Annotated in this window: 108 protein-coding genes and 1 pseudogene (2 of these 109 only partly in view); 58 read left to right on the top strand and 51 right to left on the bottom strand. The window is 72.5% G+C overall.

What is annotated here, in order from left to right; genetic code table 11:
- The 8 genes from ABD340_RS42825 to ABD340_RS42860 all read left to right on the top strand — a co-directional run.
- A protein-coding gene (locus ABD340_RS42825; RefSeq protein WP_344597270.1) for an ROK family transcriptional regulator crosses the window boundary here: on the top strand, positions 1-629 show its 3' end. 688 nt of this gene lie to the left of the window's left edge; the window shows 629 of its 1,317 coding nt (coding positions 689-1,317); its start codon lies beyond the left edge, outside the window; the stop codon is at positions 627-629.
- Positions 630-676: 47 nt separating this feature from the next.
- Positions 677-2,014 carry an ABC transporter substrate-binding protein gene (locus ABD340_RS42830; protein ID WP_344597271.1) on the top strand — a complete coding sequence of 446 codons (1,338 nt, stop codon included), beginning with the start codon at positions 677-679 and terminating at the stop codon, positions 2,012-2,014.
- Positions 2,004-2,960, top strand: a complete 957-nt coding sequence (locus tag ABD340_RS42835; protein WP_425547525.1) for a carbohydrate ABC transporter permease — start codon at positions 2,004-2,006, stop codon at positions 2,958-2,960. Before ABD340_RS42830 ends, ABD340_RS42835 begins: the two co-directional genes overlap by 11 nt.
- A 2-nt stretch (positions 2,961-2,962) precedes the next feature.
- Positions 2,963-3,778, top strand: a complete 816-nt coding sequence (locus ABD340_RS42840; RefSeq protein WP_344597273.1) for a carbohydrate ABC transporter permease — start codon at positions 2,963-2,965, stop codon at positions 3,776-3,778.
- Positions 3,779-3,840: 62 nt separating this feature from the next.
- Positions 3,841-4,458: a TetR/AcrR family transcriptional regulator gene (locus ABD340_RS42845; protein ID WP_344597274.1), complete on the top strand. Its 618-nt coding sequence runs from the start codon at positions 3,841-3,843 to the stop codon at positions 4,456-4,458.
- Entirely contained in the window at positions 4,455-4,655 is a 201-nt protein-coding gene (locus ABD340_RS42850; RefSeq protein WP_344597276.1) for a ferredoxin, read from the top strand. Before ABD340_RS42845 ends, ABD340_RS42850 begins: the two co-directional genes overlap by 4 nt.
- A gap of 1 nt (position 4,656) precedes the next feature.
- On the top strand, positions 4,657-5,922 hold the full coding sequence (locus tag ABD340_RS42855) for a cytochrome P450 (protein WP_344597278.1): 1,266 nt from the start codon (positions 4,657-4,659) through the stop codon (positions 5,920-5,922).
- A 120-nt stretch (positions 5,923-6,042) separates the two neighbouring features.
- Complete coding sequence (locus tag ABD340_RS42860) at positions 6,043-6,990, top strand: aminoglycoside phosphotransferase family protein (RefSeq protein WP_344597280.1); 948 nt, start codon at positions 6,043-6,045, stop codon at positions 6,988-6,990.
- On the opposite strand, the gene ABD340_RS42865 is transcribed toward ABD340_RS42860, so the two are convergent.
- Together ABD340_RS42865 and ABD340_RS42870 are read right to left on the bottom strand one after the other, a co-directional pair.
- Positions 6,972-7,655 (bottom strand): response regulator, encoded by a 684-nt coding sequence (locus ABD340_RS42865; protein WP_344597281.1) that lies wholly within the window; start codon positions 7,653-7,655, stop codon positions 6,972-6,974. The genes ABD340_RS42860 and ABD340_RS42865 overlap by 19 nt on opposite strands.
- Positions 7,652-9,238 carry a sensor histidine kinase gene (locus ABD340_RS42870; protein WP_344597283.1) on the bottom strand — a complete coding sequence of 529 codons (1,587 nt, stop codon included), beginning with the start codon at positions 9,236-9,238 and terminating at the stop codon, positions 7,652-7,654. Before ABD340_RS42870 ends, ABD340_RS42865 begins: the two co-directional genes overlap by 4 nt.
- Before the next feature lie 276 nt (positions 9,239-9,514).
- Here ABD340_RS42870 and ABD340_RS42875 point away from each other — a divergent pair, with 276 nt between their 5' ends.
- The 4 genes from ABD340_RS42875 (at position 9,515) to ABD340_RS42890 (ending at position 13,181) form a co-directional block, all read left to right on the top strand.
- Positions 9,515-10,501, top strand: a complete 987-nt coding sequence (locus ABD340_RS42875; RefSeq protein WP_344597284.1) for a Bug family tripartite tricarboxylate transporter substrate binding protein — start codon at positions 9,515-9,517, stop codon at positions 10,499-10,501.
- Complete coding sequence (locus tag ABD340_RS42880) at positions 10,498-10,983, top strand: tripartite tricarboxylate transporter TctB family protein (RefSeq protein WP_344597285.1); 486 nt, start codon at positions 10,498-10,500, stop codon at positions 10,981-10,983. The genes ABD340_RS42875 and ABD340_RS42880 overlap by 4 nt, the downstream gene beginning before the upstream one ends.
- Positions 10,984-10,986: 3 nt before the next feature.
- Complete coding sequence (locus ABD340_RS42885) at positions 10,987-12,489, top strand: tripartite tricarboxylate transporter permease (protein ID WP_344597287.1); 1,503 nt, start codon at positions 10,987-10,989, stop codon at positions 12,487-12,489.
- Between the two features lie 236 nt (positions 12,490-12,725).
- Positions 12,726-13,181: a hypothetical protein gene (locus tag ABD340_RS42890; protein WP_344597289.1), complete on the top strand. Its 456-nt coding sequence runs from the start codon at positions 12,726-12,728 to the stop codon at positions 13,179-13,181.
- A gap of 48 nt (positions 13,182-13,229) precedes the next feature.
- Here the strand turns inward: ABD340_RS42890 and ABD340_RS42895 are convergent, their stop codons facing one another.
- On the bottom strand, positions 13,230-14,135 hold the full coding sequence (locus ABD340_RS42895) for a TauD/TfdA dioxygenase family protein (protein WP_344597290.1): 906 nt from the start codon (positions 14,133-14,135) through the stop codon (positions 13,230-13,232).
- A gap of 133 nt (positions 14,136-14,268) precedes the next feature.
- Complete coding sequence (locus ABD340_RS48225; protein WP_425547531.1) at positions 14,269-14,346, bottom strand: putative leader peptide; 78 nt, start codon at positions 14,344-14,346, stop codon at positions 14,269-14,271.
- Positions 14,347-14,578: 232 nt separating this feature from the next.
- Between ABD340_RS48225 and ABD340_RS42900 the strand changes: the two genes are divergently transcribed.
- From ABD340_RS42900 to ABD340_RS42910, 3 genes are read left to right on the top strand one after another with little or no spacing between them, the layout of a single operon-like run.
- Positions 14,579-15,649, top strand: coding sequence for an ABC transporter substrate-binding protein (locus tag ABD340_RS42900; RefSeq protein WP_344597291.1), 1,071 nt, complete (start codon positions 14,579-14,581; stop codon positions 15,647-15,649).
- Positions 15,646-16,470, top strand: a complete 825-nt coding sequence (locus tag ABD340_RS42905; RefSeq protein ID WP_344597293.1) for an ABC transporter ATP-binding protein — start codon at positions 15,646-15,648, stop codon at positions 16,468-16,470. The genes ABD340_RS42900 and ABD340_RS42905 overlap by 4 nt, the downstream gene beginning before the upstream one ends.
- Positions 16,463-17,311 (top strand): ABC transporter permease, encoded by an 849-nt coding sequence (locus tag ABD340_RS42910; protein WP_344597295.1) that lies wholly within the window; start codon positions 16,463-16,465, stop codon positions 17,309-17,311. The genes ABD340_RS42905 and ABD340_RS42910 overlap by 8 nt, the downstream gene beginning before the upstream one ends.
- Before the next feature lie 98 nt (positions 17,312-17,409).
- Here ABD340_RS42910 and ABD340_RS42915 read toward each other — a convergent pair whose 3' ends face one another.
- Positions 17,410-18,363 carry a DUF6777 domain-containing protein gene (locus ABD340_RS42915; protein WP_344597297.1) on the bottom strand — a complete coding sequence of 318 codons (954 nt, stop codon included), beginning with the start codon at positions 18,361-18,363 and terminating at the stop codon, positions 17,410-17,412.
- Between the two features lie 195 nt (positions 18,364-18,558).
- Positions 18,559-20,391 carry a glycoside hydrolase family 3 protein gene (locus ABD340_RS42920; protein ID WP_344597298.1) on the bottom strand — a complete coding sequence of 611 codons (1,833 nt, stop codon included), beginning with the start codon at positions 20,389-20,391 and terminating at the stop codon, positions 18,559-18,561.
- Between the two features lie 211 nt (positions 20,392-20,602).
- Between ABD340_RS42920 and ABD340_RS42925 the strand changes: the two genes are divergently transcribed.
- Positions 20,603-21,391, top strand: a complete 789-nt coding sequence (locus ABD340_RS42925; RefSeq protein WP_344597300.1) for an alpha/beta fold hydrolase — start codon at positions 20,603-20,605, stop codon at positions 21,389-21,391.
- Here the strand turns inward: ABD340_RS42925 and ABD340_RS42930 are convergent.
- Positions 21,378-21,731: a hypothetical protein gene (locus ABD340_RS42930; RefSeq protein WP_344597301.1), complete on the bottom strand. Its 354-nt coding sequence runs from the start codon at positions 21,729-21,731 to the stop codon at positions 21,378-21,380. The two genes, ABD340_RS42925 and ABD340_RS42930, sit on opposite strands and share 14 nt — an antisense overlap.
- Positions 21,732-21,733: 2 nt before the next feature.
- Entirely contained in the window at positions 21,734-22,258 is a 525-nt protein-coding gene (locus ABD340_RS42935; RefSeq protein ID WP_344597303.1) for a DUF6232 family protein, read from the bottom strand.
- A 393-nt stretch (positions 22,259-22,651) separates the two neighbouring features.
- On the opposite strand from ABD340_RS42935, the gene ABD340_RS42940 reads away from it, so the two are divergent.
- Complete coding sequence (locus tag ABD340_RS42940; protein ID WP_344597305.1) at positions 22,652-23,911, top strand: acyl-CoA dehydrogenase family protein; 1,260 nt, start codon at positions 22,652-22,654, stop codon at positions 23,909-23,911.
- Positions 23,912-23,923: 12 nt separating this feature from the next.
- Here ABD340_RS42940 and ABD340_RS48230 read toward each other — a convergent pair.
- The 5 genes and pseudogenes from ABD340_RS48230 to ABD340_RS42960 form a co-directional block, all read right to left on the bottom strand.
- Positions 23,924-24,322 (bottom strand): annotated as a pseudogene (locus ABD340_RS48230) (TIGR04222 domain-containing membrane protein); the annotation flags it as partial.
- Positions 24,323-24,416: 94 nt separating this feature from the next.
- Positions 24,417-24,695 carry a DUF6295 family protein gene (locus ABD340_RS42945; RefSeq protein ID WP_344597306.1) on the bottom strand — a complete coding sequence of 93 codons (279 nt, stop codon included), beginning with the start codon at positions 24,693-24,695 and terminating at the stop codon, positions 24,417-24,419.
- Between the two features lie 15 nt (positions 24,696-24,710).
- The gene (locus ABD340_RS42950) at positions 24,711-25,457 is read right to left on the bottom strand and encodes a dienelactone hydrolase family protein (RefSeq protein WP_344597308.1); all 747 of its coding nucleotides are present in this window, start codon (positions 25,455-25,457) and stop codon (positions 24,711-24,713) included.
- A gap of 124 nt (positions 25,458-25,581) precedes the next feature.
- On the bottom strand, positions 25,582-26,979 hold the full coding sequence (locus ABD340_RS42955) for a tetratricopeptide repeat protein (RefSeq protein ID WP_344597310.1): 1,398 nt from the start codon (positions 26,977-26,979) through the stop codon (positions 25,582-25,584).
- A gap of 48 nt (positions 26,980-27,027) precedes the next feature.
- Positions 27,028-28,332 carry a cryptochrome/photolyase family protein gene (locus ABD340_RS42960; RefSeq protein WP_344597312.1) on the bottom strand — a complete coding sequence of 435 codons (1,305 nt, stop codon included), beginning with the start codon at positions 28,330-28,332 and terminating at the stop codon, positions 27,028-27,030.
- 119 nt (positions 28,333-28,451) lie between these two features.
- Here ABD340_RS42960 and ABD340_RS42965 point away from each other — a divergent pair, with 119 nt between their 5' ends.
- The 4 genes from ABD340_RS42965 to ABD340_RS42980 all read left to right on the top strand — a co-directional run bounded on the left by ABD340_RS42965 (position 28,452) and on the right by ABD340_RS42980 (position 31,441).
- A complete protein-coding gene (locus ABD340_RS42965; protein WP_344597313.1) occupies positions 28,452-29,381 on the top strand; it encodes a MerR family transcriptional regulator in 930 nt (309 codons plus the stop codon).
- A gap of 117 nt (positions 29,382-29,498) precedes the next feature.
- Entirely contained in the window at positions 29,499-29,996 is a 498-nt protein-coding gene (locus ABD340_RS42970) for an RNA polymerase sigma factor (protein ID WP_344597314.1), read from the top strand.
- Positions 29,993-30,814: a YbgA family protein gene (locus ABD340_RS42975; protein ID WP_344597315.1), complete on the top strand. Its 822-nt coding sequence runs from the start codon at positions 29,993-29,995 to the stop codon at positions 30,812-30,814. Before ABD340_RS42970 ends, ABD340_RS42975 begins: the two co-directional genes overlap by 4 nt.
- 18 nt (positions 30,815-30,832) lie before the next feature.
- A complete protein-coding gene (locus ABD340_RS42980) occupies positions 30,833-31,441 on the top strand; it encodes a TMEM175 family protein (protein ID WP_344597316.1) in 609 nt (202 codons plus the stop codon).
- 16 nt (positions 31,442-31,457) lie between these two features.
- Here ABD340_RS42980 and ABD340_RS42985 read toward each other — a convergent pair whose 3' ends face one another.
- Both ABD340_RS42985 and ABD340_RS42990 read right to left on the bottom strand, forming a co-directional pair.
- Complete coding sequence (locus tag ABD340_RS42985; RefSeq protein ID WP_344597317.1) at positions 31,458-32,042, bottom strand: anthrone oxygenase family protein; 585 nt, start codon at positions 32,040-32,042, stop codon at positions 31,458-31,460.
- Entirely contained in the window at positions 32,039-32,875 is an 837-nt protein-coding gene (locus ABD340_RS42990) for a Rossmann-fold NAD(P)-binding domain-containing protein (RefSeq protein ID WP_344597318.1), read from the bottom strand. Before ABD340_RS42990 ends, ABD340_RS42985 begins: the two co-directional genes overlap by 4 nt.
- A 115-nt stretch (positions 32,876-32,990) precedes the next feature.
- Between ABD340_RS42990 and ABD340_RS42995 the strand changes: the two genes are divergently transcribed.
- Complete coding sequence (locus ABD340_RS42995) at positions 32,991-33,902, top strand: LysR family transcriptional regulator (RefSeq protein ID WP_344597319.1); 912 nt, start codon at positions 32,991-32,993, stop codon at positions 33,900-33,902.
- 4 nt (positions 33,903-33,906) lie between these two features.
- On the opposite strand, the gene ABD340_RS43000 is transcribed toward ABD340_RS42995, so the two are convergent.
- Complete coding sequence (locus tag ABD340_RS43000) at positions 33,907-36,642, bottom strand: DUF4132 domain-containing protein (protein ID WP_344597321.1); 2,736 nt, start codon at positions 36,640-36,642, stop codon at positions 33,907-33,909.
- Between the two features lie 49 nt (positions 36,643-36,691).
- The gene (locus ABD340_RS43005) at positions 36,692-37,150 is read right to left on the bottom strand and encodes a MarR family winged helix-turn-helix transcriptional regulator (RefSeq protein WP_344597323.1); all 459 of its coding nucleotides are present in this window, start codon (positions 37,148-37,150) and stop codon (positions 36,692-36,694) included.
- A gap of 147 nt (positions 37,151-37,297) precedes the next feature.
- Here ABD340_RS43005 and ABD340_RS43010 point away from each other — a divergent pair, with 147 nt between their 5' ends.
- A complete protein-coding gene (locus ABD340_RS43010) occupies positions 37,298-38,194 on the top strand; it encodes an amidohydrolase family protein (RefSeq protein WP_344597553.1) in 897 nt (298 codons plus the stop codon).
- A gap of 231 nt (positions 38,195-38,425) precedes the next feature.
- Positions 38,426-39,190: an enoyl-CoA hydratase/isomerase family protein gene (locus ABD340_RS43015; RefSeq protein WP_344597325.1), complete on the top strand. Its 765-nt coding sequence runs from the start codon at positions 38,426-38,428 to the stop codon at positions 39,188-39,190.
- On the opposite strand, the gene ABD340_RS43020 is transcribed toward ABD340_RS43015, so the two are convergent.
- The 3 genes from ABD340_RS43020 to ABD340_RS43030 form a co-directional block, all read right to left on the bottom strand.
- Positions 39,191-39,631 carry a helix-turn-helix domain-containing protein gene (locus ABD340_RS43020; RefSeq protein ID WP_425547526.1) on the bottom strand — a complete coding sequence of 147 codons (441 nt, stop codon included), beginning with the start codon at positions 39,629-39,631 and terminating at the stop codon, positions 39,191-39,193.
- A 52-nt stretch (positions 39,632-39,683) separates the two neighbouring features.
- Positions 39,684-40,196: a lamin tail domain-containing protein gene (locus ABD340_RS43025; RefSeq protein ID WP_344597327.1), complete on the bottom strand. Its 513-nt coding sequence runs from the start codon at positions 40,194-40,196 to the stop codon at positions 39,684-39,686.
- A gap of 172 nt (positions 40,197-40,368) precedes the next feature.
- A complete protein-coding gene (locus ABD340_RS43030; protein ID WP_344597329.1) occupies positions 40,369-40,965 on the bottom strand; it encodes a SecDF P1 head subdomain-containing protein in 597 nt (198 codons plus the stop codon).
- A gap of 104 nt (positions 40,966-41,069) precedes the next feature.
- Between ABD340_RS43030 and ABD340_RS43035 the strand changes: the two genes are divergently transcribed.
- From ABD340_RS43035 to ABD340_RS43050, 4 genes are read left to right on the top strand one after another with little or no spacing between them, the layout of a single operon-like run.
- Entirely contained in the window at positions 41,070-42,440 is a 1,371-nt protein-coding gene (locus tag ABD340_RS43035; protein WP_344597331.1) for a protein kinase domain-containing protein, read from the top strand.
- A gap of 51 nt (positions 42,441-42,491) precedes the next feature.
- Positions 42,492-45,218 (top strand): DUF4132 domain-containing protein, encoded by a 2,727-nt coding sequence (locus ABD340_RS43040; RefSeq protein ID WP_344597332.1) that lies wholly within the window; start codon positions 42,492-42,494, stop codon positions 45,216-45,218.
- The gene (locus tag ABD340_RS43045; RefSeq protein WP_344597334.1) at positions 45,215-47,788 is read left to right on the top strand and encodes a hypothetical protein; all 2,574 of its coding nucleotides are present in this window, start codon (positions 45,215-45,217) and stop codon (positions 47,786-47,788) included. The genes ABD340_RS43040 and ABD340_RS43045 overlap by 4 nt, the downstream gene beginning before the upstream one ends.
- 41 nt (positions 47,789-47,829) lie before the next feature.
- Positions 47,830-48,474, top strand: a complete 645-nt coding sequence (locus ABD340_RS43050; protein ID WP_344597556.1) for a DUF4132 domain-containing protein — start codon at positions 47,830-47,832, stop codon at positions 48,472-48,474.
- Here ABD340_RS43050 and ABD340_RS43055 read toward each other — a convergent pair.
- The 3 genes from ABD340_RS43055 to ABD340_RS43065 are packed head-to-tail and all read right to left on the bottom strand — an operon-like array spanning position 48,427 to position 51,031.
- The gene (locus tag ABD340_RS43055; RefSeq protein ID WP_344597336.1) at positions 48,427-49,131 is read right to left on the bottom strand and encodes a FadR/GntR family transcriptional regulator; all 705 of its coding nucleotides are present in this window, start codon (positions 49,129-49,131) and stop codon (positions 48,427-48,429) included. The genes ABD340_RS43050 and ABD340_RS43055 overlap by 48 nt on opposite strands.
- The gene (locus ABD340_RS43060; protein WP_344597337.1) at positions 49,128-50,252 is read right to left on the bottom strand and encodes an L-talarate/galactarate dehydratase; all 1,125 of its coding nucleotides are present in this window, start codon (positions 50,250-50,252) and stop codon (positions 49,128-49,130) included. The genes ABD340_RS43055 and ABD340_RS43060 overlap by 4 nt, the downstream gene beginning before the upstream one ends.
- A 17-nt stretch (positions 50,253-50,269) precedes the next feature.
- Positions 50,270-51,031, bottom strand: coding sequence for a sulfite exporter TauE/SafE family protein (locus ABD340_RS43065; protein ID WP_344597338.1), 762 nt, complete (start codon positions 51,029-51,031; stop codon positions 50,270-50,272).
- A gap of 178 nt (positions 51,032-51,209) precedes the next feature.
- Here ABD340_RS43065 and ABD340_RS43070 point away from each other — a divergent pair, with 178 nt between their 5' ends.
- The 6 genes from ABD340_RS43070 (at position 51,210) to ABD340_RS43095 (ending at position 57,794) form a co-directional block, all read left to right on the top strand.
- Entirely contained in the window at positions 51,210-52,154 is a 945-nt protein-coding gene (locus ABD340_RS43070; protein ID WP_344597340.1) for a 5-dehydro-4-deoxyglucarate dehydratase, read from the top strand.
- Positions 52,155-52,254: 100 nt separating this feature from the next.
- The gene (locus tag ABD340_RS43075; protein WP_344597342.1) at positions 52,255-53,232 is read left to right on the top strand and encodes a Bug family tripartite tricarboxylate transporter substrate binding protein; all 978 of its coding nucleotides are present in this window, start codon (positions 52,255-52,257) and stop codon (positions 53,230-53,232) included.
- Entirely contained in the window at positions 53,229-53,771 is a 543-nt protein-coding gene (locus tag ABD340_RS43080) for a tripartite tricarboxylate transporter TctB family protein (RefSeq protein WP_344597344.1), read from the top strand. The genes ABD340_RS43075 and ABD340_RS43080 overlap by 4 nt, the downstream gene beginning before the upstream one ends.
- A 33-nt stretch (positions 53,772-53,804) precedes the next feature.
- Positions 53,805-55,295, top strand: coding sequence for a tripartite tricarboxylate transporter permease (locus ABD340_RS43085; protein ID WP_344597346.1), 1,491 nt, complete (start codon positions 53,805-53,807; stop codon positions 55,293-55,295).
- A gap of 109 nt (positions 55,296-55,404) precedes the next feature.
- Positions 55,405-56,202, top strand: a complete 798-nt coding sequence (locus ABD340_RS43090) for an SAM-dependent methyltransferase (protein WP_344597347.1) — start codon at positions 55,405-55,407, stop codon at positions 56,200-56,202.
- A 26-nt stretch (positions 56,203-56,228) separates the two neighbouring features.
- Positions 56,229-57,794, top strand: coding sequence for a class I adenylate-forming enzyme family protein (locus ABD340_RS43095; RefSeq protein ID WP_344597349.1), 1,566 nt, complete (start codon positions 56,229-56,231; stop codon positions 57,792-57,794).
- Here the strand turns inward: ABD340_RS43095 and ABD340_RS43100 are convergent.
- The 5 genes from ABD340_RS43100 to ABD340_RS43120 all read right to left on the bottom strand — a co-directional run bounded on the left by ABD340_RS43100 (position 57,787) and on the right by ABD340_RS43120 (position 62,827).
- Positions 57,787-58,983, bottom strand: a complete 1,197-nt coding sequence (locus ABD340_RS43100) for a class I adenylate-forming enzyme family protein (protein WP_344597351.1) — start codon at positions 58,981-58,983, stop codon at positions 57,787-57,789. The two genes, ABD340_RS43095 and ABD340_RS43100, sit on opposite strands and share 8 nt — an antisense overlap.
- Positions 58,980-60,203: a cytochrome P450 family protein gene (locus tag ABD340_RS43105; RefSeq protein ID WP_344597352.1), complete on the bottom strand. Its 1,224-nt coding sequence runs from the start codon at positions 60,201-60,203 to the stop codon at positions 58,980-58,982. Before ABD340_RS43105 ends, ABD340_RS43100 begins: the two co-directional genes overlap by 4 nt.
- Before the next feature lie 17 nt (positions 60,204-60,220).
- Positions 60,221-61,312 carry an NAD(P)/FAD-dependent oxidoreductase gene (locus ABD340_RS43110; protein WP_344597354.1) on the bottom strand — a complete coding sequence of 364 codons (1,092 nt, stop codon included), beginning with the start codon at positions 61,310-61,312 and terminating at the stop codon, positions 60,221-60,223.
- Complete coding sequence (locus ABD340_RS43115; RefSeq protein WP_344597356.1) at positions 61,309-62,253, bottom strand: cucumopine synthase-related protein; 945 nt, start codon at positions 62,251-62,253, stop codon at positions 61,309-61,311. The genes ABD340_RS43110 and ABD340_RS43115 overlap by 4 nt, the downstream gene beginning before the upstream one ends.
- 133 nt (positions 62,254-62,386) lie before the next feature.
- Positions 62,387-62,827 (bottom strand): hypothetical protein, encoded by a 441-nt coding sequence (locus tag ABD340_RS43120; protein WP_344597358.1) that lies wholly within the window; start codon positions 62,825-62,827, stop codon positions 62,387-62,389.
- A 152-nt stretch (positions 62,828-62,979) separates the two neighbouring features.
- Between ABD340_RS43120 and ABD340_RS43125 the strand changes: the two genes are divergently transcribed.
- Entirely contained in the window at positions 62,980-63,885 is a 906-nt protein-coding gene (locus tag ABD340_RS43125) for a LysR family transcriptional regulator (protein WP_344597360.1), read from the top strand.
- 14 nt (positions 63,886-63,899) lie between these two features.
- Here ABD340_RS43125 and ABD340_RS43130 read toward each other — a convergent pair whose 3' ends face one another.
- The 6 genes from ABD340_RS43130 to ABD340_RS43155 all read right to left on the bottom strand — a co-directional run bounded on the left by ABD340_RS43130 (position 63,900) and on the right by ABD340_RS43155 (position 70,010).
- Complete coding sequence (locus ABD340_RS43130; RefSeq protein WP_344597361.1) at positions 63,900-64,754, bottom strand: carbohydrate ABC transporter permease; 855 nt, start codon at positions 64,752-64,754, stop codon at positions 63,900-63,902.
- Complete coding sequence (locus tag ABD340_RS43135; protein ID WP_344597363.1) at positions 64,751-65,719, bottom strand: carbohydrate ABC transporter permease; 969 nt, start codon at positions 65,717-65,719, stop codon at positions 64,751-64,753. The genes ABD340_RS43130 and ABD340_RS43135 overlap by 4 nt, the downstream gene beginning before the upstream one ends.
- Positions 65,716-66,564 (bottom strand): metallophosphoesterase, encoded by an 849-nt coding sequence (locus tag ABD340_RS43140; protein WP_344597364.1) that lies wholly within the window; start codon positions 66,562-66,564, stop codon positions 65,716-65,718. The genes ABD340_RS43135 and ABD340_RS43140 overlap by 4 nt, the downstream gene beginning before the upstream one ends.
- The gene (locus ABD340_RS43145) at positions 66,564-67,937 is read right to left on the bottom strand and encodes an ABC transporter substrate-binding protein (protein ID WP_344597366.1); all 1,374 of its coding nucleotides are present in this window, start codon (positions 67,935-67,937) and stop codon (positions 66,564-66,566) included. The genes ABD340_RS43140 and ABD340_RS43145 overlap by 1 nt, the downstream gene beginning before the upstream one ends.
- A gap of 37 nt (positions 67,938-67,974) precedes the next feature.
- Positions 67,975-69,105, bottom strand: a complete 1,131-nt coding sequence (locus ABD340_RS43150) for an ABC transporter ATP-binding protein (protein WP_344597368.1) — start codon at positions 69,103-69,105, stop codon at positions 67,975-67,977.
- A 185-nt stretch (positions 69,106-69,290) separates the two neighbouring features.
- Positions 69,291-70,010 carry an SDR family NAD(P)-dependent oxidoreductase gene (locus ABD340_RS43155; protein WP_344597369.1) on the bottom strand — a complete coding sequence of 240 codons (720 nt, stop codon included), beginning with the start codon at positions 70,008-70,010 and terminating at the stop codon, positions 69,291-69,293.
- 105 nt (positions 70,011-70,115) lie between these two features.
- Here ABD340_RS43155 and ABD340_RS43160 point away from each other — a divergent pair, with 105 nt between their 5' ends.
- From ABD340_RS43160 to ABD340_RS43185, 6 genes are read left to right on the top strand one after another with little or no spacing between them, the layout of a single operon-like run.
- Positions 70,116-71,399, top strand: coding sequence for a CaiB/BaiF CoA transferase family protein (locus ABD340_RS43160; RefSeq protein WP_344597371.1), 1,284 nt, complete (start codon positions 70,116-70,118; stop codon positions 71,397-71,399).
- A gap of 2 nt (positions 71,400-71,401) precedes the next feature.
- Complete coding sequence (locus ABD340_RS43165) at positions 71,402-72,613, top strand: CaiB/BaiF CoA transferase family protein (RefSeq protein WP_344597373.1); 1,212 nt, start codon at positions 71,402-71,404, stop codon at positions 72,611-72,613.
- 6 nt (positions 72,614-72,619) lie between these two features.
- The gene (locus ABD340_RS43170) at positions 72,620-73,807 is read left to right on the top strand and encodes a thiolase C-terminal domain-containing protein (RefSeq protein WP_344597375.1); all 1,188 of its coding nucleotides are present in this window, start codon (positions 72,620-72,622) and stop codon (positions 73,805-73,807) included.
- Positions 73,804-74,232, top strand: a complete 429-nt coding sequence (locus tag ABD340_RS43175) for a Zn-ribbon domain-containing OB-fold protein (RefSeq protein ID WP_344597377.1) — start codon at positions 73,804-73,806, stop codon at positions 74,230-74,232. The genes ABD340_RS43170 and ABD340_RS43175 overlap by 4 nt, the downstream gene beginning before the upstream one ends.
- Positions 74,229-74,645, top strand: a complete 417-nt coding sequence (locus ABD340_RS43180) for a Zn-ribbon domain-containing OB-fold protein (protein ID WP_344597378.1) — start codon at positions 74,229-74,231, stop codon at positions 74,643-74,645. Before ABD340_RS43175 ends, ABD340_RS43180 begins: the two co-directional genes overlap by 4 nt.
- A gap of 13 nt (positions 74,646-74,658) precedes the next feature.
- A complete protein-coding gene (locus ABD340_RS43185) occupies positions 74,659-75,801 on the top strand; it encodes a thiolase family protein (RefSeq protein WP_344597380.1) in 1,143 nt (380 codons plus the stop codon).
- 68 nt (positions 75,802-75,869) lie between these two features.
- Here ABD340_RS43185 and ABD340_RS43190 read toward each other — a convergent pair whose 3' ends face one another.
- The 13 genes from ABD340_RS43190 to ABD340_RS43250 form a co-directional block, all read right to left on the bottom strand.
- On the bottom strand, positions 75,870-76,739 hold the full coding sequence (locus ABD340_RS43190; protein WP_344597382.1) for a TIGR03619 family F420-dependent LLM class oxidoreductase: 870 nt from the start codon (positions 76,737-76,739) through the stop codon (positions 75,870-75,872).
- A gap of 56 nt (positions 76,740-76,795) precedes the next feature.
- Complete coding sequence (locus tag ABD340_RS43195; protein ID WP_344597558.1) at positions 76,796-78,541, bottom strand: ABC transporter permease; 1,746 nt, start codon at positions 78,539-78,541, stop codon at positions 76,796-76,798.
- Positions 78,542-78,546: 5 nt separating this feature from the next.
- Positions 78,547-79,725: an ABC transporter ATP-binding protein gene (locus ABD340_RS43200; protein ID WP_344597383.1), complete on the bottom strand. Its 1,179-nt coding sequence runs from the start codon at positions 79,723-79,725 to the stop codon at positions 78,547-78,549.
- Between the two features lie 48 nt (positions 79,726-79,773).
- Positions 79,774-80,823 carry an ABC transporter substrate-binding protein gene (locus tag ABD340_RS43205; RefSeq protein WP_344597385.1) on the bottom strand — a complete coding sequence of 350 codons (1,050 nt, stop codon included), beginning with the start codon at positions 80,821-80,823 and terminating at the stop codon, positions 79,774-79,776.
- A 244-nt stretch (positions 80,824-81,067) separates the two neighbouring features.
- Entirely contained in the window at positions 81,068-82,255 is a 1,188-nt protein-coding gene (locus ABD340_RS43210; RefSeq protein ID WP_344597387.1) for an amidohydrolase family protein, read from the bottom strand.
- 166 nt (positions 82,256-82,421) lie between these two features.
- On the bottom strand, positions 82,422-83,486 hold the full coding sequence (locus tag ABD340_RS43215; RefSeq protein ID WP_344597389.1) for an NADP-dependent oxidoreductase: 1,065 nt from the start codon (positions 83,484-83,486) through the stop codon (positions 82,422-82,424).
- Positions 83,483-84,643 carry an acyl-CoA dehydrogenase family protein gene (locus ABD340_RS43220; RefSeq protein ID WP_344597390.1) on the bottom strand — a complete coding sequence of 387 codons (1,161 nt, stop codon included), beginning with the start codon at positions 84,641-84,643 and terminating at the stop codon, positions 83,483-83,485. The genes ABD340_RS43215 and ABD340_RS43220 overlap by 4 nt, the downstream gene beginning before the upstream one ends.
- Before the next feature lie 31 nt (positions 84,644-84,674).
- Complete coding sequence (locus ABD340_RS43225; protein WP_344597392.1) at positions 84,675-86,144, bottom strand: class I adenylate-forming enzyme family protein; 1,470 nt, start codon at positions 86,142-86,144, stop codon at positions 84,675-84,677.
- A 3-nt stretch (positions 86,145-86,147) separates the two neighbouring features.
- Positions 86,148-86,501: a hypothetical protein gene (locus ABD340_RS43230; RefSeq protein WP_344597393.1), complete on the bottom strand. Its 354-nt coding sequence runs from the start codon at positions 86,499-86,501 to the stop codon at positions 86,148-86,150.
- A gap of 56 nt (positions 86,502-86,557) precedes the next feature.
- Positions 86,558-87,673, bottom strand: coding sequence for a phosphotransferase family protein (locus ABD340_RS43235; protein ID WP_344597395.1), 1,116 nt, complete (start codon positions 87,671-87,673; stop codon positions 86,558-86,560).
- Complete coding sequence (locus ABD340_RS43240; RefSeq protein WP_344597397.1) at positions 87,670-88,953, bottom strand: acyl-CoA dehydrogenase family protein; 1,284 nt, start codon at positions 88,951-88,953, stop codon at positions 87,670-87,672. The genes ABD340_RS43235 and ABD340_RS43240 overlap by 4 nt, the downstream gene beginning before the upstream one ends.
- Before the next feature lie 62 nt (positions 88,954-89,015).
- Positions 89,016-89,780 carry an SDR family NAD(P)-dependent oxidoreductase gene (locus ABD340_RS43245; protein WP_344597398.1) on the bottom strand — a complete coding sequence of 255 codons (765 nt, stop codon included), beginning with the start codon at positions 89,778-89,780 and terminating at the stop codon, positions 89,016-89,018.
- Positions 89,781-89,902: 122 nt separating this feature from the next.
- Positions 89,903-91,117, bottom strand: coding sequence for an acyl-CoA dehydrogenase family protein (locus ABD340_RS43250; RefSeq protein WP_344597399.1), 1,215 nt, complete (start codon positions 91,115-91,117; stop codon positions 89,903-89,905).
- 107 nt (positions 91,118-91,224) lie between these two features.
- Between ABD340_RS43250 and ABD340_RS43255 the strand changes: the two genes are divergently transcribed.
- Genes ABD340_RS43255 through ABD340_RS43265 form a run of 3 tightly spaced genes read left to right on the top strand, consistent with a single transcriptional unit; the run spans position 91,225 to position 93,238 of the window.
- Positions 91,225-92,004: an SDR family NAD(P)-dependent oxidoreductase gene (locus ABD340_RS43255; protein WP_344597401.1), complete on the top strand. Its 780-nt coding sequence runs from the start codon at positions 91,225-91,227 to the stop codon at positions 92,002-92,004.
- Between the two features lie 44 nt (positions 92,005-92,048).
- Entirely contained in the window at positions 92,049-92,837 is a 789-nt protein-coding gene (locus ABD340_RS43260) for a FadR/GntR family transcriptional regulator (protein WP_344597403.1), read from the top strand.
- The gene (locus tag ABD340_RS43265; RefSeq protein ID WP_344597405.1) at positions 92,834-93,238 is read left to right on the top strand and encodes a nuclear transport factor 2 family protein; all 405 of its coding nucleotides are present in this window, start codon (positions 92,834-92,836) and stop codon (positions 93,236-93,238) included. Before ABD340_RS43260 ends, ABD340_RS43265 begins: the two co-directional genes overlap by 4 nt.
- On the opposite strand, the gene ABD340_RS43270 is transcribed toward ABD340_RS43265, so the two are convergent.
- Positions 93,239-94,660, bottom strand: coding sequence for an amidohydrolase family protein (locus tag ABD340_RS43270; RefSeq protein ID WP_344597407.1), 1,422 nt, complete (start codon positions 94,658-94,660; stop codon positions 93,239-93,241).
- Positions 94,657-95,943, bottom strand: a complete 1,287-nt coding sequence (locus ABD340_RS43275) for a CoA transferase (RefSeq protein ID WP_344597408.1) — start codon at positions 95,941-95,943, stop codon at positions 94,657-94,659. Before ABD340_RS43275 ends, ABD340_RS43270 begins: the two co-directional genes overlap by 4 nt.
- Before the next feature lie 75 nt (positions 95,944-96,018).
- On the opposite strand from ABD340_RS43275, the gene ABD340_RS43280 reads away from it, so the two are divergent.
- Complete coding sequence (locus tag ABD340_RS43280) at positions 96,019-97,083, top strand: enoyl-CoA hydratase/isomerase family protein (protein ID WP_344597410.1); 1,065 nt, start codon at positions 96,019-96,021, stop codon at positions 97,081-97,083.
- Between the two features lie 12 nt (positions 97,084-97,095).
- On the opposite strand, the gene ABD340_RS43285 is transcribed toward ABD340_RS43280, so the two are convergent.
- Complete coding sequence (locus tag ABD340_RS43285) at positions 97,096-97,785, bottom strand: TetR family transcriptional regulator (RefSeq protein ID WP_344597412.1); 690 nt, start codon at positions 97,783-97,785, stop codon at positions 97,096-97,098.
- A 106-nt stretch (positions 97,786-97,891) separates the two neighbouring features.
- Here ABD340_RS43285 and ABD340_RS43290 point away from each other — a divergent pair, with 106 nt between their 5' ends.
- From ABD340_RS43290 to bla, 12 genes are all read left to right on the top strand, one after another.
- The gene (locus ABD340_RS43290) at positions 97,892-99,985 is read left to right on the top strand and encodes a molybdopterin-containing oxidoreductase family protein (protein ID WP_344597414.1); all 2,094 of its coding nucleotides are present in this window, start codon (positions 97,892-97,894) and stop codon (positions 99,983-99,985) included.
- A gap of 600 nt (positions 99,986-100,585) precedes the next feature.
- Positions 100,586-100,891, top strand: coding sequence for a hypothetical protein (locus ABD340_RS43295; protein ID WP_344597416.1), 306 nt, complete (start codon positions 100,586-100,588; stop codon positions 100,889-100,891).
- Positions 100,888-101,310 carry a Zn-ribbon domain-containing OB-fold protein gene (locus tag ABD340_RS43300; RefSeq protein ID WP_344597418.1) on the top strand — a complete coding sequence of 141 codons (423 nt, stop codon included), beginning with the start codon at positions 100,888-100,890 and terminating at the stop codon, positions 101,308-101,310. Before ABD340_RS43295 ends, ABD340_RS43300 begins: the two co-directional genes overlap by 4 nt.
- Complete coding sequence (locus tag ABD340_RS43305) at positions 101,307-102,491, top strand: thiolase C-terminal domain-containing protein (RefSeq protein WP_344597420.1); 1,185 nt, start codon at positions 101,307-101,309, stop codon at positions 102,489-102,491. Before ABD340_RS43300 ends, ABD340_RS43305 begins: the two co-directional genes overlap by 4 nt.
- Before the next feature lie 203 nt (positions 102,492-102,694).
- Positions 102,695-103,045 carry an aldehyde dehydrogenase family protein gene (locus ABD340_RS43310; protein ID WP_344597421.1) on the top strand — a complete coding sequence of 117 codons (351 nt, stop codon included), beginning with the start codon at positions 102,695-102,697 and terminating at the stop codon, positions 103,043-103,045.
- A gap of 163 nt (positions 103,046-103,208) precedes the next feature.
- A complete protein-coding gene (locus ABD340_RS43315; RefSeq protein WP_344597422.1) occupies positions 103,209-103,421 on the top strand; it encodes a ferredoxin in 213 nt (70 codons plus the stop codon).
- Positions 103,422-103,470: 49 nt separating this feature from the next.
- Entirely contained in the window at positions 103,471-104,637 is a 1,167-nt protein-coding gene (locus tag ABD340_RS43320; RefSeq protein WP_344597423.1) for an aromatic ring-hydroxylating oxygenase subunit alpha, read from the top strand.
- Complete coding sequence (locus tag ABD340_RS43325; RefSeq protein ID WP_344597424.1) at positions 104,634-105,599, top strand: GNAT family N-acetyltransferase; 966 nt, start codon at positions 104,634-104,636, stop codon at positions 105,597-105,599. The genes ABD340_RS43320 and ABD340_RS43325 overlap by 4 nt, the downstream gene beginning before the upstream one ends.
- Before the next feature lie 149 nt (positions 105,600-105,748).
- Positions 105,749-107,269: a class I adenylate-forming enzyme family protein gene (locus ABD340_RS43330; protein WP_344597425.1), complete on the top strand. Its 1,521-nt coding sequence runs from the start codon at positions 105,749-105,751 to the stop codon at positions 107,267-107,269.
- A gap of 114 nt (positions 107,270-107,383) precedes the next feature.
- Positions 107,384-109,021 carry an FAD-dependent oxidoreductase gene (locus ABD340_RS43335; protein WP_344597426.1) on the top strand — a complete coding sequence of 546 codons (1,638 nt, stop codon included), beginning with the start codon at positions 107,384-107,386 and terminating at the stop codon, positions 109,019-109,021.
- Between the two features lie 16 nt (positions 109,022-109,037).
- The gene (locus tag ABD340_RS43340; protein ID WP_344597427.1) at positions 109,038-110,264 is read left to right on the top strand and encodes a cytochrome P450; all 1,227 of its coding nucleotides are present in this window, start codon (positions 109,038-109,040) and stop codon (positions 110,262-110,264) included.
- 75 nt (positions 110,265-110,339) lie between these two features.
- Entirely contained in the window at positions 110,340-111,314 is a 975-nt protein-coding gene (gene bla, locus ABD340_RS43345; protein ID WP_344597428.1) for a class A beta-lactamase, read from the top strand.
- A gap of 104 nt (positions 111,315-111,418) precedes the next feature.
- Here bla and ABD340_RS43350 read toward each other — a convergent pair whose 3' ends face one another.
- Positions 111,419-111,991, bottom strand: a complete 573-nt coding sequence (locus ABD340_RS43350; RefSeq protein WP_344597429.1) for a TetR/AcrR family transcriptional regulator — start codon at positions 111,989-111,991, stop codon at positions 111,419-111,421.
- A 118-nt stretch (positions 111,992-112,109) separates the two neighbouring features.
- Here ABD340_RS43350 and ABD340_RS43355 point away from each other — a divergent pair, with 118 nt between their 5' ends.
- A protein-coding gene (locus ABD340_RS43355) for an HXXEE domain-containing protein (RefSeq protein ID WP_344597431.1) crosses the window boundary here: on the top strand, positions 112,110-112,327 show its start. 280 nt of this gene lie beyond the right edge of the window; 218 of the gene's 498 nt are visible here — the first part of the coding sequence; the start codon lies at positions 112,110-112,112; its stop codon lies off the right edge, out of view.

Consider the following 112,327-nt stretch of genomic DNA (forward strand, 5'->3'; position numbering starts at 1 on the left):
TCCTGAACGGCGAGCTGTACCGCGGTGCGTCCAACGACGCGGGCGACGTCGGCTTCCTCGACGTGTTCGCGGACGGCGACGGCACCGCTCCCGCCGCGCCGGGCCCCGGTGCGGCGGGTCGTAGGGCGGCGGGTCCTGGTGCGGCGGGCCCCGCCGCCCGGCACCCGCACGGCCTCGGCCCGTTCGAGCGGCGCGTCGGCGGGGCGGAGATCGTGCGGCTGGCCGCGGCCGCCGCCGAACGCGACGGCGACGACGCCTTCCGCGCCCGGATCGAGGCGGCGGGGGAGCGCGCCTTCGACGCCGTCCTGGACGCCGTCGCCGCCGGCGCACCGGCCGCGCTGGAGGCCATCGACGTGGTCGCCGGCCGCTTCGCCCGGGGCGTCGCCGCGATCCGGGCGATCCTCGACCCGCGGCTCGTGGTCATCGGCGGGCCGCTGGCCAGATGCGGCGAGACGCTGCTGGACGCCGTCCGGCGGCACCTGGCCGGGCAACCCCTGGGGCAGCCCGCCCTGGAGGTCTCCACTCTCCGCGACGACGCCGTGGTCCACGGCGCCCTGCGCCATTCGATCGGCGAGATCGAGCGGAGCGCGCTCGGCCTGGCCCGCGGCGGCCGCCAGGAGACCCGATGACGGTCCCGACACCGGCCCCCACCGGTAACCGACGGAGGAGAACAGTCATGCGCAAGACGACACCGGCCCGCAGCAGGCGCGCGGCGCTCGTGGCGCTCGGCACGACGGCGGCGCTCGCGCTGACGGCCTGTGCCGGCACCGGCGGTTCGAGCGCGGGCCCGGCCCAGAAGATCGACGTGTCCACCGCCGTTCCGAAGGAACCGGTGACGCTCACCCTCGCCTACACCGACGACCCGCCGGCCAAGGCGCTCATCGAGGGCTTCCGGAAGAAGCACCCGAACGTCACCGTCAAGCCCCAGCAGACGCCCTTCAAGGACTACGTCAAGTCGATCAAGCTGTCGATGTCGTCCGGCGAGCCGCCGGACATCGCCCAGTACAACCCCGGTGCGATGAACTCCCTGGTCCCCGCCGGGCTCATCCTCGACCTGGGCCCCTGGGCCAAGGCCTACGGCTGGGACACCAAGTTCCCCAAGGCCTCCCTCGAGGTCCTCAGCTCCGACAAGTCGGCCAAGCGTTTCGGCACCGGGTCCCTCTATGCCGCGCCCGGTGCGCTGTCCGTGCTGGGCGTGTTCTACAACAAGAAGATCCTCGCGAAGGCGGGTGTCAAGGCACCGCCCAAGACGCTGGCCGAGTTCGAGGCGGCGCTGCAGAAGGTCAAGGACGGCGGGAGCACCCCGCTCAGCGTCGACGGGCTGGAGGTCGGCGGGTTCCACCTGTGGAACGCGCTGCTCAACGTGACCGGCGACGTCAACGCCTACCGGTCCTGGGTGTACGGCCAGCAGGGCGCCACGATCAAGAACCCGGGCGCCCGGAAGGCCACCCAGACCCTCGCCGACTGGGCGCGCAAGGGCTTCATCCCGGCCGGGGCGAGCGCCACGTCGACCGTCGACGCCCGCGCGAACTTCACCCAGGGCAAGAGCGCGTTCACGGTCACCGGGAACTGGGCCGCCTCCGCCGTCGAGTCGGAGATGAAGGACGACGCGGGGTTCTTCCTCATGCCCCCGGCATCGGGCACGACCGCCAAGGTCGCCTCGGGCGCGAGCGTCGCCTACGCCGTCTCCTCCAAGACCAAGCACCCCAACGTCGCCGCGGCGTTCCTCGACTACCTCGGCTCGCCCGAGGCCGCCAAGATCCAGTTCGACACCGGGTTCATGCCGGTCGACACCAAGGCCGAGGTGGGCGCCAAGGGCCTGCGCGGGGACATCGCGTCCCAGTTCGCCCCGGTGGCGGCCGGCAACGGGATCGTCCCCTTCCCCGACTTCGCCTCCCCCGGGATGATCGACAAGCTGACCCCCGGCGTCCAGGGCCTCATCGGCGGCAAGACCACTCCCGACGCCTTCCTGGACTCCCTGCAGCAGTCGTGGAACGAGCACCATGGCTCATGACGTGAGAGCCCCCGTCTCCCCGCCGCGGTCCGGAGCTCCGGACCGCGGCGGGCGCGCCGGGCACGCGCGCCACCGCGGCCAAGGCCGGGGGCGGCGCGCCCGCGGCCTGCTCTACGTGCTGCCCGCGCTCGCCGTGTACGTGGGGTTCGCCATCTGGCCGGCGGTGACCACGCTGCGCCTGTCCCTGCTGAAATGGGACGGCGTCCTGCCCGCGACCTGGGTGGGCCTGGACAACTACACCAGGATCGTCCGGGAGCCGGCCCTCTACGAGGCGATCCTGCACGCCCTGGTGCTGATCGTCTTCTTCTCGTTCATCCCCATCGTCATCGGGCTGCTCATGACGGCGCTGCTGATGGGCAAGGTGCAGCGGGGGATGACGTTCTTCCGCACCGTCTTCTTCCTGCCCCAGGTGCTGCCGCTGGTCGCCGTCGGGGTCACCTGGCGCTGGCTCTACAGCGAGTCCGGCGTCGTCAACCAGCTGCTCGGCGCGGTCGGCCTGGACTCGCTGACCAGGGCCTGGCTGGGCGACTTCCGGCTGGCGCTGATCGCGCTCGGGCTCATCGGAACCTGGACGATGAGCGGGCTGTGCATGATGCTCTTCCTGGCCGGCGCGCAGAAGATCGACCCGGCCCTGTACGAGGCGGCCACCCTGGACGGCGCCGGGCCGTGGCAGCGGTTCCGCAACGTCACGCTGCCCGGCGTGCGCAAGGAGATCACGATCGCCGGGGTCATCACCACGATCGCGGCGCTGGCCGGGCTCGACCTGGTCTTCGTCACGACCAACGGCGGCCCGGCCGGGCAGACCAACGTGCCGGCCCTGCTGGTCTACCGGCTCGCCTTCAACGAGGGCGACATCGGCGGCGCCAGCGCGCTGGCCGTCGTGCTGACCGTGCTCGTCGTGGTCGTCGTCAGCACCATCCGGTTCGTCAACAGGGACAAGGGTTGAGCATGCGCGTCGGGATCGGAGTCCGGTACGGGATCCTCATCGTGCTGGCGGCCACGGTGCTGGTGCCGTTCCTCGGCATCGCCCTGGCCGCCCTGCATCCCCCGGGCTCGCAGGTCGGCGGGCTGGGGCCGCCCGACGACTGGTCGTTGGAGGCCTTCACGCTCGCCTGGGAGCGGGGCGGTTTCACCGACCTCATGCGGTCGAGCGTCCTGATCGCGGTCTGCGTGGTGCCGCTCTCGGTGGTGCTGGCGACGCTGGCCGGGTACGGGCTGGCGGTCCTCAAGGTCTGGGGCGGCCGGACGCTGTCGGCGGCGTTCGTGCTGGGCCTCACCCTGCCCGTGGAACTGGTGGTGGTGGCGCTCTACTTCAACCTGCGCGAGGTCGGCCTCACCAACTCCCACCTGGGGATCATCCTCGCCGAGGCGGCGCTGTTCATGCCGTTCGGCGTGTACTGGATGCAGACGCACTTCTCCAGCGTCCCCAAGGAGCTGATCGAGGCGGCGCGCATCGACGGGGCCAAGGACGTCGGCGTGCTGCTCCGGGTGCTGCTGCCGGTCTCCTGGCCCGCGGTCACCACGCTGTCGGTCCTGTACTTCATGTGGTCGTGGAACCAGTTCCTCCTGGTCCTGGTCATGATGCAGGACCCCGAACGGCGGACCGCGCCGACCGGCCTGGGGCTCTTCGTCGGCCAGTACTCCACCGACGTCCCGCTGCTGGCCGCGGCCAGCCTGATCGTCATCGCCCCGATCGTCCTGGTGTACCTGGCGTTCCAGCGCAACTTCGTCAACGGCATCACGCAGGGCGCCATCAAGGGCTGACGCCGCAGCGGGCGCGCCTCCCGCGCTTGACGTATCAAATGAACACTCTTTTAATTCTTCCCATGGGGCGCATCGCGGGAGTGACCCCGGCCGAAACCCGGGAGCGGTTGCTGCGCGCAGCGGCCGACGCCTTCGCGCGGCGCGGGTACGACGGCACCCGCGTGGCCGACATCGCGGCCGCCGCGGGGGTGAGCAACGGCGCGCTGTACGCGCACTTCGGCTCGAAGGCGGAGCTGCTGGTGGCCGCACTGCGCACGCACGGCCGGCGGCTGCTGGCCGACCTGCTCGCCGCCGAGCCGGACCGATCGATCACCGAACTGCTGCTCGTCGCCGGCCGCGGCCTGCCCCGGCGCCGCGACGCCCGCGGCGATCTGGTCGTCGAGGCGCTGGTCGCGGCCCGCCGCGACGCGGACGTCGCCGGGCCGATGCGCGACTACATGGGGGAACGCGCCGACTGGCTCGCCGGCCTGGTGCGCCTTGCCCAGCACCACGGCGAACTCGACCCCGGGCTCTCGCCCGACGCGCTCGTCCACTTCTGCCTCCTGCTCGCGCTGGGCGGCGCGCTCGTCCCGCCGGAGCTGCACGCGGTCGACGACGGGGACTGGGCGGACCTGCTCATCCGCGTCGTGGCGGCCCTCGCCCCACCCGCCGACCCGGATCAGACGGGAGAACAACCATGAAGGTGCGAATCGACCCCGAACGGTGCCAGGGGCACGGCCGCTGCTACGACCTGGCCCCCGGCCTCTTCGTCGACGACGAGGAGGGCTACGGGACCGTCCTCGGCGACGGTGCCGTGCCGCCGGGCAAGGAGCGCGACGCGCGCCGGGCGGCCGCCAACTGTCCAGAACGCGCGATCGACGTCCTCGAGGAGGCGTGAGATGACCGCCGACGACCGTTTCCCCCGGGACCACCGGACCGGCCCGCCTCCCGGCACCCGCAACGAGATCGTCACCGGTCCGGTCGCGGACTGGGCGACCGACTTCTCCCATCTGGAACCGGAGTGGGCCGCCGATCCCTACCCGATCCAGGAGGAGCTGCGGCGGCGCTGCCCGATCGCGCGCACCGAGCGGTTCGGCGGCGGATGGCTGCCGACCCGGTACGAGGACGTCGCGTCGATCGCCTACGACACCGACCGGTTCTCCTCCCGGGCGGTCGTCATGAGCAACTTCCGCCCGTCGCGCGAGCGGGCGCCGGTGGGCGGCAACCCGCCGATCTCGTCCGACCCGCCGTTCCACGGCGACGCGCGCAAGCTGCTGCTCCCGGCGTTCACCAGGTCCGCGGTCGCCGGGCGGGAGGCGGCCACCCGGGCGTTCTGCCACTCGCTGATCGACGCGTTCGAGGGACGCGAGGTCGTCGACGCCGCCCACGACTACGCCGAGCACATCCCGACACGCGTGATCGCCGACATGCTGGGCTTTCCTCCAGAGGACGGCCCCCGATACCGCGAGTTCGTCGAGAACGCCCTCGAAGGCGTCAACCTGCCGGCCGACGAGCGCTTCGCGCGCGGGGAGAAGCTGTTCGACTACCTGCACGACCAGATCCAGGACCACCTCGACGACCCGCGCGACGACCTCACCACCTATCTCATCAACGCCGAACTCCATGGCGACAGGCTCGACCCGTCCCATGTCGCGGGCACGATGGCGCTGCTGCTGATCGCCGGGATCGACACGACGTGGAGCGCGATCGGCGCGTCGCTGTGGCACCTGGCCGGGACGCCCGCCGACCGGGAGCGGCTGGTCGCCGAGCCCGCCCTGCTGCCGGCCGCGATGGAGGAGTTCCTGCGCGCCTACGCGCCGGTCACGATGGCGCGGCTGGTCAAGGAGGACATGCACTGGAACGGCGTGGACATGAAGGCCGACGACTGGGTGCTGCTGTCGTTCCCCGCGGCCAACCGCGACCCCGACCAGTTCGAGCGTGCCGGCGAGGTCGTCATCGACCGCGAGGTCAACCGGCACGCCGCCTTCGGCCTCGGCATCCACCGCTGCGTCGGGTCCCACCTGGCGCGCATGGAGCTGCGCGTGGCCCTTGAGGTCTGGCTCGAACGGATCCCGGCGTTCACCCTGGACGACCCGGCGGCGGTGACCTGGTCCGCCGGCCAGGTCCGCGGGCCGCGCAGGCTGCCCGTCCGCATCACCGGCTGATCATGTCCGGTTAGGATGAGGGCATGCGTTGACGCCTGCCCGGCAGCCGGGCACCACCATGACCTCCTTCGTTACTCGGTCGCATCTCTGAACCGGACCCCACGAAGGAGGCCCCTTCACATGAGCACGCGTGCTCCCATCGACGTTCCGGACGCCTTCGCCGCGTCCTACGGCACCAACGGCGCCTCGGCCCGCGCCTGGATCGCCGGGCTGCCCCGCCTCGGCGGCGAATTCCTGGACCGCTGGGCGCTGCGGCCCGACGGCCCGGCCGCGTACGGCATGGCCTCGCTCGTCCTGCCCGTCCTCCGGGCCGACGGCACGCCCGCCGTCCTCAAGCTCCTACAGGTCAGGGAGGAGACCGCCGGTGCCGCCGCAGGCCTGCGCGCATGGCGGGGCGAGGGCATCGTGCGCCTGCTCGACCACGACGAGGCGACCGGCACCCAGCTGCTGGAGCGGCTGGACGCCACCAGGCCGCTGTCGTCGGTGGCCGACGACCACGAGGCGCTGACGATCCTGGCGGCCCTGATGGCGCGGCTGGCATCGGTCCCCGCGCCGGCCGGCCTGCGGCGGCTGGCCGACGTCGCCGCCGCCATGCTCGGCCAGGTCACCGGCGCCGTGCCCGCGCTGCGCGACCCGGCCGAACGGCGGCTGGTGCGCACCTGCGCGTCCGCCGTGGCCGAACTGGTCGGCGAGCCCGGCGACCGCCTGCTGCACTGGGACCTGCACTACGACAACATCCTGGCCGGAGATCGGGAGCCGTGGCTGGCCATCGACCCCGAACCGCTGGCCGGCGATCCCGGGTTCGAGCTGCTCCCGGCACTGGACAACAGGTGGGACGAGATCGTGGCCACCGGCGATGTGGAGCGCGCGGTGCTGCGCCGCTTCGACCTGCTGACCGAGGTGCTCGGCCTGGACCGGCGGCGCGCGACCGGCTGGACCCTCGGCCGCGTCCTGCAGAACGCGTTGTGGGACATCGAGGACGGCGGGACGGCGCTGGACCCGGCGCAGGTCGCCATCGCCACCGCGCTCCTGACCCGCCGGGCGGGTGGTCAGGCCTGCGGGTGGTAGCGGCGCTCGGGACGTCCCGTGCCGCCGTAGCGCAGCTGCACGACCGCGACGCCCGTCGTCGCGAACTGCTCCAGGTACCGGCGGGCGCTGGGCCGGGACAGCCCGGTGGCCTGCGCGCATTCGCTCGCGGACAGCCCCTCTGGGTGCTCGCGCAGCGCCTGCCGGACCAGCTCCGCGGTCTGCTCGCTCAGCCCCTTGGGCAGGCCGCGGGCGATCCGCGGGCGGGAGGCGAACATGTCGTCGACCTCCCGCTGGACGGCCGGGCCGCCGCGGGCCAGCCGGTGCAGCCGTTCCCGCAGTGATCCGACGTGCTCCAGCTGGGTGCGCAGCGCCGGATAGGAGAACGGCTTGATCAGGTAGTGCAGGGCGCCGCCGCGCATCGCGCCGCGGATGGTGCCGGCGTCCCGGGCCGCGGTGATCACCACGACGTCGGTGTCCGCGCCGGCCGGGTCGGCGCGCAGCTCGCGCAGCACGGTCAGCCCGTCGATGTCGGGCAGGTAGATGTCGAGCAGCACCAGGTCGGGGCGCAGTTCGCGGACGGCGCGCAGCGCCTGCGCCCCGGTGTGGGCCACCTCGACCACGGTGAAGCCCTCGGTCCGCTCCACGTAGCCGCTGTGGATCTTGGCGACCATGAAATCGTCGTCCACCACCAGGACCCTGATCACGACGGTGCCCCCGCGGCGAGCGGCAGCCGCGCGGTGAACTCGGCGCCGACGGCGTTGCGGACCTCCACCGAGCCGCCGCGGCGGGTGCAGGCCTGCCGGGTCAGCGCCAGCCCGAGCCCGCGCGGCCCGTACCCGGCGGCCTTGGTGGTGAAGCCGTGCGCGAAGACCTCCGCGGCGATGTCGGGCGCGACCCCGGGCCCGGAGTCGCGCACCACGACCGAGACCGCGTCGGCGTCGTGCCGGATCGCCACCTCGATCCAGTCGCCGCCGCTGCCGGCGAGCGCGTCCAGCGCGTTCTCCACCAGGTTGCCGATGACCGTGACCAGGTCGGCCGACAGCGGTTCGTCCACCGGGTCCAGCCGGCTGTCGGCGGCCAGCCGCAGCCCGATGCCGCGCTCGGCGGCCACGCTGGCCTTGGCGATCAGCAGCGCCGCGACCGCCGGGTCGCCGATCCGGGCGGTGACCTGGTCCTGCCACTGGTGGTGCGTCCGGCTGACCCGGTCCACGTAGTTGCGGACCTCGTCGTACTCGCCGAGCTCGATCAGCCCCGCGATGGTGTGCAGGCGGTTGGTGAACTCGTGCGCCTGGGCGCGGAGCGTGTCGGTGGCGCGCGCGGAGGTCTCCAGCTCCTCCCGCAGGGCCGCCAGCTCGGTGCGGTCACGCAGGGTGACCACCGCGCCGAGCCGCTGGCCGCCGTGCGAGATCGGCATCCGGTTGAGCACCAGCACCCGGCCCGCGCGCAGCACGATCTGGTCGGCGCCGCTGGCCCGGCCGGTGAGCACGTCGCGGAGCCGCTCGTTGACGGCCAGCTCGTCGACGGCGGTGCCCAGGCAGCCGTCCGGCAGCGCGAGCAGCCCCCGGGCCTGGTCGTTGACCAGCGTGATCCGGTGCTGCTGGTCCATGGCGAGCACGCCCTCCTTGATCCCGTGCAGCAGTGCCTCCCGGTGCTCGACCAGGCCGGTGATCTCCCGCGGCTCCAGGCCGAGCGTCTGCCGCTTCACCCACCAGGTGAGCAGCAGCGACCCGGCGAGACCGAGCAGCGTGGCGACGCCGAGCAGGGCGAGCGCGCCGGCGGGGGAGGCGGTGAGGCGGGTCAGGAGCCCGGGCATGGCCTTGTCGGCGGCGACGATGCCGATGATGTGCGGGCCCCGCCCGTCGCGGGGGGTGCCGATGACCGGCACGTGGGCGACGAGCCGGCCGTCGACCTCGCCGACCCAGGCCCGTCCGCGCGTCACCGTGCTCTCCCCGAGCGGCAGCGGCGCGTGCAGCCGGTCCGGGTCGGGGCCGGCCAGGACGCGGCGGTCCGGCCCGGTGATGGTCACCGCGTCGGCGCCGGACAGCGTGCGGGCGCTCTCGGCGAAGGTGGCCAGCGGGTCCCGCCGGACCGGATCGGCGAGGCTGCCGCGCACGCCGGGGGTGGCCGCCACGTTCTCGGCGACCGACAGCAGCTTGCCGCCCTCGGTGTCGACGAAGCCCCGGCCGGCCTGGACGGCGGAGATGCCCGCGACGCAGCCGAGCAGTGCGAGCACGATCACCATCTGCCAGGCGAGCAGCTGACCGGCGAGGGATCTGACCGGACTCACATGCCTGTCTCCTCTGCGTGACTGTGCGGCCTGACCGCGTGACCCGAGTCTGTGACCCGACTCACTATGGCATGCCGGCATGGAGGGGAGGACCGGGCGGACCGCGACCAGAATGACCAAAAGTATCGATACGCGCACAAGCGCACCCTGGAGCCCGGCACCCGGCATGATGGCGCCTCCTGCCCCGCCCTACCCCATATGCCTGCCCTGCCCCACATGAACGAATCTGGTCCACATGAACGAATCTGGTCCACGCCGAGGAGGAGTGCCGTCCGGATGAAGAACGCGAAAGCCTGGCTCGCGGCCGCCGCCGCCGTGCTGCTGGCCCTGCTGGTCCCGCCCCTGGTGTCGGCCGGCGGCGAGGAGACCGGCACCCGGATCCGCGGCCTGCGGGTGCTGGTCCCCAACGCGCCGGGCGGCGGTTACGACATCACCGCCCGCACCGCCGCCAAGGCCATCGAGGACGCCGGCCTCAACGGCGACATCGAGGTCTTCAACCTGCCGGGGGCCGGCGGCACCGTCGGCCTCGGCCGCATCGTCGGCGAGCGCGGCAACGGCCGGCTGGTGATGTCGATGGGCCTCGGGGTCGTCGGCTCGGTCTACACCAACAAGACGCCCTCGACGCTGGCCGACACCACCCCGATCGCCCGGCTGACCGAGGAGTCCGACGTCATCGCGGTCGGCAAGAACTCGCCGTACCGGACCATCGGCCAGCTGATCGAGGCGTGGAAGGCCGACCCCGGCAAGGTCCCGGTCGGCGGCGGCTCGTCGCCGGGCGGGCCCGACCACCTCGCCCCGATGCTGATGGCCAGGGCCGTCGGCATCGCACCGCGCAAGGTCAACTACGTCCCCTACGACGGGGGCGGCGAGCTGACCGCCGCGATGCTGGGCGGCAAGGTCGGCTTCGGGGTCTCCGGCATCGGCGAGACCCGCGACCAGATAGCGGCCGGCGAGCTGCGCCCCCTCGCCGTCACCGGCGGCGAGCGCGCGCCCGGCATCAACGCGCCGACGCTCAAGGAGTCCGGGGTGGACGTCGACTTCACCAACTGGCGCGGGATCGTCGCCCCGCCCGGGCTGACCGACAACTCGAAGAGGAAGCTGATCACGCTGTTCACCCGGCTCCAGCAGACCGCCCAGTGGCAGGAGGCGCTGCGGCGCAACGGATGGACCCCGGCCTTCCAGCCGGGCACGGAGTTCGGCGCGTTCCTGGAGTCGGAGAACGCCCGGGTCGCCTCGGTGCTGAAGGAGCTGGGCCTGGCATGAACGTCAAACGCTCCGAATTCGGGGTCTGCGCCTTCCTGCTCGCCCTCGGCGTGCTGGTCATCACCGACGCGCTGCGCATCCCCACCGACTTCGCCCAGCGCGGACCCGTCGGGCCCAAGGCCGTCCCGATCGTGGTCGGGTCGCTGCTCCTGGTGGTCGCCGTGCTGCTGGCCGCCGACGTGCTGCGCGGCGGACGCGGCCAGGCCGAGGCCGGCGAGGACGTCGACCTCGACAGCCCCGTCGACTGGCGGGCCGTCCTGCTGCTGTCCGGCGCGTTCCTGGGCAACGCCGCGCTGATCGGGACGATCGGGTTCCCGCTGTCGTCGGCCGCGATGTTCTGGGGCGCGGCGTACGCGCTGGGCAGCCGCAACATCGTGCTCGACCCGCTGATCGCGGTGGCGCTGTCGCTGACCACGTGGTTCGTCTTCAACGAACTGCTCGGTGTGCCCCTGCCGGGCGGGCCGCTGATGGAGGTGTTCTGAACCGTGGACCAGATCCCCGACCTCCTGAACGGCTTCGGCACCGCGCTGACGCCGGCCAACCTGTTCTTCGCCGCGCTGGGAGTCCTGCTCGGCACCGCGATCGGCGTGCTGCCGGGCATCGGCCCGGCGATGGCGGTCGCGCTGCTGCTGCCGGTCACCTACGGGCTCGACTCGACCGCCGCCTTCATCATGTTCGCCGGGGTCTACTACGGCGGGATGTTCGGCGGGTCGACCACCTCGATCCTGCTGAACACCCCGGGTGAGAGCGCCGCGGTGGTGACCGCCATCGAAGGCCATCCGATGGCCCGCTCGGGCCGCGGCCCGCAGGCCCTGGCGGCCGCGGCCATGGGCCATTTCGTGGGCGGGATGATCGGCACCACCGCGCTGGTGCTGCTGGCCCCCACCGTCGCCGGCCTCGCCGTCGACCTCGGCGCCGCCGACTACTTCGCGATCATGGTGCTGGCGTTCGTCGCGGTGACCTCGGTGCTCGGCTCGTCCCGGATCCGCGGGTTCGCCGCCCTGCTGATCGGCCTCACCATCGGCCTGGTCGGCATGGACGAGATGACCGGCCAGTCCAGGCTCACCTTCGGCTCGCTGCACCTGGCCGACGGCATCGACGTGGTCGTGGTCGCGGTCGGCCTGTTCGCGCTCGGCGAGTCGCTCTGGGTGGCCGCGCACCTGCGGCGCTCGTCCGGAGAGCCGATCCCGGTCGGCCGGCCCTGGCTGTCCAAGGCCGACCTGCGGCGGACCTGGCGGCCCTGGCTGCGCGGCCCGGTCATCGGCTTCCCGTTCGGGGCCATCCCGGCCGGCGGCGCGGAGATCCCCACGTTCCTGTCCTACGTCACCGAGAAGCGGCTCTCCAAGCGTCCCGAGGAGTTCGGCACCGGTGCCATCGAGGGTGTGGCCGGGCCGGAGTCGACGGCGAGCGCGTCGGCCGCCGGCACGCTGGTGACCATGCTGACGCTGGGGCTGCCGACCACCGCGGTCGCCTCGGTGATGCTGGCGGCGTTCCAGCAGTACGGCATCCAGCCGGGCCCGCTGCTGTTCGATCGCGAGCCCGAGCTGGTCTGGGGGCTGATCGCCAGCCTGTTCATCGGGACCGTCCTGCTGCTGGTCATCAACCTCCCGCTCGCGCCGGTGTGGGCGAAGCTGCTGCGCATCCCGCGCCCGTACCTGTACGCCGGGATCCTGTTCTTCGCGGCGGTCGGCGCGTACGCGGTCGGGGGAGAGGTGCTGGACCTGCTGCTGCTCCTGCTGATCGGCCTGATCGGCTTCGGCATGCGCCGGTACGGCCTGCCGGTGCTCCCCACGATCATCGGCGCCATCCTCGGCCCGGCCGCCGAGCAGCAGATGCGCCGCACCCTGCAGATCAGCGACGGCGACCTGACCGGCCTGGTGAACTCGCCGCTGGCCGCCACGGTCTACGCCGTCATCGCCGTCCTGCTGATGTGGCCCCTGGTGCGCCGCCTCGTCCGCCGGCGCACCAGAGACCGCGCCGAGTCCTGATATCCGACGATCGGGCAAGGAGCCCGGCCCGCCGTCATCGTGACGGCGGGCCGGGCAGGTGGGGGGGAACACCCATCGCGGGAAACCCTCCCCGGCCGCGTCCAGCATCGCCTTCACGGACTTCTCCGCGGTCGGCTGGCTGTAGAGGATCTGACCGCGTCCTGTCACGGGCACTGTCACGGACGGACTCACTCGAATCGACGCGGGAGCGGAGGCCGGTGCGCACAATCGTGCACATGGAACCGCTTCCGTGCCTGGAGGATGCCCCGGATTGGCCCGACCTGCGCGAATATGCTCTGCGGTGCCGTCCGGCCCTCGCCCGCCTGTACCGTCTCTCGTGCCTGCAGAGCAGCGCGCCGCTCCCTCCGGTCTTGCTGGACGAGGGGCGGATGGCGGTGGAGCAGATCCGGGCGGAACTGGACGCGGCGTTGTCCGCCCTTCGGGCGGCGGGGACCGGCACGGGCGGGCACCGGCTGCTGGTGACCCGGGTGATCAGGCTTCGCCTCGCCGCCGACGCGATGGGCCGCGCAGTGAACCGTCCGGACCAGGTGACCGACCTCCGGGGCCTCCGCGGACTCCTGGCCCACTTCGACGCCCTCGTCGCCGCGCTCTGGACGGTCCAGTTCGCCGTCTCACCCGACCGAGCATCGGGTCCGGTGATCGGGGCGGCCGGTGAGGAGCCGCGGCTGTGAGCCGGGGCCGGTGCCGCTCTCGGCACCGGCCCCGGTCATCCGGTCAGGTCAGGCCGCGGTGGCGGCGGGGGTGTAGTGGGCGGCGTCGTCGCCCTCGACCCGGTAGCTGCGCCGGCCGTCCACGCCGGCCGGCACGTCGCCGGCGACGGTGACACGATGCAGGCGGCGGGGCAGGTCGCCGTAGTCGTCCGGCGCGTAGTGCTGGGTGATCCGGTTGTCGAACAGCACGAGGTCGCCCGGTGCCCAGGCCCAGCGGAAGACGTTCTCCGGGCGGGTGACATAGGACTGGAAGATGTCCAGGATCGCCCGGCCCTCCCGGGACGACAGCCCCACGATGCTCTGCGCGAACCCGCCGATGAAGAGGTTCCGTTCCTCCGACTCGGGGTGCACCCGTACCACGGGGTGGGCGGTCTTCCATGTGCGGGACAGGAAGGCGCGCCGGTGCTCGGCCACCTTGTCGGGGTCGGCTCCGGTGTCCGTCGGCTTGACGTAGTCGTAGTCGTTGGTGTGCACGGCCCACAGCCGGTCGGCGAAGAGCCGCAGCTCCTCGGGCAGGTCCCGGTAGGCGGTGGCGGTGTTGGCGATCAGCGTGTTGCCGCCGTGCGGCGGGACGACCAGGCTGCGCAGCGTGCTGACCTTGGGCGGGGACTGGACGAAGGTGACGTCGGTGTGCCACTGGTTGGCCCGTCCCGACTCGCTGTCGACGGGCAGGACCTGCGGCTGGCCCTCGACCGAGGGCACCGTGGGGTGCGCGCCGGTGAGCGGCCCGAACCGGGCGGCGAAGGCGAGCTGGTCGGCGTCGGTCAGCTCCTGGCCGCGGAAGCCCAGGACCTTGTGCTCGAGCAGGGCGGCGTGGATCTCGGCGAACACGTTCGCGGGCAGCTCGCGGAGATCGACGCCGACGACCTCGGCACCGATGCGGCCGCCTACTTTGCGGACCTCGAACTCGGACAACTTGACATGCCTCCTGAAGAAGAACGGACCGTGAAAAACGGGACCGAGGAATACGGGATCCGCGGCACGGGCGTTCGCCCGTGGGCGGACGGTCGAGCGGTGGGCGGCGATGGGGGTGTGGCAGGGGGCCGCGTCAGCGCCGACAGGCGGAGGCGGCGACACGGACCAGGTCCACGTGCCGCCGGCGGGTGAGGAGGAGCGGAGACCGCATGGCCGCTAGCGAATCATGGCGACGAACCTGAGTCAACTATTCCTACTGGTTAAATGGAGAATATTTCCTACTAAATCTATTGACTTACTATGGATCTTCCGGACATGCTCACGGAGTGATCCGCCGCGTCCCCCTCGTCGCGCGCCTGCACGTCGACTTCCGGCGGCAGGCCAGCGCCCTGTGTCGACCCGAGACCTGACGACCGTCCAGTCCATCAGTCCCGGGAGACCCCTTGAGCACGACCCTGAGTACGACCTTGCGCACGACACGCAGCACACCCACGACAAGACGCCGCTTCCTCTCGATCGCCGCCCTCACCGTGACGGCCGGCTCCGCCGCGGCCGCCTGCGGCCCCGCGCTGGGCGGCGGGCCGGGACGCACCACGACCCTGCGGTACCAGGGGTCGACCGGCCAGGTCACGCCCCCCGAACTCGCCCAGGACCTCGGCTACCTCGGCGACGTCAAGCTCGATTGGGCCGGCGACACCACCAGCGGGCCGCAGGACATCCAGTCCGCCGCCACCGGTCAGATCGACTTCGGCGGCGCCTTCAACGGCGCGGTGGTCAAGCTCCAGGCGGCCGGTGCGCCGCTGACCTCGGTCATCGGCTACTACGGCAGCGACCGGGAGTCCTACCAGGGGTTCTTCGTCCCTGACGGCAGCCCGGTCGCACACCCCCGCGACTTCATCGGCAAGAAGGTGGGGATGAACACGCTCGGCGCGCACGCCGAGGCCGTGCTGGACCTCTACCTCCAGCGCAACGGGCTCACCGCGGGCGACATCGGGAAGGTCGAGCCGCTGGTGGTGCCGCCGATCACCACTGAGCAGTCGCTGCGGCAGAAGCAGATCGACGTCGGCGTGCTCGGCGGGATCTTCCGGGAGAAGGCGCAGGCCGCCGGCGGGCTCCGCAAGGTGTTCAGCGACCACGACTTCCTGGGCGCCTTCACCGGCGGCACCTACGTCTTCCGCGACGACTTCGTCAAGCGCAACCCCGAGACCGTGCGGGCCTTCACCGCGGGAGTGGCCAAGGCGATCGAGTGGTCGCGGACCACGCCGCGCGACCAGGTCATCGCCCGCTTCACAAAGATCGTGCGGGCGCGCGGGCGGAACGAGAGCGCCGACGCGCTGAAGTACTGGAAGTCCTACGGCGTCGCCGGCAAGGGCGGCGTCATCGCCGAGCGCGAGTTCACCACCTGGATCACCTGGCTGGAGCAGCGGGGCCAGATCCCCAGGGGCAGGGTCCGGCCGGGCGGCCTCTACACCAACGAGTTCAATCCGTACGCGGCCGGCGGGAGCCGAGCGTGACCACGAAGATCAGCATCTCGGAGGTCGGCAAGACCTTCCCGGTCCGGGGCGGCGGCGAGCTGACCGCGCTGCACGACACCCGCCTCGACATCGCCGAGGGCGAGTTCCTCGTCGTCGTGGGGCCGAGCGGCTGCGGCAAGTCCACGCTCCTGGACCTGCTCGGCGGCCTGACCAGGCCCACCACCGGACGCGTCCTGCTGGACGGCGACGAGATCACCGGCCCGGCGCTGGACCGCGGCGTGGTCTTCCAGCAGTACGCGCTGTTCCCCTGGCGCACGGCACGGCGCAACGTCGAGTTCGGCCTGGAGGCCAAGGGCCTGGGCCGGCGGGAACGTGCCGAGACCGCCCGCCACTACCTGGCCCTCGTCGGCCTGACCGGTTTCGAGGACCACTACCCGCACGAACTGTCCGGCGGCATGAAACAGCGGGTCGCGATCGCCCGCAGCCTGGCCTACGACCCCGACGTGCTCCTCATGGACGAGCCGTTCGCCGCGCTGGACGCCCAGACCCGCGACCTGCTGCAGGACGAGCTGCTGCGGATCTGGGAGCGCACCGGCAAGACCGTCGTGTTCATCACCCACGGCATCGACGAGGCCGTCTACCTGGGCGGGCGGGTGGCGGTCATGACCTCGCGCCCGGGCCGCGTGAAGGAGATCGTCGACATCGACCTCGGCCCCCGCCACGACATGGCGGACCTGAGGTCGAGCCCGGAGTTCGCGGCGCACCGGCACCGGGTGTGGTCGCTGCTGCGCGACGAGGTCCAGGCCGCGCAGCGGCTCGCCGTCCCCGCGCCGCGCAGGGAGGCGGTCTCCCATGGCTAGCACGCTGGAGGCCCCCGCCGCCGTCGAACCCGCGGCGCCCCCGCGCCCCGCCCGGCGGGGGCCCGTCCGCAAGGTCGCCGGGCAGGCGGCCGCGCTCCTCAGGCGCACGGCCGCCATCGTCGCGCTGCTGGCCGTCTGGGAGCTGGCCCCGCGCGCGGGGCTGGTCGACCGGACGTTCCTGCCACCGCTGTCGGAGATCGTCCCCGCGCTGTGGGAGCTGGCCCGCGACGGGCGGCTCTGGAGCAACACCGAGGCCAGCCTGACCCGGTCGCTGACAGGCTTCGCGCTGGCGATCGTGGTCGCGGTGCCGCTCGGGCTGCTGATCGGCTGGTACCGTCCGGTCGCCGAGCTGCTCGGCCCGCTGCTCGAACTGTTCCGCAACACCGCCGCGATCGCGCTGCTGCCGGTCTTCATCCTGATCCTCGGCATCGGCGAGACCTCGAAGGTGGCGATCGTGCTGTACGCGTGCACGTGGCCGATCCTGCTCAACACCATCAGCGCGGTGCGCACCGTGGACCCCACCCTCGTCAAGGCGGCCAGGTCGCTCGGACTGCCGGTGCCCCGGATCTTCCAGAAGGTGGTCCTGCCGGCCGCGGTACCGACGGTCTTCACCGGGATCCGGCTGGCCGGCGCGACCGCGGTCCTGGTCATGATCGTGGCCGAGATGGTCGGGGCGAAGGAGGGCCTCGGCCATCTGATCAACGCCTCCCAGCAGAATTTCGCGATCCAGGACATGTACGCCGGGATCATTGCGATCTCGGTGATCGGGCTCCTGTTCAACCACCTGCTGGTCTTGATCGAACGCAGGTTCACCCGCGGGCAGGCCTCCGTCCGGCGCTGACGGACCGCACCGGCGCGCACGCTGAGGAAGCCCGGAGACCTCGACGGGTCTCCGGGCTTCCGGTTCGCGTGCCGGCTATCGGTCATCGATCGTGAGCGTCACCCGCCGCCGGTCGCGCCCTGGTCGGTGCCGGCCGGGCCCTGCGGGGCGACGGGCGTGTCGCTCTGCGGGCCGGTGCCCGGCATCGGCTCGTCGACGCCTCCGGACTGCCCGGACGGGCCGTTCTGGCCATCCTGGTCGGGCTGAGTGCCCTGGTCGGGCTGCCCGGTCTGGCCGGGCTCGTCGCCGGGGAGGGGCTCGTAGACAGGCGGCGGGTTGCCGGTGGTGCCGGAGTCACCGTGGTCGCCCTCCTCATCCCCGTAGTTCGGCGGCGGGATGTACTTGCTGCAGTCGACGTCGGGCCGGCGGTTCTTCTCGCACCACTCGTGGTACTCCCTCCAGTCCTTCGGCTTCTTCTTCATAGCGCCGCTGCCGGTGCTGCCGTTGCCGGGGGTCTGGCCGGCGGGCGGAGTCTTGGTGATGCGACCGGCATCGAATCCGGACCAGGAAGGGCCGGTGTATTTGGCGTCCTTGGTGGAGTAGTCCTTCTTGGGCTTGGTGAGCGGGTTGCCGCAGTTGCATTTGACGACGGGGGTGCCGTCGCGGTCCTTGAGGACGCCCATGCCGGCCTGGAGGACGGTGGGCGTGCCGGTGTCCTTGCCGCCGGTGTAGGCGTGGTTGACGATCAGGGTGTCGGTGCTCAGGTAGCCGGGAGTGAGCTGGGACAGGTAGCCGGGGATCTGCTGGACGGTGATGCCCTGCGCGCCGGCCCAGGCGCCGGCCTTGGCGGGGTTCGCCTGCAGGGTCTCCGCCAGCTTGCCGGGGTCGCACGGGGCGTTGTGCCCGGTGCCGCTCGTGCCGCCGGGCATCTGGTCGGTGTTGGCGACCGGCGTGTACGGGCTGGGGCCGGGGGTGCCGACGGTCATGCGGTCGATGGTGTCGGTGTTGGTGTCGGCGCTCGCGAAAGAGGCGAAGGCGGTGGAGAACCCGCCGGCCGCGATGAGACCGGCCATGGATCCCAGGGTGACGCGCCGGCCGATGGTCCGGAAACGAACCTTGCGCAATATTCTCTCCACTTCAATGGCTGGTGTGTCGGACACATGTTGTGATCCCGCCACGTCCCGATTTGTGCGTAATTGGGCAGCCAGAAGAGGGCAAAATAAAGGCCAGGTAGACAGAATCGCCCTGGAACAAGGGGATGGCGAACGTCAGCGCTCGTAACCGAGGCCGTGCCCGAACGGGTAGAGCGCGGCGGTCTGGTCGCGGACGGGGATCGTCACCGGCAGCCGTCCCGCGGGGTCGATCTCGCCGAACAGCACCTTGGCCACCGCCCGCAGCGCCTCCGCGGTGTAGGAGTAGGTCGCCAGGAAGGTGTTCGCCTCGGTGAAGTAGGCGATGTCGTACGGATCGCGGGCGGCGATGACCACGACGGGCTTCCCGGTGGCGATGAGCGCCTTGACGAGGTTCATCTGCCCCGGCCCGTTGTGCCCGCTCTCGGGCTCGACGTCCCAGGCCCGGTTGGTGACGGCGACGACCAGGTCGGACTCCCGCGCCGCGGCGACGGCCCGGTCGATCTGCGCCTGGCCGGGGCTCAGCCCGGTCTCCCGCACGGTCGCGGTCGCCCCGCGCGCGGCGATCTCGCCGCCGAGCGCGGCCGTCGGCGCGGCGCCCCAGCCGGCCACCAGCACCTTGCGGGCACCGGGCGCGAGCGGCAGGAGGTTCGCCCCGTTCTTGACGAGCGTGGTGGTGCGGTCGGTGGCGCGCTGGGCCGCCGCGAGATTCCGCGCCGTCCCCACGACCCGGTCGACCTCGGCCTCGTCGGCGTAGGGATCGCGGAACAGGCCGCGCCGCTGCTTCACCTCCAGGATCCGGTAGACCGACTCGTCGATGCGGCGCTCGGTCAGCTCGCCGCTCCTGACCGCGTTCACCACCGCGTCGCGCTGCCGGGTGAACACGCCGTTGCCGGACGCGTCGGCCGGTGGCTTGAGCAGCACGTCCACCCCGGCCTTGAGCGCCAGGACGGGAATGCGCTCGTCGCCGTACTTCGCGCGGACGCCGTCCATGTCGAGGGCGTCGGTGACGACGAGGCCGCGGTAGCGCAGCCGGTCGCGCAGGATCCCGGTCAGGATGGGGCGCGACAGTGTGGCGGGATCCTCCGAGGCGTCCAGCGCCGGGACGACGATGTGCGCGGTCATGATGGAGTCGACGCCGCGGGCGATCGCCTCGCGGAACGGGGGCAGGTCGATCCGCTCCCACTCCTCGCGGGTGTGGCCGATCTCCGGGACGCCGGTGTGGCTGTCGGTCTTGGTGTCGCCGTGGCCGGGGAAGTGCTTGATGGTGGCGGTCACCCCGCCCTTCCGGTACCCGGCGACCTGGGCGGCGACCATCTTCGACACCAGGCCGGGGTCGGACCCGAACGACCGCACCCCGATCACGGGGTTGGCCGGGTCGACGTTGACATCGGCGTCGGGCGCGTAGTTCTGGTTGACGCCGATGGCCCGCAGCTCCCGGCCGGTGATCCGGGCGAGCTCGGTGGCGTCGCCCGTCCGGCGCCCGGCCGCCAGTGCCATGCTTCCGGGCGACTGCGTCGCGGGGGCCGGGACGCGGGCGACGATACCGCCCTCCTGGTCGGTCGCGATCGTCGCCGGGATCGGGACCCGCTGCGCCATGGCGGCACGCTGGATCCCGTTGGAGAACGCGGCGAGCTGGCGGGGACTCGTCACGTTCGCGGGGCTGGCGGAGTAGTAGATGAACCCGCCCGGGTTGTACCGGGTCATGACCTGGGCCGCGTTGTCGACCCCGTACAGCTTCCGGTTGGCGGCGACGTCCGCCGGGTCGGTGGTGTCCGCGCTCTTGCCGTGCACCTGCAGGACGAACAGCTGCGCGGCCTTCTCCTCCAGCGTCATCGTCCGGAGCAGGCGGAGCAGCCGGGGATCCTTGCCGACGGCGCCGGCGTCGGCGCCGGGCGCGGCGAGGCCGCTCACGGCCAGCACCGCGGCGACGATCCCGGCCAGGCGCCGGACTGTGCGGGAACCGGGCATGACGGCTCCTTCCGCCCCCGAGAGATGATCATTTCCCTGGCACGCTAGCCCGGGACGGCGGCGCCGTCCACGGCAAGGATCGACGATGTCGCCCGCGGCGGCGCGCGGCGGCCCGGAGACCCGCCGCCGGGGACGCCCGGCGCGGATCATCCGCGCCGGTCAAGTAGCCTTGGCCAGGCGTTTCTGGACGGTATCGACACAAGGGGGCGCGATGGCCCGCGCGACGGCCGCGGACGGCGTCGGCCTTGCCCACCAGGTGGGCGGCGGCGGCGAGCCGCTCGTCCTGCTGGCCGGGCAGGCCAACTCCCACCGCTGGTGGGACGGGGTCAGGCGGGACTTCGAGCACACCCACCGCACGATCACCCTCGACTACCGCGGCACCGGCGACAGCGACAAGCCCGACGAGCCGTACAGCACCCGCGGGTTCGCCGCCGACGTCATCGCCGTCCTGGACGATCTGGGCATCGACCGCGCGCACGTGTACGGCACGTCCATGGGGGGCCGGGTCGCCCAGTGGGTCGCGGCCGACCACCCGGAGCGGGTCGCGTCGCTGATCCTGGGGTGCACCTCGCCCGGGGGCGCGCACGGCATCGAACGCGACGACTCGGTGCGCAAGTCCCTGGCCCAAGCCGATCCCGAGGCCGTGACCAGGGCACTGCTGGAACTCATGTACACGCCCGCCTGGCTGGCCGACCATCCCGGCCCGCACAACACCACCGGCGATCCGGCCATGCCGGGCTTCGCGCGCCGCCGCCACCTGGCCGCCAGCGCCCGGCACGACGCCTGGGACGTGCTCCCCGCGATCTCTGCCCCCACGCTGGTCGTCCACGGCAGCGACGACGTCTTCAACCCCGCCGCCAACGCCCCGCTGCTCGCCGACCGGATTCCCGGGGCGAAGCTCTTTCTCGTCCCCGGTGCCAGGCACGCCTACTTCGAGGAGTTCCGCGAGGTCGCGAGCCCCGCGGTGGTGCGCTTCCTGAGCGGTCTCAAGCACCGCTGACCAGCGTCTCCACCACCGTGGCCGCGGCGCCTCCGCCGACCGACGCCAGCATCGCCTCGCCGGCGGACCGGTTCATCGTGCCGAGGATGCGGCGGAACACGCCCCGGTGGCGGGCGGCCTCGGCCTGGACGGCCGCCTCGTCGACGGGTTCGCCCTGCTCGTCCACGAGGCCCTCGTCCTGCAGCCGCCGCAGGATCTCCCGCAGCGCGTCGATGGCCTCGGGCAGCCGGTCGGGAGTGCCGCCGGAGACCTTTCCGATACCGATCCCGCCGCCCTGCACGGTCATTTCGATCATGTCCTGGCCGACGCTGATGTTCGGCCTTTCGCGGTCTTCCGGCATGTCTACTTCCCGGTGAGAATCTTGCCGATGATGTTTCCGGACCCGTTCGCCGTCTGGTTGATCTGGTCGCCCTCGATACGGACGTTGATCTGCTGGCGGAATTCGCGCTCCGGTTCCTCGATGGCCGAGACGATGAGTTCGAACAGCCGGTGCGCGGCCCCCTCGTTCTCGGTGCTGAACACGCCGATGTGCGGCCCGCAGGTCTCGACGATGACCGCGTGCCGGCGCCTGTTGTCGGCCAGGCGCCAGAGCTGGTAGGCGGTACGGGCGGCGGGGACGCCTGCGGCGGCGAGGACCAGGAGCGCCGCTCCCGCCCCCGCCGCCGCACCTGCGATGACCATGCCCAGCAGGCCCGTGGCGACGATGAGCGCCAGTCGCGCGCGGAGCACGGCCGGGGCGGGATAGCCCAGATCCGGCGTCCAGTCCTCCTCCTGGACGCGCGCCAGGTTCCGGATCTGGTAGACGTGGCCGCCCAGCCGCAATGTGTTCTTGCGGACGCGGATCTCCTGTGCCCAGTCTTCGCTCATGGTCGTATTCGGCGTGCGCGGTCCACGCCTTCTCCTTGCCGGGAGGCGGAATTTCCGGATGCGTTCAGGTGCGGGATTTCTCGGCGCCGGCCACCGATGTTATGGCCAATCGAAGATCTACGGTGCCGCCGTCGTGGCGAGCGTTGACCGGGAAGGTCAGGCCATCCTGTCAACTGGAGAGAAAAGGCCGATGCGGCCTGTCGATGGCAGTTGTCTTATCCCTAAAAGGAGGAAATGTGGCTTTCGATCTCGACCCGAGTGTCGAGCGCGGTGGCCGCTCCGGCATGCTTGAGCAAGCGTTCACTTATCCGTACGATGGCGGCGCGTCAGGGGAGGGGGAAGCCGGTCCCGCACGTGGCGATCCTCCGCGTGCCGTTCCGTACAGGAGGACTTGTGGATTTCGCGCTACCCGACGAGCTGACCCGGCTCCTCGCAGACCTCGACGACTTCATCGAGCGGGAGATCGACCCGCTGGAGGAGCAGGACGGCAACGAGCGCTTCTTCGACCACCGCCGCGAGTACGCCCGCACCGACTTCGAGAACGGCGGCGTGCCGCGGCCGGAGTGGGAGGAACTGCTCGAAGAGATGTTCCGCCGCGCCGACGCCGCGGGCTGGCTGCGCTACGGCCTGCCCGAAGAGGCGGGCGGCTCGGGCGGCACCAACCTCGACATGGCGGTGATCCGCGAACATCTCGCGCACAGGGGCCTGGGCCTGCACAACGACCTGCAGAACGAGGCGTCGGTCGTCGGGAACTTCCCGTTCGCGCACATGCTGCTGGAGTTCGGGACGCCGGAGCAGAAGGAGGAGTTCCTGGAGCCGATGCTCGTCCTGGAGAAGCGGATCGGCTTCGGGCTCACCGAACCCGACCACGGCAGCGACGCCACCTGGATGGAGACCACCGCGGTCCGCGCCGGCGACGACTGGATCATCAACGGCGCCAAGCGCTTCAACTCGGGGATGCACTCGGCCACCCACGACGTCGTGTTCGCCAGGACGTCCGGCGAGCCGGGGGACGCGCGCGGCGTCACCGCCTTCATCACCCCGGTCGACACCCCCGGCTTCTCGGTCGACTTCCACTGGTGGACGTTCAACATGCCCACCGACCACGCGGAGGTGACGCTGCGCGACGTGCGCGTCCCCGGCTCGGCGATCTTCGGAGCGGAGGGCGAGGGCCTGGCGGTGGCGCAGACGTTCGTGCACGAGAACCGCATCCGGCAGGCGGCGTCCGGCGTCGGCGCCGGGCAGTACTGCGTGGACCGCAGCGTCGAGTACGCCCGGCTGCGCAGCACGTTCGGGCGGCCGCTGGCGACCCGGCAGGCGATCCAGTGGCCGCTGGTCGAGTTGCAGACCGAGGCGGAGATGCTGCGCGGCCTGGTCCGCAAGACCGCCTGGGAGCTGGACCGGGTCCCGCACATGGAGATCAGCGACAAGGTCTCGATGTGCAACTACCGCGCCAACCGCTTCGTCTGCGAGGCGGCCGACCGCGCGATGCAGGTGCACGGAGGTCTCGGCTACACCCGGCACACCCCGTTCGAGCACATCTACCGCCACCACCGGCGCTACCGGATCACCGAGGGGTCTGAGGAGATCCAGATGCGCAAAGTCGCCGGCTACCTCTTCGGCTTCGCCGGCCCGCGCAAGGCGAACGGCTGAAACGGGCATGCCTTCGTGAAGGGACGCCGCGGCGGTCGCGACGACGCCGGCAGCATGACGGCCGAGTACGCCTCGTCGCGACAGCGGCCGACGCCCCCTTCGCCCGCGGCCCAGCAACTTGCGGGCGCGCAGCGCGGCGACGATCTCCTCCACCTCGGCCGACGCGGCGACCTCCCGGGTGAGCCGGCTCAGCGTCATGCCCTTGTCGGGCACCGCGTCCAGGACCACACGCTGGATCGGGTCACGCGGGCGGCGCTCGAGCACGGTGACCCGCGGCCTGGCGACGGTGACGGCGACCAGGCCGTCCCGGCGCAGGTCGATGAGCGCCAACATGACGACTCGCTCCACGCCCCCGCACAGGTAAGCGATCTGCTGGAGACCGAGCGCGCTCACCGAGACCTGTTCCGGCATGACGACCACCCTCTCCGCTCCACGGCCGACTCCATGATCGAGCGCGGGCGGCCGGGCCTTTGTGCCCGGAGACGCAATGGCCGTCAACGGCCGATCAGGTGTTCCCGCCGGCCGAGGCGAGCCCGGGCGGCGCGGAGGCCAGCGCCTTCTGGATGGCCTCGACCAGGCCCAGCGCCGCCTCCTCGGTGAGCTCGACGGCGACCCGCGCGGACGGCCCTTCGCCGGGATTGGTGAAGTCGATGTTCACCGTGTGCTCCTGGCAGGCGTGGTACGGGTGGTCGACGTAGACCGCCCCGTCGGTCAGCGTGAACCAGCCCGACGCCCCTTTGGCGGCACCGTCGAGCTCCACCTTCTGGGTGAGGTAAGTGCACATGTGTTCTCCTCCGGGTCAGGCCGCGAGGTGCCGGCCGTAGAAATCGAAGATCCTCTTCCAGCCTTCGAGGGCGGCCTTGGGGCGATAGGAGGGCCGGTCGGTGGCGAAGAAGGCGTGCCCGGCATCGGGGTAGCCGTGGAACTCGTGCTCCTTGCCCAGCCGGGTCAGCTCCGCCGACAGCACGGCGACCTCGTCGGGGGCCGGGTACTGGTCCTCGTCGCCGAACAGCCCGAGCAGCGGGCAGGACAGGTCGGGCGCCTTGGACAGCAGCGGGGTCGCCTTGAGCGGGAAGCCCGCGGGCGGCTCGTTCACCACGCAGGCGCCGTAGCAGTCGACGGCGGCGTCGATGTTCAGCGAGCAGGCGGCCAGGAAGCTCTGCCGTCCACCCGAGCAGTAGCCGATCACGCCGATCTTGCCGTTGGCGCCGTCGAGCCCGTCGAGGTGGGCCGCCGCCCCGGCGATGTCCCCGACGACCTGCTCGTCGGGCACGCCGCCCTTGGCCCGCGCGGCCGCGGCCTGGTCGTCAGGGCTGACACCGGCGCCCTCCCGGGAGTAGAGGTTCGGGCAGAGCGCCGCGTACCCCCGGGCGGCGAACAGCCGGACGATCTCCTTGGTGGCCGGATCGTAGCCGGGCATGTGATGGATCACCACCACCCCGCCGCGCGGCCCGTCATGCAGCGGCCGGGCGAGGTACGCCTCCAGTTCGGCGTCCTCGTGACCGTCGATGGTGACCGTGCCGGCCCACATCGCGTCATTCGTCACGCTGTGCTCCGTTTCTCCCTGCGGATGGACATCAACGATCATGGCAGCCCGCCGCCGAACGGCGACGTCTCGGGTACAGCCGACGAGGCCCGCGTCGCTGATGACGTGCCGTGCTGGTGTACGTCTACGACTTCCTCAACTGGCATTGAGCCGCGCGTGCGGCAGCGGCGGCGGCGCGGTCGCCGAGGCCCTCGGCGACCGCGGCGTGTTTGAGCCAGTTGAACGGGCTGCCCGGCCTGACGTTGATCCGCTCGCTGACCAGCAGCCGGGCCAGGTCGAAGCGGCCGCCCCGGATGGCCGACTCCAGCAGCGTCCGCTGGACGGCGTCGCGCTGGGCGTGGCTGCCGCCGCATTCGTTGACCCGGTGCCTGATCGGGTACAGCAGCTCGACCACCCGGCCGTGGTCGCCCCGCCGGAAGGCGACGAGCGCGCGGCACACGGGCAGCCCGACCCGCGCCGTCATCGCATGGTTGGTGACACCGGGACGCTCGGACGCCACATACGACTCCCGGGACGCGATCAGCTTCTCGGCCTCGGTGATCCGTCCGGCGCCGACGTAGGACATCACGGCGTGCATGTCGTTGAAGGCGTAGAACGGCTCGCGCGCCTTGGGCGCCCACGCGTCGGCGAGCGCCGCCCAGCGCGCGGTCTGGTCATCGTCCTCCAGGAGCAGGCGCCAGAGGAGGGCCGACGCGTCGAGCATCTCCAGCGCGGTCTCGCGGGCGTCCGGACCGTGCAGGACGTCGTCGTAGATCTCCAGCGCCCGCGCCGTGTCACCGGCTTCCAGGGCGTAGAGCGCGTAGTGCCACCAGTTATGGACGTTGAAGAGCGTGCCGGTCGACCAGTCGTCGAGCCTGGCGTCGAGGTAGGCGATGCCTTCCCTGAAGCGGCCCTGCATCTCGTAGGTGTGGACGACGGCGTGGATGGCCCACACGTCCTTGGGGTTGATCTCGACCGCGCGGAGCCCGACCTCCTCCGAACGGTCGTAGTGTCCGGACTCCTCCAGGCCGAAGGCGTACATGCCGAGGAGGTGGCCGTAGTGCCGGTCGTCCTCGTGCCAGGCCGACAGGGCGCCCCCGATGCGGTCGCGGAGCGAGCGGGCGTCGCCGGTGAAGAAGTCGATCTGGTGTCCGACGATCAGTGCCAGCGCGTCCCTGGGGTGCTCCTCGCTGATGCGGGCGAGCCGGGCGCCGCAGGTCAGGAGGTCGCCGTCGAGGAGCCGCTCGACCGCTTCGATGTGCGCCCTCTCGCGGGGGAGCAGGCGGGAGGCGTCGACCCGTGCGCGGAACTTCCGGAAACCCTTCCGCGCGGTCCGCGCGTCCTCCTTCTCGGTGGTGAGGAGGCCGAGGTAGGCCGACAGCACGTTGGCCAGCGGGAAGCCGGGGTCCTCGCGCAGCGCGGCGCTCGTCTCGGCGTCGACTTCGGCGCGGAAGTGAAGGAGTGCGTGGATCGCCGCGTCGTAGTGCCGCACGGCGGCGGGGCCGCCCGCGCCGGTGGGCAGGCCGTGCTCGTCGGTCTGCATCGGGTTCCTCCTATGGCCGACCGGCACGCTGCGTGCCGGTATCCGAACTCATTGTGGCCATTCCAGGTCGACGATGGGCGGCGGGTAGTCCAGCGTCCGGCGGGCGGCGGCGGGGAGGGCCCAGGGCCGATGGACGTGCGAAGGCGCGATATCGGCGAGTTCCGGCACGTAGGTGCGCACGTATTCGCCGTCACGGTCGAAGCGGGCCGCCTGGCGGAGCGGGCTCAGCACCCGGTTGGGCCGGGTGTCGTTGCCGGTGCCGGCGACCCATTGCCAGTTGCCCGCGTTGTCGGCGACATCGCCGTCGGCCAGCCACTCGTCGAAGTGGCGCAGGCCGCTCCGCCAGTCGATGCCCAGATTCCTGGTCAGGAACGAGGCGGTGATCATGCGCGCCCGGTTGTGCATGAACCCCTCGCGGCGCAGCTGCCGCATCCCGGCGTCCACGATCGGCACGCCGGTCATGCCCTCGCGCCAGGCGGCGAGGGCGCCCTCGTCCCGGTTCCACCGCCGGCCGCCCCGGGGCCGGTAGTCCCGCCGGGGAAGGTCGGGGAAGGCGGCGGCGACCTGGTGGTGGAAATCGCGCCAGGCGAGCTGGCGCCGGAACCCCTCCGGGGTCGCGTTCGCCAGCTCCAGCGGGGACACGCAGCCGAACTTCAGGTACGGGGAGAGCCGCGAGGTGCGGTCGGCGGCCAGGTCGTCGCGGGCACGGTCGTAGTCCGCGGCCGCCTCGTCCAGCCAGGCCGCCATGCGCCGGCGTCCGGCGGGCTCGCCGCCGGTCGCCAGATCGGGGGAGGGCGCGCCGGACGTCAGCTCGGCCAGGCGCGGCAGCGGACCGGGGTCGACGCCGGGGGGCATCCGGATCGTCCCGGGCGTGCCCGCGACCGGCCGGTGGCGGGCGGCCGTCCAGGCACGCCAGAAGGGAGTGAAGACCCGGTAGTGGTCGCCGGTCGCGGGCGTGAGCCCGCCCGGCGGGGCGATCGTGATCCCGGGGTGCGCCGAGACCTCCAGGCCCAGGTCCCCGAGCGCGGCCAGCCGCCGCCGGGCGTAGGCCGAGCGGTCGTCGGCGAGCGCCAGCGCGCGGGCCCCGGTCTCTGCGGCCAGCCGGGCGACCTCCCTGGCCGGGTCGCCGCGGCGCACCGCCAGGTCGCCGCCCAGCGCGCGCAGCGAATCGCGGAGGGCGCCGAGGGCGTCGAGCAGGAACCGGACGCGGTTGGGCGGCGCGTGCGGCCCGGACAGGATGGCCTCGTCGAGGACGAAGAGCGGGACGACCTGGCCGCCCGCGCACGCGGCCTCCAGCGCGGGGTTGTCGCGTACCCGCAGGTCCCGGGTGAAAAGCAGAATGGTGGTGTTCATCGTAGGAGTCTTCGGAGCGGAGGCCGGCATCGGTTGCAACCGGTGGTGGGCCCCGTCACGAAGACCTGGCGAACCCTAGGATCGGCGGGCGACGGCGAGGGTGCTGGAGGCGCGGGGCGGTGCCGCATGATCGTGACGCGGAGCTGAGCGTGGGCGCGGTCGCGCGGCGCCTGGGCGTGGCCGCCTCCACCCTGCGCACCTGGGACCGCAGGTACGGCATCGGCCCCAGCCGCCACAGCCCGGGCAGTCACCGCCGATACAGCCCGCAGGACGTGGCCCGGCTGGAGATCATGCAGCGGATGATCCTCGCCGGCGCCCCGCCGGGTGAGGCCGCCCGCGTCACGCTGGACGAGGCGCCCGCCGCGCCGCCCGCGCCGAGGGGGCACGGCCTGGGCGGCCACCGGGTGCCCCTGGGGGAGGCGGGGGAGGGCCTCCCGCCCTCGGCGGAGGCCCGTGGCCTGGCCCGGGCGGCGATGGCGCTGGACGTCCCGGCGATGACCACCGCCGTGCGGACCGCGCTCGGCCGCGACGGCGCCGTCCGGGCGTGGCACGGGCTGGCCGTCCCCGTCCTCACCGGGATCGGCCGCAAGCACGCGGCGACCGGCGACTGCGTGGAGGTCGAGCACCTGCTGTCCACGGTGCTCATGGGCTGCCTGGCGGAGGTGCCGCCGCCCGCCCGTCCCGTGAACGCGCGTCCCGTCCTGCTCGCCTGCGCGCCGGACGAGCAGCACAGCCTGCCGGTGCACGCGCTGGCCGCCGCGCTCGCCGAGGCGGGACTGGCCGCGAGCGTGCTGGGGGCGCGGGTCCCGGAACGGGCGCTGGCGGCGGCGATCCGGCGCACCGGCCCCGGCGCGGTGTTCGTCTGGTCGCAGACCGCCCGGACCGGGGACCCGGGCTGGCTGGCCGGGCTTCCCGGGGCCCGTCCCGCGTTCCGGCTCGTCGTGGGCGGGCCGGGCTGGGAGCGCGGCGGCCTGCCGGACGGAGCCCGCTTCGCCGCCGGCCTGGCCGAGGCCGTCGCCGAGGTCGAGGCCGCCTTCGGCCCGTCCTGACCCGCCGGACGCCGCCGCGATCGGGAGTTTTCCCTGGTCTTTGCCCTGCCTCGATTGTGATTGCCCGCGTTCTGGACTACGAACAAGTTTTGAAGCGATTTTCGGGGGCGGGAGATCATGACCTTGGCGGAACGGCTCGCGGCCGGCGACGAGGGCGCGCTGGACGAGTGCTACGGGGCGCTCGGCCCGCTGGTGCGCAGGCACGTCGCCGGGCTGGTCCCCCGCCACGCCGTCGACGACGTCGTCCAGGTCGTCTTCCTGGAGGTCTGGCGGTCGCGGCGGCGCCTCGACGCCCGCCGCGGACTGGAGCCCTGGGTGCTGGCGATCGCCCGCAGGCGCGCCATCGACAAGCTGAGGTCCGAGGCCCGCCACTACCGCCGGTCGGTGCCGCTGGACGACGTCGCCGCGACGCGCGACGACACCCTGGCCGTCGACGCCCGCTGCGACGTCAGGAAGGCGCTGGCGGGGCTGCCCGCGCCGCAGCGGCAGGCGATCGTGCTGGCCCACTTCGGTGAGCTGTCCCAACGGGAGATCGCCGATCGGCTGGCGATCCCGCTCGGGACCGTCAAGGCGCGCACCGCCCGCGGTCTGCACCGGCTGAAGGAGCTGCTTTGAACGTCTCAGCGCACGCTCCGGCGACGGAGCATCCGCGCCCGCGGCTGGCGGTGTCGGTCTGCCTGCTGGACGTGCCCGCCGGCTGCGACGGCGGTCATGGCCGGGACCGTTTCCTGACCGGTCCGCTGGCCCGCCACGTCGACCGGGTGCCGGTCGGCCCGGAGATGGGGATCGGCTCCGGTATGGACGGCTATGTGGTCGAGTCGGGCTTGCCGGGCCGCCGGCCGCCGGGCGCGTTCGCCGCCTCGATCCGCGGGGCCCTTCCCGGCCTCGTCATGGAGGAGGACGGCCGGCTGCGCGACCCCGACGTGCGCGAGCATTTCGTCGAGCGGCTATTCGCGCAGGCCAGGGTGCGCGAGTTCTTCGGCGCCGACTGGCGCCCGCGCGACCTCGTCGACTTCCACAGTCGCAACAAGCTGCAGATCCTCGCCCACGACCCGGCCGGGTACCGGGAGACGGGGCGGATCGTCGCCGAGTCGGGCGCGCGGGCCCGCGCCGCCCTCGAGACCGGCTACCGGCGCGCGTTCGCGCGGGCGCTGGCGATCCGGCCCCGGCGCGGCCGCGACGTGAACGCGCTCCTGCACGTCCTCGGCCCGCTGAGCGACAGGCTCGACCGTGCCCGCCGCCACGACATCGTCGAGGCGATCGAGGCGTTCCGGGTGGGGGAGGCACCGCTCGGCGTTCCGATCGCGCTGCTCCGCCGCCACGCGGTGGGGGAGGAACTGGAGTACCTGGCCCGGCAGACCTACCTGGACCCCTTTCCCGCCGACCTCGTCCCGCGGCTCCGCCTCCGGCCCGACCGGCTCAGCGGCCTCTGACCCGGCAGTGTCGTCGCGGTGGCCATTCCCAGGGAACCCGATCGGATCATCCCGTTCACCGACGCCATCGTCGCGATCGCCGTGACCCTGCTCGTCCTGCCGCTGGTGGACGTGGTGCCGGAGACGGCGCGGAAGGGGGAGGGCGCCACCGAGGTGATCACCGGGAACCGGCCGGAGATCTACGCCTTCCTGCTGAGCTTCGCGGTCATCATGCGGCTCTGGTTCCGCCACCACCAGATCTTCCGGCATGTGCGCGCCTACTCCCGGCCGCTGATCATGTGCAACGTCGGCTGGCTGCTGGCCATCATCGTGCTGCCGTTCCCGACCGAGATGGTCGGCGTCTACGGTTCCGACCGGTTCACGGTCGGCTTCTACATCGGCACGATCCTGCTCGCCAACGTCTTCCAGACCGGGATGGACGCCGTCATCCGGGCGGACCCCGAGGTCGCGTCCGAGGACCGCCCGATGACCCACGAGTTCCTCACCGGCTCGGCCGCCGCGACCGCGATGCTGGCCGTCGCCATGATCCTCGCGCTGCTCGTTCCCACCCTGAACTACTGGGCGCTGCTCGTGCTGTTCCTCGCGCCGGCCGCCGAACGCGCCTGGCTCCGCCATCGACGCTCCTGACGGCCGAGGGGGCGGGTCATCCCGGCGGCTCCGCCGTGCCGGTCGCGGAGCGAGCGGTCCCCGGGCCCGCGGCCGGGGACGGCTCGCCTGCGGCGCGTTGTTGGTCGCGGTGCGCCCCGTACACCACCAGGGCCCAGACCAGGCAGCCGAACGCGGCGGTGTGCGCCAGCGTGCGGACGATGTTCCAGGTGACCCATGGGCGCTCGAAGCGCTCCCGGACCGCGGCCAGGTCGGCGATCCGGGCGGGGTCGCCGGCCCTGTCGAGCTCGTCGTTGAGCGGCACGTTGGCGAGCATCGTGACCAGGAACGCCACGATGTAGAACACGAGCCCGGCGATGATCCAGGGGAGGGCGGGCCGGCCCTGGCCGCGCCAGGCGAGCACCGCCACGAGGGCGATCAGCGGGATCGACCCGACGAAGGGCAGCATGAACCAGCCGTTGATGATCGCCCGGTTGACGTGCTGCATCGTCTCGACGAAGGCGCGGTCGGAGCCGCGCCCCAGTCCCGGCATCACCGAGCAGACCCAGCCGAAGAACAGCCCGGCGATGAGGCCCGTGGTGATCACGGAGGCGGGCAGTGCGATGGACTGTGCGAGCTTCATCGGGTCACGTCCCCGTTCCAGACGCCGGTGGCGGCGGTGTCGCGGGCGTAGTCGGCGAAATCGCGGGGCGGCCGACCGAGGATCCGCTGGACGCCGTCGCACACGTGGGCGTTCCGGCCGTCCAGCACGGTGGTGAACAGATAGGCCAGCAGTTCGACGACGTCGGCCGGAACGCCCTCGGCCGTCAGGGACTCCGACATTTCGGCCGCCGAGATCCGGGTGTAGCCGATGCCGCGCCCGGTGGCCGCGGCGATGGCGGCGACGGCCTCGGGGAAGGTGAGCAGCCGAGGGCCGGTCAGTTCGTAGACCTGGCCGAGGTGCCCGTCCTGGGTGAGCACCGCGGCGGCGGCGTCGGCGATGTCGTCGGCGTCGACGAACGGCTCGCCCACCTCGCCGGCGGGCAGGTAGAAATGCCCGGCCACGACGGGGTCCAGCAGGTGGCTCTCGCTGAAGTTCTGGTTGAACCAGCTGCAGCGCAGGACCGTCCAGTCCGCTCCGGACGCGGCGAGCACCTTCTCGGCGGCCTGGGCCGCCTCCTCACCGCGGCCGGACACCAGCACCAGCCGCCGTGCCCCGGCCTTCAGCGCCGCCTCGGCGAACGAGCCGACCGCCGCGGGTGCGCCCGGCGCCGCCAGGTCGGGGTAGTACGACACGTACGCCGCCCCCACACCCTCCAGCGCGGGCTCCCACGTCGCGGGGTCCGCCCAGTCGAACGGCACCCCGCCCGAGCGCGAGCCGATCCGCACCGGCCTGTCCTGCGCGGTCAGCCGCTGGACGACGCGCCGCCCGGTCTTACCGGTGCCGCCTGTCACGAGGGTCAGATTCTCGGTCATGCTCCGCTCCCTGTGCCGCGGCCCGGTCGTTCCGGGCCGGCACTCCAACGATCCGGCGGGAGCCGCTTGGCAACAACGGCCAGGTGTGCAAAGGTCGTTAACCTGAGCATTAACGATGGAGGGTGGTGTGGAGCGCCGCGACATCGAGATCTTCCTGACGCTTGCCGAGGAGCTGCACTTCGGCCGTACCGCCGAACGCCTGCACGTGTCCACCGCGCGGGTCAGCCAGACGATCAAGAAGCTGGAGCGCCGGATCGGGGCCGCCCTGTTCGAGCGGACCAGCCGCCGGGTCGCGCTCACCCCGATCGGGCGCCGGCTCGAGGCGGACCTGCGGCCCGCCCACCGGCAGATCCTGGACGGAGTCGAGCGGGCCGTCGCCGCGGGCCGCGGCATCGACGGGGTGCTGCGCGCCGGCTTCGTCGGCACCGCCGTCGGCGGGCTCCTGCACCGGGTGGCCGCGACGTTCCAGAACAGGCACTCGGCCTGCCGGGTGCAGGTCGTGGAGACCCGGTACAGCGACTTCCTGCCCCTGCTCCGCGCCGACGAGGTCGATCTCGTGCTCGTGCCGGTCCGGGTGGACGAACCCGACCTCACCGCGAGCCCCGTCCTGTTCAGCGAACCTTCCGTGCTCGCCGCCTCGGCCCGGCACCGGCTCGCCCGGCGGGCCTCGGTCACCCTGGACGACCTCGCCGGCGAGCAGGTGCTGCGCCCGCGCGGAATGCCCGACTACATGGACGAGAGCCTGGTCCCGCGCCGCACGCCGGGCGGTGCGGCCGTCGAACGGGGCCTGGAATTCAGCACCGTCCAGGAGATGCTCTCCCTCATCGGCGCGGGCATGGGCGTCTTCCCGGTTCCCGCCCACGCGAGCAGGTACGACACGCGGCCCGACATCGCCTACATTCCGATCTCGGACGGGCTGATCAGGGAACGGCGGTTCATCTGGCGCGGCGCGGCGGAGAACAACCGGATCCGCGCCTTCACCCAGGCCGCCCGCGACGTCGTGGCCGCATCCGCGGAACCGCTCTGAAACGTCACTCGGTCAGCCGGGTCAGATCGGCGAGGATCTCCGACGCGGTCACCGGGTCGAGGGCGCCGAAACGCGCGTCCGGGCCGGGCGCCGCGCGCAGGCCCTTCCGGTCGGAGACGAAGACGCCCTCCAGCCGCTGCTCCGGCACGCTGTCCACGGCATCGGCCACCGGAACACCGGGATCGAGCCGGATCACGACGTAGCGGCCGGGGGCCGCCTCGCGCCAGATCACGCTCTGGAAGCCGTCGCCGTACTGCTCGCGCCGCCAGATGTGCTCGCGCAGCCCGAACGTCCGGGCCGTGGGCAGCCTGAGCCCTTCGAAGCGCTTCAGCCGGCCGGCGGCGCGCTCCTCGTCGCGCAAGGTGTGGACCGGACGCCCGAGCTGCTCGAACGGCTGGACGATCTCGTAGTCGGCGAAGACCTCCGCCCACGCGTCCGGGCCGCCGGCCAGGTCGAGCGGGTGCGCGATGCCCACGGTCGCGGATCGGGGCAGGTCGAGGACGGTGTCGGTGACGTCGGCGAAGGTGCGGTCCTCGGCGATCCGGAACGAGCCGCCGCCCTCGATCGTCCATACGAGGCGCCGCGCGATGTGCCACACCAGCGGGTGCTCCGCGAACAGCGCCCGGAACTCGCCTGCCGGCCAGCGGCGCCGCGTGACCAGGGCCGTCTCCAACCGCAGGATCTGGTCGCCGGCGACCGCCTTCACGTCTTTCTTCAGCGCCGCGAACCGCTGGTACGCGGCGGACGCCAGGTCCCGGTCGTCGGAGGCCGAGGGGCGGGGGAGCGCCTTGCGCGGCGTGCCGTCCTCCTCCTTGACCTGGGGCATGAGCCGCTCGTCGAAGCCGACCGCGAAGCGCCGCGGCCCGTAGTCGAGTGTGAGGCCGCCGTCGGCGTCCAGCCCGAAGTCGGGGACGAGCCGGTCGGCGAGCCGCTCGGGGGTGAGCTCGCGCTCCGCGGCGATCCGGTCGACGCGTTCCTGCGCGCGTGCGCGCAGGGTCCGCGACCGGCCCTTCAGCGCGATTCCGTGCAGGTGCATCAGCGCGACGTCGGAGCCGATGTCGACGAGCGCGTCCAGCCCGGCGTTCGTCCGGCCGGACCGTGTCTCGCTCCGGATCACCGGGGTGAGGCGCCGCACCGTCTCGTCGTCGCCCAGCCGGCCGAGCTGGGCCAGCGCCCATTCGTCCTTGCCGGGCGAGCCGTACATCTCGCCGTGCCGCCGCCAGCGCTGGAACACCGCCCAGGAGAATTCGGCGAGCGACCCCCGGTCGCAGGCCTCGCGCACGAGGTCGAGACCGGGATAGGGCTCTCCCGGCTTGGAGATCGCCAGCATGGTGAACAGGTGGCGGACGGCCTCGGCGGGCAGCGCGCGGCGAGGCCGTCGCGCCAGCAGGATCTGCGGCAGCTCCTCGGGGTCGGCCCAGTCGCCGGGCACCGGCATCTTGGCGGGGAGGATCTCCAGCGGGTCGGTCGTGAGCAGCGCCTCGATCGCCGCGGCGGCCTCGTCGCCGTGGACGCGGGCGATGCCGGTGATCGCCCGCGGAACGGCGCCGGTGCCGTGCCGGGACGCCACCAGCCGCAGCGCCGCCTCCGCGTCCCGGCGGCCGGCCCCGGCCTTGCCGAGCGCGGCGGGGAGCAGGTGGGGCACGGCGGCCGTGCCGTGGCGTTCGAACCAGGCGACCGCGTGCTTGCGCCGCGCCTTCCTGCGCGTCAGCGTCCGCGCCATCAAGGACGCCACCCGCCCGTCGCGGAACGGCAGCAACGCGCCGGCGGCGCCCTCGACGTTCGCCTCGACCATGCGGAGCGCGATGGGGAGCATGCCGAGTTCGAACCGCGCGACGGCGGCCCGCGCCCAGTCGCCGGAGTCCCATTCGTACTTCGGCTCCCAGCCGGAGAGCAGCGGGCGGGCCACCTCGATCGGCGCGTGGAGGAGGAACCGCGGCTGCAGGTACCAGTGCATGGAGGGGAAGTGATGGGCCGCCTCCTCCCAGTCGGTCCACCGCCCGCCGCGGGGGTCCAGCTCGTCGGCGGTCTCCGCCCAACGCTCGCGTTCACCCGGCTCCCACGCAATGGACGTCTCGGCGGGACGGGGCAGCCCGTTGAGGACGACCTGCTTGGGCCGCGTGCGCCGCACCGTCCACGGCGGCGCGACCAGGATGGGCGGGAGGGCCTTGGCGGGGGCGTCCGGCACCCGGTCGGCTTTCTCCAGAAGCGGCCCGACGGTGTTCTGGACGTTGTCCGGCAGGCCGGGCAGCACGGCGGCCGCGAGCGCCGCATGCCGTCGCACCAGGTCGGTGGCGCGCTCGGCGTTCGCCGAGCCGGCGTCGACGACCGGGGCGAGCAGCCTCAGCCCCCGCGCGGGGAAACGCCCGAGGGCGGCCGCGAGCCAGGTCCCGATGCCGGCGTCGCCGATGCGGTCCACCAGGGTCTGGAACGCCGCGTCGGACGGGATGACCGACAGTGCCGCCAGCAGCACCTCCCGGTGATCCTTCTCGACCCGGTCCAGATGGTGCGCCAGCAGCGGGACGGCGGCCGTCCCCGCGCCCTCCAGCAGGGTGGCGACGACCTCTTCGCACGTGCCGATCCGAGCCGCCGGCTCGTCCGCCCTCTCCGCGGCGACGGGCGCGACCGGCACCGGCAGCCCGCCGCGCCGCGGATGGATCCGTGCGCGCCAGGCGTCCGGGAGGATCAGGGCGTCCTCGTCGGGCAGGGCGACACCGGCCGGCATGGGGCGCTCGTTCATGCTCCGACCTTAGGAGCCCTCGGCGCGGAGTGTGTGGAAGTTCGTCCTCCTATGACAGGGCGCGCCAGGCCGCGGAGAGGGTCTGGCGGAACTGGTCGACCTGGTGAGGGGGGACGTCGTCGATCATGCGTTCCTCCAGGCGGCGGACGGGTTCGGCGAGGCCGGCCAGGAGTTCGCGTCCGGCGTCGGTGAGGTGGATGAGCAGTTCGCGGCGGTTGGCGGGGTTGCGTTCGCGCCGGACGAGGTCGCGGCTCTCCAGGGCGCGGACCAGGTCGGCGATGGACTGGGCGGTGACGAAGGAGTCGCGGGCGAGTTGGGCGGCGGACCGGCCGCTGTGCCTTTCCAGCACGGTGAGCGCCGTGTACTGCAACGCGGTGATGCCCGCCGGCCGGACCAGTTCCTCCAGGCGTGACCGGACGGCCAGTTCCAGCCGCTTGACCATGTAGAGCAGTGACGGGGGCGCCTTGGCGTCGCCCGCCTTCGGGCCGTCTGCCGGGACGGCGGTCATCGGCGTGCTCCCTGGTTCTGGCGGACGCTCCGGCTCGACGCCGCCGCCCCAGGCTAAGACATTGACAGGAAACCTGATGGATATCAGACTCCGTCGGCAGGATTCCTGTTGATCGAGCGCCGGCGGAGCCGGTGATGGGTGGAGATCATGGATCTGAACGGCAGGGCGGCACTGGACCTTGACCGGCTGACCGCGATCGATGTGCACACCCACGCGGAGATCGCCAAGGACGGCCGCCTCTCGCTGAGCCCGGAGCTGTTCGGCGCGTCCGAGGAGTACTTCAAGGCGCAGGGGCACCGGCGGCCGACGATCGCGGAGACGGCCGCCTACTACCGCGAGCGCAGGATGGCGGCGGTGGTGTTCACCGTGGACGCCGAGCACGCCACCGGCCACCCGCGCATCTCCAACGAGGAGGTCGCCGAGGGCTGCGCCGAGCACCCCGACGTGCTGATCCCGTTCGCCAGTGTCGACCCGCACAAGGGCAGGGCCGGGGTGCGCGAGGCCCGCCGCCTCGTCCAGGAGCACGGGGTGCGCGGGTTCAAGTTCCATCCCAGCATCCAGGGGTTCGCGCCCGACGACCGCATGGCCTATCCGCTGTACGAGGCGATCGAGGAACTCGGCGCGATCGCGTTGTTCCACACGGGGCAGACCGGCATCGGCGCGGGCGTGCCCGGCGGCGGCGGGATCCGGCTCAAGTACTCCGACCCGATGCTGGTCGACGATGTCGCGGTCGACTTCCCCGAACTGCGGATCATCCTGGCGCACCCGTCCTTCCCCTGGCAGGACGAGGCGCTGGCGGTGGCCACGCACAAGCCGCATGTGCACATCGACCTGTCGGGCTGGTCGCCGAAGTACTTCCCGCCGCAGCTGGTCCGGTACGCCAACAGCCTGCTCAAGGACAAGGTGCTGTTCGGCTCGGACTACCCGGTCATCACTCCCGACCGCTGGCTGGCCGACTTCGACGAGCTCGAGATCAAGCCCGAGGTGCGTCCCAGGATCCTCAAGGACAACGCGGCCCGGCTGCTGGGCCTGACCGGGAGCTGACACCTCCAGGGGACGAAGGCCGGGCCGCACGGGGGCGACGGCCCGGCCCCGGTCGTCACATCATCGGCCCTGCGGGAACGGCTGACCAGGACGACCCGCGGGTCGTCGACGGCCGGATCTGGACGCCGCCGTCGGCAAGTCCAGGCGATACATACTATTCATAGTCATTGATTGTGGTTAGACTCCGGCCGCGAGCGCATCCTGTCCCCGAGCCCGGCGAGGAGACCCACCATGGGCGAAGTGACGGTCGACGTCCGCGCGGACGCCACCTGGATCACCTTGGACGCACCCCAGCGCCGCAACGCCTTCGATCCCGGTATGGCCGCCGCGGCCGTCGAGGCGATCGAGGCGAGCGGCGCCTCCCGCGCCGTCGTCATCACCGGCGCACCGGGCGCGTTCTGCGCGGGCGGAGCGCTCGACATGCTGGGACGGCCGAGCGTCGGGCAGATGCGCGGCCTGTACCGCTCGTCGCTGGCGCTGTTCGACGCGGTCCGGCAGTGCCCGCGCCCGGTGATCGCGGCCGTGAACGGCGCCGCGGCGGGCGGCGGCAACGAACTGGTCGTCGCCTGCGACCTGGCCATCGCCGCGCGTTCGGCGACGTTCGGGCAGACCGGGCCGCGGGTGGGCAGCGCGCCCGTGACCGGAGCGACCAACGTCCTGGGCGTCCAGATCGGCGAGAAGCGGGCCAAGGAGATGGCGTTCCTGTGCCGCCGCTACACCGCCGCGCAGGCGCTGGAGCTCGGCCTGGTCAACGACGTGGTCGACGACGACCGGCTGGTCGACGCGGTGGACGGCGTCGTCGCCGAGCTGGCGGCGCTCAGCCCCCGGTACCTGGAGATCACCAAGATCAGTTCCAACATCTGGTGGAGCGCCGCCCGCGACTCCTTCAGCACCGGCCTCGGCATGCTCGTCCAGGCGATCGGCAGCCCCGACATGGTGGAGGGCGCCACCGCCTTCCTGGAGAAGCGCCGCCCCTCCTTCCCCGCGCCCGAATAGTCAGGCGCCGCCGGCCTCCTCTCCGGTCACTTCGCCGAGCACGGCCTCCAGCAGGCGCAGGATCTCGGCCGTGGCGGCGGCGCCGCCCAGAATCACGATCTTCAAGCGGTTCCGCTCCGGGTCGTGGACGGTCTGGACGCGCAGCGGCCGCGCGGGGTCGCCTCCGGTGTTCGTCCCGGCCAGCACCAGCGTGCCCAGCCGGTCGGCCGCGGTCCGGTCGATCCCCTCGACCTGCACGATGCTCGACACTTCCATCCGCGCGAGACCGGCGGCCGAGGGCCGTCCGGTCAGCGCTTCGAGGTCGGCGGGGGCGATCCGGTACTGCTTGCCGATCCGGACCGCCTTGAGCCGGCCGGAGCGGATGTAGCCGCGCACGGTGCGCACGTGCAGCCCCAGCCGCTCGGCCACCTCCTCGACCGAGTACATTCTCTCCTCCATCATTCCCTACGATAGGATATGAAGGGAGTGATAGGGGAGTTTGCCTGCCAGTCGGTCAGCAGTTCTTGTAGGAGCCCCTATTGCCCCACGAGCACCAGTCCGCCAGCCTGCCGCCCGGGTAGTACAGGTACGCCGTGTCGCCGTTGTTGTTCCACACGTACCAGGTCCTGCCCCAGAAGCGGTGCGCGGAGCGGCCCAGCCCCGGCAGGTTCGTCGCCAGGGCGGCGCCGTCCAGCCCGGGCAACACGCCCGACCAGTGGTTCCAGCTCCTGCCGGTATGGACGAACACGCTCCTGCGGCCGCCGAGCCTGAACGAGCCGAAGGTGTAGGTGTGCCCGGACCGGTCTCTGATCCGGTAGCCCTTGAGCTGCTGGGACGTGCGCGCCGTGTTGTGCAGCAGGATCCATTCGGCGTTCAGGGAGTAGGCGGAGCCGTCGTCCCTGCCCGGGCTGTTGTAGTGGACCCGGAGAATCCGCAGCTTGCTCGCCGCCTTGGCCGGCGTCGCGGTGAGTCCGATCCCGCCGGCCGCGATGACGGCGGCGGCCCCCATGATGAGTGGCTTCTTCACCCCGTGTTCCTCCCTTGTGGTGGGTGGGACACGAGTTGTATCAGCGACCCCTGTGACTACATAGAGTTAATGCCAACTGGGTATGGGCTGCCAACCTGCGGTGATGCCAGCGCGTCCATGTGCGCTCCGTAGTCATTTAAGGGATCTGTGTCGTTCCTGAGCGGCCCTGCCCTCAACGGCCGGTGATGCGGCGGACCAGGTTCTCGGTGTAGGACCTGGTGAACTGGTGGGACGGGCCGCTGATCTCGACCTTCCCACCCGTGATGGGCGTGGCGACGGCCGGCGCGGACAGCACCATGCCCTCGGAGACGATGGCGATCTGGTTCGCGGGCGGCTGCGCCCGGGAGGCCGTCGTCGTCATCTGGGTGAAGGTCTGGGCGTCCTTCTGCGTGAAGGAGACGGCCACGTAGAAACCCGTCACGCCGCGCGCCGGGTCGGGCCTCTTCACACGGATGTCGTCGACCTGTCCAATGGTCATGCCGGACCCGACCTGGAGGCACTCGCGGTCGGACGGATCAGGCAGCATGCCCGCCTTGCACGGGGCGGGCCCGGACGCCCGCACGTGGAGGAACTGCACCGGCCGGCGCAGTGTCGCGGGGCCGCCCTGTGCCGGGTCGTCCTCGTCGCGCAGCAGGAAGAAGGCTGCGAGCGCGGCCACGGCGACGACGAGCACCAGCGCCAAAGCCAGGACGATCACCAGCAGGGGCTTGAGCGGCGACGGCGCGGCGGGCGGTTGCGGATAGGCCCCGTAGGGAGGGGAATCGCTCATCACAGGCCCTCAGTATGAACGCTGACCACCATTCCGGCCATGCCGCCCATTCCTTCTATTCCTTATTCGAGGGATCCGACCCTTCGCTGGGGGAGACTTCTGAGGTGGATCTGCTGATCGCCGGACGGCATCTCGGTGACCGCTACCGGCTCGTGGCGCCGCTCGGCGCGGGCGGCATGGCCATGGTCTGGCGCGCGTTCGACGACGTCCTGGACCGCGAGGTGGCGGTCAAGGTGCCGCGCGAGGACGGACCGGAGGAGTTCACCCGGCGGCTCCGCCAGGAGGCGCGCACCGCCGCCGGGCTGGAGCATCCGGCCATCACCAGTGTGTACGACTACGGCGAGGCGGAGCTGTCGCCGGACGGGCGCCTGCCCTTCGTGGTGATGGAACTGCTCGGCGGGGAGAGCCTCGCGGCCAGGTTGACGCGCGGGCCGCTTCCCTGGACGGACGCCGCCGCGGTCTGCGCACGGTTGGCCGAAGCCCTGGCCGCCGCGCACGAGGCGGGCGTCGTGCACCGGGACGTCAAGCCCGGGAACGTGTTCCTGACCCCGACCGGGGTCAAGGTCCTGGACTTCGGGATCGCGTTCACGGCGGCGGCCCCCGGCGACGGCACGCTGCTGGGCACGCCCGGCTATCTGGCGCCAGAGCTGCGGACGGGCGCGGAGCCGACCGCGGCCGCCGACGTCTACGCCCTCGGCCTCACCCTGGTGGAGGCGGTCACCGGACGGCCCGAGCCGCCCGACATGGACGCGCTTGCCGGAGCAGGCGTTCCCGAGGACGCGGCCGCGGGAATCCTGCGCTGCCTGGACGAGCGCCCCGACGCCCGACCCCCGGCGGACGAGGTCGCGGCGATGCTGGGCGCGCCGCCGCCACCCGTGCGGGAGAGGGAGCCGTTCACCGACGGCTCCGACAGCGACGCTGAGGCCGACACCGACCGCAGGACCAAGGTCCTCGACCGGCCCGCGCCCGCTCCCGCCGTTCCGGAAAGCGGGAGACCGCACCGGAGGCGGCTCCTCATAGCCGGATCGGTCATCGCGGGGATCACCGCGGCCGCGGCGGTGATCGCGGTGCTCGTTCCGTCCGGCCCGCCGCCCCGCTCGGAGGGGCGCCCGGTGCCGACGTCCCCCCAGAGCCCTCCCGCCATGGTGCGATGCGCGGTGGCGTACTCGGTCACCGGCCAGTGGCCGGGCGGTTTCCAGGCACAGGTGCGCGTCACCAACCTGGGCGGGCCGGTCGACGGATGGCGGCTGGCCTGGTCTTTCCCCGACGGCCAGCGGATCACCCAGCTGTGGAACGGCGGGCAGGCACAGGACGGGGCCGCGGTGACGGTGACCGCCGCCGACTGGAACCGGACCATCGCACCGCGCGGGACGGTCGAGTTCGGTTTCCTCGGACGGCGCACAGGGAGCGGCACGGGAGGCGACCGCGCGCCGGACCGCTTCACGCTGAACGGCCAGGACTGCCGGGCCGGTTGAATGGCGGAAACGGCGGTGGAGTGTCGGATACCGGCCCTACGGTGTGGCGTCATGAGTGATCATGCCGCGCCGCTCCCCGATGAGGACGTCCTGGTCGTCCCGAAGAGCTGGCATCGGGTCCTGCATCCGCGCCGCGGCGGTGTCGCCGTGCCCGTCAAGAAGATCGACAAGAAGGCGGTGGCGGAGGCCGGGGAGCTCCTGGAGGGTGCCCGCGACGCCATCGAACGGTTTCTCTCCCACGCGGGTGACGACCCTGATCCGGATCAGTCCGAGCGGGACCTCGCCGTGCGGGTCCGGCGGCACCTGGACGGGCGACCCGACCCGGCGGGCGCGGCCGCGCTCGCGGAGCTCGCGATGTACGTCGACGAACCGTCCTCGGGGTCGGAGTATTGGCCGAAACTGCGGTACCAGCGGCCGTTCGCGGAACTCTGGATCGCCGACCACGGGGCCGCGTTCGCCGCTTGCGCGCTCGCGGAGCTCAGCCTCATCGAGATCCGGGAGCGGGGAGACCGCCGAACGCCACAGCGGTCCGCGAGGGGCGGCCATCACGTCCGTTCACTGGCCCCCGATGCCCTGCGCCGGGTCCGCGCCGTGCTCGCGGGCGCGGATGAGGAGGAGTACGACCGGGCGGTGCGGGGCTTGACGGACCGGCGCCGGACGCCGGGGCAGCGGATCATCGTCTCCTACCTCGTGCCGGACCGGCTCGACTGGGTGACCCAATGCTGCAAATCCCCGCCTCCCAGCGCTTGGATCAAACACTGGCTCTCGACCACCCTCTACTGCTCTCTCGGGTCGACGGACCACCTCGCCCTTCTGAAGGAGCCGCTGGACCTGGGCTTCGGTCCCTGGTTCGGCGTCGTGACGACACTGGTCGACGGGTTGGGCGCCGACGCCCTTCCCGTGCTCCTCCAGCAAGCCGACGGTCCGAACGCGTACTTCGGAAGTTCCGAGGAGTACCGCAGATTCTTTGAGACCGTCTCCGTCGTCCCCTCCGATGAGGCGTTCGCGGTGCTGCTGTCGCGGCTCGGCGATGACCCGGCCGTCCTGCCCGAGCTGGTCGCGGCGATGGAACGCTTTCCGGTCCGGGCGATGCGCCTGATGGCTCCGGTGGCGGCCGGCGACTCGCCGGAGGCCGAGCGTGTGGCGGAACTGCTGACCGATCATGTGCGGACCCATCCGGAGCTGTCCGCCGCGAAGCTGCCCGCTTCATGCCGGACGGTCATCGAAGGGATGTCGGCCGCGGTCGCACGGGTCGGACAGGCGGAGGGGGAGACCCTGCCGCGCCCGCTGGTGGACGCGCTCGCGTCCGGCGCAGGGACGGCGTCCAAGAAGCCCGCCACGCCCGAGTGGGCGGATCCGGCGCTCCTGCCGCAGGTGATGATGCGGGACGGCGATGCGGCCCTGCCGGACGAGGCGGCCCGCGGGCTGGTCGAACGGCTCGCGACACCGGACCTCGCACCCGATGACGCGCTGCTGGAGGCGGTGAAGGCCGCCTGCGACCCGCGTTCGCTGGCGGTCTTCGGCTGGACGATCTTCGAGCGGTGGCGGGGCAAGGGCATGCCGTCGCGGCATCGGTGGGCGCTGCCGCAGCTCGGCGCCACCGGTGACGGTGAGACGGTGCGGCGGCTCGTCCGGGTGATCCTCTTCTGGCATGCGGCGGGCTTGTATGCCAGGGCCCTGGCCGGGCTGGACGTCCTCGCCGCGATCGGGAACGACGTGGCGCTGGCGCACCTGTTCGACTTGAAAGACAACGGGCCGGGCACGGGTTTCAGGCGCGAAGCGTCCACGCGGATCCACGAGTTCGGTGAGCGGCAGGTGGTCACCTACCAGCAGCTGCAAGACCCGGTGATTCCGGACTTCGGCCTCGACGCCGACGGCGGCCTGTCTCTGGACTACGGTCCGCGCCGCTTCGCCGTCGGTTTCGACCAGCAGCTCAAGCCCTTCGTGACCGACGACGCCGGCAGGCGCCTCAAGACGCTGCCCAAGCCGGGAGCCAAGGACGACCCTGACCTGGCGAAGGCGGCGTACGGGCGCTTCACCGATCTGAAGAACGGCGTGCGGCAGGTCGCCGCCGAGCAGATCCGGCGTCTGGAGCGCGCCATGCTGGCGGGCCGGACCTGGTCCCCGGAGGAGTTCCACACTCTCTATGTGCGGCACCCGCTGCTGCGGCACATAGGGCGGCTGCTGGTGTGGACGGCCGCGCACGACGGCGGGAGGCCCGTCCCGTTCCGGATCGCCGAAGACCGGACCCTGGCCGACGTCCATGACGACGCCTTCGAACTGGGGGAAGGGGCACGGATCCGTCTCGCACACCCGGTCCTGCTCGGGGACGAAGCCGACGACTGGGCGGAGATGTTCGAGGACTACGAGGTCACGCAGCCGTTCCCGCAGCTCGAGCGCGTCCGCCACGTTCTGGACGAGCGGGAGCGCGCGAGCGCGCGGCTGGCCCGGTTCGAGCGCGCCGTGGTGCCCGCCCGGGCGGTGCTGAAGCTGACCCGCGGAGATTGGAGCCGGGGCGATCCGGTGCGCAACGACTGGAGCTGGATGTTCCGCAGCGCGTTCGGCGGCCTCTATGTCATGGTCGATCTGAGTCCGGGGATCAAGGGAGGCGAACGGGTGGCCGAGTTGGCCGACCAGAGGGTGGAACGCGTCCGGATCGGCGACCGGCCGGAGAAGCACCGTTCCGGGCGCCGCACGGGCCGCGTGTTCGGCGATCTGGACCCGGTGATGGCCTCGGAGATCCTGGCCGACCTGACCGGGCTGGTCGAGGCGTCATGACCTCGCCGGACGAGAACGCGACGGCGCTGCCCGACTCGTGGCGCCGGAAGCTGCATCCCAGGCGCGGCGGTGCCCCGGTGCGGCCCGTCAAGGTCAAGTCCTCGGTGGTCGCGGCCATGACCGCCAGGGTCGCCGCGGGACGGCCTTTGTGCGAGATGGCGTTCACCGCGCGCGGGAGTGATCCGCTGCTGGTCGAGGAGGGCCGACGGCACCTGGAGGGCGAGGCCGGGCCGCTGGGCGCGGCGGTGGTCGCGGCCACCGCGCTCCCTGAACTCGACTTCGGGGTCCTTCATGAGAAGGACGGGTGCGCGCTGGTCGACACGTGGATCGTCGAGCACGGGATCGGCTTCGCCGCGCGCGCCTTCGTGGAGATGAGCGAGGTCACCGTCCGCTGGGCCATACGCGACTCGGCGCGCGTGCCCGGTTGGGTCCGCGGGCGGAACGACCCCTGGCCCTGGCCCTTCGCCGGAATGGAGTACGCGGTCGGTCGACGGCTCCGCACCCTGCTGGCCACCTGCGACGAGCCGGAGTACCGCGCGGCGGTGGAAGCGCTGGCGGAGGCGCGGCGTACGCCGAGGCAGCGGCTCGTGGCGGCCTATCTCGTCCCCGCGCGGAGCGACTGGGTCGCGGAGTCCTGCCGGGAGGCCGCCCGATCCGACGTCGGGTCCAGGTTCGAGTGGATGTACGGGTGCGCCGTCGCCGGGGAGCATCTCGACCTCATCGACCCGCTCGACTCCTGGATGGCCGGCCCCGTCGAGTTCACCGCGACCCTCGTGGACGGCGCGGGCGCCGCGCTCGCGCCGACGGCCGCGCGTGCGGCCGACAGCGGCCACGGCGACGGGCGCGCCGGCGGTCTCGACGTTCTCGCCATGCTTCCCTCCGACGCGGCCTTCCGGTCGCTGCTCGACCGGCTCGATCAAGAAGGGGCCGAGGCGGCGCTGGTGACGGCGATGGCCCGCTTCCCGAGGCGGGCGATGCGCGTGCTCGCGGAGCCGGGCTCGTCCAGGGCGGCGCGCCTGCTGGCCGCGCACGTGCGGGCCCGTCCGGCACTGGCGGCCGACGGCCTCCCCGCGGAGGTCCGCGCGGTCGTCGAGGCCGACGCCCGCGTCCCGGAGGCCCCGGCCGGCGACCTTCCCCGCGCCCTCGCCGACCCGCCGTGGGCCCGGCCCGCCGGGTCGGCCAAGAGGCCGGTCGTCATCGGCGGCCTCGAACCGGTCGGTGAGCCCGCCGTCCGGTGGGCCGCCGGCGAGCGCGAGGCGTGGGCCCGGCAGGAGTCGGAGATCGCGCTCTGGGACGAGGACTCCGACTGGGACGAACTGGCCCGCCGGTTCCGCCTCGGCGATCTCAAGCCGTGGGGTGAGCGGAGCCTGCTCGTCCAGGGGCCCGAGGATCTCGTCCGCCCGCTGGTCCCGGACTGGGAGTCGCCCCTCGTCGGCGACGTCCACGGCTGGATGCGGCCGGTCCTCGCACGCTGGGAGTTGGCCGCACTGCCCGCCGCCCAGGGGCTGGCGGAGGCGGCCCCGGCGCGGGCGGGCGATCTGCTGCTCCCCTTCCTGGACGCGGATGTGGCCCTGCAGACGGCCGAATGGCTCGCGCGGTCGAAGACCGGTGGACGGGTCGCGCGGGCGTGGATCGAACGGCACGGAGTCGAGGCGGTGCCGCTGCTCGTCCCGGCGGCCATGGGCAAAACCGGGGCGGCGCGGCGCGGCGCGGAGGCGGCGCTGCGGCTCGTCGCGGAGAGCCGGGGCGAGGAAGCCGTCGTCCGGGCGGCGCGCCCGTTCGGGAACGAGGTGGTCGAGGCGGTCCAGCGGCTGCTGGCCACCGACCCCCTGGAGGTGTACCCGGCGAAGGTTCCCGCTCCCGTGGACGTGCTGATCCCGCACCTTCTCCCGCAGGTGCTGCTGCGCGGCCGCGAGCGGGCCCTGCCCGCGTCTGCGGTGGGTCACCTGCTGACGATGCTGGAGATGTCCGGGCCGGAGGAGAGGTACGCGGGGCTGGCGGCCGTGCGGGAGATCTGCGATCCCGCGTCGCTCGCCGAGTTCGGCTGGGCGCTGTTCGAGCGGTGGCGGGACGAGGGGATGCCGCCGGGCGGCACGTGGGCGCTGACCCAGCTCGGCTGGTCCGGCGATGACGGCACGGTCCGGAGGCTGTCGCCGCTGCTGCGCGCGTGGCCGGGCGAGGGCGGCCACGCCCGGACGGTCACCGGCCTGGACGTGCTCGCCGAGATCGGCACCGACTTCGCGCTGGCGAACCTGAACGGCTTCGCGGAGCGGGCCTCGTCGGCGAAGCTCCGGGAGCGGGCGCGGGAACGGATCGAACGGGTCGCCGACGGACTCGGGCTGTCCCCGGAGCGGCTGGCCGACCGGCTCGTCCCCGGCCTGGGCCTGGACGATGGCGCGAGCCTCGTCCTCGACTACGGCCCGCGCCGTTTCACGGTCGGGTTCGACGAGCGGCTCAGGCCGTACGTGACCGACGCGGACGGCAATCGCCGCAAGGACCTTCCCAAGCCCGGAGCCCGGGACGACCAGGCCATGGCGGAGGCCGCGTACCGCCCCGGTTCGCGGAACTGAAGAAGGACGTCAGGGACGTCGCCGCCGCCCAGGTCGCACGGCTGGAGGCGGCGATGGCGGCCGGGCGGCGCTGGAGCGTGCCGGAGTTCCGCGCGTTCGTCCTCGGCCATCCGCTGCTCTGGCACTTCGCGCGGCGGCTGGTGTGGGTGAGCGAGCACGACGGCGCGCGGGCCGCGTTCCGGATCGCCGAGGACCGCACGCTCGCCGACGCCGCGGACGCCGTCTTCACGCCGCCGGACGGGGCGCTGGTCGGGATCGTCCATCCGGTGGCCCTGGGCGAACGCGCGACGAAGGAGTGGGCGCGGGTGTTCGCCGACTACGAGATCCTCCAGCCCTTCCCGCAGCTGGGAAGGCCCGTCCACGCGCTGACCGCCGCCGAGCGCGGCGGCCGCCTGGAGCGCTTCGAGGGCGTGACGGTCCCGGGCGGTTCCCTGCTGGGGCTCGTCCGCCGCGGCTGGGAGCGGGGCGTCACGCAGGGGGGCGGCGTGGTCGCGCAAGTCTGGCGGAGGTTGCCGGACGGCGCCCGGATCACCGTCGAACTGGACCCCGGCCTCGCGCACGGCCACCCGCGGCCGCAGCGGCTCGCCCGCGTCCGGTTCGACGGGGGGACCTCGGAGGAACCGGACCCTGTGGCCGTCTCAGAGGCCCTCGCCGACCTCGCCACCCTCGTGGAGACCGCCGTCTGAACGGTCGACGAGGCGGGCCCGGCTGTTGGAGAGGTGGACGCGGACGGCGGCGCGTGCCGCCTCGCGGTCCTGGCGTGCGATGGCGGCGTGGATGTTGGCGTGCTCGGCGACGATGGTGGCGAAGTCGGGACGGGCGGGGCTCAGCCGGTCCCGCGGCATGATGATCATGGACGGGCCGAACGAGGCGAGCAGGTCGCCGTAGTAGCGGTTGCCGGTGGCGAGCGCGATTCGCAGGTGGAAGCGGAAGTCGGCGTTGACGGCCGTGCTCGGGTGCCCGGCGGCCGCGGCGAACTCCTCCAGCGCCTCGCCGAGGCTGCTCAGCGCCGCTCCGGTGCGCCGGTCTGCGGCCAGGGCGGCGGCCTCGGCCTCGATGCCCATGCGCAGGTCGAGCAGGTCGAGGACGTCCCGCAGGTCGCGGGCCGCGGGGTCGAAGCCGGTCGTGCTCGGCATGGCCAGCACGTAGCTGCCGCGGCCGTGCCGGGTCTCGATGAGGCCGGCGGCCTTGAGGCGGGACAGGGCCTCGCGGACGACCGTCCTGCTGACGCCGTGGGCCTCGATCAGGCTGGTCTCGGTCGGCAGCCGCTCGCCGGGCCTGATGACGCCCTCCCGGATGCGGGCGGTGAGCGTGTCGACCAGCTCCTGGGTGCGGGTCGTCATGTCGAGTAGCGGTCGACCGTCCACGCGGCGGCCTGCTCGCTCAGGGTGACGCCGAGCCCCGGCCGGTCGGGGACGATCATCCGGCCGTCGCGGATCTCCAGGCGCTCGTTGAACAGCGGCTCCAGCCATTCGAAGTGCTCCACCCACGGCTCCATGGAGTAGGTGGCGGCCAGGTGCAGGTGGATCTCCATCGCGAAGTGCGGGGCGAGTTGCAGGTGCCGGTGCTCGGCGAGCGCGGCCAGGCGCAGGAACGGGGTGACGCCGCCGATGCGCGGCGCGTCGGGCTGGACGATGTCGGCGCCGCCGGCGTCGATGAGCTCGGCGTGCTCGCGCACGCTGGTCAGCATCTCCCCGGTGGCGACGGGCGTGGCCAGCGCGGTGGCCAGCGCGGCGTGCCCGGCGTGGTCGTAGGCGTCGAGCGGCTCCTCGATCCAGACCAGGTCGTGCCTCTCCAGAGCGCGGCCCATCCGGTGCGCGGTGGCCCGGTCCCACTGCTGGTTGGCGTCCACCATCAGCGGGACGTCGTCGCCGAGGTGCTCGCGGACCGCGTCCACCCGGGCGAGGTCGGCCCGGGTGTCGGGCTGCCCGACCTTGATCTTGATGCCGCCGATCCCGCGCTTCAACGACGCGGTGGCGTTGTGCAGCACCTCGTCGAGGGGTGTGTGCAGGAACCCGCCCGAGGTGTTGTAGCAGCGGACGGAGTCGCGGTGCGCGCCGATCAGCTTGGCCAGCGGCAGGCCCGCGCGCTTGGCCTTCAGGTCCCACAGCGCGACGTCGACCGCGGCGATCGCCTGGGTGGCCAGGCCGCTGCGCCCGACCGAGGCGCCCGCCCAGACCAGCTTGTCCCAGATCCGGGAGATGTCGCTGGGGTCCTCGCCGACGAGGTCGCGGGCGATCTCCTTTGCGTGCGCGTACTGCCCGGGGCCGCCGGCGCGCTTGGAGTAGCCGAAGCCGATGCCCTCGTGCCCCTGTTCCGAGCCGATCTCGGCGAACAGCAGCGCGATCTCGGTCATCGGGCGCTGCCGTCCGGTGAGGACTTTGGCGTCGCTGATGGGGGTGGCGAGCGGGAGGCGGACGGAGGACAGGCGTACCCAGGCGATGCGGTCGGGGCTGGTCGTCATGATGACAACATAGGTCATCATACGACTTGGAGGTAGAGGGCGAGCCCGAATCCGGCCGCGGCGATCGCGTAGCGCAGCGGTTTCTCCGGCAGCCGCCGCACCACCTTGGGCCCGATCCAGCTGCCCACCAGGCAGCCGCACGACAGCACGGCCGCGGCGGGCCAGTGCACCGGGGCGAGGAAGGCGTAGGCGACGGCGGCGGTCACGTTGGCGGCCCCGGTCGCGAGGTTCTTGACGGCGTTGGTCACCGGCAGCGGCTCGGTCGCGGAGGCGCAGAGCACGGCCAGCATCAGCACGCCGGCCGCGGCGCCGAAGTAGCCGCCGTACAGGCCGACCAGCCCGACCGGGACGACGAGCGGCGCGAAGGAGGGCGGGCCGTCGGAGGCCGCGCGGGCGGCCGACCGGGCTTCGGCCCGCCGCCTCAGCGGGTCACGCGCCAGCAGCAGGACCGAGCCGAGCGCGATGAGCCAGGGGACGACGGCCTCGAAGGCCGAGGCGGGCGTGCTGAGCAGCAGCCATGCCCCGACCGACCCGCCGGCGGCCGCCGTGGCGATCAGTTTGGCGGCGCGCCGCGACTGGCCGCGCAGCTCGGGACGTGACCCCGTGGCGGATCCCACCGTCGTGGAGAACATCGCCACGGTGTTGGTGACGTTGGCGGCGACGGGCGGCAGCCCGAAGGCCAGCAGCGCCGGGTAGCTGCACAGCGAGGCGAGCCCTGCGACGGACCCGGCAAGCCCGGCGCCGAACCCCGCGATGACCAGCAGGGTTCCGGAGGACACGTCCAATCGTCTAGCTCCGGCCGGAGGTGGCGGAGTCGGCGGGAACGGTCATCGCACCTCACTGGGGGGTCCCGCCGCGGACGGCCGGAAATCGATCTCGGCGAGAGCATTGACAGAGTACCGAAATAAGGCAAAGCTGCTCGCCACATGTCATCCAACTATATATGGAGACAAGTTGGTGGCTACGATCACGCACGGCGAGACGGCGGAACGGCTGCGGCGCGGCATGGCCGCGGGCGTGCTGTCCTTCCCGCTCACGACCTTCGACGCCGGCGGCGATGTCGACCTCGAGGCCTTCCGGGCGCATGTGCGCGGCCAGATCGCCGCCGGGCCCGGCGCGCTGTTCCCCTGCTGCGGGACGGGCGAGTTCTTCTCGCTCACCGAAGAGGAGTACGAGCACCTTGTCACGGTGGCGGTCGAGGAGGCCGCCGGCGCCGTGCCGGTGGTCGCGGGCACCGGCTACGGCTGGGCCCAGGCCGCCCGGTTCGCGGCCGCCGCCGAGCGGGCGGGCGCGGACGCCCTGCTCCTGCTGCCGCCCTACCTGGTGGAGGCGCCGCAGCGGGGGGTGGAGGAGCACGTCCGGCGCGTCGCCGCGAGCACCGCGCTGCCGATCATCGTCTACCAGCGCGCCCAGGTGCGGTTCGCGGTGTCCAGCGTGCCCGGGCTCGCCGCGATCCCCAACGTGATCGGCGTCAAGGACGGCCACTGCGACCTCGACCGGCTGCAGCGGCTCAGGCTCGCCGCACCCGACCACTGGCTGTTCTTCAACGGCGCGGCCACGGCCGAGATGCAGGCGCGCGCCTACCGCAGCATCGGCGTCCCGGCCTACTCGTCCGCCGTGCACGCGTTCGCTCCCGAGATCGCCAAGTCGTTCTTCACCGCGCTGCACGCCGACGACCACGCCCGGGTCGACCGGCTGCTGGAGGAGTTCTACGTTCCGCTGGTCGAGCTGCGCGACAAGGGGACCGGCTATGCGGTCTCCCTCATCAAGGCCGCCGCACGGCTGCGCGGTGCGAACACCGGTCCGGTGCGCGCACCGCTCGCCGAACCCGAACCCGAACATCTGGCCGCCCTCGACGAACTGCTCGGCACCGGCCTCGCCCTCGTCGGCGCCGACCGCTGACCCCCCGAACTCCGCCGGCCCCCACCCCCCGACTGGAACCACCCCCCGACCGGATCCAGCTCTCCTCCCCCTGGGAGAAACGGAGAGAAACGGAGAAATTATGAGAATCGGTGTCTTTCTGACAGTCGTCGCCCTGGCCGCCTCGGCATGTTCCGTGCAAGGCGGCGGCAAGGACAAGGACGCGTCCGGATATCCCGCCAAACCGGTGGAGTTCACCGTGCCGCAGGGACCCGGCGGCAGCACCGACCTCATCACCCGGGCCCTGGCCAAGAGCGTCGAGAAGCCGCTGGGTGCCAAGGCGGTCGTGGTGAACAAGCCGGGCGCCAACGGCAAGATCGCCGGCAAGGACGTGTTCAGCGCCAAGCCGGACGGCTACCGCGTCGCGGTCATGCCGCAGTCGCTGTTCGCGATCGGGCCGCTGATGCTCGACGACGCCGATGCGATCAAGCTCCAGGACATGACGATGGTCAAGGGGCTCGCCGTCGAGGACTACGTCCTGGTGGTGCCCGCCTCGTCCAAGTACAAGACGCTCAAGGACCTGCTCGGCGCCAGTGACCTCAAGTACGGCACCACGGGCCCCGGCACCGGCAGCCAGCTGTCGCAGGCCCTGCTGTTCGGCAAGGCCAAGGTGAAGTCCGCGCCCGTGCCGTTCGACGGCGGCGGGCCCACCGTGACCGCCGTGCTCGGCGGCAAGGTCGACGTCGCGTCCGTGCAGATCGCCGAGGGCTTCAAGCAGGTGCAGGCGGGCAAGATGCGCGCGCTGGCGGTCTTCTCCGAAAAGCGCCACGAGGCCCTGCCGGACGTGCCGACCGCCAAGGAGTCCGGCTACGAGGTGCTGGTCGACCAGCGCCGGTTCGTGGCGGCCCCGGCCGGACTGCCCGCCGACGTCCGCGACAAGCTCGCCGCCGCCATCGACAAGGCCGTGGCCTCGCCCGAGTACCTCCAGCTGCTCAAGTCCAGCTACATCGTCCCGTGGAACGCCAACGGCGAGCAGGTGGCGGCGCAGGTGAACGCGAGCCTCCAGCGGTTCGACTCCATGGCCAAGAGCCTCGGCATCGACCTCAAGGCGCAGCAGTGACCACTGCCGGTGCCGACGGTCCCGCCACCGCCGAGACCGCCGGTTCGGCGTCCCCGGACGGGGACGCCGAACCTGGCGGCGCCGTCGCCCCGCCCGGCTACGCGCGCCGGCTGAACGTGGTGTCGGCGCTGGTCACACTGGTGACCGGCGCCGTCGCCGCGGTCCTGTCGTGGAACCTCGGCGTCGGCACGCTGGCCGCCCCGGGCGCGGGACTGTGGCCGCTGGTCGTCGGCGTCGCGATGGTGGTCGTCTCGGCGCTGCTGGTGCTGCGGTCGCGGCCCCGGGGCGACGAGGAGCCGTTCACCAAGGACGCCGTGACGGTCGCCATCGCGGTGGCCTCGCTGCTCGGCTACGCGGTCCTGTTCGAGCTGGTCGGGTTCGAGGTGCCCACCCTGGCGCTGCTGGTGCTGTGGATGAAGGGGCTCGGCCGGGAGAGCTGGCGCGTCACGGCCGCGGTCTCGGTCGTCGCGACGGCCGTCCTCTACCTGCTGTTCATCACGGGGCTCGGGGTCTCGCTGCCCCACCTGATCGCCCTGTGAGCCGTCCCACCTGAACCACCTGCGAGACTGACTATGGACTTCCTCTCCCCGGTGATGTCGGGCTTCGGCGTCGTCTTCCAGCCGGAGAACCTGCTCTACTGCCTGCTCGGCGTCACCCTCGGCATGCTGGTGGGCGTCCTGCCCGGCCTGGGCCCCGCGGCCACCATCGCGGTCCTGCTGCCCATCACCTACAACATCGAGCCGACCGCGGCCATCATCATGCTGGCGGGGATCTTCTACGGCGCGCAGTACGGCGGGACGATCACCTCGGTGCTGCTGCGCCTCCCCGGCGAGGCGTCGAGCGTGGTCACGGCCATCGACGGGCACGAGCTGGCCAAGCAGGGCCGGGCCGGCACGGCCCTCGGCATCGCGGCCATCGGCTCGTTCATCGGCGGGACGGTGGCGATCGTCGCGCTGACGTTCGTCGCGCCGCTGGTGGCCGGCTTCGCCATCGACTTCGGGCCCTCGGAGTACACCGCGCTCGCACTGCTCGGCATCCTGCTGATCACCACGCTCGGCAGCGGGTCCCGGCTCAAGAGCGTCCTGATGGCCACCGTCGGGCTGCTGCTGGCGACGGTCGGCCAGGACCCGCTGGAGGGCGCCGCCCGGCTGACCTTCGGCGTCGACCCGCTGCTCGACGGCATCGACTTCGTGATCGTCGCGATGGGCCTGTTCGGCGTCGCGGAGATCCTGCACAACATGGAGTCGCTGCGGCGGCCGCAACCCCCGGCCGTGAAGGTGGACTCGGTCTACCCCTCGCGCCGGGACCTCGGCGAGTCCAAGGGCGCGATCGCCCGCGGATCGGTGCTGGGGTTCCTGCTCGGGATCCTGCCGGGCGGCGGCGCGACGATGTCGTCGATGGTCGCCTACGCGGTGGAGAAGAGGGCCGCCAAGGAACCCGGGAAGTTCGGCAAGGGCGCCGTCCAGGGCGTCGCGGGCCCGGAGACGGCCAACAACGCGGGCGCGACGTCCTCGTTCATCCCGCTGCTGACGCTGGGCATCCCAGCGAACGCGACCATGGCCGTCATGTTCGGCGCGCTGCTGATCCAGGGGATCACGCCGGGACCGACGCTGGTGGACGAGAAGCCCGACCTGTTCTGGGGCGTGGTCAACTCCATGTACGTCGGGAACCTGCTGCTCCTGGCGATGAGCATGCCGCTGATCGGGCTGTTCGTCCGGGTGCTGCGGGTCCGGGCGGCGATCCTGGCCCCGCTGACGATCCTCATCACGATGATCGGCGTCTACACGGTCCGGCTGAGCGTGTTCGACATGTTCCTGATGGTCGGGCTCGGGGTGCTCGGCTACCTGATGAAGAAGGCGGGCTTCGAGCCGGGGCCGCTGGTGCTGGCCTTCGTCCTCGGCGAACTGCTGGAATCGTCCTTCCGGCGCTCGATGCGCATCTTCGGCGGCGACCTCACCGGATTCCTCACCCAGCCGATCACCGCGTCCCTGCTCGCCCTGATCCTGCTGATCGTGCTGGCGCCCTGGGCGCTGCGCGCCACCCGCGGGAAGGCGCCGGTCTGAGGCCGCGGAAGCGCTTTCCGGGAACTCCGCGACTCGGTGCGAAGAAGCTCCCGGATCGGGTGCCGTCGTACTAGCTTGTGATCTGTACGATCGCTGGTGAGGAGAGACGGTGGACGAACGGCCTCGGCCGCGGGGTTTCGACCCGAGTGTGCCCAACATCGCTCGGATGTACGACTACTACCTCGGCGGCAAGGATCATTACGAGGCCGATCGGGCACGCGGCGACGAGGCGATCGCGGCCGACCCCACGCTGCTCACCCTGATCAGGGAGAACCGGGCCTTCCTCGGGCGCGCGGTGCGGTACCTGGCCGCGCAGGGCATCGACCAGTTCCTCGACATCGGCACCGGCCTGCCCACCCAGCAGAACGTGCACCAGATCGCGCAGTCGGTGAATCCGGACGCCCGGACGGTCTACGTCGACTACGACAAGCAGGTGGTCGTGCACGGGCGGGCCCTGCTGGCCGGCTCTGGCGGCACCAGGATGATCCAGGCCGACCTGCGCCGGCCGCAGGAGATCCTCGAGCATCCCGAGATGGAGCTGCTGGACTTCAGCAGGCCGGTGGCGCTCCTGCTGGTGGCGACCCTGCACTTCATCCCCGACGAGGACGATCCGCCCGGCATCATGAAGGTGCTGCGCGACGCGCTGGCCCCGGGCAGCCATCTGGCGCTGACGCACGCCTCGTCCGACGGCGTCCCCGAAGTGGTCGCCAAGGTCGTGGAGGTCTACAAGCGGACCTCCGCGCCGGGCACGCCGCGCACCCGGGAGCAGGTGACGGGCCTGTTCGGCGACTTCGAGCTGGCCGACCCCGGCGTGGTGTGGGCGCCGCTGTGGCGCCCCGAGCGGCCGGTCTCCATGGAGGAGGCCCAGCGGATCTGGTTCTACTCGGGTGTCGGACGCAAGTCCTGAGGGATCGCGGGGCGAGGGAGGGCGATATGCGGGCGCTCACGGTCGGGACCGCGCTCAAGGACGCGGCGGCCAGGGACAAGGCATTCCTGCACGACGGCGACGGCACCATCACCTTCGCCGGATTCGACGAGATGGCCGACCGGGTCGCCGAGGGGTTACTCGGCCGCGGGATCCGGCACGGTGACCGGATCGGGCTGCTGGGCCTCAACACGCCGCAGTGGCTCGCCGCCTTCTTCGGTGCCGCGCGGATCGGCGCCGTCATCGTCCCGCTCAACGTGCGCTACCGGGAACGGGAGCTGTCCTACATGCTCGGGCAGAGCGGGGCGCGGACGGTCATCAGCCTCGACGCCACTCCCGACTTCGACTTCGCGGCGTTCTTCGAGGGCTTCCGGCCGAAGGTCCCCGGCGTGGGCGACTTCGTGTTCTTCGGCGAAGGGTTCGCGGGCAGCTGCTCCTTCGACGAGCTGACCGCCACGCCGGCCGGCCCGGAGGCGCCGGCCGCCGCGCGCGAGGCGGTGTCCCCCGACGACCCGCTGATGATCCTCTACACCTCCGGGACCACCGGACGGCCCAAGGGCGCGGTGATCACGCATCGCGGCATCCTGGCCTCCGCGTCGGCGCAGGCCGAGCATTTCGCGATGGACGACACCGACGTGCTGCTGGGGCACCTGCCGTTCAACCATGTCGGCGGGATCACCTGCACCGTCATGGCCGCGCTGGTCAGCGGCGGATCGGTGGCGCTGCTGCCGGCGTTCGGCCCGGAGGCGGCGCTGCGCGCCGTCGAGCGCCACCGGGTGACGTTCCTGGGCGCGGTGCCGACGATGTTCGTGCTGATGCTCGGCCGGGAGGACTTCGCCGACCACGACGTCTCGTCGGTGCGGATCTGCACGGCTGGCGGCTCCAACGTGGAGCCGGCGCTGGGCGAGGCGATCCGGCGCGGCTTCCCGGGCGCCTCCTTGTACGGGCTGTACGGCCTGTCGGAATCCTCGGGCGCGTGCGTGCTGTCCCGGCCGGACGACGACCCCGAGACGGTCTCCCGCACGCTGGGCGTGGTGATCGGCGACTTCGAGGGCCGGGTGACCGGTCCGGACGGCGCCGTGCTCGCGCCGGGCGAGACCGGCGAGCTCCAGATCCGCGGCGGCTGCGTGGCCGCCGGCTACTGGGACATGGAGGAGGAGTCCGCGGAGGCCTTCCTGCCGGGCGGCTGGCTGGCCACCGGGGACATGGCCGCCATGGAGCCGGACGGGCATCTGGTGCTGCGCGGCCGCAAGAAGGAGATGTACATCCAGGGCGGCTTCAACGTCTACCCCGTGGAGATCGAGAACCTGCTGGCCACCCATCCGAAGGTCGCGATGGCCGCCGGGATCGGCGTGCCCGACGAGGTGCTCGGCGAGGTCGGCCGGTTCTACGTGGTGCCGCGCCAGGGGGTCGAGCCGCCCACGGCGGACGAGCTCACCGCCTTCTGCTGGGAGCGGCTGGCCGACTACAAGGTGCCCCGCCAGCTCGTCATCGCCGCCGAGGTGCCCCTGACGCCGGTCGGCAAGATCCACAAGGCGCTGCTGAAGGACCGCTACCTGTCGAGCCTCACGTGATCCGGTCCGAAAGGAACAGGTAGCCGCCGGGGTCCAGGCGGCCCCGGTCCCCGGTGCGCAGCCAGCCGTCGCGCACGGATCGGGACGTGCCTTCGGAATCCCCGACGTAGCCGAGCATCAGCTGCCTCGTCCGCACCCAGACCTCCCCGGTCTCGCCGGCGGGCAGGTCGGCCCCTCGGGGGTCGCGGACGCGCAGTTCGACTCCCGGCACCGCCCGGCCGGCGGACGCCAGCAGGTCGGTCCGGCGGTGGTCGCCGGGGTGGAGGGCGGTCAGGAAGCCGCCTTCGGTGGTGCCGTAGGTCTGCGTCAGCGCCGGGCCGAGCCGTCCGGCCGCCGCGGCGGTGCGGGCAGGGAGCGGGGCCGTGCCCCCGTAGAGCAGCTGCCGCAGGCCGTCGAGGGGCGCGTCCATGTCCTGGGCGAGGCCGTAGATCTCGACCGGACGGCCGGCCATGACGTGGGTGACGCCTTCACGGGCGACCAACCGGGCCAGGCGCGCGGCATCGTCCAGGACGGGTTCCAGGACGACCGTGCCGCCGCCCGCCAGCGTCCACAATGTGAGCAGGCCCGGCACGTACCGGCGGCGCGGTGCCAGCAGGAACCGCCACGGGCCCGGTCCGAAGATCGCCCGGGCGGCGTCCAGGTGGGCGGTCTCGGTGCGGTGCCCGTACGCCACGGCCTTGCGCGATCCGGTCGTGCCGCTGCTGAACATCACCACCGAGACCGCGTCCGGATCGCCGGGTCCGGGCACGGTCACCGGCCCGGCCGGCAGGGAGGCGCCGGAGGGCGCGAAGAGGCCGGCGTCCAGTCGGCGGCGGACCCGCACCGGGCACGCGGCCAGCAGCGCCTCCGCGTCCGCTTCCCGTGCGGGGTCCCAAAGGACGGCCGACGCGTCCAAGGCCCGCATCGTCGCCGCGGCGAGCGGAACGGGGATGTCGCTCACCAGGTGCACGAACGGGCACCCGAGCGCGAGCGCGGCCAGCCGGCCGACGACCGATTCGGGCGCTTCGCCGTACAGGCAGGCGATGGTGTCGCCCGGCCGCACACCGAGGCCGGTGAGGCGGTCGGCGCCGGCCGCGACCATGGCCAGGACCTCTTCGCCGCTGAGCCGGCGTCCGCCGCGCACCAGCACGTCGCCGTCGCCCGCCGCCCGCAGGCCGTCGATGACCGCCTGCCCGAGCCCGCCGGTCATCGGGCCCTCCGGCCGAGCAGCACCGGCAGCGTTCTGGTGCTGACGGCGATCACCGTGTCGAGGCCGCCGAGCCGGTCCAGCGGCTCGGCGGGCGCCATGTCGGGGAACGCCTCGAACAGCGCCGCCAGCGCGATCCCGGTCTGCAGCCGCGCCAGCGGCGCGCCCAGGCAGTAGTGCGCCCCCTGCCCGAACGACAGGTGCGACGGGGGAGCGGCGGACACCTCGAACCGCGCGGCCCGCGGCCCGTACCGCTCGGGGTCGCGCCCGGCCGCCGCGTAGCAGGCCAGGACCGCCTCGCCCTTGCGCACCGGCACCCCGTCGATCCGGAGGTCGCGGACGGCGTAGCGCATCGGGAACAGGCCGATGGGGGAGTGCACGCGCAGCGCCTCCTCGACCGCCGCGTCCCACGGGCGTTCCCCGGAGCGCAGCAGCCGCAGCTGGCCGGGGGAGGACAGCAGGGCCCGCACGGCGTTGGTGATGAGGTTGACCGTGGTGACGTGCCCGGCGACGAACAGCGTCTCGATGGTGTCGATGACCTCGTCGGCGGTGAGCCGGTCCCCCTCCAGGGCGATCAGCTCGCTGATCAGGTCGTCGCCCGGGGCACCCCGCCGTTCGGCGACGACCTCGGTGAGCACCGCGCGGCGCCCGGCCCGGGCGTCGGCGATGCGCCGCCGGCCGTCCCGCGTCGTCGCCGTCACCCGCCCGTGCTCGTACAGTTCGGGCCGGCGCTCGGCGGGGATGTCCAGCAGGTCGGCGATGACCTCGCTGGGCAGCGGATAGGCGAACTCGCGCCGCAGGTCGACGGGGCCGGGCGGCAGCTGCGCGAGCCGGTCGACCAGCGTCGCGGCCGCCTTCTCGATCCCGGGCCGCAGCCCGCGGACGTGGCGGGGGGAGAACGCGCGGGCGAGCGGGCCGCGCAGCCGCCGGTGCTCGGCGCCTTCGGCGTTCACCATCGAGGTGTCCCGGACGATCTGCGCGAGCGATCCCCCGGGGTCCAGGGCGCGCCGCCCCTCCTCCGACCAGTGCCGGATGTCCCGTGACAGGTCGGGGTGGGTCAGCACCGCCTGCAAGGTGGAGTACCGGGCCGCGGCCCACACCCGCACGCCTTCGAGCTCCACCGGCACCAGCGGCCCGGCCCGCCGCAGCCGGTCGTTGACGCTGTGCACGTCCTCCGGCCGGAAGTCGAGCACGATGCGCGCGGATTCCCTATCGCTTTCCATGTCGCTTTCCATGTCGCTCACCCCCGTTGCGCGGTGGCCGCCAGGCGCTGGACGTCGATGTCCGGTTCACGGCCGAGGTACAGGTCGCGGACCAGCCGCCCGGCGGCGGGAGCGGTGCACAGGCCGTGCCCGGAGAACCCGGCCGCGTAGAAGAACGGGGTTCGCGCGGGCGCGCGGCCGATGAACGCGGTCCGGTCGGGGCTGGCGTCCCGGACGCCGGTGAACGCAGTGCGCAGGGCGGTCCCCTCCAGGCTCGGATAGGTGACGGCCAGCTGCGCGCGCACCTGCTCGCGCCAGCCCTCCCGGTCCGGGCCCGGGTAGCCCATGCCGACGAGCAGCCCGTCCCCCCGTTTGCGCACGAGCAGGCCGCTGGCGGCGTGCAGGGTGATCGGGATGTCGGGCAGCGGGATCCTGGACGGGGGCGGCCCGGTGGCCAGCAGCTCCTGCTCGACCGGTTCGGCCAGCGGCAGGTCCACCCCCGCCGATCGGGCGAGCGGCACCGACCAGGCGCCCGCGGCGCACACGATCGCGTCGGCGGTCAGGACGCCGCCGGCGGTGTGCAGGCGTCCCTTCGCGACGTCGATCGCGGTGACCGGGCAGTCCGTCCGCAGGTCGGCCCCCGCCCGGCGGGCGGCGGCGGCGAAACCGGAGACGATGGCCGCGGTGTCGGAGACGTACGCCTGCGGTGACCAGGCCGCCGCGAGCAGCCCGATGTCGCCCACCAGGGGGTTGCGCCTCCTGGCCTCCTCGGCGTCGACCAGCGCGACGTCCACGCCGGCGGCCTGCTGCGCGGGCAGGTCGTCCTCGAACGCCGCGATCTGGTCGCGTTCGGTGAACAGGATCAGGTAGCCGGCCCGCCGCATCGGCAGGGGCGTACCGATCCGCCAGGCGAAGGCCCGGTAGGCGTCCAGGCTCCGCACCGCCATCGCCGAGCTGACGGGGTTCCCGAGGAAGTAGGCGCGCAGCACGTCGGCGGTGGCCCGGGACGCCCCGGACCCGAGCCCGTGACGTTCCAGCAGCACCGTGCCGACGCCCGCCTCGGCCAGGTGGCAGGCCACCGACAACCCGATCACGCCGCCGCCGACGACCGCCACGCGCCGGTCGGTCACCGCTGCGCCTCCGCCGGGACCAGCCGGTCGCCGGCCTGCCAGGGGAACAGGTGGAGGTTCCAGCCGCCCAGGCAGTTGATGTACAGCGCCATGTGCGCCATGACCGCGACGAAGTCGTCACGGGTCTGGAGCCGCTCCAGGTGGTCCAGTACCTGCTCGGTGAACGTGCCCAGCTTCTCCAGCCCGCAGTAGGCCAGGAACTCCGCCGGGACGGCGATCAGCGTGCGGGCCATGTGCCGCAGCGACGGCAGCGGCATCCCTTCGCGGGCGGCGCGTACCAGGCCGCTGTAGACGTTGTACCCCAGCGGCCGGGTCTCCCCGTTGACGAACAGCATCGTCGTCAGGACGGTGCCGTAGCTGCCCGCCCCCGAGCGGAAGCGTCCGTCGTGCACATCCACCAGCTCCTGGGGCGGGACGAGCCAGATCCGCTCGGTCTCGGCGTGCACCTCGCCGATCAGCGCGTCCGTCTCCGGGGCGGCCGCCCTGAGCCGGGGCACGCGGTGGCCGCTCACCTTGCCGGCGCGCCGCACCTCGGCCATGACCGGCTTCTTGGACGAGTACACCGAGTCCCACACCGCCCGCCCGGCCTCGGCGAGCGCGTCCAGGTCGCCCGGCACCACCTGGCCGACCGGGGTGGCCGGCATCGGCTCGGTCAGCGTCCCGTACTTGATCCCCAGATGCTGCAGCCGCGAGCAGAACACGGTGCCGTCCGGGACCGTCCGCCGGTCGACCCGGTGGGCGGCGGGCAGGTGCAGCAGGTCGTGGACGGGGGCCACGTGGAACAGGTGATGACCGGCGACCAGGGCGTGCCCCTGCAGGCTCCGGTACGGCAGGGCCTCCCACAGCGCCTCGGCCAGGCCGGCGTTCCGGTCGTCGAGGTCGGCGGTGACGGTGATGCCCAGCCCCGACCAGCAGATCTCGATCCGTTGCGAAAGGTTCACATTACGCAGCGGTACCCTCACCGACGGATACATGTCCGTGACGACGAAGGTTTCCGCTTTGGAGGGCGGAGTCTGGTTAGCTCCTGACCTGCGCTTTCAGGACGGCTCTGTTCCTGTTTCCCCCAGAGCGGGGTCAGTCCTCCGGGGCGACCACGCAGTCGTCGTTGCTGCTGCCGGTGTCCTTGCTGGGCGGCTCCCACTCAAGGGACGTCGGCGGCACGGTGAGGAAGGCGTAGGTCTCGCCGTCCTCGAGGCAGTTGTCGTGGTCCTTGCCGACCCTGACGCCGCCCAGGTCGGTGACCAGGAACCCGCGTTTCGGATCCAGCGTCACACGGACCGTGAAGCCGTTGACGCGGGTGCTGCGGAAAGGAGCGTTCGAGGGGACCACCCACATGCCCGAGGGCTTCTGCTCGATCAGGGCGCGGTCTCCTGTGTCGCCGTCCTCGTCCCAGCCGTCGATGTAGACCGTCGCGTTCGGCTGGATCTGCCTGAGCGCGGTGTTCTCCATGGTGCACGAGGCCGTCAGCCCCAGGACCGGCAGCAGGATGACCGCGGGCAACACTTTGGAGCGCATGTCGTTCCTCTCGGGGGCGTGCGGCGATGACGAGGCCCGATGACGAGGCTCGGTTCAAACCCTGGCACGGGCAATGAGTGTGATGTCCGAATCAACGGACTGGTTCGGAATCGTTCACCGTCTGCTCGCTCGACCGGGTTAGCGTCGCCCGCGTGGAACTGCGCCATGTGAGATCGTTCCTAGCCATCGCCGAGGAGCTGCACTTCGGAAGGGCCGCGGCCCGGCTCCACCTGGCCCAGCCCTCGCTCAGCCAGCACCTGCGGCAGCTGGAGCGCGCGGTGGGGGCGGAGCTGGTGTCCAGGACCTCCCGCGACGTGCGGCTGACCCCCGCGGGCGAGGTCTTCCGCGAGCTCGCCGACGACATCATGGAGCGGGTCCAGCGGGCGGGGGAGGCGGCCAGGGCCGCCGCGGCGGGCCGTTCGGGCACGATCAGGGTGGGGTACAACTTCCCGGCCGGCCAGCGGGTGCTGCCCGGCACGCTGGCCCGTTTCAACGCACGCCACCGCCAGGCCGAGGTGGTCATGATCGAGATGCGCACCGGGCCGCAGCTCGCCGCGCTCCAGGAGGGGCGCCTGGACGTCGCCATGGTGTACGGCGAGCCCGCCGGGAGGGGGCTGGCCGGTCGCCGCCTGCTGCGGGTCCCGCTGGTGGCGGTGGTGGGCCTGGAGCACCGCTGGGCGGACCGGGGCGAGGTGCCGTTCCAGGAGCTGGCCGGGGAGAACTGCATCCTGTTCCACCGGGCGCAGTCGTCGGCGATGTACGACGCGATCCTCTCCGCCGCGCGCACCAGCGGGATCCGGCTCAACGTGGCCGAGGAGGTGGACGATCCGGGCGCCACCGCGATCATCGCGGCCGTCAAGCCGCTGGTCGGGTTCGCCTCCGCGCTGCGCGGCAGGCACGCGCAGGCCGCCACCGGAGGGCCCGGGACCACCACGGTCCGGCTCTACGACCCGGTCCCGGTCCTGGACGTGTACGCGGCGTGGAACGCCGACCCCGGCCCGCTGGTCGAGTCCTTCCTCGGCTGCCTGCCCGCCGGGAAGGAGCCCGTCCCCGCCTGACCGGAGCCGGCCCGTCACTTAAGCCCGGACCTGACGAACGCGTTCACGATGTGCCGCTGCAGGAACACGTACAGCGCCAGCACGGGCAGGGAGGCCAGCCCGGCCGTGGCCATCAGCGGCCCCCAGTCGTTGCCCTCGGTCCCCATGAAGCTGCGCAGGCCGAGCTGGATCACCGAATTGGAACGCTGGAGCACCATCGCCGGCCAGAAGTACTCGTTCCAGGCGGTGATGAACAGCAGGATGCCGAGCGCGGCCAGCGCCGGGCGCAGGACGGGGACGACGACCGTCCACAGGGTGCCCCACGACGAGCGCCCGTCCATGCGCGCCGCGTCCAGGAGCTCCCTGGGAAAGTTCATCAGGTGCTCGCGCAGCAGCAGCACGCCGAGCGCCGAGCACAGGTTCGGGACGACCACCCCGGCGAGTGTCTCCAGCAGGCCGAGCTGCGCGAGCAGCGCGTAGTTGGGCAGCATGGTCACCTGGAAGGGCACCAGCCAGGTGCCCACGAACAGCAGGTAGGCGAGCCGCCGCCCGCGGAACCGCCAGGCGGCGAACGCGTACGCGGCGGGCAGCGCGACCAGCAGCTGGCCGAGCGCGGACAGCGTCGCCATGATCGTGGTGTTCAGCAGCATGCCCGCGACATCGTTCTTGGCGAACGCGTCGGCGTAGTTGTCCAGCGACAGCGGCCAGGGGAGCGGGGACAGGTCGTGGACGTCGCCGGGCGCGCGCAGCGACGTCGCGTAGATCCAGTAGATCGGGAAGAGGCAGGCCAGGCTGAGCAGGCCCAGCGCCGCATGCCCCGCCGCGCGTTCGATCCGCGTGCGCGCGCCCGGCCCGCTCCCGGTCGGCCCGCTCCCGGTCGTCCCGCTCATGGCCCCTCCTCCCGCGGCGCGCGGTCGGCCAGCCGGGTCAGCAGCGCCGCGATCAGCATGAAGCCCGCGAAGAAGATCATTCCGGCGGCCGCCGTCAGGCCGGCGTCGTGGCTGCGGAAGCCGTACTCCCAGAGCAGGTAGTAGACGGTGGTGGTCGAGCCGTCCGGACCGCCCTGGGTCAGGGTGTCGACGAGGGGAAAGGTCCACTGCGCCGACAGCAGCACGGTCATCAGCGCCAGGAAGGACAGCGTCGGCGACAGCAGCGGCAGCGTGATCCACCGCGTGATCTGGCCGCGCGAGGCGCCGTCCACCTTCGCCGCCGCCGCGTACTCGGGATCGATGCCGGTCAGGCCCGCCGACACCACCAGCACCGCGAACCCGACGACGTGCCAGCCGGCGATGACGATGATCGTCCACTGCGCGGTCGCGGTGCTGTTCAGCCAGTTCGTGTTCGTGCCGAGGACCGAGTTGACCGCGCCCCCCGAGGGGTCGAGCAGCCACTGCCAGGCCGCCGCGCCCGCGACGGGGGCGACCAGCATCGGCGCGAACACCATGCCCCGGTACGCGGCGCCCGCCCTGCCGCGCACCCCGCGGGCGGCCAGGGCCACCGCGAGCGGGATCAGCACGGTGAACGGCAGCATCCCGAGGATCACCACGAACGTCCGGCCGACCGAGGCGGCCAGCTCGGGCGTCGCCAGCAGCCGCTCGTAGTTGGCGGTGCCCACGGGTGTCAGGGGCGAGGTCGGCGCCAGGTTCCAGGAGTGGAACGACAGGTAGAGCGTCTGGGCGAGCGGCCGGTACGTCCATACGCCCAGGAGCACCAGGCCGGGGGCCAGATAGAGGTACGGCGGGGCGGCCCGCACCAGCCGCGTGAACAGGCCGGGCCGGACCGGGAGGGGCGCCGCCCGCCCCGCCGCGAGCGGGCGGGAGGGCGGCGCGACCTCGACGAACGTGCCGGTCGTCATACCCCGACCACGTTCTCGATCATGCGTATCCGGTCCGCCGCGGGCACGTCGTACACCTCGGCGGCCCGCGAGAGCGGGACGGCGGTCGCGACGGCCTGCCCGCCGAACACGTCGATGCGGCTGAACGCGGCGTCCGCGCCCGCGCGGAGCCTGCCCTGGGGCGGGAACCCGGCCACCCCGTACGCCAGCGCGGGGCCGACCCAGACCGGCACGCCCGCCAGGGAGCCGCAGGCGGCGTGGTGGGCGTGACCCGTCACCACGAGCCGGACGTCGCTCCCCGCGATCGCCTCCGCCAGCCGTTCCGGGCCGCGCAGGCGCAGCAGGTTCACGGGCGGGACGGGCGAGGGCAGCGGCGGGTGATGGCAAAGCAGGAGCGTGCCCAGGGGGGCGGGCGTGGCCAGGACGCCGGTGAGCCACTCCAGCTGCGCGTCCGACAGGTGCCCGTCGTGCTTGCCCGGCTCGGTGCTGTCCAGCGACACGACGCGCATGCCGCCGATCACGCGGACGGAGTCGCACGCGTCCGTGGCCGGCTCCTCGCCGAGAAGCCCGGCGCGGAAGGCGGCGCGCTCGTCGTGATTGCCCATCGCGTACACGACCTCGGTCCCGATCCGCCGCGCCGCCGGTTCCACCAGCTCGCGCAGCCGCCGGTACGCGCCGGGCGAGCCGTCGTCGGTGAGGTCCCCGGTGAGCAGCAGCGCCGCCACCGGCGTCCCCGACCCTTCGAGCATCTCCAGCGCGGCCCGCAGGTGGGCCGCGGTGTCGACGGACCCGTGCATCAGCTCGCCCTCGGGCATGATGTGGGTGTCGGTGATCTGGACGAACGTCAGATCCGGTGCCGGCGTCATCAGCGCCCCGCCTTGATCAGCCCGGCCAGCTCGTCCTGCCTGCCGCGCAGCGTGGAGTCCACGTCCGAGCCCTGGAAGACGGCGCTCTCCACCGCGGCCATCATCCCGTCCCGCACCTGCAGGTAACCGGCGCCCGGCATCGACACCCACGGCTGCATCCTGGCGAGCTGCTCCAGGTTGGGCTTGAGGTAGGGGTTGGCGTCCGCCCAGGGCTTGAGCCCGGCGGGGTCATCGACCAGCCCGGTGCGCAGCGGCAGGTACCCGATCTTGCCCGCGATGGTGGTGTACGCCTCCTCGCTGGTCAGGAACTTGATCAGCTCCCAGGCGGCGCGCCGCTTGGGGCCGTCCTTGGCGAAGACGAACAGCGCCGCGCCCGAGTTGGTCGGCACCGCCTGCCGGCCCTTGAAACCGGGCATCGCCGCCGCGCCCAGCCGCCACTTGCCGGTCGAGGCCTTCAGGAAGTTGCCCTGCATCGCGCTGGATTCGAGGATCATGCCGATGTCGCCGCGCGCGAACCCCTCGACCGCCTGCATCTGCGTGCGGTTGGGCATCGCCCCGGAGGCCACCAGGTCCCGCATGGCCTTCACCGCACCGGCCGACTGCGGGTCGGCGAACGTCAGCTTCGTGCGGTCCTGCGAGATCACCCGCCCGCCGTTGGACTGGGCGATCGCCTGGAAGCACCAGTCCTTGGCGGCCTTGGTCAGGCAGTCGACGTAGACGCCGTCCTTGCCGCCCTTCTTCTTGATCGCCAGAGCGGCGGTCTTGACCTCGTCCCACGTCGCGGGCGGCTTGGACGGATCCAGACCGGCCTTCTTGAAGAGCTCCTCGTTGAAGTACAGCATGGGGGTGGACAGCACGAACGGCATGCCGTAGGTCTTGCCGTTCCAATCCCCGAGCGTCCGCGTCGTGGGCGCGTACGGGTACTTGGCGCCCTGGAGGTTCCCGGTGACCTGGTCCTTGCCGACCAGGTCGTCCAGCGGCAGGGCCTTCAGGTGGTTGACGGTGAAGTCCAGATCGCTGAAACCGAGCTGCGCCACGTCGGGCGGGGTACCGGTGGCGATCTGGTTCTGCAGGCTGGAAACCGTGTCGGTGGCGGGGTTGGCGCTGTTGCCCTGCGGCTTCTGGGCGGTGACCTTGATGTTGGGGTGCTTCTTCTGGAAGGCGCCGATCAGCTCGTTGAAGGTGTCCGTCCACGCTCCGGCCTGCCCGAAGTTGTAGCTCTCCAGGACGATCGAGACCTTCTGGTCCGGGTCGAGTGCGGGGGCGAGGCCCACGGGGTCGCCCGCCGCGTCCCCGCCACCGCCCATGCCGCAGGCGGTCGCCGTCAGGACCAGCGCGGAAACAGCGCATGCCGAAAAGAGGGGTCTTCTCATTGGGTGCTCCTAGAAAGGGGGGAGAAGGGGGGCGAGGTCAGACGGTCGTCGGCTCGACGTCGGCCGGGCTGGCGGCGGGCTGCCAGACCAGCCGGCGCCCGCTGCCGGCGTCGAAGAGATGGAGGTGCTCGGGACGGGCCGACAGCCCCACGCGATCGCCGGTGGAGAGCCCGAGCGGACGCGGCCCGCGCACGCTCACCTGCGCGGATCCCGTCCGGCAGTGCGCGACCTCGTCGCCGCCCAGGTTCTCCACGGCCGTGACCTGCGCGCGGAAGCCCGCGCCCTCGGGCGGGACGACCTTGAGATGTTCGGGACGCACGCCCAGCGTCACCGCACGATCGGGGAGTCCGCCCTCGATGCCGGGCCCTTCGATGCCCAGCGCCACGTCCAGTTCGGGCCCGCGGGCCATCAGGGCGTTCCCGGCGGTGTGCAGGGTCGCGTCCAGAAGGTTCATCGGGGGCGAGCCGAGGAAACGGGCGACGAACACCGAGGCGGGCTCGTCGTAGACCTCGGCGGGGGTGCCGGTCTGCTCCACCCGGCCCTCGTTCAGCAGCGCGATCCGGGTGGCCATGGTCATCGCCTCCACCTGGTCGTGGGTGACGTAGACGACCGTGGCCCCCAGCCTGCGGTGCAGCGCGGTGATCTCCGCGCGCGTCGTGGCACGCAGCTTGGCGTCGAGGTTGGACAGCGGCTCGTCCATCAGGAACGCGCCCGGGTCCCGTACGAGGGCCCGGGCGAGCGCCACCCGCTGCCGCTGGCCGCCCGACAGCTCCCGGGGCTTGCGGTCCAGCAGCTCGGTCAGGTCGACCATGGCCGCGACCTTGGCGACCTCGGCGCGGATGGCGGCCTTGGACAGCCCTCTGGCGCGCAGCGGGAACCCGATGTTGCGACCGACCGACAGGTGCGGGTAGAGCGCGTAGCTCTGGAACACCATGGCCAGGTCCCGCCGCTGCGGCGGGGTGTGGGTGATGTCGGCGTCGTCCAGCAGCACCCGCCCGGCGGACGGTTCCAGCAGCCCGGCGATCATGCGCAGCAGCGTGGACTTGCCGCACCCGCTGGGGCCCAGCAGCACCAGGAACTCGCCGTCGGCGACGTCCAGCCACACCTCGTCGACGGCGGTCACCTGGTCGAACCGCCGTGTCAGTCCTTGCAATCGAATACCGCTCACGGCGGAGAGTGCAGCAGCGCTCCGTGACCAGAGGGTGAACGCAAGGCGTGGGCAGATCGCCGGGAAAGGACCATCTTTCGTAGAATGACCTGCGAAAACGCCGGATCTTCCGGGCGCGGGCGATAGGCGATGGCAATCAACCGAGAGTGAGTGCCTCTCGCGGTGGCGGCCGCCGGCCGTGGGGGTCAGGGATGGCCGGCGATGCGGCCGCCGTCGACCACGTGGTCGGCGCCGGTGGTGAAGGCGGACTCGTCGGAGGCCAGGTGGACGACCACGGCGGCCACGTCGGCGGGGGTGCCGAGGCGGCCGAGCGGCGGGGTGCCGCTGGTGCGGTCGCCGGCGGCGGCGCTCATGGGGGTCTGGATGACGCCGGGGTGGACGGCGTTGACGCGGATCCCCTTCGGTGCCAGTTCCAGGGCGGCGGCCTTGGTCATGCCCCGGACGGCCCACTTGGACGCGGTGTAGGCGACCGCCCTGGGGCCGCCGACGAAGGCGGACGTGGAGCCGATGTTGATGATGGAGCCGCCGCTGGCACGTTCCATCGCGGGGGTGACGGCCTGCATCCCGAGGAACGTGCCGACGGTGTTGACCTCCAGGACGCGCCGGAACGCCGCCTCGTCCAGGTCGGCGACGCCGCCCCAGGTGACGATGCCGGCGTTGTTGACCAGGATGTCGACGCTGCCGTAGGCCTCCTCGGCGGCGGCGACCAGGGACTGCCACTGGTCCGCGTCGGTGACGTCGAGGGGGTGGAAGCGGGCGCCGAGTTCTTCGGCCAGGGCCTCGCCGGAGGCTATGTCGGCGATGGTCACGTGCGCGCCCTCGGCCGCGAAGGCGCGGGCCTCGGCCGCGCCCATGCCGCTCGCGCCGCCGGTGATGATCGCTGACTTGCCCTGGAGTCTCTTCACCACGCAACTGTAAACATCATGATGATACCGGTCAAGCAGGGCTTGTGCCATTTCCTCATGAGAAATAGGGTGCGAGCAATCGGGTCGACTCGTGGGAGGTCGCAGGTGGACTCAACGGCGCAGCTCGATCGCCGGCCCAGGCCCCGGACGGGGCCCCTGGCCGGGGTGCGGGTGGCGGACTTCTGCTGGATGGGCGTCGGATCGGTGGCGACCAGGCTGCTGGCCGACTTCGGGGCCGAGGTCATCAAGATCGAGAACCGGCGGCGGCTGGACATGCCCCGGCGGCTCCCCATCTACAAGGACGACCCGCGCTCCTACGGGGACGAGGACGCCGACCCCGATCCGGACAAGGGCGGGCTCTTCAACAACTACAACCGCAACAAGCTCGGCATCACGCTGGACATGGGCACCGAGCGGGGCCGGGAACTGGTGGAACGGCTGATCGCCGCGAGCGGCGTCGTCACCGAGAACTTCGCGCCGGGCGTCATGGAGCGGTGGGGGCTGACCTACGAGCGGCTCCGGGAGCTCTCGCCCCAGGTCATCTACGGGCGGATGAGCGGCTTCGGCCACAGCGGCCCGCACCACCACTACCGCAGCTACGGCCCGGTGGTCCAGGCGGTCAGCGGGCTGTCGCAGATCAGCGGGCTGCCCGGGCGTGAGCCGTCCGGCTGGGGGCTGTCGTACATGGACAACCAGGCCGCCTACTACAACAGCGCGGCGCTGATGATGGCGATCCTGCGGCGGGAGGCCACGGGCGAGGGCACCGAGATCGACGTGTCGGCGGTGGAGGTCGGCGTCAACCTGGCCGGCCCGCTCCTGCTGGACGCCACCGTGAACGGCCGCGGCACGCGCCGCCCCGGCTTCCCGATGGGCAACCGGCACCCGGAGGCCGCGCCGCACGGCGTCTACCCGTGCGCCGGGGAGGACCGGTGGGTCGCCATCGCGGTCTTCGACGACGAGGAGTGGCGCGCGCTGGTCGCCGCCATGGGCGATCCGCCCTGGGCGGCCGACCCGCGGTTCGCCGCCGCCCGCCACGAGCACCAGGACGAGCTCGACCGGCACATCGCCGAATGGACGCGGAGCCGCACCCCGCACGAGGTCATGGAGCTGCTGCAGGAGCGGGGCGTGCGGGCGGGCGCCGCCCAGCACGCGGGCGACCTGAACGAGACCGATCCCCAGATCGCGCACCGCGGGACGTTCTTCGAGATGGACCACCCGGTGATCGGCCCCGCCCGGTTCGAGGGCTCGCCGGTGCGGTTCTCCCGCACGGCCCAGGACGACTGGCGTTCGGCGCCGCTGCTGGGCGAGGACAACGAGTACGTCTACACCGAGATCCTCGGCCTGTCCGCGGACGAGGTGCGGGAACTGGCCGACGCGGGGGTGATCTGAACGTGGACGCGTACGCGGGGCTCCGGGTGATCGAGGTGTCCGGCGATCCGGGCGGCGAGTACACGGGCAAGCTGCTGGCCGACATGGGCGCCGACGTGGTGAAGGTGGAGCCGCCCGGCGGGTCGCCCACGCGCCGGACCGGGCCGTTCGCCGGGGACGTGGAGGGGCCCGAGAACAGCCTCACGTTCTGGTTCTACAACGGCGGCAAGCGCAGCGTCGTGCTCGACTGGACGGGCGAGGACCGGGCCGCGTTCGAGGACCTGGTCGCGGGCGCCGACGTCCTGCTGATCGGGCTGCGGCCGAGCGAGGCCGCGGCGGCGGGGCTGGACTACGACCTCCTGCTGGAGGCCCACCCGCGCCTTGTGGTGCTGTCGGTGACGCCGTTCGGGCTGACCGGGCCGTGGGCGGACTACCGGTCCAGCGACCTGGTGGCGCTGGCGGCCGGCGGGCCGCTGATGAGCTGCGGTTACGACGACCATTCGATCCCGCCGATCCGGCCGGGCGGCAACCAGGGGTACCACACCGCGGCCAGCTTCGCGCACACGGGGCTGCTGATGGCGCTGCTGGAACGCCGCCTCAGCGGCCTCGGGCAGCTGGTGGACGTGTCCATGCACGAGTCGCTGGCGGTCACCGTGGAGCTGGCCAACCCGTACTGGTTCTATCCCCGGGTCCTGGTCCAGCGGCAGACGTGCCGGCACGCGCAGCCGGTGAACACCCAGCCCACGCTGTTCCGGTGCGGGGACGACCGGTGGATCTACTTCGCGCTCATCCTGGCCGATCACAAGCCGTGGAACGCGCTGGTCGAGTGGATGGACGAGCAGGGCCTGGCCGCCGACCTGGTCGCCCCCGAGTACGGGGGCCTGGAGCACCGGCAGCGCAACTTCGACCACGTGCAGGAGGTCATCGAGTGCTTCTTCCTCCTTCAGGATTCGGCCACCGTGTACCACGAGGGGCAGCGGCGCGGCCTGCCGATCGGCCCGCTGTACGCCCTGGAGGACCTGCTCGAAGACGAGCATCTGACGGAGCGCCGGTTCTTCGCGCCGGTCGAGCTGGACGAGGGCCGCTCCGCGCTGTTCCCGACGAGCCCGTACCGCTTCTCCGCGGCCCCGCCCTCCGCACCGGGGCGCCCGCCGAGGCTGGGGGAGCACACGGCGGAGGTGCTGCGGGCGGTGGACGACGCGTCCTCCTCCGCCCCGGTCGAGGCGGGGCGGTGATCGCCGGTGCGTGACGAGACGTTCTCCCACCGCGACCGGTGCGCCATCGTCGGCATCGGGGCGACGGAGTTCTCCAAGGACTCGGGGCGCAGCGAGCTGAGCCTGGCGACGGAGGCCGCGAAGGCCGCCCTGGCGGACGCCGGGCTGACGCCCGCGGACGTCGACGGGCTGGTCAAGTGCGACCACGACCTGGTGTCGATCAACGCGCTGGCCGACTCGCTCGGCGCCGAGCTGTCGTACTGGTCCGAGGTCGGGCCCGGCGGCGTGGCGCCGTGCGCGATGGTCGGCCAGGCGGTCGCCGCGATCGTCAGCGGGCAGGCGAGCACCGTGGTGGTGTACCGGTCGCTGAACGGCCGTTCGGGACGCCGGTTCGGCCGGACCGCGGCGAGCGGCACCGAGCGGGTCGGCGGCAAGGGCACCTACGACGAGTACTTCCTCCCGCACGGGCTGCAGACGGCCGGCCAGTTCTTCGCGATGATCGCCCGCCGCCACATGATCGAGAACGGGCTGACCGAGGAGGCGCTCGCGCACGTCGCGGTCACCTGCCGGGAACGTGCCAACGCCAATCCGGCGGCGCAGATGCACAGCCGGAAGCTGACCGTCGACGACTGCCTGTCGGCACGGCCGATCTCCTCGCCGCTGCGGCTGTTCGACTTCTGCCTGGAGACCGACGGGGCCTGCGCGGTCGTGGTCACCTCCGCGGCGCGGGCGGCCGACTGCCGCAAGCCGCCGGCCCTGATCCGGGCGGTCGCCCAGGCCGGCGGCCCGCGCGTCCAACCCGGAATGATGTGGCCGGCGGTTCTGCGCGAGAACGTCACGACGATGCCCTCCCGGGCCGCGGCCGAGACCCTGTACCGCCGGGCCGGGCTCGGCCCCGAGGACGTCGACGTCGCCCAGCTCTACGACTGCTTCACCATCACGCTGCTGCTCCAGCTGGAGGACTACGGCTTCTGCCCGCCAGGCGAGGGCGGCCCGTTCGCGATGAGCGGGGCGCTCGGTCTGGACGGCGCCATCCCGGTCAACACCAGCGGCGGCCATCTCTCCGAGGGATACATCCACGGCATGAACCACATCGTCGAAGGCGTCCGCCAGATCCGCGGCGAGTCCACGAACCAGGTGGCCGGGGCCGAGGTGTCCCTGGTGACCTCCGCTCCGCCGCCCGGCACCAGCGCGCTGCTCCTGGTGCGGTCATGAGCGGGCCGGAAGCGGGACGGCTGCTGCCCGTCCTGGACGACCCCGACACCGCCGGACACTGGGAGGCCGCCGCCCGCGGCGAGGTCGTGGTCCGGACGTGCCGCGACTGCGGGCAGGTGCTGCACCTGCCCCGCGCGCACTGCTTCGGCTGCGGCGGCGACGACACCTGGTGGCGGCCCGTTCCCGGACGGGCCCGCCTCTACAGCTGGACGGTCGTCGAGCACCAGGTGCACCCCGCCTACCCGGTGCCGTACACGGCCGTGCTCGTCGAGCTGGAGGAGCCCGCGGGCGTGCGCCTGGCCGGGTTCCTGCCCGGCCGCCCGGAGTTGCGGGCCGGGCAGCCCATGCGCGTGCGTTTCGAGGACGCCGGAGACGGGACGGTGCTGCCGCAGTGGGAGCCCGCCGAGGAAGAGGAGGCGGGATGACCGCGAGCAGACCGGTCGCCGAGGGCCTGTTCACCGATGGCGACGAGGGGCCCGCGCTGATCGGCGCCCGGTGCCGCGCGTGCGGCACGACGACGTTCCCGCGGCAGGACTCCTGCCCCCGGTGCGCGCGCGTGGACATGGAGGAGAGGCCGCTCCCGCGCAGCGGCACGCTGTGGTCGTTCACCGTGCAGGGCTTCCGCCCGAAGCCGCCGTACACGGGGCCGGAGCCGTTCGAGCCGTACGGCGTCGGCTACGTCGACCTGGACGGCGAGGTGATCGTCGAGGCGCGGCTCACCGAGAACGACCCGGCGCGGCTGCGCATCGGCGCCCCGGTGGACCTCGTCCTCGAACCGTTCACCACGGACGCGGACGGCACGCGCGTCGTCACCTTCGCCTTCGCGCCGCGCGGCTGAGAGGAGCACACCCATGGACGTCGCGATCATCGGAATCGGCATGCATCCGTTCGGCCGCCACGAGGGCGTCGGCGGGCGCGCGCAGGGCGCGCACGCCGCGCGGGAGGCGCTCAAGGACGCGGGCGTGGACTGGGGCGACATCCGGTTCGCGGCCGGCGGCAGCAGGGACGGCGGCGACGCCGACTCGCTGGTGGCCGACCTCGGGCTCACCGGCGTGCCGTTCGTCAACGTGTGGAACGGCTGCGCCACCGGCGGCAGCGCGCTGACCACGACGGTCAACGCGATCGAGGCCGGCGCCGTCGACCTCGGCATGGTGATCGGCTTCGACAAGCACCCGCGCGGCGCGTTCAACCCCGACCCGGTCTCGCTCGGCCTGGGCCCCTGGTACGGGGAGACCGGGCTGATGGTCACCACGCAGTTCTTCGGCATGAAGGCGCAGCGCTACCTGCACGACCACGGCATCGCGCCCGCGACGCTGGCGAAGGTCGCGGTCAAGGCGTTCGGCAACGGCTCGCTCAACCCCAACGCCTGGCGGCGCAAACCGCTGAGCGAGGAGGAGGTCCTCGCCTCCCCGATGCTGAGCCATCCGCTCACGCAGTACATGTTCTGCTCGCCCGGCGAGGGCGCCGTCGCCATGGTCCTGTGCCGCGGCGACCTGGCCCGCCGCTACACCGCGGCGCCGGTCTACCTGCGGGCGGCCGAGCTGCGGACGCGGCGGTTCGGCTCCTTCGAGGTGTTCAGCCCGTGGATCGCGCCCGAACGGGCCGGCAGCCCCAGCGTGGACGCGGCGCGGGCCGCGTTCGAGGCGGCGGGCATCGGGCCGCGGGAGATCGACCTCGCCCAGCTCCAGGACACCGAGTCGGGCGCGGAGATCATCCACATGGCGGAGTGCGGGCTGTGCGAGCACGGCGAGCAGGGCGACCTCGTCGCGAGCGGCGCCACCGCGATCGGCGGCGCCCTCCCGGTCAACACCGACGGCGGCTGCCTGGCCAACGGCGAGCCGATCGGCGCCTCCGGCCTGCGGCAGGTCTACGAGAACGTCCTCCAGCTGCGCGGGGCCGCCGGTCCCCGCCAGGTGCCCGGCAGCCCGCGGGCCGCCTTCACGCACGTGTACGGCGCGCCCGGCGTGAGCGCCTGCACCGTCCTGACGACCTGAGGGAATCGCCCGCAACGAAGCGACCGCCGCCGAGGGATCCTCGGCGGCGGTCGCTTTTCGGCCGGTGGTCAGCCGAGCCCGATCTTCTCCGCGGCCCGCGCGAGGCTGCGCCGCTTCTCCTCCAACGGGCCCTTAATCCACACCTGGTCGGCCCACAGCACGACGTCGGTGAAGCCCTCGGCCTCGTACTGGTGGAGCAGGTCGGCGTCCCAGCCGGCCACCCGGAAGTGGCGGCGCAGCTCGGTCCCGCGGTCCGCCTCGGCGCAGAGGGCGTCGAGGCGGCCGCGCAGGGCGAGGGCGTCCTCGAACGAAGGCGTGCCGGAGCTGAACCACTCGTCGCCCAGCCGCACGGCCCGGCGCAGTGCCAGATCGGAGTTCCCGCCCAGGACCACCGGCACCGGGACGGGACGCGGGCTGACCTGCACCGGACCGAAGTCGAAGTGCTCACCGTGATGCTCGAACGGGCCGCCGCTCCACGCCTTCCGCAGCACGGTCAGGGTCTCTTCGAGCCGCGCGCCGCGCCGCTCGAACGGGACGCCGAGGGCGTCGAACTCCTCCCGCAGCCACCCCGCGCCCGCGCCGAGCTTGAAGCGTCCCTGGGAGACCTCGTGGAGCGTGGCGACCGCCCGCGCGGTGACGAGCGGGTGCCGCAGCGGCAGCAGGTAGATCCCGGTGGCCAGCCCCAGCCTGCGCGTGAACGCGGCGGCGGCGCCGAGGGCCACCAGCGGATCCATCAGCTCGGTGGCCGGATCGACGACCGCCCCGGGGTGGTGCTGGTGGGCGCTCTGCCCGGTGGAGGGGTGCTCGCTGGCGTATCCGAACGGCAGGACGAGATGCTCGCCGAGCCAGATCCCCTCGAACCCGAGCTCGTCGGCCGCCACGGCCAGATCCAGCAGGTCGCGGGGCTCCATGTCGTACGCGGACAGGCCGATCCTCATGCTTCGCCTCCAGCGGGCCTCGCGATTGGTGCGGTGGGGTGGGCAGCGGGGTGGGCTCAGAGTTTGTCGAACACGCCGGTCCCGCCGCCGGCGGCCATCGCCGCCACCACGCCCGTCGCGGTGACGGCGGTCATGACCAGCGCGATCGCGGCGACCGTGGGGTAGGAGCCGTTGAGCCAGTAGTCGAAGATCACCGTGCCCATCACCTGCGTGGTGGGGGCGCGGACGAGCATGGACGCCGAGAACTCGTGCGTCAGCAGCACGAACATCAGCGCCGCCGCGCCGCCCAGGCTGGTCCGCAGCAGCGGCAGCACGATCCGCGCGTCGGTGGCCAGCGGCCCGGCCCCGCTGACCCGGGACGCCTCGACGTAGGCGGTGCCCTGCGCGATCATGCCCGACAGCAGCATGCGGGTCGCGAACGGCAGCATGAGCGTCACGTAGACCAGGATGATCACCCACCGGGAGCCGTAGAGGATCAGCGGCGGGCTGGTGTAGGTGAGCAGGAACCCGGCGCCGAAGACGACCGCGGGGATGCCGAGCGGCAGCGCGATGATGAAGTCCAGCAGCGCGTGCACCGTGCGGAACCGGCGCCAGCGCAGCAGCATGGAGGCGGCCACGAAACCCACCGGCAGCACGATCGCCACGGCCGTGAGCGAGGCCATGACGCTCATCACGATGGCGTCGACGATCCCGGGCTCGTTCAGCACCGTGCGGAAGTTGGCGAGCGTGAAGGAGTCGAGGCCGATCGTGCCGCTCCAGAACTTCGACAGCGCGACGACGACGAGCGCGGCCAGGGGCAGCACGGTCGCGACCAGGGTGTAGCCGATCATCACCGCCACGGCGGCCTTGGAGGTGCCGCCGACGGAGCGGAACGCCTTGCCGCCATGGGTGACGAACCGGGTCTGGTCGCCGAGCGCGAGCTTCTGCCCGATGACCACGGCCAGGCCGAACAGCAGCAGCGGCGAACCGTAGGCCGCGGCGGCGCCGAAGTCGACCGGGGACTCCGAGACCGACCGGAACATCGCCGTGGTGATCACCTCGGTGCCGCTGTTGGTGCCCAGCAGCAGCGGCACCGTGAACTGCCCCAGGCCCAGCAGGAGCGCCACGCCGCCGCCGTAGATCAGGGCGGGTCGCAGCAGCGGCAGCACCACCTTGAAGAACACCCCGACCGGGGACGATCCGCTGACCTGCGCCGCCTCGATGTGCTCCTGGCTGATGTTCTGCAGCCCGGTGCTGACGAACAGGTACACGAACGCCGTCAGCCCGAAGCCGGTGATGAGGACGATCCAGGGCAGCGAGTAGACGTCCACGGGCCCGCTCTCCAGGTGCGACCACCAGGGCAGCTGCCGGAGCAGGACGTTGAGGTAGCCGGGCCGGGGGGACAGCAGGAACGCCCAGCCGGTGACGTTGGCGATCGCGGGGATCACGATCGGCAGGATCGGCAGCGTCCGCAGGATCCGGTAGCGGGGCGGCATCCGGGTCGCGACCCAGGCGAGCATCGTGCCCAGGACCATGGCGACGACCAGCGAGCCGAGCGCGAGCGCGATCGTCGTCCCGACGATCTTGCCGGTGCCCGGGGACCCGAACGCGATCCGGTAGCCGTGCGCGCCATCGGCGAACGCCGCGCTCTGCAAGCGGATCAGCGGCATCACGACCAGGAAGCCGAGTACGCCGATGAACAGGGCCGCGCCCGCCGGGACGAGCAGCCGGCGGGACCGCCGCGGCGCGTCCGGAGCGGCCGGCGGGCCTTGGGGGGCGGGGCCCCGCGCGCCGGGGCCGTCGGTGTCGGTGAGCGTCGTCATCGCCGTCACGCGCCCACGGGCGCGGGGCGCGCCCCGCCGTCGGAGGAGGCGGCGCTCGGTTCCCCGTCGTCGTCGAAGAAGCGCGCATCGGCGGGACGGAATCCGACGGCGACCTTCTGCCCGGCGGCGAGTTCGCCCGCCCAGCCGCCCGGGCCGGCCAGCGGCACCCGAACGTGCAGCCGGTCGCCCGCCGCGGCCCCGTCGCGGTCCTCGAGGGTGAGGGTCGCGTCGATGTGGCGTCCGCCGTAGCCGGACTCCAGGACACGGCCCTTCAGGAGCGTCATGCCGTCGCCGGGGACTTCGCCCGCCGGTGCGATGTGCACGTCCTCGGGGCGCAGCCGCGCCACCAACCTCCCGGACGCGCCCAGCGAGCACCTGGCCGCCGGCGGCGCGCCCGCGACGGGCGCGCCCTGGCAGGTCCACCCGTCCGCGCCGCGCTCGAACAGCAGCCGGTTGGCCATGCCGACGAAGTCGGCGACGTACTCGGTCGCGGGCTTCTCGAACACCTGCCGCGGGGTGTCGAACTGGTCGATCTCGCCCGCCCGCATGATCGCGAGCCGGTCGCCGAGCGCCAGCGCCTCGGATTGGTCATGGGTGACGAAGACCGCGGTGAAGCCCAGCTTGGCGTGCAGCTCGTGCAGGTAGGCCCGCACCGAGTCGCGCAGCCGGGCGTCCAGGTTGCTGAGCGGCTCGTCGAACAGCACCAGGTCGGGGCGGGCGACCAGGCCGCGGGCCAGCGCCACCCGCTGCTGCTGGCCGCCGCTCAGCTGGGCGGGATGCCGGTCCAGCAGCGCCTCGCAGTCCACCAGCCGGGCGGTCTCCTCGACCCAGCCCTCCTTGATCTTGTCCTTCAGGCCGCGGGCCTTGAGCGGGTAGGCGATGTTGGCGCGCACGGACATGTGCGGCCACAGCGCATACGACTGGAAGACCATGCCGATGCTGCGCTTGTCCGGCGGCCGGTTGATCCGGTTCGCGGCGTCGAAGACCGTCCGGCCGCCCAGCGAGATCCGTCCCGCCGTCGGCGACTCCAGGCCCGCCAGGCAGCGCAGCGTCGTGGTCTTGCCGCAGCCGCTGGGGCCGAGGAGGACGAGGAACTCGCCCTCCTCGATCTCCAGCCCCAGCCCGTCGATGACCGTGACGGGCGGTCTTCCCTTGAAGGTCTTGGTCAGACCTTCGGCGCTCACGTACGACATGGGTGACCTCGATTCCAGTCGACTTAACGGTCTCGCGCCCTAGGACCCGAAGTCCTGGTTCCATTTCGCCTGGAACTCGCGGACCTTCTCAGGGGTGAGCTGGGCGAGGTCCTGCTTCCGGACGGTCGAGGTGTTGCCGACGGTGCCCGGGATGTTGGGCAGGACCGAGGCGTGCGTGCGGGCGATCGCCTCCTGCCCCTGCTCGCCGATGATGAAGTCGGCGATGAGCTGGGCGGCGTTGGGGTGGGGGGCGGACTTGAGCGCCATGCCCCAGAAGAGGGCGCCCCAGGGCTTCTTAGCCAGCCCCCAGTCGACCGGCGCGCCGGACTTCTTCTCATCGATCAGCGGACTGACGAAGGGGGTGGCGGCGATCTCACCGGACTGGATCGCCTGGGCGATCGGCAGCGAGCTGGGGTAGATCCGCGGCTTCTGCGCGGCCAGCTTCTTGACGAAGTCGGCCCCGTAGGTCTCCTGCAGGTAGAGGTAGAAGTCGACCATCGAGGGGGCGGCCGGCTTGATGACGCCGATCTTTCCGCCGCGCAGGCTCGGGTCCAGCAGGTCCGGGTAGTCCTTGATCCCCTTCTTGTACAGCTTGGTGTTCCAGCCGAAGGTCAGCACGGCCGCGTTGGTGAGGAAGTAGGTGCCTTCGGGCACGGAGGTCTGCTTGTTGTACGCGGGCGCCTCGAACGAAGGTCCCCGCGGTGCCTCGAAGGCGTCCTTGTTGGCCTTGACCCAGACGAGGCTGGCGCCGAAGAAGACGTCCGCGATGCCCTTGCCGGTCTTGCGCTCGGCCTCCACCTTGGGCGTGAGGTCGGCGTCGGTGCCGCGCACCACGGTCAGCTTGACCTTCGGATACTTCTTCTCGAACCTGCCCTTGAAGTCGTTCAGTTCCTCCGTGCCGTGGCTGGAGTAGATCGTGACCTTGCCCTCCTTCTCGGCCGCGGCCACGATCTCGTTCCAGGATCCGGCGACCGGCGCGTTGCCCTCCGGCTGGGCGGGGCCCGCCGAGCAGGCCGCCGCGGGCAGCACCACGGCCGCCGCCAGCGACACGGCACCCAGGAACCGGCGGCGATTCACGTCCCTTGTCATTGCGAACTCCCTCGCACAAGGCCCTTGCCTCCGGGCTCCCGTTCGGGCGGGGGCCCGGGCGAGCGGGGTGGGAAAGGCAGGCGGACCTGTGGTCGTCACATGGCGTCGCCGTCACTGAGGGCGACGTATCACCGCAGCGTACGCATGCGGTGTGGTGCCACGGGAGCGCGGTTGCGCTCCCGTGGCCTGGTACTCGGGCTGTCCGCTCGAGCGGTGCGGTGGGCTCCTGTGACCTGGCGGAAGCTCAGTTCCGGGAGTCCTGCCCGATGCGGTAGATGCGGGCGGCGTTGTCGTGCAGGATCTTGCGGAGCGTCTCCTCGGGCAGGTCGCCGAAGGTGCTCTCCAGGTACTCGTTGGGCGCGACCGCGCTGGTCGCCGGACCCGGCGACATGCTCGTCGGGTGCGGGAAGTCGGTCTCGTAGAGGATGTTGTCCGGGCCGAGCCGGTCGAGCGCGTACCGGACGCCGTGGTCCTCGAACCAGAAGCACCCGTAGATCTGGCGGCGGAAGTACTCGCTGGGCAGCAGGTCGTACTCGGGGTGCTCCAGGGCGACGCCGCAGTTCTTCCACTGCCAGTCGAGGGCGTCGAGCGCGTAGGGGATCCAGCCGACGCCGCTCTCGACCGAGACGAACGGCAGCTCGGGGAAGCGGTGGCAGATCCCGCCGGTGACGAGCTGGGCGATCGTGCGCGCGTTGCCCATGAAGAACGACACGCCCATCGACGCGTAATTGGCGCGCTCGCCGTTCTCCGGATTATGCCCCTGCATGATCGACAGGTCACCGGAGGCGATGTGGAAATTGACCGGCAGGCGCATCTCCTGGGCGGCCGCCCACATCCGGTCCCAATGCCGGTCGGTGAGCCCCGGCAGGCCGAAATTCGCCGGGTCCTGGGTGAAAATGATCCCGCCGTGCCCGAGTTCCGCGCAGCGGGCCATCTCCGCGAGGGTCTCGTCGAGATCCCAGAACGGCAGCGAGGCCATTGGAACGAAACGCCCGGGTGCCGCGCTGCCCCACTCGACCTGGAAGTCGTTGTAGGCGCGAATGGTGGCGAGCTGCAGTTCCGCGTTCTTCAGGTCGAGCAGTTTCTGGGCGTCGAAGAGCGCGACGTTGGGGTAGAGCACCTGGGCCTTGATGCCGTAGGTGTCCATGTGGCGCGCGCGGGCCGCGGCGTCCCACATGATCGGGTCGATGTCGCTCCAGCGGGGCGGGTGGTGGGGCGGGTACTCGGTCCAGCCCGCCATCGCGGGGCCGCCCACCGCGGCCATGCGCTCGCCGCCGATGAACCAGGCCTCCTCGGCTCTCTGCTCGTCCCAGCGGACATGCGGGATCTGGTCACCCCACTTGGCGGGCAGGCGCGAGGACCACAGATCCGGCGGCTCCACCACGTGGGTGTCGGTGTCGATGATCTCGATCTCACTGATGACAGACGCCATGGGGTGGCCTTTCTGACGTCTCAAGGGGTTTGGGGCCATGTCCTCTGGACCGGACCAAACCGCCTTGACCATTTGCTTTGGGTGGTAGAGACGCTAATACCTCATGAGGAATAGGTCAATAGCCTCATAATGATTTCCTGCCGCCCTGAGCTGCGGGTTCCACCGGTCACGGGGTCCCGGCCAGCCGGACGACCGTCTTTCCGACGTTCCCGCCCCGCAGCATCGCCAGAAAGGCCGGCCAGGCCGCCTCGATCCCGCCCGGGACCGCGGTCTCGACATTGCGGACCGCGCCGTCGCGCAGCCAGCGGGCCATGTCCCGTTCGAAGGCCGCCCGCTCCTCCTCGTGATCGGTCACCAGGAAGCCCTCCATGCGCAGCCGCCGCCAGATCATCAGAAGCAGGTTGCGCGGGCCGGGCACCGGTTCGGTCGCGTTGTAGACCGAGATGGCGCCGCACAGGACGATCCGGCCGGACGTCCGCATCACCCGGATCGCGGCCTCGAGCTGCTCGCCGCCCACATTGTCGAAGTAGACGTCCACACCCCCGCCGCGCGCCCCCTCGCCGCCGGTGAAGCCGCGGTCGACACCGACGCCGGCGCGGTCGAGCGCCGCGGCCAGCGCCTCCCGCACAGGCGTATCGCGATGGGAGAAGGCCGCGTCGAAGCCCAGCTCCTCGGTCAGGAAGCGGACCTTGTCCGCCGACCCCGCGCTGCCGATGACGGTGCAGCCCATGGCCTTGGCGATCTGGCCCACCGCCGCTCCGACGGCGCCCGCCGCCGCCGACACCAGCACCGTGTCGCCGGGACGGCACCGCCCCACCTTGAGGAGCCCCACATGGGCGGTCATCCCGGTCAGCCCGAGCACGCCCAGATGCGCCGACGCCGGAAGATCGTCTCCCACCGGTTCGGCCGCCTCGGCCGGCACCAGCGCGTACTCGCGCCACCCGAGCTCGTGCCGCACCCGGCCGCCCACCGGGATCCCCTCGACCCCCGACGCGACGACCTCGCCGACCGCCAGGCCGCCCATCGGCGCGTCCAGCGCGTACGGCTCGGCGTAGGACGGACGGTCGCTCATCCTGCCGCGCATGTACGGCTCCACCGACATCACGGTGTTGCGGACCAGCAGCTCGCCGGGGCCCGGATCGGGCACCTCGACCTCGACCAGACGGACATCGCCGTCGCCGGGCGAGCCCACCGGCCGGCGCACCAGGTGCCATTCCCGTCCGGTCCTCACACCGCCTCGCTCTCGTCGGCGTCGAGCAGGTGCCCGACCAGCCGGTCCCGATGGTGCGCGGGATCGCCGAACAGCAGGGCGCCGCTCTTGGCCCGCCGGAAGTACAGATGCGCCGGATGCTCCCAGGTGAACCCGATCCCGCCGTGCACCTGGACGTTCTCGGCCGCCGCGAACACGAACGCCTCCGAGCAGGTCGCCTTGGCCATCGCCGCCGCGACCGGCAGCTCGGCGGGCCCGCCCGACGCCGCCCACACCGCGTACGCCGCCGCCGACCGTGCGGCGTCGATGCCCAGCGCCATGTCGGCGCACCGGTGTTTGATCGCCTGGAAGGACCCGATCGGCCGGGCGAACTGGTGCCGCGTCTTCGCGTACTCCACCGCCATCTCCAGGACCCGTTCCGCGCCGGCGGTCTGCTCGCAGGCCAGCCCCACCGCGGCCAGGTCGAGGACCTTCCTGATCAGCGGCCAGGCCCCGTCCGCGGGGCCGACGAGCCGCGCCGGGACGCCCCCCAGCTCCAGCCGCGCCTGCTTGCGGGTGGGGTCGAGCGTCGTCATCGCCGCGCGGACCAGGCCCGGCGCGCCGCCCTCGACCGCGAAAAGGCCCAGGTCCTCGGGCGCCGGTCCGGTACGGGCGGCGACGAGGACGAGGTCGGCGGACAGCCCGTCCAGCACGAACAGCTTCTTACCGGTCAGCTCCCACCCGGATCCCGTGCGGGTCGCGGCCGTGCTGACGCCGGCGGGGTCGTCCCACCGGGCGTCGCCTTCCGCGAGCGCGAGGGTCGCGGTCGTCTCCCCGGCCGCGATGCCCGGGAGGTAGGCCGCCTGCGCGTCCTCATCGGCCGAGTGCAGCAGGGCGCCGGCCGCGAGCACGACCGTGGACAGGTACGGCGCGCACATCAGGGCCCGCCCCATCTCCTCCAGCACCACGGCGATCTCGCGGAAGCCGCCGCCCGAGCCGCCGTGCTCCTCCGGAACGCCGAGGCCGGTCAGGCCCAGCTCGCCCGCCATGCGCCGCCACACCGCGGGGTCGTGCCCCCGGTCGGTGTCCATGAGGCGCCGCACCTCCGCCTCCGGAGACACCTTCTCGACGAACGACCGGACGACGGGCCGCAGCGCCTCGACGTCCTCGCTCGGCGCCAGATCCATGTCCGTTCTCATATGTCCGCTCCCTGTCGGCGTGACCTCGTCGTCAGACCCGCACGCGCTCGCCGCGGACCAGTTCCTCGCGGAGCACGCGGCGCAGCAGCTTTCCGGTTTCGTTGTAGGGGAGCTCGTCGCGCACGTGGACGCGCACCGGCGTCTTCGACGACCGCAGGCGCGCCCGCACCCAGGACCGCAGCTCCTCCCCGTCCGCGCTCCGGCCCGGCGCGAACACCACCAGCGCGACCGGGCACTCGCCCCACTCCTGGTCCGGGACGCCCACCACGGCGGCGTCGGCCACGGCGGGATGCGCGGCCAGGACCTCCTCGATCTCGCCCGGCGACAGGTTCTCGCCGCCGCGGACGATCACGTCGTCGGCGCGCCCGTCGACGTACAGGAAGCCGTCCTCGTCGAGCCGGCCGCCGTCCCGGGTGGGGAACCAGCCGTCGGCGGCGACCGCCCGGTGGGAGAGGTACTCCCCGGAGACCTGCTCGCCGCGCACCCAGATCTCGCCGGGCTCGCCCGGGGGCAGCGCGGCCCCGGCGCGGTCGCGGATCTCCACCTCGACCGACGGCAGAGGCCGGCCGACCGAGCCCAGCTTGCGCCCGAGCCGGTGCTCCTCCGGGCCGAGCACCGCGATGGTCGAACTGGTCTCGGTGAGCCCGTAGGCGTTGACGAAGCCGACGTGCGGCAGCAGCGCCAGAGCGCGCTCCACGACCTGCGCGGGCATGCGGCCCCCGCCGTAGGAGAGATGGCGCAGCGCGGGCAGCCGCTCGCCGTCGCGCTCCAGCACGTCCAGGACGCGGCCGAGCATCGTCGGGACGACCATGGCGTGCGTGACGGCCTCGTCCCGGGCGAGGGCCACCCACTCCTCGGCGCCGAAGGCGGGCAACTGGACCATGCGGCGGCCCGCGTACACCGACGTCAGCATCGAGGAGATGCCGGCGATGTGGTACGGCGGGACGCTCACCAGGATGGCCTCGTCCTCGCCGGCCGCCATGAACTCCACCGTCGAGATGACGTAGGAGACCAGATGTCGGTGCCGCAGGACGGCGGCCTTCGGAGCGCCGCTGGTACCGCTGGTGAACAGCAGCGCCGCGATGTCGTCGGGTGCCGCTCCCGTCGAAGGGGCGGCGGGGGCGGCCCGCTCGACCTCCTCCCGGAGGACGGGGGTCACGCCGGGGATCCCGGCCACTCGGCCCAGGGCCTCGCTCCGGCCCACCACGAGCACGGGGGCGATTCCGGCGAGGGCCGAGCGCAGCCGCGCGTCGTCGAGCCGGTAGTTGAGCGGCACGAAGGCACGTCCCGCGAGCGCCGAGCCGTACACGAGTGCCGGGACGGCGGCCGAGTTCTCGTCCAGGAGCGCCACATGGCGTGCGTCGTGGCGTTCCAGCAGGGACGCGACCCCGCGCGACCGTTCGAACAGTTCCGCGTAGGTGACGGCTTCACCGGCCGTGACCAGGGCGACCCGGTCGGGGCACGCGCCGGCCGCCATCTCCGCCAGCATGGCCAGGTTCACGGCTCAGTCCGAGGCGGGAAGCGGTTTGGTGGCCATCTGCCGCAGCGGCCTGCCGGCCAGGCTCAGGCTCCCGGTCCCTCCCCGGGTGCAGAGCACGACCAGCCCGGTTTCCTCGTCCGTGTAGCGCTTGCCGAGAAGGGTTCCCTCACCGTCCGGCTGCTCGGGCGCGACGCGTTCACCCGCGGCGCCGGACAGGTTCATGGGCACGCCGCCGCACGTCAACGCCGCCTTGTCGGACGGCAGGGCGGACGGCCCCTTGACGACGACGACCTCGGCGTCGCAGACGGCACTGGCCAAACGGGTTCCAGGCTTCAGCTCGATGCTCGTCTTCTCTGTGCCTGTTTCTTCCATGCTCATCACTTCCATGCTCATTAGGTCGGGGTCCAATCAGGCGGGGCCAAGGGGGCTCCAGGTCAGGACGCGAGACGGTCGAGCACGGCGTGGCCGCGGCGGGTGAGGCCGGCGACCGAGTCGCCCCGGGTGCCCATCCGCTCGTCGGTCGTCTCGCCCCGCACGTACCGGGCGTACAGCTGCTGCAGGATCACCGCGGTCTTCCAGCAGCCGTACGCCTCGTACCAGGCCACCCGCCCGACGTCGAGGCCGGACCGGGCGGCGTAGCGCTCGACCACCTCGGCCCGGGACGGCAGGCCCATCTCCGCCAGCCCGGCCGGTATCGCCAGCTCGCCGGGCAGCTCGGCGTCGCCGGGGTCGGGCCAGTAGTTCAGCAGGGTGCCGAGGTCGACCAGGGGGTCGCCGAGCGTGGCCATGTCCCAGTCGAAGACCGAGACGACGCGGTCGGGGTCGGCGGGGTCGAACTGGCAGTTGTCGATCTTGAAGTCGTTGTGCAGGACCGCCGGCCGGCCGGAGGCGGGGATCGCGGCGGCCAGCCGCTCGCCGAGCGCCTCCACCGCGGGACCGCCGTCCGGCGGGGCCACCAGGCTCCAGCGCTTGCTCCAGCCGGCGACCTGCCGCTCGAGGAAGCCCGCCGGACGGCCGAGGTCCGACAGCCCGCACTCGTCCGGGTCGACCCGGTGCAGGTCGGCCAGCGCGTCCACGACGGCGAAGCCGACCCGGCGGGCGGCGTCCCGGTGCCCCCGCATCGGCTCCGGCACCGCGCCCCAGACGACGACCCCGGGCCGGTACTCCATGACGATGAAGTCGGAGCCGATGACCGCCGGGTCGTCGCACAGGGCGAACGCGCGGGGCGCGCGGGGGTAGCCCCGGTACAGCCGCGACAAGGCGCGGTACTCGCGGCGCATGTCGTGCGCGCCCGGGGCGACCTCGCCGAACGGCGGGCGCCGCACCACCAGCCGCCGGGACCCGAACCGCACCTGGTAGGTGAGGTTGGCCGAGCCGTTCGGGAATTGCAGGACCGCGAACTCGCCGTCGAGATCGGGGATCCGCTCCCGCAGGTAGGCGGCGAGCGCGTCGAAGTCGAGCTCCTCGCCGGGACGCACCGGCGCCAGCTCGGCGGGCTCGGCGGGCCGGTCGGGCCCGGCCGGGGCGGGGGAGGGGGACGGCGCCGTCACAGGTCCAGGTCCCCGGCGTAACGGGCCCGGGCCTGCTCGCGCAGCGCGGGCAGGTGCCCGCTCGGGAACAGGCCGTCGGTGGGCTCGTGGTCGCGCAGCAGCAGCCGCGCCAGGTTGGTCTTGTGGACCTCGGTCGCGCCGTCGGCGATCCCCATGTGGAACGACTCCATCACCCAGCGGGCGAACGGCATCTCCGACGAGACCCCGAGCGAGCCGTGCAGCTGCAGTGCGCGCGAGGACACATCGTGCAGGACCTTCGGCATCGCGGTCTTGACCGCCGCGATGTCGGCGCGCACCTTCCGGTAGTCGTTGTACTTGTCGATGCGCCAGGCGGTGCGCAGCACCAGCAGCCGGAACTGCTCCATCTGGATCCAGGAGTCGGCGATCATCTCCTGCACGAGCTGCTTGCGGGCCAGCGCGTCGCCCTTGGTCGTCCGGGACAGCGCCCGCTCGCACATCATGTCGAAGGCCCGCTTGACCAGTCCCACCGTGCGCATCGCATGGTGGATGCGGCCCCCGCCGAGCCGCGTCTGCGCCACCTCGAACCCGGCGCCCTGCTCGCCCAGCAGGTGGTCGGCGGGGATCCGAACGCCCGTGTACCGGATGTAGGCGTGCGTGCCCTCGCCCTCGCGGTGCCCGTAGACCGCCACGTCGCGCAGGATCTCGATGCCCGGCGTGTCCGCCGGGACGACGAACGCCGAGAGCCTGCCGTGCGGCGGCGCGTCCGGGTCGGTCACCGCCATCACGATGAGGAACGAGGCGAAGCCCGCGTGCGAGGAGAACCACTTCTCCCCGTCGATGACCCACTCGTCCCCGTCCCGGACGGCCCGGGTGGTGAACCCGGTCGGGTCCGAGCCGCCCTGCGGCTCGGTCATCGAGAAGCACGAGACGATCTCGTTCTCGATCAGCGGCTCCAGGTAGCGCTTCTTCAGCAGCGGCGTGCCGTAGTGGGCCAGGATCTCGGCGTTCCCCGAGTCGGGCGCGTGGCAGCCGAACACGATCGGCCCCGCGTGGGTGCGGCCGAGGATCTCGTTGAGCAGGGCCAGCTTGAGCTGCCCGTATCCGGGGCCGCCCAGTTCCGGGCCCAGGTGGCAGGCCCACAACCGGCGCTCGCGCACCCGCTGCTGCAGCGGGGGGACGAGCTTCTGCCGAACCGGGTCGGCCATGTTCCAGGCGTGTTCGACGACGAAGTCCAGGGGCTCGACCTCCTCGCGCACGAACTCCTCGACCCAGTCCAGCTCCTGCTGGAACACCTCGTCCGTCTCAAAGTCCCAGGCCATCCCCGGCTCCTTTCGGCACGCTCGTCCTGACCATATTTCTCATGAGGAATTTTGACAAGGGCTCAGCGGATGACCGCCTGACCTCCGTCGACGTTGAGCACCGCGCCGGTGGTGAAGCTTGAAGCGGGACCGGCGAAGTACAGCGCCGCGCCGACGACCTCGTGCGGCTCCCCGCCGCGCCCCAGCGGCATCCGGTCGGCCATCTCCTGGAAGGTCTCCATGTCCCAGCCCCGGCTGATGTCGGTGAAGAACGGGCCCGCCATGATCGTGTTGACCCGCACCGACGGGCCGAACGCCCCCGCGAACCCCGCCGTCAGCGTGTTCAGCCCGGCCTTGGCCGCCGCGTACGGCAGGTCTCCGGGCGTCGGCCGCACCGACGCCACGCTGCTCACATTGATGATCGAGCCGCCGCCCGCCCGCGCCATCCGGCTGCCCACCAGGGCCGTCAGCCGGAACGGGCCCTTCAGGTTGACCTCGACCACCTTGTCGAACAGCGCCTCGCTCACCTCCTCCAGGCTCGGATAGGTGGGCGCGATGCCGGCGTTGTTGACCAGCACGTCCAGCCGGCCGAACTCCTCCTCGACGGCGTCCACCATCGCGGTCAGGCCGTCCCAGTCGCCGACGTGCACCGCGTACGGCAGCGCCCGCCGCCCCGTGGTCCGGCGCACCTCCTCGGCCAGCTCCTCGCATCCCGCCGCCTTGCGGCTGGCGATCACCACGTCCGCGCCCGCGCCGGCGAACGCCAGCACCATCTCCCGCCCCAGCCCGCGGCTCCCGCCCGTGACCAGCGCGACCTTGCCTTCCAGCGGCAGTCCAGCCTGCTCCATGGATCCTCCTCACCGGCGGCCGCCACCGGGACGGCCGCGCATGCGAACCCGCACACCCGCCGTTACGGCGGTGCGCGTGCACTCCGGGTGTGCGCGTCCTCGCGGACGCGCCGCCGACGGCGTCAGCGGGGCAGGTCCCGCCAGGGGCGGTCGCGGTCCACGCGGGGCTCGCCCGGCAGGCCCAGCACGCGCTCGGCGATGATGTTGCGCTGGATCTCGTCGCTGCCGCCCGCGATCCGGTACCCCGGGGCGCCGAGGACGTGCTCGGTCCAGGAGAACGTGCCGCGCTCGCCGGTGTCGGCGGTCAGGCTCGGGCCCAGCAGGGCCTCGGCGGCGCGCGCCGCGCGGGCCATGCCGTTCACCCAGTGGAGCTTGCGGAACGAGCTCGCGGGCCCGGGCGTCCCGCCGGGCCGGGCCCGGTCGCGCAGGGCGGCCACCTCGGCCAGGCGCTCGTGGATGTAGACGTCGGCCAGCAGCTGCCGCACGAGCGGATCGCCGGTGCGGCCCAGGCGGCGGGCCAGCGGGAGGAGCTGGCGCCAGCCGCCGCCGACGCGGCTCTCGCCGCCGCTGATCTCCCGTTCGAAACCGAGGGTGGTGAGCGCCACCTTCCAGCCCTGCCCGGCATCGCCCAGGCGCAGCCGGTCCGGGACGCGCACACCGTCCAGGAAGACCTCGCTGAAGGACGCCCCGCCGGACATCTGGCGCAGCGGGCGCACGGTGACGCCGGGGGAGTCCATCGGGAGCAGGAAGGCGGTCAGGCCCGCGTGCTTGGGGACGTCCGGGTCGGTGCGGGCGATGAGCATCCCCCACTCGGCGAACTGCGCCCCCGAGCTCCAGACCTTCTGCCCCGTGACCAGCCAGTCATCGCCGTCGCGCACCGCCCGGGTGGCCAGCCCCGCCAGATCGGAGCCGGCGCCGGGCTCGGAGAACAGCTGCACGCACAGCTCCTCGGCGCGCAGGAAGCGGCGGACGAACTTCTCCCGCTGCTCGGGCGTGCCCGCGATCCGGACCGTCGGCGCGATGAGGTGGACGGTGACCCGGAACAGCTCGTGGTCGGCGGGGACCTCGCGCAGGGCCTGCTCCTCGTTGAACGCCTCCTCGAACTCCGGCCCGAGCCCGGCCCCGCCGTGCTCGGCCGGCCAGGTGATCGCGCCGTAGCCCGCGTCGAACTTCTCCCGCTGCCAGGCCATCGCCCGGTGGATCAGCGCCCGCTCCCGCTCCGGCGGGAGGTCGTGGAAGATCGACACGTCGTCGGGACCGTCCGCGACCGCCGTCCGCGGCGCGGTGCGGTCGCGGAGCCAGGCCCGGGCGTCCCGCCGGAAGTCGTCGAGATCCATGGCGCTCCCTGAAGATCGGTCGCGCCGCTACTTGCATGCGGCGGCACGACGGGATATTCCTCATGAGGTTAAGCGGAAAATTGGCGGACGCGCAATGGAGGGCCGAGATGACCGGACGTTCCCTGGACGGGCGGGTCGCCGTGGTGACGGGCGGTACCGACGGCATCGGGCTGGCCGTCGCCCGCGCCTTCGCCGAACACGGCGCCGCGGTGCTGCTGAGCGGGCGGTCCACCGAGAAGGGCGCCCAGGCCGCCGCGGAGGTCGGGGAGGCCGCGCGCTTCGTCCGGGCCGACGCCACCCGGCGCGAGGAGGCCGAGGCGGTGATCGACCACGCCCTGGACGCATTCGGCCGCGTCGACGTCCTGGTCAACAACGTCGGCGGCAGCGCCGGCTTCGCCCGGGTCCACGAACTCGCCGACGAGGCGTGGCGGCACGCCATGACCCTGAACCTGGACAGCGCGTTCTGGGCGACCCGGCGGGTGCTGCCGTCGATGATGGAGCGGCGGCACGGCCGGATCATCAACATGTCGTCGGTCGAGGGCAAGCAGGCGACGATGCCGGCCATCTCCCACTACGTCACCGCCAAGCACGCGCTGCACGGATTCACCAAGGCCGTCGCGCTGGAGTACGGAAGGCACGGCGTGACCTGCAACGCCCTGTGCCCCGGCGCGGTCCCGACCGGGTCCCGGCCCTCCGGCGACGCCGCCGCCGAGGCGGCCGGGATGACCCGCGAGGAGTTCGTCGCCCATTTCGTCGACGCCACCAAGACCGGGCGGCTGAACACCGCGGACGAGGTCGCCGCGGTCGCGCTGCTGCTCGCCGGTGAGGCCGGCGCCGGGATCACCGGGGCATTGTGGAGCGTCGACGGCGGAACGGCGTCCTGGTGACTATGGTGGAAACTAATCATGAGGAATTGACCGGAGGTGAACGATTGTCGGGCGCACCGGAGACCAGGGCGACCGTCGCGTTGTCCCGCGGCTGCATGGACATCGCGGTCGGCGACGCCGCCACCCGCCGGCTCAAGACCTCCGAGACGGTGGCGCGCGACATCGTGCACGACATGGTGGAGGAGGGCCTGCGCACCGGCGACCGGATGCCCTCCGAGACGGCCATGCTCGAGCGCTACGGCGTCAGCCGGGAGTCGCTGCGCGAGGGCCTGCGGCTGCTGGAGGTCCAAGGACTCATCACCATCCGGCGCGGCCCGGGCGGCGGTCCCGTCGTCGGGCAGATCGATCCCGCCAACCTGGGCCGCACCGCCACCCTGTACTACCACCTGGCCGGCGCCACCTACCACGAGCTGTTCGACGCCTGGGTGCTGATGGACTCCATGCTCGCCGAGCTGGCCGCCCGCAACGCCGACCGCGCCACCGCCCGCAAGGCCCTGGAGCCCTTCCTGGAGGCCACGGCGACCAGGGACGACGACCCCACGGCGTTCTTCGAGGCCCACGCCCACTTCCACTCGGCCATCGCCGGGCTGGCCGGCAACCGGGTCCTGGAGCTCACCTTCCAGACCCCGGGCCTGATCGTCAGCCACCACGTCATGGTCACCGCCGACCCGCGCGACCTGGCCGAGGTCCTCGACCACGACCACGCCATGGTCGCCAAGGCGATCATGTCCGGCCATCCGCGCAAGGCCGGCAACGAGATGGCCGCCCACATCAGGAACGTGACCGGCTACTACAGGAACCAGAACATGGACGGGCTGATCGACTGGCGATGAGCATGGACGCGCTGAAGGACCGGCTCGACATCACCGACACCCTGTACCGGTACGGCTCGTCCATCGACGCGGGCGACCTCGGCGGGCTCCGCGCGATCCTCGCCGACGACCTGCACGCCCGCTACGGCAACGGCGCGCCCATCACCGGCGCCGACGCCGCGGTCTCCTGGATCGCCGACTCGACCCGCGACGCGCTCTGGCAGCATCATTTCCTGAGCGTCTACCACGTGGACATCCATGGCGACCGGGCCAGCGCCCTGGTCTACCACACCTCCCACAAGGCCTTGCGGAGCGCGCCCGGCACGGTCAACGTCCTGGTGGGCCGCTACCGCAACGAACTGGTCCGCCTCGACGGCTGGAAGATCTCCGAGCTGCTGATGGAGGTCTGCCGGGCCGATTGATCATGCCTCGAGCGGCCGTCCGCCGATCATGACCGTGCGGACGTGCCCGGCGCCGGGCCCGCGCAGGGCCTCGGCCAGGGGCACGCGCAGGAGCACGAGATCGGCGGCGGCGCCGGGCCGTACCCGCCGGGGCGGTCCCCCGGGGTCTTCGGGCGGGGCGAGGTAGCAGCGGAGCGCCGTGCGCGGGGAGATCGCCTCCTCCTGCCCGACGACGGCACCGGACCGGGTCCGGCGGCGGACGGCGGCGTCCATCACCTGCCAGGGGTCCAGCGGCCCGTACGGGGCGTCGCTGGAGAGGGCGACCGGAACGCCCGCCGCCAGCGGGCTCGCGCATCGGTAGAGATCGGGCCGGTCCTCGGCGGGCACGTCGCGCAGGTAGTCGTCGCCGCGGTCGGCGAGGAAACCGGGCTGGGTGACCACCCGCAGCCCGCGCCGTGCCAGGTCCGGGACGAGCTCGGCGGGCAGGACCGCGGCGTGTTCGATCCGGTCGCCCGCCATGCCCCCCGCCTCGTCCAGCGCCGCCAGCAGCAGGACCAGCGCCTCGCGGGTGACGCAGTGCGCGGCCACGGGACGGCCCCGGGCATGCGCGGCGGCGATCCGCTCGGTCAGGCCGGCGAGGTCGGGCAGCCCGGAGTCGGCGATCACGATCTTGTACGGGCCCACGGTGACGCGGGTCCCGGCGCCGGTCGGCGCACATTCTTCCGGCGGGGCTTCTTCCAGCGGGGCGCCGAGGAGATGCAGCCGCTGGGGGAGCGTCCCGTCCCGGACGGCCCGCCCGAACGCGGTGAGCGCCTCGCGATCGAGGTCGGGTGTGGCGTCGGTGACGGCGGTGACGCCCAGCCCGGCCAGGGACCGCGCCACGTCGTCCAGGGGGGCGGGGCCGGTGTGCGGGAGGCGGGTGCGGAGCCAGTCGTCGGCCCGCCACAGCCGCCCGGTCGGGGCGCCGTCCCGGTCGCGTTCCACCCCCGGGTGGTCGGCCCCGGCGATCCCGGCCGCGGCGAGGGCGGCGGTGTTGAGCGTCCACAAGGCCCCGCTGCGGTGCTGGACGCGCACGGGCCTGGACGGCTCCAGCCGGTCCAGGGCGGCGGCGTCGAGGACGCCGGCGACGGTCTCGGCGTACCCGGCGCCGCGGATCCAGCCGTGCTCGTCGGGTACCGCGTTCCGGAGCGCGGCGGCCAGCTCCGCCCGGTCGGCGACCGCCGGAGGCCCGCACGGGACCGAGCGCCTCCGGGCGGCCAGGGCGTGCAGGTGGACGTGGTGATCGCACAATCCGGGGAGCAGCGCCCCGCCCCGGCAGCGGAGCTCGGCCTCGCCGGGGGAGCGGGACAGGTCGCCGATCTCGGTGATCCGGCCGCCGGTGACGCGGACGTCGGTGCGGACCCGGCCGCCGATCTCGGCGTCGCGCAGCAGCAGCCCGGTCACGGCACGGGGATCCGCAGCTCGCGCAGGACCTCGGAGGTGTGCTCGCCCATGGCCGCCGCCTCGCCCCGGGCCGCGCGGCGCTCCGGGCGCTCGACGGGGACCAGGCCGTCCCCGGTGTCCACCGCCCAGCCGTCCCCATCGCGGACGGCGCGGAGGGAGGGGGAGTCGTCCGGCGGGCCGAGTGTCGCGGCCACGACGTCGGACATGGCCAGGTCCCAGAGCGTGCCGCCACCTCGGGGCGCGGCGGTGGAGGCGAGCACGGCCGCGGTGAGGCCGGTCAGGGGATCGGCGATCGCGTCCCCGCAGAACAGCGGGGCCCCTTCCGCGTCACGGCAGACCAGCCCGGCCGAGGCGGCCACGTCGTCGCCGAAGCCGACCCGGTCGCTCGCCCGGCCGTGGGCGGTGATCGAGATCCAGGTGGTGCCGGCGGCGACGGCGGCCTCGGCGTTCAGGCCGAACCGGGCCAGCGCACGGGGCCGGGACGCCTCGATGACGATGTCGGCCGCACCGACCAGGGCGGCCAGCGCGCGCCGCCCTTCGGCGGTGGCGGGATCGAGGACGACCGAGCGGTGGCCCGCGTGCAGCAGTCGGTAGAACCCCCGGTCGCCGCGGCGCGCGCCGTCCGGGCGGCCCGGGATCTCGACCTTGACGATCCGCGCTCCCGCGAGGCCGAGCAGGTGGGCGCACAGCGGGCCGGCCCACAGCGCGCTGAAGTCGACCACCAGGCGGCCCTCCAGCGGGCGCGGCTCCAGCGGCTCAGAGGGGCGGCCGGGTGCCGGGGGAGGCGCCGGCCGCGGCCGGACCGGACCTGCCGCGACGCCCAGCAGCCCGGCGCGTTCGGCCAGCTCGTCCCCGGTGTGCTCGCGCAGCCAGCGCGTGATCGCGGGCCAGGGGTCGTCTCCGACGTCGGCGCACGCCAGCGCGCCCAGCAGCGCGGGGTCGTCGGGACGCGCGCAGGACACCGCCGCCCAGCCGTCGGCGGTCGGCAGCAGCCGGCACGCTCCGCCCGCCGAAACGGCGCCGCCGCGCCGCAGCCCTAGGAAGGCGGCGCGCTCGGAGAGCAGCCTGGACCCGTCCAGGCGGACGGCCCGTCCCGTACGGGCGGTGTTCACGGCGAACCGCTCCGCCAGGGCCCGTGCGGTGAGGGCGCCACGGCCGGGCGGGACCAGCGGCGGCCCGTCCGGACGCCCGGTCAGCTCGACCACGCCCGCGGACGCCCAGGCGCTGACCTGGGCCGATTCCCCCGATCCGCGGGTGGCGGCGAGGCCGGCGTCGGTCGGCATGGCCCGACGATACACTCCGGCCGCGGGCGGACCGTTGCCGGGATCCGCCGTGGAACCCCAGGTGAGAGGGCACCGATGAGCGGACCGCTGCGCGTCTCCATGACCGGCCTCGCCGACGGCGCCGCCGACGGGCCCCTCCTGGACGAGGACGGCGCGGTGCTCGATCCGCTCGTCGCCGTCGACCTCGAACGCCCGCGTCCGGAGGGCGCCGATGCCGGCACCGCCGGACGGGCGGTCCGGCGCGCGCGGGCCTCCGACCGGCTGCTGGTGGGGGTGCTTCCCGCCGGAGGCCCGGCACCCGCCCTTGTGGACGCCCTCGACTTCACCCTCGCCGGCCCCGGCACCCAGGCCGGGCGCGATGTGATCGTCGTGTCCGACACCGGGAAGGCGCTCCAGGACGTGCATGACGCGGTGACCCGCAATCCCCGGGCCTCCCTGGTACTGCGCGACGTCCTGCGGGCGACCGAGGCGATGCCCGTCTCCGCCGCCCTGGACGTGGAGTCGTACGCCTACTCCACCCTGCTGGCGGGGCCGGAGTTCGCGCGCTGGCTGGCGGCGCGCGGCCCCCGTCCGCGGCCGCCCGAGGCCGCGGAGCCGGTGCTGTCCGACCGTGCCGGCGACCTGCTGCACATCACGCTCAACCGGCCCGAGCGCCGCAACGCCTACGGGCGGCAGGTACGCGACGCGCTGGTCGACGCGCTGCGGGTCGCCGTGCTCGACGACGGGATCGGCCGCGTCGTCCTGGACGGCGCCGGGCCCTCGTTCTGCGCCGGCGGCGATCTCGACGAGTTCGGCACGACGCCCGACCTCGTGACCGCCCATCTCGTCCGTACCCGCGGCGGCGCCGGACGGCTTCTGCACCGCCTGGCGGAGCGGACCGAGGTGCGCGTCCACGGCGCCTGCGTCGGCGCGGGCATCGAGCTGCCCGCCTTCGCCGGGACGCTGGTGGCCTCGCCCGGCGCGACGTTCCGGCTGCCCGAGGTCTCTATGGGGCTGATCCCCGGCGCGGGCGGTACGGTGAGCGTCCCGCGCCGCGTCGGCCGGCACCGGGCGCTGCATCTGGCCCTGACCGGAGCGCCGATCGACGCGGCGACCGCCCTGGCCTGGGGGCTCGTCGACGAGATCGAGGGAAAGGGCTGAGACGCCGCGCGATCAGGAGGCGGCTTCCGGCTCGAGGTCGCGGACGGTCCGTCCATGGGTCCCGCTGGGCGGGGGCGCGTCGGCGGCGATGTAGGGCGCGGCGCCGCGCAGGAAACCGCGGATCGATTCCGCGAACAGTTCCTCGGCTGAGCGCGTGTTGACTTCGACGGCCTTGGCGAGCGTCGGCTCGGTGGCGGCGTCGACCTTGGTGAAGACCCGCCCGCCCTCCTCCGGAGGCTTGGCCGCCTCGCTGATGGCGGCGCCCAGGGTGAGCTTGTCCAGCCCGTCGAGTATGAGCACGTGCTGGTCGGCGGGCACGCCGAGTTCGGCCAGGAAGCGGGCGCTGGCCTCGTAGGTCCTGATCAGCACGTCGCGGGGCATGAACTGGAGCAGTACCGGCGCCGCGTTGCGGTGGCGCAGCACCGCCTCGCGGAAGTTCAGGCTCAGGACCACGAACCACTCCAGCCAGTTCGGGGCCGCCCGCTCGTCCGGCATGCGGGTCTCCAGGACGATCCGCCGGGCGACGCCCCGGAGGATCTCCGCCTTGTCGTGGAAATGGTGGTAGAGCGAGGGGGCGCGGACGTTCAGCTCGCGGGCCAGCCGCGGCAGGCTGAAGGCGTCGAGGCCCTCGGTGTCGATGATCTCCAACGAGGTCTCGATCGCCGCTTCATACCTGATCAGCGGCTTCGCGGGGCGTGCCATGAATGTCATTATCCGCGACTTCCGGACCGGCGGTCGCGGCCGCTTGCCGGTTTCACCGTTAACTATTACCTTTAGGTTATTGTGTGCCGACAGGAGGGCGGAAGGAATGTCGGGAACAGTCCGGACGGCAACCTACTGCCGGGTCTGCGAGCCGGCGTGCGGGCTGGTCGCCACCGTCGTCGACGGCGCCCTGGCCTCGCTCGAACCCGACCGCGGGCATCCGGTCTCGCGCGGCTTCGCCTGCCGGAAGGGCCTGGCGGGCGCCGAGATCCACCGCGACCCGGACCGCCTCGACCGCCCCCTGCACCGGGTCGGCGCCGAGCTGACCGCCCGGAGCTGGGACGACGCGGTCAGCGGTGTCGCCGCCGGGCTCTCCTCGCTGCTGGAGCGGTACGGGCCCCAGAGCATCGGGCTCTACATGGGCAATCCGGCGAGTTTCAACTCCCAGGTCGGGATCGGGACGCCCGAGCCGTTCCACCGGATGGGCGTCACCCGGGTGTTCAACTCCGCGACCCAGGACTGCAGCAACAAGTTCGCGGCGGCCACGGCGATGTTCGGCACCTCGGCGCTGCATCCGCTTCCGGACGTCCGGCGCACCGACGCGCTGCTTTTGCTCGGGTCGAACTGGCGGGTGAGCAAGGGCAGCTTCGTGGTGCTCCCCAACGCCTACCGGGAGCTCACCGAGGCCGCGGCCCGGGGCACGCGGATCTGGTTCGTCAACCCCAGGGAGACCGAGTCGGCGGGCCCGCGGACCGGTGCCACCGTGCCGATCAGGCCCGACACCGACGTCTACCTGCTCGCCGCCCTGATCCACGAGATCGACCGGACCCGCGGCTTCGCGCCCGAGGCCGCGGCGCAGGGGTCGAATCTCGACGGCCTGCGCGCCTTCGTCCGGGACTACCCGCCGGAGCGCGTCGCGGGCGTCTGCGGCGTCGACGCCGCGGACATCCGGGCGCTCGCCGCCGAGTTCGCCGCCGCGCCGCGCGCCGCCGCCCACATGTCGACGGGCGTGAACATGGGCCGCCAGGGCATGCTCGCGTACTGGCTGATGACGATGCTCGTGCTCGTCACCGGCAACCTGGACCGGGCGGGCGGCAACATCGCGGGCCGCGAGGTCTATCCGTCCACCCGCAAGGCCCGCGGCGACTTGGCGGCCGACCTCGTGGACGGCGAGTTCGGCCCGATGCGCCGCGGCCACCTGCCCGGCGCGCTGCTCGCCGACCACGTCCTGGACGCCGCGGAGCCGATCCGGGCCCTGGTGGTGATCGCCGGGAACCCGCTGCTCACCCTTCCCGGGGAGGAGCGCCTGCGGCGGGCCCTGGACGCGCTCGAACTGCTGGTCGTGATCGACCTCTATCCCAACGCCACCGGCGAGCACGCGGACTGGCTGCTGCCCGCCGCCGACATGTTCGAGCGGGCGGACGTGAACATCTCGAACCTCGGCATGCAGCACAGCACCTTCGTCCAGTGGACGCCCGCCGTGGTCGAGCCCCGGCACGAGCGGCGCGAGGAGTGGTGGATCCTCGCCCGGATCGCGCAGGAGATGGGACTGCCCTCCGTGCTCGACGCGGCCGATCCCGACGCCGCCCGGTGGTCGCGGGTCGACCACATGCTCGCCGCGGGCGGCCTGACCCGGTCCGAGGTGATGGCGGAGCCGCACGGCGTCGCGGTGGGCGACGCGGAGCCGGGCGAGCTGTTCGCCCGTTGCCTGCAGACCGCGGACGGCCGGGTCGACTGCCGCCCGGCGGTGTTCGACGCCGCGGTGGAGCGCTGCGCCCGGATCTTCGATGAGCTGTCGGCCGAGCCGCCGGACGTGCTCAAGCTGATCGCCGGGCGGGACGCGAAGTCGCAGAACTCCTGGTACGCCAACGTGCCCGAGATGAAGCGCGGCGCCCGGGACCGCAACCCGCTCACCCTGAACCCGGCGGACGTCGGACGGCTCGGCATCGCCGCGGGCGACGAGGTGGTGGTGCGCACTGCCTGGGGAGAGGTCAGGGCGACGGCCGCGGTCGATCCCGGCCTGCGCCAGGGCGTGGTCGCCATGGAGCACGGCTGGGGCCTGCAGCCGGGGCTGCGGCTCTCCCGTGAACGGCCGGGGGTGAACGTGAACCGGCTGATGCCGCACGGACCCGGCAGCTACGAGCCCGAGTCGAACATGGCCAGGCTGACCGGGATACCCGTCGAGATCCATCCGGCCTGACCGGACGGCCTGCTCAGCGGCCTGCCGGGGGAGATCCGCACCGGACAGGCCGGTCACAGGTCCAGTACCAGCTTCGGGGAGGCGGCCCACGGGAAGATCACATCGCCCTCGGCCCGTTCGGCGTCGGTCAGCAGGCTGTCGCGGTGGTCGGGCGTGCCGGACAGCACCCCCCGCCGCGACCCGGCGGATCATCGGCAGCAGCGGCGTGATGCCGATCCCGCCCGCGACGAACGCATAACCGGGCGCGTCCACCAGCCGGAAGTTGTTACGCGGGCCGCGGACCTCCACGGCGTCCCCGACGCGCAGGTGCCGGTGGACGAAACCGGAGCCGCCCCGCCCGCCGGGCTGAACTCCGCCCAGGTCGACCGCCGATCTCCGTGGATCAGCGCGGGGCGTGCGGGGTGCGCGAGCGCCACCGCCTCCAGGACGTCGGCGTAGTTCCAGCCTGTCATGCCCGGCCTTTCGTGAGACTGGGTTAATCCTAATGACATTAGATTTAAATCTCAAGGTCCGGTGCTGGCGGTACCCGTCCGCGGGTTCTTGTCCGAAATAATCTAATATCGTTAGGCTGGGTGGGCGTCCGCACGACAAGGAGCGTCCATGTCCGACTTCCGTGCCCGGTACGAGAGGCACGTCCAGCACGTCCTCAAGGGGGATCTCAAGTCCGCCCTCGCCGAGATGGTCCAGGAGAACCTGCCGCACGTGTTCGACGGGGTCACCGTCCCCGGCCGCACCGTGCACTCGCTGCGGATCGTCGACGTCCGGCGGGACGGCGAGGTCTGGATCGGCGAGACCGTCTACGTCACCCCGGAGGGCGGGATCGGGCTCCGCTCCATCTGGGAGGAGCACGACGGCGTGTGGCTGGCGGCCCGGCTGGAGAACTTCCCGGTCGAGGACGCCTCGTGATCCCCTGCGGTCCGGCCGGGGACGGCTTCGACGCGGCCTACTGGGAGGGGCTGCGCGAGGGCGAGCTGCGGATCCAGCGCTGCGCCGGCTGCCGGACGTGGCTGTGGGGCCCGCGCCGGATATGCCCCAACTGCCACGGCTTCGAGCTCGGCTGGGAGAGAGTCCCTCCGACCGGCACGGTCTACTCGTGGTGCCGCACGCACCATCCCTACATTGCGGAGTTCGCCGACCTCGTCCCCTACGTGTCGGTGGTCGTGGCGCTGCCGCAGGCCGGAGGCGTGCGGCTGCTCGGCCTGCTGACCGGCGACGACGACGCCGAGGTGCGCATCGGCGACCGGCTGACCGGGTACGTCGACACGCCCGCCGGCGCCGAGTGGCCGCTGCTGCGGTGGCGGCGCGGGGAAGGGGCACCGGCATGAGCCCGTCCTCGATGCGGGGCGCGGCGGCGGTCGTCGGCGTCGCTGATCTGCACTACAAGCGCGGCCGGGCCCCGGACGGCGAGCACCGGCTGGCGCTGGAGGCCGTTCTCGAGGCGTGCCGGGACGCGGGGATCTCGCCGCGCGAGCTCGACGGCTTCGTCTCCTACGCCGGCGGCGACCTCAGCGGCCCGGTCCTGGGCGCCGACCTCGGCATCCGCGAGCTGCACTGGTCGACCATGGTGTGGGGCGGGGGAGGGGGCGGCGCGGCCGCCGCCGTCACCACCGCCGCCACGGCGATCGCGGCCGGCCAGGCCGAGTGCGTCGTCGCCTTCCGGTCCATGGCCCAGCGGGACACCGGGCGCCTCGGCTACGCCGAGTACTTCTACGACAACCATTACCTGGCCCATGGCGTCGGCGCGCCGGCCCAGGTCTGCGCGCTGCGCACCCAGCGGATGCTGGAGCACGAGGGCGTTCCCGCGAGCGCCCAGCGCGCCCTGGTGCTCGCCGCCTACCACCACGCGCAGAACAACCCGACCGCGGCGGGCCACGGACGCCCCCTCGACGAGGAGGGGTACGCCGCCGCCCGGATGATCGTGGAGCCCTTCCGGCTGTTCGACTGCTCGCGGGAGAGCGACGGCGCGGTGGCCCTGGTCCTCGTCTCCGCCGAGCGGGCCCGCGAGCTGTGCCCAGACCCGGCGTACGTGATCGGCGGGGCGCAGGGCGCGCCGGGCGGCTACTCCTCGCTGACCGAGAACGACACCGCCTACGCCACCGCCGGGTTCGGGGAGCGCCCGGACTGCCGGGGCGTCGCGGGGCGGCTCTGGGACGCCACCGGGCTGAAGCCGGACGACATCGACGTCGTCCAGGTGTACGAGAACTTCAGCGGACCGGCCGTGGCGTCGCTGATCGACCACGGGCTCTGCCCGCCGGGACCGGCCGCCGGCGAGGTCCTCGTCTTCGAGAACCTCATCGCCCAGGGCGGCCGGCTGCCGGTGAACACCGGCGGCGGCAACATCGCCGACTCCTTCGTCAACGGGATGGGGCTGGCCGTCGAGGCGGTCCGGCAGGTGCGCGGCACCTCGGTGAACCAGGTGGCCGGGGCCGGCACCTCGCTGTTCATCGGCGGGCCGATGGCGCCGCTGGTCGGCTCGGTGGTGTTCGGCCGCGAAGAGGTGCTCTGACGGTCACACGGCCGCCCGATCAGGTCGCGCTGGAGCTCGGTCGCCCACAGCCTGGCCTTGGCGGTCGTGGTCGCTCTCGAAAAGGTCGCTCTCCACAGCGTTCTCCTTGTCTCGCGCGGCGCCGGGTAATCTCCGCCGATGAATGTTAATCTAATGCTTATAGGCTAAAAACTCCCGGTCAACCGTGCGCGAAGGGGATGGACATGACCGTTCGAGAAGAGCTTCTGATCGGCGGCGAGTGGCGCAGGCCGGCCGCGGCCGCCCGGATCGCCGTCGTCTCCCCGTCGACCGAGGAGGTCATCGCGGAGGTGCCCGACGCGGGCCCCGACGACGTCGACGCGGCCGCCCGGGCGGCGCGGCGCGCCTTCGACGGCGGCGCGTGGCGCGGCCTGTCCGCCGCCGAGCGGGCCGGGATCCTGGAGCGCGCGCTGGGCATCCTGGAGTCGCGGATCGAGGAGATCGGACGGCTCGTGACCGCGGAGATGGGGTTGTCAAGGCGAGCGGGCTCGGCCGCGAACTCGGCCCCGAGGGACTGGCTCCGTACCTCGCGCTGAAAGCGGTCTACCTGCGGCCGGCTCGCGGGACCCCGGGCCGCGGCGTTGCCCTCGGCCAATCTAAAGCTATAAGGTATATGAAATTAAAATCGCGGCCGCCCTTGTTTGATCACCCTTTCCGGTGGTATGCGGCGCGTTTTCAAGGGAAAGGGGATGTCGCCGGATGGATCGGCATCTGATGATCGACCGCGGCGCGTGCGCCGGGCACGGCCTCTGCTACGGCGCCGCGCCGGAGATCGTGGACTGCGATGACCAGGGCGACCCGGTCGTGGTCGCCGACCCGCTGCCCGAGTCGCTGCTGGACCGGGCCGGCTCGCTCGTCCGCGGCTGCCCGGAACGCGCACTCACGCTGCGGGTTTCCGAGGGACACAACTAAACCTTATGGGGTTAGGATTAGAGAAAGAGGACGCGATCAGGAGGCGGCGATGACGCAATCCCTTGTCCCGAAGAACGAGCGGATCCGCCGGACGCTGGATCATCTGCGCCATGACACCACCGACGAGTTCGACGCCGTCCGTCCGTTCGGGCCGGAGGAGTTCACCGATCCCGAGATCGCGCGGGCCGAGCGGGACAGGGTGTTCGGCCGGGTCCCGTCCATCGTGGCGCACGGCGGCGAACTGCCGAAGCCGGGCGACTTCATGACGCTGCGGACGCCGCGCAACCAGGTGATCATCGTCCGCCAGAGGGACGGCTCGGTGAAGACCTTCGTCAATCTCTGCCGCCACCGCGGCGCGCTGCTGGAGGACCGGGAGAAGGGTCGGTGCCGGCTGTTCTCCTGCGGCTACCACCGATGGTCGTACGACCTCGACGGCTCGCTGCGCGCGATCACCCGGGACGGCACGTTCGGCGAGATCGACCGGTCCGAGCACGGGCTGATCGAGCTGCCCACCGAGGAACGGCACGGTTTCGTCTGGGTCGTCGACGACGCCGGCGCGCGGATCGACGTCGCGTCCTGGCTCGGCCCGGAGATGGACGAGATCCTCGGCGGCCACGGCATCGAGGGCCACGTCTGCTTCCGGGCCGAGGGCTTCGACGAGCCGGTCAACTGGAAGATCATGCAGGACGCGTTCCTGGACGGCTACCACATCCAGTACGCCCACCCCAACACCGCGGCCAAGCACATCCACACCAACGTCATGGCCGTCGAGGACTTCGGCAGGCACGCCAGGTTCATCGCGCCGCGCAAGACGATCGACAGGTTCCTGGAGGAGCCGCCCGCCGCCGACGAGGACCTGTCGAAGTACGTCACCGAGACCCACTTCCTGCTCCCCAACAGCACGCTGCTGCGCCAGCCCGACCATTTCCAGCTGCTGACCTTCCGCCCGCACCCGTCCGAGCCCGGGCGCTGCCGGATGGAGATGCGGCTGATCGTCCCCCCGGTCGAGACGTCCGGCCTCGACGAGGACCGCTGGAACCACCTCTGGGAGAAGAACTGGAAGATCCTCATCGCGGTCCTGCACCGGGAGGACTTCCCCCTGCTGCGCGGCTCGCAGGCCGGGATGGCGAGCGCGAGCGCCGGCGGGATGCTGCTGGGCCGCAACGAGGTGGTCAACCAGATCTTCCACCGCGAGCTGCGCAGGCTGACCTCGTGATCGACTTCGCCTGGTACACGGATCTGGAACCCGGCGTCGAGGCCGAACTGCGGGAGATGCTCGCCGGGGCGGCCCGCGAGGACGAGGAGGCCGGCTTCCCGCGGCTCTCCGCGGAGGACCCGGTCGAGCCCGGAACCCGCCGGCTGCTGGTCTGGCTGCTGCCCGACGAGCGTTCCGGCGTGGACGCCCCGGCGGTCCCGAGCCTGGCGGCCTACCTGCGGGTCGAGCCGCCGCGCGATGCGGACGGCGGGGCCGGAGAGCTCTCCTACGTCGTCCGGCCCGGCTACCGCTCCCGCGGCATCACCACGCTGCTGCTGGAGAAGATGGGGCTGGACCCCGGCGGGGAGGACGGTCCGCAGCGGAGCGGGGCGCCGGTGCTGCGGGTGTGGGCCCGCGGGGATCATCCCGCCGCGCTGCGCCTGTCGCTGCGGTTCCGGTGCCTCGGGATCGTGCCGGAACGGCGCGAATGGCGGTTGCTGATCCCGCTGCGCGAAGGACGCGCGATCGGCACGGGCGCGGAACCGGGCGGCCCCGGCGTCCGTGAAGCCCCCGGCGCGGCCGGGCGCACGGCGGCGGCCGCGCTCTGGGCCGCGAGCGGACGGCGTCACCTGCCGCCCTCCGACGCCCAGGTGCTGATCAGCGGGAGCGGCGAGGCCCCGGACGGCGCGGTGTGGATCGACCCGCGGCCGGGTGAGCGGACCGATTTCGGCGCCGCGGGCAGGCTGGTCGCCGTCGCCACGCGGCAAGGCCGCGAAGGCCGCGAGGAGGATCCGCTGATCCGGGCGCTGCTCGTCGCCGGCCTCGAACGGCTGCGCGACGCGGGGCTGCGCGCCGGGGCGATCGCGGTCGACGCCCGGAACCGGCCGCTGGTGCACGAGGCGCGCTCCCTGGGGTTCACGCACGACCGGACCGATGTGCGGTACACCCTGCGGTCGCCGATCGCGTTCACCTCCGAGTCCTGACAAAGTGTCCCGAAAAGCCGTGACGATCTGCGAAAACGCCAAGAATCCCGCTCGGGGTATTGCGGGCATTGTCTAATGGCTTTAGATTAATTTCGCTGTTAGGTGGGGCACATCGCGGCCGCCCCCGCGCGGAAGGCGTAGGAGGTTCCATGAGCGGATCGGTCAACGACGCACTGGTCTGGTGGGCCCGAGTCGCGCCCGATGCCGTCGCGATCGACTTCGACGGCGACGCGATCGGCCATCGGGCGCTGTCGGGCTGGGCCGACGGCGTGGCGGCCGACCTTCGCGCCAAGGGCGTCGGCCCCGGCGACCGGGTCTCCGTCCTGGGCGCCAACAGCCTGGAGTGGTGCGCGGTGGCCCTGGGCGCCTGGCGGCTCGGCGCGATCGTCGCCCCGTTCAACCAGCGGATGCTGGCCCGCGAGCTGGCCGCCCTGGTCGAGGACTGCGAGCCGGCCGTCGTCTACTGCGACGCCGCGCTCCGCGAGCGGCTGGAGGAGGTCCACCGGGCACGGCCGACGTTCGGGATCGGCGCCCTGGAGGACGTCGCGAAGCTGTGCGGCGCCGGCCACGACGCGGTCGCCGCCCCGGTCGGCGAGCCGTCCGACCCGACGGCGATCGTCTTCACCAGCGGCACGACCGGGCGGCCGAAGGGCGTGGTCTTCACCCATGCCACGATCGCCGGCGAGATGCACGAGTGGTCCCTGATCGAGCCGATCGAGCCGAACGGGCTCCGCGTCCTGATGGTGCTGCCGCTTTTCACCGCCGCCGGCGTCATCTGGGGCCTGGCCCGCACACTGCTGCACGGCGGCACGTTGCTGCTCCAGCCGTCGCTCGACCCGGCCAGGGCCGTCCAGGTGATCGCCGACAAGAAGGCGACCACGCTCACCGGCCCGCCCATCGTCTTCGAGCGGATCGCCGCCGCCCCCGGCTTCGCCGAGGCCGACCTGTCCAGCGTCACCACCGCGCACTGCGGCGGCGCCCGGGTACCGGTGGACCTGCTGCGCGTCTGGCAGGAGAAGGGCGTCTCGCTCCGGCAGATCTACGGGCAGACCGAGATCGGCGGCTCGGCGACCGTGATGCCGCGCGACGAGGCCGCCGCGCACCCCGAGAAGTGCGGCTGGGGCGGCATCTTCACCAGGATCCGGGTGGTCGACTCCGGCGGTGCCGACTGCCCGCCCGGCGTGCCCGGCGAGATCCTGCTGCGCGGCCCCGGCATGATGCCCGGCTACTGGCGCAACGAGGAGGCGACCAACGCCGCCCTCGTCGACGGCTGGCTGCGCACCGGCGACATGGGCGTCCTGGACGAGCACGGCTACCTGACCTTCGTCGATCGCATCAAGGACATGATCATCTCCGGTGGGCTCAACATCGCGCCGCTGGAGATCGAGAGCATTCTCCAGGAGCTGCCGCAGGTGGGGGAGGTCGCGGTCATCGCCGTCGCCGACCCCGAGTTCGGCGAGACGCCCGCGGCGCTGATCCGCGCCGCCGGCACGCTGACCGAGGCCGAGGTCGTCGCGCACTGCGACGCCCGGCTGGCCGACTACAAGGTGCCCCGCTACGTGGTCTTCGCCGAGTCCGATCTGCCGCGCATGGCCAGCGGGAAGATCGCCAAACGGGAGTTGCGCGAGACCTACGCCGACGTGCCGAAAACCCACCCCAAGGTGCGCTGAGCCCCGTCCGCGTTCGTCGCGCCGGCCGCGAATGACCTCCATATGAGCCCGAAATGCCCAATCAATTAATTTGCAACGGATTTCTGCCGCGGGGCCTCCGGGTAGGTCGTCGCTGTGCGAGTCGTCGTCGATCTCACGCGCTGCCAGGGGTACGGGCAGTGCGCCTTCCTGGCTCCGGACGTGTTCACGATGCACGGCCAGGAAGCGCTGGTGTACGACACCGACCCGGATGACGAACAGCGCGAGCGTGTACTTCGGGCGGCGGCGGCCTGTCCCGTCCAGGCACTCCATGTCGACCGGCTGGTCACCCAGCACAGGACCGTCCGGCCCGAACTGCCACCCTCGCCTACGGGCGGTCAGGACGAGTTCAAACGCGACGGCCGCATCGTCATCGTCGGCGCGTCCCTGGCGGGCGGCCGGGCCGCCGGGGTGCTGCGCCGGGACGGCTTCACCGGCTCGCTGACCCTGATCGGGGACGAGCCGCACCAGCCGTACGACCGCCCCCCGCTGTCCAAGCAGGTGCTGACCGGCCGGGTCGCCGCCGAGCGCACCATGCTGCCCCATCTGCGCAAGATCGATGTCGAGTGGCTGCCGGGGACCCCGGCGACCGGGCTGGACCTGGCCGCCAAGCAGGTGCGCCTCGCCGACGGCCGCAGGATCGGCTTCGACAAGGTGCTGATCGCCACCGGCTCGCGGGCCCGGCCGTGGCCGGACGAGGCCGAGGCCGCGCTCGACGGCGTGTACGTCCTGCGAACCCTGGAGGAGGCCGAGCGGCTGCGCCGCCGACTGGCCGGCGGCGTCCGCCGGGTCCTGGTCATCGGGGCGGGCTTCACCGGATCGGAGGTGGCGTCGGCCTGCCGCGAGCTCGATCTGCCGGTGACCGTCGTCGAATCGGGACCCGCTCCGCTGTTCGGCGCGCTGGGCGGGGTGATCGGCGCGGTCGCGGCGGACATGCAGCGCGCGTCCGGCGTGGACCTGCGCTGCGGGGTCAAGGTCGCGGCGCTGGAAGGCGACGCGGACGGACGGCTGCGCGGGGCAAGGCTGACCGGCGGCGGCACGGTCGAGGCCGACGTGGCGGTGGTCGCGCTGGGCGCCGTCCGCAACGTCGAGTGGCTGCGGGACTCGGGGCTGGCGGTCGGCGCGTGGGGGGTGGCCACCGACGCGGGCTGCCGCGCCGTGGACATCAACGGCCTGGTCACCGACGACGTGTTCGTCGCCGGTGACGTCGCGCGGTTCCCGCATCCGGTCTACCACTACCAGTTCATGTCGCTCGAGCATTGGGGCAACGCCGTCGCGCAGGGCGAGATCGCCGCCCACAACATGATCAGCGACCAGGCCCACCGCTGGCCGCATCTGGCGCTGCCGGTCTTCTGGTCCAACCAATTCGGCACCAACATCAAGTCGGTCGGCGTGCCGACCTTCGCCGACGAGGTCGTGATCGCGCAGGGCTCGGTGGCCGAGCGCCGGTTCGTCGCCGCCTACGGCTACCGGGGCCGGATCACCGCCGCGGTCACCTTCGACCAGGCGATGTGGCTGGACTTCTACCAGGGCCTGATCGAGCGTGCCGCGCCGTTCCCGCCCGACTTCCGCATGGTCGGCCGGAGCGACGGGGCCCGTCCCGTCCCGGCCGAGGTGCCGCCGCGGATCGTCCCGGCCGAAGGAGCGACCGTGGTGGTGACCGGCCACGATCCGGCCGAACGTCGCATCTCGGTCCCCGACGGGATCAGTGACCGCTTCGGCGACGAGACCTAGTACATGGGGAGGCGCCGTGGAGCCGGCCGGCATCTATGAGCAGATCCACCAGTTCTCCAACCGGGCCGACCCCTACCCGCTGTACGCCGAGCTCCGCGGGACACCGGTGTCGCGGCAGGAGGACGGCAGCTACGTCGTCAGCACCTACCGGGAGATCGTCGCGCTGCTGCACGATCCCCGGGTCAGCTCCGACCGCCGCAATCTGGCGCACCCGCCCGCCGCGGCGGAGGGCCTGCCGGCCGCCTTCATCGGTCTCGACCCGCCCGAGCACGACCGGCTCCGGCGCCTGACGATGCGGCATTTCGGGCCGCCCCACGCGCCGGGCAAGGTCGACGGCATGCGGGCCGAACTGCTCGAGATCATCACGGGCCTGATCGACGGCATCGCGGACCGGAAGCGGGCCGACATCGTCGACGACATCGCCTACCCGTTCCCCGTGACGGTGATCTGCCGCCTGCTCGGGGTGCCGCGCGAGGACGAGCCCCGCTTCCACGTGTGGGCGGAGGAGATCGTGGAGACCCTCGGCCCGGGCGAGGGCGACATGGCCGAGCGGGCCCGGAGGCGCCAGGCCGCCGTGCTCGCGCTGGGACGGTACCTGGGCGAGCTCGCCGAGGCCCACCGCCGGGACCCCGGGGACGACCTGCTCTCCGGCCTGGTCACCGACGATGGCCCGGACGGCCCGATGTCGGCGACCGAGGTGATCACGACCGCCGCGATGCTGCTGGTCGCCGGGCACGAGACCACGGTCAATCTCGTCACGAACGGCATGCTCACCATGCTGCGCAACCCATGGCTGCTCGAACGGCTGCGCAAGGAGCCGGACCTGGTCGTCCATACCGTCGAGGAGCTGCTGCGCTTCGAACCGCCGGTGCAGTTCCTGCCGCAGCGCGTGGCCCTCGACGACATCACCGTCGCGGGCGTCACCATCCCCAAGGGCTCCTCGATCGTCCTCGCCCTCGCCTCGGGCAGCCGGGACCCGGCGCATGTGCAGGACCCGGACCGCTTCAACCCCGATCGCGCCTACAACCAGCACCTCGGCTTCGGCGGTGGCGTGCACCACTGCTTCGGCGCTCCGCTGGCCCGGCTCGAGGCCCAGATCGCGCTCGGCGAACTCGCGCGCCGGCTGGTGAACCCCCGCCTCGTCGCCGACCCGCCTGCGTACCGTCCCAGCTCGACCCTGAGAGGCCCGCGCCACCTCGACATCGAGTACGACCACGTCACCCCGCGCGACAACCAGCGGTGATATCGATTCGAATATCAATCGATGTTTCATGTCAATATTGGACATGAGTCGTCGGGCTTTGCTCTGATCTTCCGCATGAGACCCCGATTCCGACTGCGGACCCAGGTGGGCGTCGCGGTGATGACGACGTCCGCCCTGCTCGCCTCGGCCTGCGCGACGAGCGCGCCCGCCGTGCAGACGGGTGCCGCGAAGCCGGTCGCCAGGACGGGCGGCGCGGTGCCCGCCCGGATCACCGCGAACCCCGAACTCCAGCGCAGACTGCAGGACCTCGAAGCGTCCTACAAGGGGCGCATCGGTGCGGCGGCGATCGACGTGGGCACGGGCAAGGCCGTCGGCTATCGAGCGAGCGAGCGGTTCCCCTTCAACTCCATGTTCAAGGCGTACGCGTGCGCCGCGGTCCTCCGCAAGGCGCGCGACACCGACCCCGGCCTGCTCGACCGGATACAGCGCTGGAAGCCCGAGGAGGTGCTGGAGAACTCGCCGGAGACCAGGGAGTACGCCGACACCGGCCTGACCGCCGCCCAGCTCTGCCGCGCGGCGGTCACCAAGAGCGACGGCTTCGCGGGCAACCTGCTGCTGAGGCAGATCGGCGGGCCCGCCGGGCTGACCCGGTACTTCCGCTCCCTGGGGGATCCGCTCAGCCGGCTCGACCGCTACGAGCCCGACCTCACCCTGTGGAAGCCCGGCGAGGAGCGCGACACCACGACGCCCGCGGCCGCCGCGGGCAGCCTGTCCCGGATCACCGTGGGCGACGCCCTCGACGCCCGGGACAGGGAGCGGCTGGTCGGCTGGCTCCGCGGCTCCCTCACCGGTAACGCGCGCATCCGGGCCGGCCTGCCCAAGGACTGGACGGTCGGCGACAAGACCGGCACCGGTGGCGCGAGCAACTACGGAACCGCGAACGACATCGCGATCGCCTGGCCGCCCGGATCCTCCGCGCCGATCATCATCTCGGTGCTCACCAACCGGAACACCAACGGCGTCGCCGCCGACGATCAGGTGATCGCCTCCACGGCCACCGCACTGGCCGAGGCCCTCGGCCGACTCTGACCACCCACCACCGTCCGCTTCATCGCCGGGCCGCGGCGTGTCACCCCGCAAAGCCGATCTCAGGGGTGGCACGCCGCGCGTGCGCTCGCGCGGGATCGTCGTGATCAGCGGAGATATCCGGTCACGATGGAGCAGATCTCACCGGCCAGTTCCTCCGGGTCGAGCTCCGGGCTGTGCGAGATGAAGCGGTGGGTCAGCGATTCGATGATCGCGACGACGTACCGTGCGGTCCGCGCCGGTTCGGCGACCTTCAGCGCGGGGTCCGCGCGCAGCAGCGCCGCCACCGCGGCGGCCGCTTCGGCTTCGGCCTCATGGAAGCCGAGGACGAGTTCGGGCGGCCGGGGCGCCTGCTCGAAGAGCACTTGGTGCAGACCCGGGTTCTCCGCGTGCAACCGGACGACCGCGCGGGTGAGCGCGGGGAGCCACTCCTCCAGAGGGCGGGGCTCGGCGAGGACCTGCCGGACGACCTGCGCGGCGTGGTCCATATGCCGCTGGACGAGGACGAACAGGATCGCGTCCTTGTTGGGAAAGTACTGGTACAGCGAGCCCACCGACAGCCTGGCCTCCGCGGCGATGCGGTCGGTGGTGCCCGAGGCGTAGCCGCAGTCGGCGAAAACCTGAGCCGCCGCGTCGAGGATGCGCTCACGGGTGCGCCGGGAGCGCCGCTGTTGGGGCATCTTCCTGGGCTTATGGGTGGGCCTGGACGGTGGCATGGCGGGTCCTCGGACGCGAGTACAAAAGGCGAGGTTTTCCTCATATTCTAAGCCGGTCCGTCACACCCCCAGGAGGTATTCGATGACGACAGGCATGCCGACCCCTCGCGCCGCCGAGCGGACGGCGCCGCCCTATGAGGCCGTGCCGTTCCTGCTCCCCTTCGTGGTCTACGTGCTGCACACCCTCGAGGAGCTGCAGGGCTTCGCGGCCTGGGCGACCAAGCACTTCGGGCCGGAGACCACGGGCATGTTCGCGGGCTATCACATCCCGCTGATGCTGCTGGTCCTGCTGTGCTCGTG

Origin of the sequence: Actinomadura vinacea (assembly GCF_039532545.1) — a bacterium.
In the GTDB taxonomy this organism is placed as follows: domain Bacteria; phylum Actinomycetota; class Actinomycetes; order Streptosporangiales; family Streptosporangiaceae; genus Spirillospora; species Spirillospora vinacea.

What these genes read in the sequence shown, in the direction of transcription:
- ABD340_RS43275 (WP_344597408.1), bottom strand. Translation starts at nt 95,943, where the DNA reads ATGCCGACCGACGCCGGCCTCGCCGCCACCCGCGGATCGGGGGAATCG.
- ABD340_RS42845 (WP_344597274.1), top strand. Translation starts at nt 3,841, where the DNA reads ATGGGGCGCATCGCGGGAGTGACCCCGGCCGAAACCCGGGAGCGGTTG.
- ABD340_RS43255 (WP_344597401.1), top strand. Translation starts at nt 91,225, where the DNA reads ATGACCGGACGTTCCCTGGACGGGCGGGTCGCCGTGGTGACGGGCGGT.
- ABD340_RS42840 (WP_344597273.1), top strand. Translation starts at nt 2,963, where the DNA reads ATGCGCGTCGGGATCGGAGTCCGGTACGGGATCCTCATCGTGCTGGCG.
- ABD340_RS43055 (WP_344597336.1), bottom strand. Translation starts at nt 49,131, where the DNA reads ATGACGACCCGCACCCAGGAGCTGGTCGACACGCTCACCGCCCGCATC.
- ABD340_RS43015 (WP_344597325.1), top strand. Translation starts at nt 38,426, where the DNA reads ATGGGCGAAGTGACGGTCGACGTCCGCGCGGACGCCACCTGGATCACC.
- ABD340_RS43290 (WP_344597414.1), top strand. Translation starts at nt 97,892, where the DNA reads ATGTCGGGAACAGTCCGGACGGCAACCTACTGCCGGGTCTGCGAGCCG.
- ABD340_RS42990 (WP_344597318.1), bottom strand. Translation starts at nt 32,875, where the DNA reads ATGACCGAGAATCTGACCCTCGTGACAGGCGGCACCGGTAAGACCGGG.
- ABD340_RS42960 (WP_344597312.1), bottom strand. Translation starts at nt 28,332, where the DNA reads ATGAACACCACCATTCTGCTTTTCACCCGGGACCTGCGGGTACGCGAC.
- ABD340_RS43085 (WP_344597346.1), top strand. Translation starts at nt 53,805, where the DNA reads ATGGACTTCCTCTCCCCGGTGATGTCGGGCTTCGGCGTCGTCTTCCAG.
- ABD340_RS43045 (WP_344597334.1), top strand. Translation starts at nt 45,215, where the DNA reads ATGACCTCGCCGGACGAGAACGCGACGGCGCTGCCCGACTCGTGGCGC.
- ABD340_RS43240 (WP_344597397.1), bottom strand. Translation starts at nt 88,953, where the DNA reads ATGGCCTGGGACTTTGAGACGGACGAGGTGTTCCAGCAGGAGCTGGAC.
- ABD340_RS43145 (WP_344597366.1), bottom strand. Translation starts at nt 67,937, where the DNA reads ATGAGAAGACCCCTCTTTTCGGCATGCGCTGTTTCCGCGCTGGTCCTG.
- ABD340_RS43095 (WP_344597349.1), top strand. Translation starts at nt 56,229, where the DNA reads ATGCGGGCGCTCACGGTCGGGACCGCGCTCAAGGACGCGGCGGCCAGG.
- ABD340_RS43175 (WP_344597377.1), top strand. Translation starts at nt 73,804, where the DNA reads ATGAGCGGGCCGGAAGCGGGACGGCTGCTGCCCGTCCTGGACGACCCC.
- ABD340_RS43190 (WP_344597382.1), bottom strand. Translation starts at nt 76,739, where the DNA reads ATGAGGATCGGCCTGTCCGCGTACGACATGGAGCCCCGCGACCTGCTG.
- ABD340_RS43060 (WP_344597337.1), bottom strand. Translation starts at nt 50,252, where the DNA reads ATGACGACCAGCCCCGACCGCATCGCCTGGGTACGCCTGTCCTCCGTC.
- ABD340_RS42850 (WP_344597276.1), top strand. Translation starts at nt 4,455, where the DNA reads ATGAAGGTGCGAATCGACCCCGAACGGTGCCAGGGGCACGGCCGCTGC.
- ABD340_RS42995 (WP_344597319.1), top strand. Translation starts at nt 32,991, where the DNA reads ATGGAGGGTGGTGTGGAGCGCCGCGACATCGAGATCTTCCTGACGCTT.
- ABD340_RS43315 (WP_344597422.1), top strand. Translation starts at nt 103,209, where the DNA reads ATGGATCGGCATCTGATGATCGACCGCGGCGCGTGCGCCGGGCACGGC.
- ABD340_RS43020 (WP_425547526.1), bottom strand. Translation starts at nt 39,631, where the DNA reads ATGATGGAGGAGAGAATGTACTCGGTCGAGGAGGTGGCCGAGCGGCTG.
- ABD340_RS42915 (WP_344597297.1), bottom strand. Translation starts at nt 18,363, where the DNA reads ATGGCCGGTCTCATCGCGGCCGGCGGGTTCTCCACCGCCTTCGCCTCT.
- ABD340_RS43230 (WP_344597393.1), bottom strand. Translation starts at nt 86,501, where the DNA reads ATGAGCATGGAAGAAACAGGCACAGAGAAGACGAGCATCGAGCTGAAG.
- ABD340_RS43180 (WP_344597378.1), top strand. Translation starts at nt 74,229, where the DNA reads ATGACCGCGAGCAGACCGGTCGCCGAGGGCCTGTTCACCGATGGCGAC.
- ABD340_RS42925 (WP_344597300.1), top strand. Translation starts at nt 20,603, where the DNA reads ATGGCCCGCGCGACGGCCGCGGACGGCGTCGGCCTTGCCCACCAGGTG.
- ABD340_RS43195 (WP_344597558.1), bottom strand. Translation starts at nt 78,541, where the DNA reads ATGACGACGCTCACCGACACCGACGGCCCCGGCGCGCGGGGCCCCGCC.
- bla (WP_344597428.1), top strand. Translation starts at nt 110,340, where the DNA reads ATGAGACCCCGATTCCGACTGCGGACCCAGGTGGGCGTCGCGGTGATG.
- ABD340_RS43000 (WP_344597321.1), bottom strand. Translation starts at nt 36,642, where the DNA reads ATGAACGAGCGCCCCATGCCGGCCGGTGTCGCCCTGCCCGACGAGGAC.
- ABD340_RS43130 (WP_344597361.1), bottom strand. Translation starts at nt 64,754, where the DNA reads ATGAGCGGGACGACCGGGAGCGGGCCGACCGGGAGCGGGCCGGGCGCG.
- ABD340_RS43120 (WP_344597358.1), bottom strand. Translation starts at nt 62,827, where the DNA reads ATGCGCTCCAAAGTGTTGCCCGCGGTCATCCTGCTGCCGGTCCTGGGG.
- ABD340_RS43330 (WP_344597425.1), top strand. Translation starts at nt 105,749, where the DNA reads ATGAGCGGATCGGTCAACGACGCACTGGTCTGGTGGGCCCGAGTCGCG.
- ABD340_RS43135 (WP_344597363.1), bottom strand. Translation starts at nt 65,719, where the DNA reads ATGACGACCGGCACGTTCGTCGAGGTCGCGCCGCCCTCCCGCCCGCTC.
- ABD340_RS43210 (WP_344597387.1), bottom strand. Translation starts at nt 82,255, where the DNA reads ATGGCGTCTGTCATCAGTGAGATCGAGATCATCGACACCGACACCCAC.
- ABD340_RS42875 (WP_344597284.1), top strand. Translation starts at nt 9,515, where the DNA reads ATGAAGAACGCGAAAGCCTGGCTCGCGGCCGCCGCCGCCGTGCTGCTG.
- ABD340_RS42920 (WP_344597298.1), bottom strand. Translation starts at nt 20,391, where the DNA reads ATGCCCGGTTCCCGCACAGTCCGGCGCCTGGCCGGGATCGTCGCCGCG.
- ABD340_RS42955 (WP_344597310.1), bottom strand. Translation starts at nt 26,979, where the DNA reads ATGCAGACCGACGAGCACGGCCTGCCCACCGGCGCGGGCGGCCCCGCC.
- ABD340_RS42860 (WP_344597280.1), top strand. Translation starts at nt 6,043, where the DNA reads ATGAGCACGCGTGCTCCCATCGACGTTCCGGACGCCTTCGCCGCGTCC.
- ABD340_RS42855 (WP_344597278.1), top strand. Translation starts at nt 4,657, where the DNA reads ATGACCGCCGACGACCGTTTCCCCCGGGACCACCGGACCGGCCCGCCT.
- ABD340_RS42835 (WP_425547525.1), top strand. Translation starts at nt 2,004, where the DNA reads ATGGCTCATGACGTGAGAGCCCCCGTCTCCCCGCCGCGGTCCGGAGCT.
- ABD340_RS42970 (WP_344597314.1), top strand. Translation starts at nt 29,499, where the DNA reads ATGACCTTGGCGGAACGGCTCGCGGCCGGCGACGAGGGCGCGCTGGAC.
- ABD340_RS42880 (WP_344597285.1), top strand. Translation starts at nt 10,498, where the DNA reads ATGAACGTCAAACGCTCCGAATTCGGGGTCTGCGCCTTCCTGCTCGCC.
- ABD340_RS43310 (WP_344597421.1), top strand. Translation starts at nt 102,695, where the DNA reads ATGACCGTTCGAGAAGAGCTTCTGATCGGCGGCGAGTGGCGCAGGCCG.
- ABD340_RS43010 (WP_344597553.1), top strand. Translation starts at nt 37,298, where the DNA reads ATGGATCTGAACGGCAGGGCGGCACTGGACCTTGACCGGCTGACCGCG.
- ABD340_RS48225 (WP_425547531.1), bottom strand. Translation starts at nt 14,346, where the DNA reads ATGCGGTCTCCGCTCCTCCTCACCCGCCGGCGGCACGTGGACCTGGTC.
- ABD340_RS42930 (WP_344597301.1), bottom strand. Translation starts at nt 21,731, where the DNA reads ATGCCGGAAGACCGCGAAAGGCCGAACATCAGCGTCGGCCAGGACATG.
- ABD340_RS42945 (WP_344597306.1), bottom strand. Translation starts at nt 24,695, where the DNA reads ATGTGCACTTACCTCACCCAGAAGGTGGAGCTCGACGGTGCCGCCAAA.
- ABD340_RS43030 (WP_344597329.1), bottom strand. Translation starts at nt 40,965, where the DNA reads ATGAGCGATTCCCCTCCCTACGGGGCCTATCCGCAACCGCCCGCCGCG.
- ABD340_RS43305 (WP_344597420.1), top strand. Translation starts at nt 101,307, where the DNA reads ATGAGCCCGTCCTCGATGCGGGGCGCGGCGGCGGTCGTCGGCGTCGCT.
- ABD340_RS43250 (WP_344597399.1), bottom strand. Translation starts at nt 91,117, where the DNA reads ATGGATCTCGACGACTTCCGGCGGGACGCCCGGGCCTGGCTCCGCGAC.
- ABD340_RS43100 (WP_344597351.1), bottom strand. Translation starts at nt 58,983, where the DNA reads ATGACCGGCGGGCTCGGGCAGGCGGTCATCGACGGCCTGCGGGCGGCG.
- ABD340_RS43245 (WP_344597398.1), bottom strand. Translation starts at nt 89,780, where the DNA reads ATGGAGCAGGCTGGACTGCCGCTGGAAGGCAAGGTCGCGCTGGTCACG.
- ABD340_RS43005 (WP_344597323.1), bottom strand. Translation starts at nt 37,150, where the DNA reads ATGACCGCCGTCCCGGCAGACGGCCCGAAGGCGGGCGACGCCAAGGCG.
- ABD340_RS42890 (WP_344597289.1), top strand. Translation starts at nt 12,726, where the DNA reads ATGGAACCGCTTCCGTGCCTGGAGGATGCCCCGGATTGGCCCGACCTG.
- ABD340_RS43105 (WP_344597352.1), bottom strand. Translation starts at nt 60,203, where the DNA reads ATGGAAAGCGATAGGGAATCCGCGCGCATCGTGCTCGACTTCCGGCCG.
- ABD340_RS43350 (WP_344597429.1), bottom strand. Translation starts at nt 111,991, where the DNA reads ATGCCCCAACAGCGGCGCTCCCGGCGCACCCGTGAGCGCATCCTCGAC.
- ABD340_RS43280 (WP_344597410.1), top strand. Translation starts at nt 96,019, where the DNA reads ATGAGCGGACCGCTGCGCGTCTCCATGACCGGCCTCGCCGACGGCGCC.
- ABD340_RS42935 (WP_344597303.1), bottom strand. Translation starts at nt 22,258, where the DNA reads ATGAGCGAAGACTGGGCACAGGAGATCCGCGTCCGCAAGAACACATTG.
- ABD340_RS42985 (WP_344597317.1), bottom strand. Translation starts at nt 32,042, where the DNA reads ATGAAGCTCGCACAGTCCATCGCACTGCCCGCCTCCGTGATCACCACG.
- ABD340_RS43220 (WP_344597390.1), bottom strand. Translation starts at nt 84,643, where the DNA reads ATGAGAACGGACATGGATCTGGCGCCGAGCGAGGACGTCGAGGCGCTG.
- ABD340_RS43320 (WP_344597423.1), top strand. Translation starts at nt 103,471, where the DNA reads ATGACGCAATCCCTTGTCCCGAAGAACGAGCGGATCCGCCGGACGCTG.
- ABD340_RS43265 (WP_344597405.1), top strand. Translation starts at nt 92,834, where the DNA reads ATGAGCATGGACGCGCTGAAGGACCGGCTCGACATCACCGACACCCTG.
- ABD340_RS43205 (WP_344597385.1), bottom strand. Translation starts at nt 80,823, where the DNA reads ATGACAAGGGACGTGAATCGCCGCCGGTTCCTGGGTGCCGTGTCGCTG.
- ABD340_RS42830 (WP_344597271.1), top strand. Translation starts at nt 677, where the DNA reads ATGCGCAAGACGACACCGGCCCGCAGCAGGCGCGCGGCGCTCGTGGCG.
- ABD340_RS43040 (WP_344597332.1), top strand. Translation starts at nt 42,492, where the DNA reads ATGAGTGATCATGCCGCGCCGCTCCCCGATGAGGACGTCCTGGTCGTC.
- ABD340_RS43140 (WP_344597364.1), bottom strand. Translation starts at nt 66,564, where the DNA reads ATGACGCCGGCACCGGATCTGACGTTCGTCCAGATCACCGACACCCAC.
- ABD340_RS43075 (WP_344597342.1), top strand. Translation starts at nt 52,255, where the DNA reads ATGAGAATCGGTGTCTTTCTGACAGTCGTCGCCCTGGCCGCCTCGGCA.
- ABD340_RS42910 (WP_344597295.1), top strand. Translation starts at nt 16,463, where the DNA reads ATGGCTAGCACGCTGGAGGCCCCCGCCGCCGTCGAACCCGCGGCGCCC.
- ABD340_RS43285 (WP_344597412.1), bottom strand. Translation starts at nt 97,785, where the DNA reads ATGGCACGCCCCGCGAAGCCGCTGATCAGGTATGAAGCGGCGATCGAG.
- ABD340_RS43295 (WP_344597416.1), top strand. Translation starts at nt 100,586, where the DNA reads ATGTCCGACTTCCGTGCCCGGTACGAGAGGCACGTCCAGCACGTCCTC.
- ABD340_RS43185 (WP_344597380.1), top strand. Translation starts at nt 74,659, where the DNA reads ATGGACGTCGCGATCATCGGAATCGGCATGCATCCGTTCGGCCGCCAC.